Genomic DNA, 82,226 nt, shown 5'->3' on the forward strand with positions numbered 1-82,226 from the left:
TAGAGGAATACGGTTACACTATAAATAATGATGATTTAAATAAACATAAAGAGTTAGATTCTTTGCGTTCCGTCTTTGTACCAAAAACGAAAACTCTTTTAATCGCTAGCCATATAGATGAACCACAACGTACATTTATCTATGCTAAAGAACTTGGCTATAATTACTTAAAAATAACAGAACGCCTCTATACTTTTAGTTGGATAAATTTTGACCATTTTGATCAAGTACTGAACAACTTTTACGCTTCTTATTTTGCGGGCGCATTACTAATCCCTAGAAATTTGCTGAAGCAACAGATTGACCAAATGCTAGCTAAAACAGCGTTTGACAAATCTTTTTTATCTGAAATACGTAGTAATTATAATGCGTCTCCAGAATCTTTATACCAACGATTAACCAATTTGCTACCCCACGATTACCAACTAGAGAACTTATTTTTTCTACGATTTTCTCATACCAAGGGTAGCACGCGTTATGATATTACTAAGGAATTGCATCTTACCCATCAGCATTCTCCTCACGGGAACCAGACGAATGAAAAATACTGCCGCAGATGGGCTTCTATACGGGTTTTAAAAGACATTGCCACCCAGAACGAGGAACATATTATGGATTTACAAGTGTCTCATTACCCAGATGACCAATTGTCCTATCTTATTTTGGCTTCTGCCACCAAAGACCCCTTTAAAGAAAGTCAATACCGCAGTGTAAGTATTGGATTGCAAGTTACCGATACATTAAGCAAGAAAGCTAAATTTTTAAAAGACCCTGCAATTAAACAAATGAATGTTGGGGTCACCTGCGAGCGCTGTTCTATTGCTGACTGTGCTGAGCGAGCTGCGGCCCCTATTTACTTACAAAACCGTGCAAAACACCAAGAAACTGCACAGGTAGTGCGGCAATTGCAACAAAAATTTAGTTAACTACTAGGTGTTAACTTAACCGAAAAATTCACTGGAGCATGCAAGTGCTCAAACCCCTCATGCAATTGTGATTGTGGCACAGCGTATGGGTAAAAACTTATGGGTTCTATACACACCATGTTACGCACCTCTGTCCAACACATAAAATTTCCAAAACCCGTAGTAGTAATTGTAAGCTCCTTAGCGTCTTTGAGCGTAATACTACTGCAGTTTGGCACTTCCAGAGCTCTACTGCCTACTGCTAAAACCTCATCTAAAGTAATTGTGGTATCCCCTGCTATTATTCTTGGGTCTGTAGTATGTATATTAAATGCAGGATGATACCCTAGCATGTAAGGCATATCTTTATCACCTTCTACTAAAAAGCTAATCAAGACTCCTTCTTCCGTAAGTTCTATGGTTTTAGTAAACTTGAAATCATAAGGCCAAACCAAAAATTTGCGATTGCTTTTTTCTGGATATTTACTATTTTCTATCGGCGTCATTGCCTTATATTCTTTGACAAAAACAGCTTTTGTAGCGTTTGCCTCTTGTAGCTGATACGGAAACTGACGCAATAAACCATGTTGGTCCTGTATGGCTTGCCCTTTATTTACCTGAACCATAAATCTAGCTTCATTCACAGGACCTATAATAGGGAACATTTCTGTATCTGTGGAGCCCCAACCTGGACTTCCTTTTTGATGCATAAATTCGTGCTCAGAAACTTTATAGCTTACTAATTCTCCTTTATCTATCTGTACAGACTGTGTTCCTAATGTTAATGTTGTCATTTTTAGTATTGATTGATGAGTCTATAAATTAAAACTGCCGTTCTTTTAGTCAATGCTTCAAAGGTATTAAGATTTACGGTTTCTTCTGGGGTATGTGCCCCTGTACCCATAGTTCCTAAACCGTCTAAACAATCTACATAACTTGCCACAAAAGAGACATCTGCGGCTCCACGCTTACCTGGGTCATAAGCAACTACTTCTCCTTGGTCCAAATCCAAACTAACTTGATTAAGAGTTGCTAATAATTGTTGATTACCTACCGTAGGCTGCATGGCTGGGTAACTGTCTTTAAACGTAATCTCTGCCGTTGTTTGTGGCAAATTTTCTTTGACAATGGCGCGCATTTTATCTCTTGCTCTTTCTTTCTGCTCTTCAGAAATAAAACGTAATCCACCACGTACTACTGCAGATTGCGCAACCACATTTGTTTTACCAAATGCATCTCCTTTCCCTGTTTTTGTGTCATAATTTAAAAAGGTACCCCCTAAGAGCACACCAGGATTAAAGGTTAATAAATCTTCTCCTTTTACTTCTGTATAAAACTGATGCAATATTCTAGACATTTCAAAAATGGCCCCAGCACCAACACTTTCATTAAATATTCCCGAAGAATGGGCACGTTTACCCGTAACTTCTACTGCCCAGCCAGATGAACCCCTCCTTGCCACAGTAGCATAATTAAACCCTGTAGAAGTTTCGAACCCCAAAGCAACATCGCTACGCTTTGCTGCATCAACTAAATCTTTGCGGCTAACCGATAAAGGACTACCTGTACTTTCTTCGTCCCCAGTAAAAGCAACAATTACCTGTGCATCTCCTAATAAACCATTTTCATGTAATGCTTTTAAGGCATATAACACTATTACGTTACCGCCCTTCATATCGTTACCACCTGGAGCATGGGCTATAGAATCATTTACCATGGTAAAAGTTTGGAAAGGACTGTCTTCTTCAAAAACCGTATCTAAATGCCCTATAAGCAATACTTTTTTGCCCTTTTTTCCGCTAGTTTCTGCAAACAAATGCCCTGCTCTATTCATTTCTTCTGGCATAGCTATCCATTCCGTTTTAAAATTGATAGCATCAAAAGCTTCCTTAAAAACTTTACCTACCTTTTGCACGCCTTTTAAGTTTAACGTACCGCTATTAATATTTACTACCTCTTCTAAAAATTGTAATGCCTCTGAATTATTTTTTGCAACCGTCTTTACTAGCTTTTTCTCTGTTTTGGTTAATTGTTGCGCTTTTAGCATGTAGCACCCTAAAAGTACTAACATGGTTATAAGTGTATTGGTTTTCATGTTGTATTGTGTTAGTTCCTTAAAGTTAAGCTATATCCTGTTAGCACATAAAAGTTACTTTTACTACTCTAAACTATTCTCTTTTTTAAATCGACTTAAAAACTCGTGCGTAATACCAAGGTAGCTAGCAATTTGCTTGTCTGTAAGTTTAGCCGCTATTTCTGGATACGTAGTTATAAAGTATCCATAGCGTTCCCGGGCGGTTTCACAATGATTTCGTATCAACCTGCGTTGCCATGCTACAATAGCTTTTTGAAACATCACCCTAAATAATTTTTCTACTACAGGGTATGCCTCATACAACGCTAATTTATCCGTTTTTGAAATGAAAAGGACTTCACTATCTTCTAGCGCTTGCACATTAAGATTAGATGGTGTATTGTTCATAAAACTATCAATATCCATTAACCACCAATTTTGTACAGCAAAATAGAGTGTACTCTCATTCCCTTTTTTATCTAAGGTAAAAACTCTGAAACAACCAGAAACTACAAAGAACTCCTGATTAACAATACTGCCCTGGGTAAAAACAAATTCTTTTTTCTGATATTTTTTTAGTGTGAAAGCATCGCAGATAGCTGTTGATTCTTCTTCTGTAAGTTGAACCGAATTTTTAAAATGTTGTTCTAAAAGGTAGTGTCCCATTTAAAAAGCAAGATACTAAGTTTAGTGCAACTCCAAACCTACTCAAACTTAATGGCTTTAACAGGCGCTATTTTGGAGATAGCGTAAGACGGAATAAGTAACATAAGTAAACAAAGTACCATAACTCCTACATTTAAAATAATAATGGTAGGCACATCTATAGATACTGGAATATATGTAACGTAGTATTCTTCTGGATTCGGGAATTTTAAAAACTGAAATCTATTTTGAAGGTAAATTAGACCTAAGCCCAGTAAATTTCCCCAGAACAATCCTAAAAAAATAAGATAGGCAGCATTGATTAAAAACATTTTTCTGATGCTCCAGTTGCTAGAACCCAAAGCCTTTAAAACCCCAATCATGGGCGTGCGCTCCAAAATAAGGACCAACAAAGCCGTTATCATATTAATGCCCCCCACTATAATCATGATACCTATAATAAGAGCAATATTAAAATCGAACAGTGGTAACCATTCAAAAATTTTGAAATACTTGTTTTTAATATTTTGTGTATCTAAAGTGGACAGGGTTTTATCGTAAATCTCTCCTGTTTTTTGCTCCAGCTTATCAAAATCATCTAAAAAAAATTCAAAATGTCCAATCTGGTTTTCATTCCAACGATTCATACGTTGTATATGCCTTAAATCAACCAAAATGTAAGAGGCGTCTAATTCCTCAAAACCACTTTCATATATACCTTTAACGGTAAATCTGCGGTTATTTGGTGGTCTAGATGGGTCTCCTTCTTTAAGAAAAATAGCAAGAAATGTATCTCCTACCTTTAATTCTAATTTTTGAGCAAGTACTTTAGAAAGTAATGCTTCTTGGTTTAGTTCTCCAGAGAAATTTGGTAATTTGCCTTCCACTAAGAATTCATTAAAAGAATCCCATTTAAAATCTGCGCCAACACCTTTAGCTAAAATACCTTCAAAGGTTTTTTCTGTACGGATTATGCCTGCCTTAACCGCAACAGCTTGTACGTGATTTACACCTTCTACCGAGGTAAATTCAGGATAAAAATCTTGTTGTAAGGATAGGGCTTCTACAGAAACATCAGAACGATTGTTATCATAGTTATATATCTGAATATGCCCATTAAAAGCCGCTATCTTTTCCCTAATCTTTTCTTTTAATCCCGCGCCACTAGCAAGGGCAATCAACATCATCACCACCCCAATTGCAATTGCCGCAATTGCAATTTTAATGATTGGAGCAGAAATACTACTTTTATCTCCCTTGCCTGTAATTAGACGTTTGGCAATAAATAACTCTAAATTCAACGAATGCCATTTTTATTTCAATTCAAATGTACAGTTTTATGGTTTAGTTGTGTGCTGATGGCATGCGGACAAGCAAAAAAAACGGAGGATATAACAATAACACCTATAAAAACAGTAAAAGATACCAGTTTGGTTTTAGCTGCCAACCAAACAGAAGCTTATTTACCTCTTTTGAAAGACAAAAAAGTAGCCTTGGTGGCAAACCCAACTTCTGTAATTTTTAAGAAAGATGGTAGCTACACCCATTTGGTCGATTCTCTTTTAGCGCATAAAATTCAACTACAAAAAGTATTTGCCCCTGAACATGGTTTTAGGGGAAATATAGATGCAGGCGAGGTAGTTAAGGACGGTAAGGATACCAAAACAGGTCTCTCCTTAATTTCGTTATACGGAAAAAACAAAAAACCTAGCCCAACCCAATTGCAAGATATAGATGTTGTTTTGTTTGATATACAAGATGTTGGAGTACGCTTTTACACCTACATTGCCACTTTGCAATTAGTTTTAGAAGCTTGTGCAGAAGCTGATATTCCTGTTGTGGTATTAGATAGACCTAACCCTAATGCCCATTACATAGATGGCCCTACCATGGAAGCAGAACACACTAGCTTTTTAGGGATGACAGAAATACCCTTGGTATATGGAATGACTATTGGAGAATATGCCAACATGATTAATGAGAAAGGATGGTTAGCCAAAGGAATTAAGGCGAAACTTACCGTTATCCCTTTAAAAAACTACACACATACCACAGCATATTCCTTACCTATACGTCCTTCTCCAAACTTACCTAACGACCAAGCCATACAGTTATATCCTTCTTTAGGATTGTTTGAGGGCACAAACATAAACGCAGGTAGAGGCACGGAACATCAGTTTCAACGGTTTGGAGCCTCTTTTTTAGATAGTACGCAGTTACATTTTTCATATACACCACAACCCAATTTTGGGTCAAAATTTCCTAAGGAAAAGGGTAAAAAATGTTATGGCATGGATTTATCTAATACTCCAAGATTGAATAAGGTTAGTATGGAATATCTAGTAGCAGCTTACAACCATTGCCTTGCTAAAGAAAAGTTTTTTTTAACCAACTCATTTACCAAGCATGCAGGCACTAAAAAATTACAAAAACAATTAATGGATGGACTTTCCGCTACTGCAATACAGGCAAGTTGGCAACCACAAATAGCGGATTTTAAAAAAATAAGGGCGAATTATTTGTTGTATCCTTAGTCTATCAACATAGGTTCTAAGACTTCTAATTTACCATCCACAGGCATTAGCATCTTTAATCCTAATAATTCTGCGACTAGGGGATAAATATGGATATTCTCTACAGGAGCTAGAGTTGTATTCTTTCTGATTCGTGGACCTTCTACATACAAAATACCACCCATTTCTTTTATTACGAAGGGGTCGAACCCGTGCGTACCTTCAATCCTATCAAATTCTCTTTTATTACTTTCTGTATGCGTAAAGGTATAAGGGGGTTCCGCAATTAGGACTAAATCCCCAATTCTACTGTTTTTATTAAAATTGAGGTAAACTGGAACCGCTTCTCTCTCATAGGTAAGAAAACCTTTTTGTGCATTTAACTTAGTTAGATACCGCTGTTTTTCTTCTTCTGATTTAGTATAAATCATTCCCACGGGACCACCAAAAAATTGGTCTTTAGGCACGTCTATATAATCTTTTACATTGATAAGATTCTTAATTTCTGCCATACCGTGGTCAGACGTAACAATTAAATAAACTGGCAAACCAGATGCAGCTATCCCTCCTCTTAAAGCTCCTATTTGCTCATCTACATATTGTACTGCCTCCTTTGTTTCTTTGCCATTAGGACCGAATCTATGCCCTTGGGTATCTACCAAAGAAAAATAGAGTGTTATCATATGCGGGCGTTGACTTTCTGGTAATTTTAACCAATCTAACACACGTTTTACCCGTAAATCGTACGGCAATTTTTTATCGTACTGGTAATAGTATTTAGGATGCAAACCATTTACATTAGCCTCACTACCAACCCAAAAGAAAGAAGCCGCAACCATGCCTTGCAACTGTGCTAAATTCCAAAGCGGCAATCCACCGTACCAACTACCATCTTCCACAGCATTTCTATTACCAATACTATATTTTTTTTTGGTTTTTGTATCAATAAAAGAATTGGCTACAATACCATGATGCTGCGGATATAATCCTGTGGCTAACGTATAATGGTTTGGAAATGTTTTGGACGGAAAGGATGGCAATAAACGCTGTACACTTGATCCTTGCTGTGCCATTTTTAGAATATTACTGGCATTATGCTTTTCTGCATAATCATACCTAAAGCCATCTAAAGAAACCATAATCACGTAAGGTTTCTCTTGAGCACTGCTGGTATTTTCTATACTATTGGCAATTATTTCTTTGGCCAAAACCTCATCATACGTTTGGTTTTGTGCTATTCCTAAAAAATGTATCGCTAGTGCACCATAAACGAATAAAATCCACTTCATTACCAACTTAATTTAAGCCAGTGAAACTACAAAAAACAATGTAATCTTTGGGTTAAGAATAGGGTTTAACCAGTTGTTGGTTTGCGGTATTTATGAAATGGTTGTTTTAAGAGCCCTTTAATGCTGCTATTCTCTTTTTCATCTGGAAAAGTATCCACACCATATACAATCTTTTCTCTGTCTAGTTCCATGTAAGTACCGAAAACACGGTCCCAAATAGAAAATATATTCCCATAATTAGAATCGGTGTAAGGCAACACATAATGATGATGCACCTTGTGCATGTCTGGGGATACCAGAATATAACTTAGTAATTTATCCACTCGTTTGGGCAAGGATATATTAGCATGATTAAATTGAGAAGACACCACAGACAAACTTTGATATAGCATTATAATGCCTACAGGAGCACCTACAAGAAACACACCTATTAGCGTAAAAATATAACGTATAAAACTCTCTAACGGATGATGCCTATTGGCGGTGGTAGTATCTACATGATGGTCTGAGTGATGCACTAAATGCACCATCCACAAGGGCTTAACCTTGTGTTCCACTAGATGAGCCGTATACGCACCTATTAAATCTAAGAGCAATACCCCCAAAACTACATATAGCCAGAGCGGCATTTCTGGTAACCAATTTATAATTCCAAATTTATTTTCAATGGTCCATCTAGAGGCTTTCAAAAGCAAAAAAGCTAAGGGAAAATTGACGACTATAGTAGTTAAAGTAAAAAATAAGTTGGGCAATGCATGCCTCCATTTTTTGTAACCAACGGTAAACAGTGGCAAAATCCCTTCTAGAATCCAAAAAAACGTAATACCACCTACCAAAATTAAGGTACGGTGTAAGGAGGGTATGTTTTCAAAATAGGTAATAACACTTTCCATGGCAGTTTAGATTGGTGTTCTTTAACAAGATACCAAAAAAATAAATTTACCGAGATTACTCTTAATTAACATGGCTACAATTTAGCCTTCATGGCTTCTACAATGTTATAAGCCGCTGGGCAAATAGCTACGTTTTTAAGGGTAAGATTACTAATTTGATGAAATTTTTTCCGGTCTGTATGCGGAAACTCCCTACAGGCTTTAGGACGGACATCATAGATAGAACAAAAATTATCTGCCCCTAAAAAAGGGCAAGGTAGCTGTTGTAATACATAATCATTATCTTCATCTATACGCAGATAATTTTCAATAAACACAGAAGGCTTTTGTCTAAAAGATTTGGCTATCCGTTCTACATCTGCATTTGTAAATAAAGGACCAGTAGTTTTACAGCAATTGGCGCACGTTAAACAATCTGTACGTTCAAACTCCTCTTGATGTAAATCTGCCATAACATAATCTAAATCCTTAGGCGGCTTTTTTTTAAGCTTGGCAAAGAATTTTTTATTCTCGTTATGTTTTTCGCGTGCTTTCTGTGGTAATTCTTGTAAAATATGTTCCATTATTCTCCTTGCAAGAGCAGCACCGCAGTTTGGTACAAATCCTTACTCCAATATTCAGACACCGCGGCAATTTCCTTAGTTAGCGCTGCTTTTTTTTCGTTTAGTTTTTGACCAACAGGTGAATAAAAGAAGTCTTGTATCGTGTTGCGTTGGTCTTCTGTCAATTCTTCTTTATTTGCTACAAGCTGTTTACCTGTATCAGAAGTGTAAAAACTAAACATCTGATTCAGCTCTTCTTCCGTAAAATGCTGAATGTAAATGGGCGCTAACAAATCTTTAATTTCCATCAACGCTTTTGGTTCGTTTCGTTCTAAAAAAGTCCAGCCATTTTTGTTAGCTTCCGTTTTAGGGTATTGCTTTTCCATCAAAATCAAAAGTTGTTGGTAAGCATCTGCGTATTGCCGCATAGTGCCATTGGCTTCTAGGTAGGTGCCAACTTGCGTTACAACTTTATTTTCTTGGGCCCTAATTAATGCTGGCATACACGCCATAACAAAAAGGATTACGGTAACTTTGAACTTTTTCATAGCTATTGTCAATGGTTCTTGAACGCAAAATACAAATAAAATTATGTCAGATGTATTTGGTAATGCCCTTTTAGATTATCAGCAAGGTAATTACTCAGAAGACATTACCACACACTCTTCTTTAGGCGATACAGACTGTATGCCTTTACCTTATATTTTTAGGGATTTTAAAGCAATGCCTACCATTGAACAGAAAGCTTTGCATCTTGCTGAAGGCAAAATTTTAGACGTAGGGTGTGGCGCTGGCAGTCATAGCTTATGGCTACAAGAACAGGGTAAAGAAGTGGTGGCTCTAGACGTATCTAAAGGCGCTATAGCAACAAGCAAAGCAAGAGGGGTAAACAGCACATTTTGCACAGACATTCTTAATTATAACGATGATAAATTTGACACCATAATGCTATTGATGAATGGTATTGGGCTTGCTGGCACTCTTACTAATTTACCAAAATTCCTATCGCACTTAAAATCACTTTTAAAACCAAACGGACAGCTACTTTTAGATAGTAGTGATATCATTTACATGTTTGATGCTGATGAAGACGGTGGTTATTGGGTTCCTGGAGATGGAGATTATTATGGCGAAATGGAGTTTGTAATGGAGTACGAAGGAAAAAAAAGCAAGCCTTTTCCTTGGCTCTATGTAGATTTTAACACCTTACAGCGAACCGCTCTTTACTGTGGCTTGACTGCGGAGTTGATAGTTGAAGGGGAGCATTACGACTATTTAGCTAAACTTACGGCAGTACAATAATAGATTGCCGTAATCCACGTTTTAATAGCTAAAAGAATTGGTATGAAGAAGGTGTTTCTTGGGTTAATCTGTTGTTTTATTTTGTTTTTATCAGCATGCTCTAAGTCTAGTGATGATGGGGAAACCAATACAAGCGCTACTTATGATGATGGGGTTGCTACGGTAGACAGAAGCTTAAACAGACAAATATTTGGTAGTGCTGCTAATGCTATTTTAGCCAACGATACCTATGATAGAATACAAATACAAATAGTACATGCGCAAGGTTTTAAACCGCAAGAAGCCTCCATTACTAACTTTACTGCGTTCTTAAGACAATACACATTTAAAGAGGATATTGAAGTTTTTTACACGGAATTAGAACCTACAGGGCAAGAAAAGATAACCTTGCAAGAAATAGATGCTATTGAACAAGAGCATCGTACGGCTTTTAACCAAGGGAATACTCTAGCCATATACATATATTTTACGGATGCCGCCTCTGACACTGATAATGAGGAAGAAAACTTAGTAACCCTAGGTGCTGTTTATTGGAACACATCTATGGTTATTTATGAAAATACCATCCGCACTATAGCCAACCGAAGTTCTAATTCTACTGAAGAAATTGAGACTGCTACATTAAACCATGAGTTTGGCCATTTATTTGGTTTGGTAAATTTAGGTGGTAATGTAAATGGCGAACAGGTAGTTTTTACACCTATGGTTAATCCGCACGAAGATGAAGAGGCGCCAAATCATTGCAATGTAGAAGGCTGCCTAATGCGTGCAGAATTGCAGTTTAACAATGGTATTTTAGCTAAAAACACAACAAACCACACTGGTGATATTAAAGTAGGCTGCCAGATTTCTGCCGCTAGTGTTCTTAAAATACTAAATGCAAAAGCAGCACAAAATTCTCGTGTTCCAGGACTAGACCAGGAATGCATGCTAGACCTACAAAATAATGGAGGGCGTTAAGTTTAAGGGATATTTAGGTATTTGTGTGTTTGTAAAGACACTTTCCATTTAGGATTAGCCATAACATAATCTACAATCATAGGCACGACCTTGTCACGTACACTCCATTCTGGCTGTAGGTATAAAATACACGTATCGTTTACTTTGGCCGCTTGCTCTTCTGCAAAAATTAAATCGTGCTTATTATAAACTATCACCTTTAGTTCGTGTGCCAAAGGGTAGATTTCGTCCACTGGTAACTTCATTTTTTTAGGAGATAGGCAAATCCAATCCCAGTCACCCGTAAGTGCGTAGGCTCCAGAAGTCTCTACATGCGTTTTTAATCCTTCATTTTTTAATCCTGCAGTTAATGGATCCATATCCCAAGTCAATGGCTCCCCACCAGTAATCACAATGGTGTCAGAATAACTTTTAGCGTTGGCAATAATTTGTTCAATGGCCGTTGGCGGGTGGGTACCGGCATTCCAACTTTCTTTTACATCGCACCAATGACACCCTACATCACAACCACCAACCCTAATAAAATAAGCCGCTGTACCTTTATGATAGCCCTCTCCTTGAATGGTATAGAACTCTTCCATTAAGGGTAACATCTGCCCTTTCTCCACCAAATCCATTGCTTCTTGTAAAACCATGGCACAAAGATAACATTACTTTACCGCAATCACATCAATCTCTACTTTGGCATTCAATGCTAAATTTTGAGCCGCAAATGTGGTGCGTGCAGGTTTTTTGGTAAAATATTTACTGTAGACCGCATTAAAGGCTGCAAAATCTTCCATAGTACTTAATACCACAGTGCACTTTACAACATTATCCAATGTCATACCGTGCTGTTCCAATACTGCTTTTATATTTTTTACTACTTGTTCTGTTTCTGTAGTTATTCCAGGCTGCACCATAGTTCGGGTACTATGGTCCATTCCTATTTGCCCTGATAAAAAGAATAAGTTCCCTGCTTGTACGGCATCAGAATAAGGAGCGTTTGCTTTTTTAGGTTCGTGAGTAGGGTGAAAAACAATTTCTGTTTGCGCAAAAACTTCATTTGTCACTCCACAAAAAAGAAAAAGTAGTACTAGTGGTAAGGATATTTTCATAATGTTCTTTTTAAAACGATACGATTAACGATTCACTGTTTTTTAACTTCTCCTAAATTACCCTATTTTTATCGCAAACTAAACCCCTATGGATACTAAAGAAGTGTTTTTTAATACTATTGAAAAAGGATACACCACTAAAGGTGATGCTTTAATCATGGGTGCTGGTATGTTAGACGGGCAAGCCGTAACCAACGCTTTAGTTAAAGTGCCTTTAAAGACTATGAATAGGCACGGTCTTATTGCTGGCGCTACAGGAACTGGCAAAACAAAAACACTGCAGGTATTAGCAGAAAATCTATCGGATAAAGGAGTACCTGTTTTATTGATGGATTTAAAAGGGGATTTAAGTGGTATTGCACAACCAAGTCCGGGACATTCAAAAATAGATGAGCGCCACGCTGCCATAGGCATCCCTTTTGAGGCCAAGGGCTTTCCTGTAGAGATGCTCACGCTTTCTGAGCAAGATGGTGTACGTTTACGTGCTACAGTTTCTGAGTTTGGACCCGTTTTATTGTCTAGAATATTAGATTTAACAACTACCCAAGAGGGTATTATTGCAGTAGTTTTTAAGTACTGTGATGATTATAAAATGCCTTTGTTAGATTTAGAAGACCTAAAAAAGGTATTGCAATACGCTACCGGTGCTGGTAAAAAAGAATTTCAAGAAGAGTATGGGAGAATTTCTACCAGTTCTACCGGAACCATTTTAAGAAAGATAATTGAACTAGAACAACAAGGAGCTGATTTATTCTTTGGTGAAAAATCTTTTGAGGTCGATGATTTAACGCGAATTGATGAAAATGGTAAAGGGTATATTAATATAATCCGTTTAACCGATATACAAGACAAACCAAAGCTGTTTTCTACATTTATGCTAAGCTTACTAGCAGAAATATATGCTACCTTTCCAGAACAAGGAGACAGTGACCGTCCAGAATTAGTTCTTTTTATTGATGAAGCACACCTGATATTTGAAAATGCTTCTAAAGCGCTATTAGATCAAATAGAAAGTATTGTTAAACTTATCCGTTCTAAAGGAATAGGGCTTTACTTTGTAACGCAAAATCCTGCGGATATTCCAGATGATGTTTTAGCCCAACTTGGTTTAAAAGTGCAGCATGCGCTTAGAGCTTTTACTGCTAAAGATAGAAAAGCAATAAAACTAGCCGCACAGAATTATCCAGAATCAGAATTTTACGATACCGAAGAACTTTTAACCTCTTTAGGTATTGGAGAGGCGTTGATTTCTGCTCTAGACGAAAAAGGAAGGCCTACCCCGTTGGCGGCTACCTTATTACGTGCACCTATGAGTAGAATGGATGTGTTGACCAACAAAGAATTAAAAGAAGCCATTAGCGCGTCTAAATTGACTAAAAAATACAATGAGGTCATTGATAGAGAAAGTGCTTATGAAATTTTAAACGAGAAGATTGCAAAAGCAGAAGAAGAGGCAGAAAAAGAAAAAGAGCGCAAAACAACAAGCAGAAGAACCACATCTAGAAGAAGTTCTACGCGTATGAATCCGGTAGTAAAAGTACTCACTAGCGCCACTTTTATTAGAGGAGTTCTTGGAGTCTTAAAAAAAGTAATTAGATAATATTAGAATGAAAAAAGTACTTGGGCTTTTGACCTTAGGCATATTAGCCAACATATCTTGCGGAGATAAAGACAACACCTTTGTAATTACCAATGACAGTATTGGCAAATTAGACCGAATTAGTTTGGTGCGAGATTTAGAACTTATATACGCAGATGACTCTATTGTAAAAGACACTTTTGCTACTAGAATACAGGCGAGCAATAAAAAGATTAAGGTTTTTGAAAAAGGAGGTAAACATCTGTTAACTTTAACACCTACGGATGATAGTATTCCAAAGATTGAAAACATACAAATAATGGACCCCCGTTACACCACGGAAGAAGGTATTGGTTTGAGCAGTACTTTTAAAGATATACAAGCTAAGTATACCATAAAAAAGATTGTAAACGCTACCAATAATATTATCATCTTCATTAACGAATCTAACCTCTATTTTACCATTTCTAAAGAAGAATTACCAGAAAGTCTTCGGTATAATAGAGGCTCCATAGAAGCAGTACAAATTCCGGATGAAGCTAAAATTAAGTACCTAATGTTGGCTTGGGGAGCGTAATCCATAACGCGCCCTATTTGCCATAACTTTAGGACTATTATCGTGCATCCACTCGGTTAACTCTAAAAGTTTTTCTACATAGTCTTTACCAAACTGTGTTAGGTTATACTCTACTCGTACAGGCACTTCTGCGTAAGCCTTGCGTACAACGTAACCGTCCACCTCTAATGCTTTTAACCGCTGGCTTAGAATTTTATTAGAGATACCATACACGTACTTTTTTAATTTATTAAAGCGCAGCACAGGAAAATACGCCAGCCATAATAGTATTAGGGTGCTCCATTGGTCAGAAGCGACAGACATGACATCCCGCACAGGACAAAGCTCTGGAGGATGCTTGTAGTCTATATGCCCGAACATTTTTTTCATTTTTTCTGACACGATAAGCTGCTGATTATCAATATTAGTTTCCATAAATCAACTTAGTTTTACAATGAATACCGCTTGTTACAACCAAATGCAATGCGTATTTTAGTTACCTATACAGCCTAAGTTACAAAAAGAAACCAAATGAAAAAAGTGATACAAAAAGCGATGCCTTTAGTTTACGGCAAATACTTAAACGTTCTTGCTACAGTTAACCCTAGAAAGGCTGCTAAAGTGGGATTTGATATTTTTTGTACCATTAGAAAAGGCAGAGTAACCGAACTGCAAAAGGAATACTTAGATAGTGCCAAATTAGCAAAGGAAAAAGTAGGTGAGCAGCATATACAAAGTTACCGATGGCCAGGCTCTAAAGAAACCGTACTATTAATGCATGGTTGGGAGAGCAATACCTATAGATGGCGTAACCTTATTAAATTTTTACAAGAAAAAGATTTTAATATCATTGCATTTGATGCTCCAGCACACGGATATTCTACTGGCAAAATGCTACATGTTCCGTTATATGCAGAGACAACTCGCCATTTTATTACCAAATACCAACCAGATTACGTAGTGGCACATTCTATTGGCGGTATGACAATCTTATTTGATCATTACCAACATCCAGAATCTAAGGTTAAAAAAATTGTGACCGTAGGATCCCCTTGCGAGTTTCAACAATTTATAAATCACTACCAAGCTTTGCTCAAATTTAACGCTAAAGTGAAAGCTGCAATGGACCAACGACTAAAGCAAGAATTTGGTTTTCATATTCATGAGTTTTCTAGTGCTAAGTTTGTTTCTAATAACACTAAGAAAGGATTACTGTTCCATGATAAGCTAGATTTACAAGTACCCCACACCGAGTCAATACGCGTTCACGAACACTGGCATGGAAGTAAATTGGTCTTAACAGAAGGTTTAGGACACAGTATGCATCAAGATGGTGTAAATGAGCAAATAGTAAATTTTTTAGAGGAAGGTTAAAAGAACACACTATCGTACTTTCAACCTAAAAAATTATGGCAAGTACAAATAGACCTCAAGTTAAAAATGATGATCAATACGAAGCCTTGCGAGACAAAGGCTATAGCAAAGAAAAAGCAGCTAGAATAGCCAACACAAATAATGCAGGTAAAAAAGGAGGTAGTGCTAACACCTACGAAGAACGTACAAAAGAAGAATTATACCAAAAAGCAAAAGAATTGGATATAGAAGGCCGTTCTAAAATGAATAAGGGAGAACTTATTAATGCCTTAAGAAACAATTAAGAAGTGGTATCTTTAGTGGCAAATAGTGTTTATGGATATCCTTAATCCCTTTCATTTAGCAATTCCCGTTCATAATTTAGATACCTGTAGAATTTTTTACAGAGATACCTTGGGTTTTACAGAAGGTAGAAGTAGTGACCACTGGGTAGATTTTAATTTTTTTGGGCATCAACTGGTTATCCACTACAAACCAAAATCTGAAGAAGTTCTACATACCAATGCCGTGGATGGCAAAAATGTACCTGTACCTCATTTTGGGGTGGTATTAGAATGGGAGGCATTCCATACCTTTTCTAGTCATCTACAAAACAAAAACATAAATTTTGTAATTGAACCTTACATACGCTTTCAGGGCGAAATAGGCGAGCAAGCAACTATGTTTTTTTTAGACCCTGCTGGCAATGCTCTAGAATTTAAAGCTTTTAAAGATAGGAGTCAGCTATTTGCCAAATAGCTACTCCAGCTCAACCATTTCAAACGCAGCTAACAATTTACTAATGTAAGCATGTAACTTTTCTCCAGTTTCTAACGCAGCGTCAAATTGTCCATCATACACCGCATTTTCTGTTTGCTTACATAAGTCGTACCCTTCTTCTACTCCTAAAGAGCCAAACGTACCAGTAAAGTAATGCGCTTTCTTTTTAATATTTTCATAATCTTTCTCATCCAGTGCTAAACGAAATTCTTCCAAAGGCTTTGGTATGGTACGTAAAAACACCTCCACCACTTCATTCGCAAAACCATCCATAAAATTTTCATTGAACGATTGTAGCATTGCTGTCATCTCATCTGTGGCTATCGTTTTTTCTGTTTCCTCCGCATTTTCAGGAGTCATTAAAACTTGTAGTTTTTCCTGGTCTGTAAAAAATTGCAATAAAGAATTTAAAAGTTCTTGCTCTGTATAAGGTTTACTTACGTAATCATTCATCCCGATAGCTAAGCATTTTTCTTTTTCATTTACCATAGAATGTGCGCTACAACCAATAATAGGAGTTGTTACATAAAGCTCATTACGAATTACTTCGGTCGCCTTGAAGCCATCCATCACAGGCATTTGCAAGTCCATAAAAATAGCATCAAAAGCTTGTTCTTTAACCAAATCAACACCATCCTGACCGTTATCTGCCATCGTAGGATTAATACCCCATAATTTTAAGTAATTTTTAATCAGCAATTGGTTGTGCGGATTATCTTCTAAAACCAATACATTCTTCCCTTGTAAAATGGGAGATAGCTGACTGGTATTTACATTATCTACAACTCTAACATCCTCTTCCGAAGCATGCTCAAAAGATAAATCTACCGTAAAGCATGTCCCCTTACCCAAGGTGCTTTCTACTTTTATCTCTCCCTGCATAAGACCTGTTAGCCCCTTAACGATACTAAGTCCCAACCCAGTACCACCATATAAGCGAGTTGTACTAGATTCTGATTGGGTAAAGCGTTCAAATATTTTATCTAAATTTTCTTGAGCTACACCTATACCGGTATCCGTTACCTGAAAACGAATTTTACTGCGCTCCTCCCCACCTTCTAGAACAAAAGCTTTTAACTCTACTTGACCTTCATGGGTAAATTTAATTGCATTACTAATCAGGTTATTAAAAATTTGTGCTAATCTGGTCTGGTCGCCTTTAATATAGTCTGGTAAATCCGCATCAACACTTTTTAATAAGCGAATACCTTTCTCATTTGCTAACGGCAACTGCAGCTTCATGATATGGTCCAATAAAGCATTTAAAGAAATAGGCCTTGTTTCTAAATCTATTTTTTCACTCTCTAGTTTAGAGTAGTCTAAAATGTCATCTATAATTACTTTTAGGTTTAAAGAAGATGTTCTTATAGTATCTAGATATTCTTTTTGCGTATTATTTAATTCCGTTTTTCTCAATAAGTCATTAAACCCAATAATGGCATTTAAGGGTGTTCTAATTTCATGACTCATGTTAGACATAAACTCTTCTTTAGCCTTAGCCAACTTCATGGAGTCTAACCTGCTTTTACGCAAAGCAATTAAACTCATAGCTGTTTTTGCTAAGGTTTGCATAAGTTTAGTTTCTTTCTCTGATAATTCTTTTGGTTTTTGATCAATTGCACAGAAAGTACCTATAGTATGGTTGTCGCCGTCCGTAATAGGAACACCAGCATAAAAACGAACCTTATAATCACCTGTTACAAATACGTTATTTTTAAACCGTTCACTTTCTAGTGTATTGTTCACTATCAGCGGCTTATCATCTAAAATGGTGTACTTACAAAAAGAAATATCTATAGGTGTTTCATTAATATCTAAACCCACCTTAGATTTAAACCACTGGCGCTCACCATCTATTAAACTAATGTATGCAATTGGCACATCTAAAATTTGGGACGCCAATAAAGTCAACTCATCAAACATGGCTTCTTCTTGAGAATCCATTATCTCATAATGGTCCAATTTCTTTAGCCTTGCCTCATCCTTTATCAATTCTTCTGGTTGTGCCATTATATAAAATTGTAGGTTTTTTCTTATAACTTAAAATAACATATAAAATTGCATTCCTATTTAAAAAGTGTGTTAAACATTTCTTTTGAAAATACAAGCTTAATTACTGTATTTCAACCAAAAAGCACATACAAGTTATAAGAATTTGTATAAAAATACGTTTTAACCATTACCCAAATTAAAACCTATGAGTACCATCCTACTTATTTTAACCATAATTTTTTCTTTAATGGCTGTAGGTAGTTGCCTCACTGAACAACAGGAAAGTGTTCCGCTGAAAGCTAAAAAAAAGATTATGTAGAACTGCCTTAAGAACGGCGTTTTCTAGCTAAAAGCGTATTTTGTAACAACATTGCAATGGTCATTGGCCCAACTCCTCCAGGCACTGGGGTAATATAAGACGCTTTTGGCGCAACCTCATCAAAATCTACGTCTCCGGTAATATAATAGCCTTTTTCTGAACTGTCTGGCACACGAGTAATCCCAACGTCTATAATCACAACACCCTCTTTAACCATATCTGCTTTTAAGAAATCTGGTACGCCAAGGGCAGAAACAATGATATCTGCATTTTGTGTAAACTCTTTTAAGTTTTTGGTTCTACTGTGAGTTAGAGTAACAGTGGCATCTGCTGCTTTCCCTTTTTGACTCATTAAAATACTGATAGGCCTACCTACAATATGGCTTCTACCAATAACTACCGTATGCTTACCAGAGGTATCCACGTTGTACCTGCGCAATAATTCCATAATACCAAAAGGTGTTGCAGGAATAAAAGAAACCATATCTAATGCCATGCGCCCAAAGTTTTCTGGATGAAAACCGTCTACATCTTTACTAGGATCTACCGCCAATAATACCTTTTGCTCGTTAATGTGTTTTGGAAGTGGCAATTGAACAATATAACCATCTATCTCTGGATTATTATTAAGTTCTGCTACTTGCGCTAACAATTTTTCTTCAGAAGTATCTTCTGGAAGTTGTATTAGGGTTGACTCAAATCCAATTTTCTTACAAGAACGCACCTTACTACCCACGTAAGTTAAACTAGCCCCATCATTGCCAACTAAAACAGCTGCTAAATGGGGAACCTTTTCTCCACGGTCCTTCATTTTAGCTACTTCTACTGCAATTTCTTGTTTAATATCGTTAGATATTTTTTTACCGTCTAGGATTTCCATAGGTGTATGTTGTGGGTAGATACTTAGTTTTATAATTTTTATTAGCGCATATTTTGCATCATCTGCATCATACGCTTTCCTCCGCCGCCTTGCATCATTTTCATCATTTTGCTCATTTGGTCAAATTGTTTCAGCAACTGATTTACATCTTGCACCGAACGACCACTACCTGCAGCAATACGCTTTTTACGACTTGAGTTTAATTTATTTGGATTGGCGCGTTCATCAGGCGTCATAGAATAGATAATAGCTTCTATATGTTTAAATGCATCATCATCTATATCTATTCCCTTCAAGGCTTTACCCATCCCTGGTATCATGCCCATCAGGTCTTTCATGCTACCCATTTTCTTAATCTGCTGAATCTGGGATAGAAAGTCATCAAAACCAAATTTGTTTTTGGCAATCTTCTTTTGGATTTTACGTGCCTGTTCTTCATCAAACTGTTCTTGTGCACGCTCTACAAGAGACACCACGTCTCCCATACCTAAAATCCTGTCTGCCATTCTAGAGGGATGGAAAACATCTATGGCATCCATTTTTTCCCCTGTACCAATAAACTTAATTGGCTTATCTACAACGGACTTGATAGATATCGCAGCACCACCACGAGTATCACCATCTAACTTGGTTAAAATAACCCCGTCAAAATTTAAAACATCATTAAAGGCTTTGGCAGTATTTACTGCATCTTGCCCCGTCATGGAGTCTACTACAAATAAAGTTTCTTGCGGTTGTATCGCTTTATGGATGTTAGAGATTTCATCCATCATTTCTTGATCCACGGCTAAACGTCCAGCGGTATCCACTATAACTACATTACAACCTGTTGTTTTTGCATGGGCTATACCTGCCTGTGCAATTGCAACTGGATTAGTATTACCCCTGTCTGAATATACTTCTACCCCTATTTGCTCCCCAACCACATGCAATTGGTCTATTGCCGCAGGACGATATACATCACAAGCAACTAATAAAGGCTTTTTGTTTTTTTTGCTTTTTAAAAAGTTGGCTAGTTTACCAGAAAAAGTGGTTTTACCAGAACCTTGTAGACCAGACATTAAAATTACGGATGGTGCTCCAGACAAATTAATATCTTCTGCCTCTCCCCCCATTAGTTGGGTTAGTTCATCCTTTACAATCTTAACCATTAACTGGCCAGGTTGCAAGGTAGTAAGTACGTTTTGCCCTAGCGCCTTATCCTTTACTTTGTTGGTAAACTCTTTGGCTATCTTAAAGTTAACATCTGCATCTAATAGTGCCCTTCTTACCTCTTTTAAGGTTTCTGCAACATTAATTTCCGTTATCTTTCCATGACCTTTAAGGTTATGGAGGGCTTTGTCTAGCTTATCACTTAAATTATCGAACATCTGCTTACAACAATTTATTTTTGAAGAGCGACAAATTTAAGCAATACCAATGGATTGCACAGAAAGTAAGCGTGCTTATTTTCTAGAAGTTAAACCAAAATAGAAAAGGACAGCTTTGAGGCAAACTGTCCTTTTCGGGTTAATGAGTTCTGTAAATTAATGTGATATTAGGGTTTCTTTTCAAAAACTACCACTTTTACGGTTTCCTCATTTTCATATACCATTTTAATTCTATTCTCTGACACTTCCGTTATGTACCAAGCTTCTGACAATACTCCTAAATCATAAACATCTGCTTCAAAATTCAATGCCATTCTTAAATCTCCTGGATAATCTCTGTAATTTCTCCAAAGCCCTGCAGTAATTGGGTCTTGGTTGATACTCAATTCCACTTGATGCATCGCTTTAAAATCAAAATCGAAGTCAGAATGATTGGCTGTTAAATCCATGTCTCCTTCTGTTAGCTCAGTAATATTCCATAAGCCACTCATTAAAATGGTTCTGATGGATTGTACATCTTCATCATTTTCTTGCTCGCAGACACGTTGTATGGTCAATTCTTTTCCTGTTTCTTCAATTTTAAAAGTTAGTTTTTGCTCCAGCATTTCTACAAGTGGCCACTCAAAATTTAATTCTTGTTCTGCCATCATAGAAATTACTATTGCTAATTGACCGCTGGCATTAAACCCTAATTCCCAATTTCCTTCTGATACCACTTCTGCCTCTGCTTCTAAAGTCACCGTCCCGTTAGCATTAAAAAGAAACTCATAACCTAAATAACGATTGTATCTAGCTCCTTCTTGTTTCATTCTTTGAATAACCCAAGAACACTCTTGCAAGATAGTTGCTAATCTGTCTGCAGAAGGCAACTCAAACTCACAGTCTTTTTCTAAAACTACGTAAGCGTTATCCGCGTTACCTAATTTAATGCTACCAGGTTCGCATTCTAAAACAGACCACTCTCCTAATAAGCCCTCTAAATTGGCGGAGAATAAGGCATTAAATTTAAATTTACCTTCTTGGGTTAGCTCCCAATTCCCTTCGTCTACAAAAACACCGCTATTCTGGTATGCATGTATATTGAAGTTAGAAAAGTCTATAAGACCATCAAAATCTATGTCCCAACTAGCGTCTGCAATTCTCCATTTACAACCAGAAAGATTAGCTGCCACATTGGTTATATCACAAATAGTGTTATCTGTGCATGCTCTTCTTAACACCATCTTATTGTCATTGTCCGAGTAGAATTTAATAATTCCTTCTTCTAACTCATACACCCGCCATTCTAAAGAAAAATCGGTATTCGTATCAAAAGCCATAAGAATTTTTGGGCCATCTTCTGTAAACGCTAAGGACCATTCCCCAGCAAGACTGTTACCTAACATTCCTTCTACCTCAACAACACCCTCGTCATCAAATTCAAATATAAACTCAAGATATTGCCCTGTTTGGTCACCACCATTTCTAACAATTTCTTTTAACACCCATTCACAAGACGTTAAATATTCCACAAAGCTATTATCTTCAAAATCATCATCGTTATAGTCATTATCATCATCTTCGTCACATTCATCTTTTGCATTAGATAAAGCCGCTGCTAAACTGGCATTATTCACTACTTCTATTGTAGTACCGTCCGCTTTTTTAAGCGTAATAGGAAAATCTATACTTACCAATTCCCCTGGCGTTTTCTCCTTAAAAAATAAACGCATTTCTCTATCACTGTTAACTGTAACCGTACCAGATTGTTGGTTTTGCACATCAAAAGTGAAAAGCGTAATAGGGTACACAAAGTCTATACACTCAATATCATCATCGTCCCCACCCTCTAGGCAGTCTGCTGCTAATTCTCTTAGTGCTTCTTTATTTTCTATTACCACTTCTTTAAAATCGGAAAGAGTTACCGTAATCGGGAAAAATATTTCCAATAAATCATCATCTGTGTCTACCTCATCAAATAACTCTTCTATCACCTTTAAATCCGCAATAGAATTAATAGTAATTTCTACACCAGCAACTGCTACTGTATAAGGAAACTGTACAGCAATACAACTACTACCGTCCACAATGTTATCAAAAGAGCCATCATTAGCACTTGTATTTTCTATTAAAAGGGCTGTATTGCTACCCACTTCTATAGCTTGTTGTTCTTCCTCATTCCCAATCTCTTCAAATTCTTCTTGGCAAGATGTAAACGCAAGCGCCATAAAAAACAGGCTAGCGTAGGTTAGGTTCTTTAATATTTTTTTCATAATCCGATTTGGTTTTTATGTTTATTCATCTTCTAAACAATCCCAATTAAAATTACCCTACCAAAAAAATTATTTTTTTTTAAAATATCTTTGATTGCAACTAAATATGCCGGTATGGATAATGTGTGCGAGGAGCAACAATACAATACTATTTTTAGGACCACTAGTAAAACGGTCTTTAACTATATCTATTATAAGTTTGGGAACGAAGAAAAGGCGAATGACGCTGTACAAGAAGCCTTTGTTAAACTATGGGAAAATTGCAGCAAAGTTGCCCCAGACAAGGCAAAATCTTATTTGTTTACCGTGGCGAACAATTTGTATTTAAATGTAATCAAGGCAGAAAAAGTGCGCTTAAAACATGCAGACAAGCATAGAAACGAAAGTACTAACGAGTCGCCCGAATTTCTATTAGAAGAACAACAGTTTAAAGAAAAGTTGGAGAACGCTTTGGATGCGCTACCCGAAAACCAACGAACCACCTTTTTGTTAAATAGAATTGATGGTAAAAAATATGCAGAGATAGCAGAACTAGAAGGTGTTAGCGTTAAAGCAATTGAAAAACGTATGCACCTGGCTCTAAAAAGCTTAAGAGATAAAATTGATGGTATTTAGGAAAAGGTTATAGAATTAATACTGAGTTCCATAAATAAGTTTATTATAGAATATTATCTAAAATAAGTAGGGTTTTTGCAAACCCGATTGTTATATCAATATAAAGTGAAGAAAATGCAAGAAAATTACTTAGCAAAATGGCTCAACAATGAGTTGACGGATGAGGAGTTAGAGGCGTTTAAGGCCACGGCTGAGTATGCACAATACCAAAAAATAAAAGAGACCACGGATAAACTTTCCCCACCAGAATTTGATATAGACCAAGCATGGCTGCAACTAAATAGTCAACGAACGGAGAAGGCACCTAAGGTGATTACGTTGAGCCCATTTAAAAAGTTTCTACGCGTTGCTGCGGTTGCTGCCATACTTATTGTAGGTTCTTATTTTTATTTAGGTACGCTAAACACACAAGTTACCACACAAATGGCAGAACGCACGGAGCTTACGCTACCAGATAATTCTGAAATTATTTTGAATGCGGACTCCAAGGTAGCCTACAACAAAAAGAATTGGGACAACAAGCGTAATGTTGAACTGGCAGGAGAAGCCTTTTTTAAAGTAGCGAAGGGCAAAAAATTCACCGTAGCTACAGATTTAGGTGAGGTTGCTGTGTTAGGCACACAGTTTAACGTACAACAGCGAGATGATTATTTTAAGGTTACTTGTTTTGAGGGCTTGGTACAGGTGAGTTATAAAGACCAAATACTTAAATTACCTGCGGGCCATTCTTTTGCTGTAGTCAATGGTACTATTACAAAGCAAAGCATTACCGCTACCCAACCCGCATGGATGCAAAACGAAAGTACCTTTAATAGCGTACCCTTAAAATATGTTTTGGCAGAGTTTGAGCGCCAATATGATTTTAAGGTTGAAACTAAAAACGTAGATACCGAACAACTTTTTACGGGAACATTTAGCAATTCTGATTTTAATGTAGCTTTGGAAAGTATAAGCACCCCATTGCAATTAAAATACACTGTTGGCACTCTAAATGTTGTTTTCTATGCGGAGGATACTCCATAGGCGTTTACCCTTTCTTTTAGGGGTTCTAGTTTTCTTTTTACCGGTGTGCCTTTCTGCCCAAGATAGTACCACCATAGGTCTTAAAGAATACATTGCTAAAATAGAGCAAGCTTTTGAAATAAAAATTTCCTATGCCGATGAAGACGCAGCTGGTAAAACCATTTCTTTTTCTTCTTTAGAAGACCTAAAGACAGCCCTATCTAGCATTGAACTACAAACCGGTTTAACCATAAAAAGTATAAGCGAGCGCTATTACAGCTTTTACTATCCCAACACCATTGCTATTTGCGGAAAAGTGTTGGATAATTTTGCCGCCAATACCATACCCGGGGCTACCGTAGCAGTGCTGGGAACGGACATAGCACTGGTTACCGATACCAATGGTCTTTTCAATATTTCTAACGCACCTAGAGATGCATCTTTACAAATACGCTATTTAGGTTTCCAAACCAAAGTGGTACCCGTCAGCAATTTTATAGGCAAGGAATGCCCAAAGGTGTTATTGTCAGAACAGCGAGAGCAATTAGATGAAGTTATTGTATACCAATTTTTAACACCGGGATTGGTTAAGGAAACAGATGGGAGTTTTAGCCTAAAGACAGGAGAATTGGGTATTTTACCTGGTTTAATAGAACCAGACGTATTGCAGTCTATACAGGCCTTACCAGGAATAGAAAGTGTGGATGAGACCGTATCTGACATTAATGTGCGGGGCGGCACCAACGACCAAAACCTTATCTTGTGGAACGGAATTAAAATGTACCAATCTGGGCATTTTTTTGGGTTGATATCTGCCTTTAACCCCTACCTAACAGATAAAGTAACGGTTTATAAAAACGGAACGCCCGCTCAACACGGTGATGGGGTTAGTAGCGTAATTAGCATGCAGACCCAAGACGAAATAGGGAATACGGCTACAGGCGGGGCCGGCTTTAATCTAATTAGTGGGGATGCGTATGCACATCTTCCACTAAGCGATAATTTTGCCCTACAATTTTCCGCAAGAAGGTCTACCACCGACTTTTTGAATACCCCCATCTATGGTAGTTTCACCGATAAGGTTTTTCAGGATACCGAAATTAAAAATGAAGACAACGAATCCGTAGACTACTTTATAGAAACGGATGAAAACTTTGCGTTTTTTGATGTTTCTGCCAAGTTATTATACAACATTAACCCGGACCATAAATTAAGGTTAAGCCTAATAGGTATTGACAACGATTTAGATTATGTAGAAACCAATACCGATAACAATACCAGCTCCCAAAGCTTTCTAGACCAAACCAATGTAAGCGCGGGCCTGCAATACCGAGGGCAATGGAACAATAAACTTACCACAACGGCTAATGCCTATTTTTCTCAATATACCTTAGATGCGCAAAACATACTAAATAACAACCAACAGCTATTTCAAAAAAACCGGGTAGAGGAACGCGCCGCAAAATTTAATATTAATTATGCGTTGAGCGATGCATGGCAATGGCAAAATGGCTTTCAGTACATAGAGACGGGAATCACCAATTTAAGTGATGTTACCCAGCCACCGTTTCAAAGTAACATAATTGAAGTAATACGCACATTTGCACCCTATTCTAGCTTTACCTACACCGCTTTTGAAAACAAATTGATTGCCACGGGCGGCTTACGTGCCAATTACATTATAAACCTAGATACTTTTGGGGCCGATTTTAAGACATGGCTTTTAGAACCACGCCTAAATCTTAACTTTAAATTGGCCAATTTCTTACGGGCACAGGTAATGGGCGAATTTAAAAGCCAAACCACCAATCAGGTTATCGACTTGGAACAAAATTTTTTAGGTATCGAAAAACGTAGGTGGACATTGTCTAATCAAGAAAACTTGCCACTTACCCAGAGTAAACAAGCATCGGCTGGTATAGTTTATGAAAAAAATGGGTTTCACGCTGGGGTAGAAGCTTTTTATAAAGAAGTAGATGGCATAAGTACACGCACACAAGGCTTTCAAAATCAAGACCAGTTTAATGGAGAAATTGGCCTGTATAGGGTAAAAGGCATAGAACTCTTGTTGAATAAAAAAGGGGAAAATTACAGTAGCTGGTTAAGCTATACCTATAATAAGAATGATTATACTTTTGACAGTATTGTGCCGGCCCGCTTCCCTAATAATTTAGATGTGCGCCATAACATTACATTGGCCAGTACCTATACGCTGGGCAATCTAAAACTAGGGCTTGGCTTAAACTATAGAACGGGTAAACCTTATACGGAACCAGATACTGAAAACTCAATAGACAACACCGTTTTTCCAAGTAAAATAAACTATGCCGCACCTAATAGCAGTAGATTACCAGAGTATTTACGTTTAGATGGCTCTGCAACCTACAGTTTTAAAATTTCTAATAGTATTAAGGCAGATACCGGTATTTCTTTGCTGAATATGACCAATAGAAAAAACCTCTTGAACAAATACTATCGTCTCAATGAAGATGAGGAAATTCAAAGTATAGAACGTATTTCTTTGGGCATTACCCCTAATGCCAGTTTTAGGATTCGGTTTTAGGAATATTAAATATCCTCGTCATCAAATAAAACAACCCTGGATAATGGGTTTTAAATTCCGCTGGGCTCTTCACAAAATTTTCTACTGCTACCGCAAAAAACTCTATAAAACTTGTTTTACCATAGGGTCTAAAATAAGTAGAACCTTCCAATACTTTTTTAAAGTTCGGATTCTCAAATAATCCTTTAAATTTCCGAATACCCAATCTAAACTTACGCGCTTCCCAACTACGCATCTTATCAAATTCAAACATTAACGCATGGGCTGCCTCATGCAACCCTAGGTTCTTATTATCGTTAGGAATTCTAAAACCATGCTCTAATTCATCCGCGGCAAACACAAGTGTTTTAAACCGTGGATTGTATTCCCCTAGATGATACCGCTTCGCTATCTTAGAATAATAGGCAGATGGATAAATTATAATTCTTCGTATAGAATTTTCATACTTATAATTTCTCAAACCCATAGTCAATAAAATTGCAGATGCGGTTACATATGCTTTTATCTGTTCTGGCTCCTCAATAGCACCATAAAAAACAAAGGATTTTCTAGACCTAAACCAAGCGAATCGTTTTAAAAATTGTTTTCGTTCCGCATGGGTAAATTGTTGATAGGGCAGTAAAAACGCTGTGATAAAATGACGTTCCTTTTCGGTAATGGGTTGCACCTTATTAAAAAGCTTTCGCCAAGCAAAACGCTCTTTTGCCAGTATTTGATACACGCCTTTTAGCACCACTACTAGAATAGAGAACGTTAAAAAAATTAGCGCAATGTACTTTTCTGTTGGATTAAGGACCATCCAGATTACATTCTCACAGGCACATGAATCCCTAGCAATAAAAATGCATCTTTAATAACATCTGCTACCTTTTTACTAAGGTTTACACGGAAAGCCTTTATTTGAGCATCCTCTTCACCTAAAATAGATACCTGTTGATAAAAAGAATTGAACTCCTTGACCAAATCATACACATAATTTGCCACCAATGCAGGACTATGGTTTTCTGCGGCTTCTTGTACTTTATCCGGGAATAACTCTAATTGCTTCAACAATTCTTTTTCCTTTGGATGCACAGAAGTTACAGCCACTTCTAAGTCTAAATTCAACTCATTCGCTTTTCTAAGAATACTCTGTATTCTAGCATAGGTGTACTGTATAAATGGCCCCGTATTACCTTGAAAATCTACAGACTCCTCTGGGTTAAATAGAATTCGCTTTTTAGGGTCTACCTTTAAGATGTAATATTTTAGAGCTCCCAAACCAATGGTGCGGTAAAGTGCTTGTTTTTCGGTATCTGAATAACCATCTAGCTTGCCTAGTTCTTGAGAAATTTCTGCAGCCGTATCTTCCATATTCTGGATAAGGTCGTCGGCATCTACTACGGTTCCTTCCCTACTCTTCATTTTACCAGATGGTAAATCTACCATTCCGTAACTCAAATGATACAACTTATCTGCCCAGCTATACCCTAGTTTTTTTAGTATTAAGAAAAGTACTTTAAAGTGATAGTCTTGCTCATTACCTACGGTATAAACCATGCCATTAATATCTGGAAAATCGGTAACACGCTGTATGGCCGTACCTATATCCTGTGTCATATACACCGCGGTGCCATCAGAACGAAGTACAATTTTCTCGTCTAAGCCATCTTCGGTTAGGTCTATCCAAACGCTACCGTCTTCTTTTTTAAAGAAAACACCTTTTTCCAGTCCGTCTTGTACCACATCTCTACCTAGTAAATAAGTATCACTCTCATAATACAGCTGGTTAAAATCCACACCAAGATTCTCATACGTAGTATCAAAACCTTTGTATACCCAACCATTCATCATTTTCCAAAGTTCCACCACTTGTGCATCTCCGGCCTCCCATTTACGAAGCATTTCTTGGGCTTCTAATAAAATAGGCGCTTCCTTCTCTGCTTCTTCTTTGGTTTTACCGGCACTTATCAATTCCGCAATTTCTGCTTTATAGGCTTTATCAAAAGCCACATAATATTTACCCACCAAATGGTCTCCTTTTAAACCTGAGGAATCTGGTGTTTCGTCCTTGCCAAACTTTTGCCAAGCCAACATGCTTTTACAAATATGTATACCCCGATCATTAATAATTTGGGTTTTATATACCTTATGACCGGCAGCTTTTAAAATTTCCGCAACGGAATATCCCAATAAATTATTTCTAATATGCCCTAGGTGTAGTGGCTTATTGGTATTAGGACTAGAATATTCTACCATAACAGCGTCCTTAGAGTTGGCCGGCGCATAGCCAAACTGCTCTACCACCAATATGGATTTAAAAAAGTTAATGTAATAGGCATCACTCACCACCAAGTTCAAAAAACCTTTTACCACGTTAAACTTGGCTACTTCTTCTACATTTTCTACCAAGTATTCCCCAATTTGCGTACCAATAGCTACTGGATTACCTTTAACCACACGTAACATAGGAAAAACCACCACGGTGATGTCTCCCTCAAAATCTTTACGAGTAGGTTGAAATTCTACAGCAGGCAATTCCTGACCAAAAATAGATTGTACCGCTTCTTTTACTTTTTCTTCTAATACCGTGGTAAGCTTCATAAACATGCCTTTTTGTGGCCTGCAAAACTACATTTTTTTACCGTTTTTTCCCTGTTTTATATGCAATAGTGCCATTTCCGCCGTATCTTTAAAAGAAAAGATTGCACGGAACATTTGCTTGCTACCAAGCTTGTTTTAGATTCATTTATTGGTTTTAGAACTTAATAGTTTTGAGGATAGAAAATAAATTTAACCATATGGCTTGCAAGAATCTCGCTTTTTTAATTTAATAGCGTAACGTTTATACTTGTAGCAAACACATCTTTTATCTAAGAGGGCTATTAAATTTGTTTTGGGCAATCTCTAATACTATTAGATTATGCTATTGAACGTATCTTACAATAATAAAGAGATTACCAGAAAAATAGATGCTGAAGTGGGTAAGCCTTTTCCACTAAAAGACCGTATTAAAATGGGCGGTATTGGCTCGCCAAAATTAGAAATCAAAGAAGCAAGTGTTGAAATACACAATTTGCTTATTCTAGATAACAATGCCAATGTTTGCAACATAGAAATACGCCCAAAAGGCATCATACTTGGCTTTAGGTCGTTATTAGAATCTTATGCCCTAGTAATTCCTTTTTACAAACTTACTATCTATAAGGGCGATATGGCCATTTATTCGGTTTACCGTGACCATTATTTTGTAAAGGTTTTGGCAGACACTAAGGCGGTGCAGAAATTTTTTAAGAAGTTATTAGATTATAAAGCTGATACCGCACCAACCTCAATAGAAGATTTATGAAAATTCTACTAACAGGAGCAAATGGCTACATTGGCATGCGCCTTTTACCAAACTTACTGGATTCTGGGCACCAATTGGTGTGCGCTGTGCGCGATAAAAACCGACTGTCTGTAGAGGAAGAAATTCTAGAACAGATAGAAGTTATTGAAGTAGACTTTTTAAAACTACCAGAAAACAACCCTATACCTACAGATATAGATGCCGCTTATTACTTAATACACAGCATGACATCTTCTATCACGGATTTTGATGAAAAAGAAGCTTTGGCGGCAGAGAACTTTAATAAATTAATGCATGGCACCAATGTAAAACAGGTAATTTACCTAAGTGGCATTGTTAATGAGCAGGAGTTGAGCAAACACCTTTCTTCTCGAAAAAATGTAGAAGAAATCTTGTACAAAGGGCCTTTTAATTTAACGGTGCTACGCGCCGGAATTATCGTTGGCTCTGGAAGTTCCTCCTTTGAAATTATAAGGGATTTGTGTGAGAAACTCCCGGTAATGATAACTCCTAAATGGGTGCTAACAAAAACCCAACCTATTGCCATTAGGGACGTAATAGCCTTTTTAACCCAAGTTTTGGGGCATGCAGAAACGTACAACCAATCTTTTGATATTGGCGGACCAGATGTGTTGACCTACAAAGAAATGCTACACAAATATGCTAAGGTAAGGGGCTTTAAAAATTGGATTTACACGGTACCGGTAATGACACCAAAGTTATCTTCTTACTGGCTATATTTTGTAACCTCTACTTCTTACAAGCTTGCCGTGAATTTGGTAGATAGCATGAAGATGGAAGTAGTGGCAAGAGACAATAAATTACAGCAATTATTAGGTATAGAGCCGTTAACGTATGAGCAAGCTATTGATTTTGCATTTAAAAAAATAGAACAAAATTTAGTAGTCAGTAGTTGGAAGGATAGTTTAGCAAGCGGGCAAATACGTAGAAACTTAGAAAAATACATTCAGGTACCAAAATATGGGGTACTAACGGATAAAAAAACGCTTGCCATAACAGACGTGAAACGTACCCTTGACAATATTTGGAAAATTGGTGGAGAAACGGGTTGGTATTATGGCAATTGGCTTTGGAAAATAAGAGGTTATCTAGACAAAATGAATGGTGGCCCTGGTTTGCGTCGTGGGCGTACGCATCCCGATAAAATATTTCCTGGAGATGCGTTGGATTTTTGGCGTGTGCTTTTGGCAGACCGAGATAAAAAACGCCTTTTGCTTTTTGCAGAAATGCGGTTGCCTGGCGAAGCGTGGCTAGAATTTAGAATAGACGCCAACAATACCTTACACCAAACAGCAACCTTTAGACCAAGGGGTTTAAAAGGTAGACTATACTGGTATAGTGTACTACCTTTTCACATTTTTATATTTAAAGGAATGATAAATAACTTGGTTAAGGCGCAATAATGTAACAACTTAGAGTCTTATTCGTGTTAAGAGGCAACCATTTAAGTACATAAGTTGTCTTATTAATACAAACAAACGCTAAGTATGCTCCATAAAACCTTATTCTTATCTACCTCTCTTGTATTTATCTGCTGTATTTATCAACTACAGGCACAAACCTTTGCTGCTAAATTAGTAGATGGTAAAACAAAAAAAGCTATTCCGTATGCTACCGTGGCCTATGGAGAACATGCAGGTGTTATTACCAATGACGAGGGACTTTTTTCTTTTACATTAAAAGAAAACGAAAAGAAACTAGACAGTATTTACATTTCTAGCATGGGGTACGAGAAAACAGGTTTCCCTTTTGTTGCCCCATTAGACTCTATACTTTATCTAACACCTAAAGCCATAAACCTAGATGGTGTGTTCTTGTTTGATAAGGAATTAACGGTTGATGAAATCATTGAAAAGATGATTGAAAATATTCCTAGCAACCGAAACTTGTCTCCCATAAAACAACGTTATTTTTTAAGAAACTCAGAATTTGCGAACATCCATAAACTAGATTTTGGTTTTGAAAAATCCAGTATTGAAGAGTTAGACAAAGAATTAATAGATAGTATTGGCAGAGCTGTACCAAGAAATACCTATCATTATACAGAAGCGTTGGGCGATTTATATTCCTCTAAGGAGATGAGTAAAATTGGTCTGATAAAAGTTGCAGAAATGTACAACAAAGACCAATTAAACTCTATTGAAGGCATTGGCGATTACATGGAAACCATTTTTAAAAAACATGTAAAACCTAGCTCCTATTTAAAAGTAAAATCGGGTTTGTTTAGTCAAAAAATACAGGTAGATTCTATTTTGAACGATATAAAAGAAGAAGAGGCAAAAGAATTGGCCAGCGAAATAGAAAAAGCCAAGGACACTACAAACGGCGCGGTACATGGGCAGCGTTGGATGTTACGAGATATTTATGAAGAACTATATTACAAAGAAGATAGTAAACTAAATATTGTTGATAAATACAAGCGCTATAGTTTTAGTCTAAACGGATACTCAGAAATAGACGGTAATGGTGTCTATGTTGTGGATTTTGAACCCAAAGGAAAGGCAGATTTTAAGGGAAAAATCTATATTAAAATCGATGATTTTGCCGTAATGCGAATTGATTTTGAGAACGTAAAAAACCTAAGAAATTTTAGACTTCTTGGCATTTACTATAGAGATGTAACCTATAAGGGCACCATGCGTTTTGGCAAAATAGCCAATGGTCGTTACGCATTAAAATTTGCAGATATAACTTTTGGCAAATGGTTTAGAATAGATAGACCTTTAGACGTTATAGAGAAAAACAAACACGTAAAAGGGAGACGCAAGCAAAATGAGCTGCGTATGAATCTGGATTTTCAAATTTCTAATGTTGATAAATACGAGTTGGTCATTTTTCAAAACGAACTAATTGAGGAAGCCGCAATAGCTAATTATAAAGAAGACAAAGCTTTAAAGCCAACTTATATGCCCGCTTACAATGCCGATTTTTGGACAGGTTACAACATTATGGAACCCAATGCTGCCATAAAGAGTTTCAAAACAACTTATAGTGATTAAAACTACAGGCTTGGTTCTAAATTTTGGTTGTTGATTGCTGCATTATTAGTACAAAACCATTTTACCAATGCTTTTTGATCCTCACTATACCAATCCATTCCGTTTTGGTATATGGTTAAGCTAAGATGTATTGGCTCGTAATCACTAAAATCTAAGCTTTCAAAAATTAGTTTTACCTGCTTAAGCACTCCTTCTTTAAGCTCTTGAGTAGCTGCTATTTCAGCAAAATAACCTTCTCTAAAATTGAGTAAAAAGGCAGACCAATCGTACACTAAATCTTTGTAACCACGTTTTTTTGCTTCTGCTATAACATAATAACCTACGTTGTAGATATTCATTCTCTCGTAAGAAAAATCTATATCCAGTTCCGTTCTATTGAACATGCCTGCATCAAAACCATACAATTCTGGAATATTCTCTAGGTTCCATAGTATATGCTTTTTAAATGTTGGTTCTAATTCTGAATGTTTGATGAGCTCAATTCCACTAATGATTATCTCATCTATTTCCCATAAAGCCATAGTGAATAAAAATAAAGGTTAATCATTTAACGTAAATTCTTACAAAAAATTACGAATTTATTCCACAAACAACAACCTCCTATCACTATTCAATAAGCACTTTTAGCAAAAAATTAACATTAAGCTATTTTTTGGGTAAAAATACCTCTGCCATCATGCATCTTGCAGAACCTCCCCCACAGGTTTCTATAGTAGACAGCGGGCTATGTAGTATGCCGCAATGTTGCTCAATAGTTTTTAATTGATCACTAGTTAAACTGTTATAGGCTGTAGAACTCATCACTAAATAGCGGTTGTCATCTGCTCCTAATACCTGCAGCATGTTCCCCGCAAAACTGTGCATCTGTTTTTCCGTGATTGCAATAATTTCTTTACCATCTTTTTTAAGATGGTCTATTACATTTTTACGCTCTTTTTTGTCATCTATTGCTTCTAAACAAATCACTGCAAAAGTCTCTGCAAGTGCCATCATAACATTGGTATGATAAATAGGTAATCGCTTACCATCTACGGTTTGGTTAGCCGTAAAAATTACTGGAAACATATCAAAATCCTCGCAGAATTCTATAAACAATTCCTCATCCGCCCTATCAGACAAAGCACAATAGGCCTTTTTATGTACACGGTCCAAAATTATACTCCCTGTACCTTCTAAATAAAGTTCTTCCTCTTCTGCACTAGTATAGTCTACAATCTTATCAATAGCAAACCCTTTATCTTCTAATACATCAAAAACATCTTCTCTACGTTCTCTTCTTCGGTTTTCTGCAAACATAGGATAAACACCGATGGTACCATCTTCGTGAAAACTAATCCAATTATTAGGAAAAATAGAATCTGGCGTATCTTCTTCTATTCTATCTTCTATGACAACAACTTGCACCCCATGCGCTTGTAATTTAGTTACAAATGCATCGAACTCCTCCTGGGCCTTGAGATTAATTTCTTGATTTTTAAGTGATAAATCTTCTTGAAAATAATTGTTAACCGCCGTCTCCTCGTTCATCCTAAACGCTACTGGGCGTACCATTAATATTGTGTTTGTAATCTGCATTGTTGTTGAATTATTCACGAATCAAAGGTAAGGTGCTGCAACGTAACAATCCTTCTTGTTTTGCAATTTCTCCATAGGGTATTTCTTCTACCGTAAACCCTTGCTCTCGCAACCAATTATTAAGTCTTGTGAAGTTTTTTTCTGACACAACAACTTCTGGTGAAATGGAAAATACATTGCTAAACATGCGGTACATTTCTTCTGCTGTAATTTCAAAAACATTTTCCTTACCAAAAAAGTTTAGTAGCCACTGGTATTCTTCTTCTACCAGAAATCCATTCTTATGCACTATTGCTTTTCCTTTTCCTAATGGCTGAAAACAACAATCTAAATGCAATGCATTTTCTTTAGCGTTAGTGTTAGACTTTCTAAGTTCAAAAGACTTTACTATTTTATTAGGAAATTCCTTTTGTAAAAATTCTACAGCAGCTTTATTAGTTCTTGCAGTAATAAAAGAAGAATAATCTGGCGCTGTATACGTGCCCACAAAAATATAATTATTCCAAGGCATAACATCACCTCCTTCTACGTGCACATCTTCTGGAGGCCTTATTAATTTATTTGGATCAATTACATCTAGCACATGCTGTATGGCCTCAAATTCATTCTCTCTGTCTGGTAATATATTGGCATGATATATTTTATCTTCTATCACAAAAGCAATATCTCTAGAAAAAATCTGATTACAGTCCTTTATAATTGTCGGTCTATAGACTGTTACACCATATTTTTTCAAAACTGTTTCAAAAGCTGTCATTTCTTTAACCATATCCTCCTCTATAGGATAGGTGCCCGCTTTTATATGCTCCATAGACTTTGGGTCATAAGCTTCTTCTAGAGTAGGGATTGGTCCATTACTTATTGCCGTTCCCAAAACAACTGCCTTTAACTGGCCAATTTCATCAACTACATTTAGATTCACAGTACTTGTTTAAGATTTGTTGCAGCCTCCTTTTATTTAACAAAAATTTAATCCATAATTTCTGTTGAAAAATTGTGTAAAATTTGACTACATTTTATTAATTTGTAAGAAATTTCTTTCTATGAAAAAAGTTTACGCTGAGTCTATGGTTTCAATCATTCTTTTTGGTGGTCTACTCATTTCAGTACTGTCGCCAGCAAGTTATGCGCAGTCACCAGACGGTGACAATAAACCATACTCAGATAAACGATTTAACACCCTTGTCGTCCCTAATCCTACAGTAAATTCTAATGCACTTAGCAACCTTGGTTCTGATAGAAATGCTGAGAATTATAAGAAAACTCAAGAAATTTGTTACAATTATAAACAAAAAGTAATCGCCCAACTCTATCAATTAGATAAAGATGAGCGATTAGCTCTTTTAAATTATATCTTCAGAACCAGTTCTAAGGCAATGAACAGTAAAGATTCCGTGCAATATCCTTACCATTATTATTTTGAAAAATATTGTGCGGAATTTTCTAAAGATTTGCTGAAAAAACTCGAAAGTTCTAGCGGTCGGCTATCTTTTTAAATTCTCTATGGTTTGCTCCAATATAAACCTGTCTTGGCCTACCTATTGGTTCTTTACGCAAACGCATTTCTCTCCATTGTGCAATCCAACCAGGCAAACGACCTAAAGCAAACATTACGGTAAACATATCTACAGGTATCCCTAGGGCTCTATAAATTATCCCAGAATAAAAATCTACATTAGGATACAACTTTCTTTTTACAAAGTAGTCATCTTCCAAAGCCTCTTTTTCTAAACCTTTAGCAACATCTAGAATAGGGTCGTCAATACCAAGGCTACCCAAAACTTCATCTGCTGCCTTTTTAATGATTCTTGCTCTTGGATCAAAATTCTTGTATACACGGTGCCCAAAGCCCATTAATCTAAATGGGTCTTCTTTGTCCTTGGCTTTACCCATGTATTTTTTAGTATCACCACCGTCTTCTTGGATGGCTTCTAGCATTTCTAAAACGGCTTGGTTTGCTCCACCATGTAATGGTCCCCAAAGTGCAGATATACCTGCAGATAAAGAAGCAAATAAACCCGCATGAGAAGAACCTACAATACGTACAGTAGAGGTAGAACAATTCTGCTCATGGTCAGCGTGAAGAATTAATAACTTATCTAAAGCATCAATTACAGTACTATCCTTTTTATAATCCTTGTTTGGTCTTTTGAACATCATTTTATGAATGTTCTCTACATACCCTAAATTATCATCCCCATAATCTAAAGGTAGTCCCATTTTTTTGCGCATTGTCCATGCTACAAGTACTGGGAATTTTGCCATGATTCTTACAATTGCACTGTACATGGCTTCTTCTGAATCTACATCTACAGAAGAAGGATTAAAAGCAATTAAAGCACTCGTTAAAGAAGATAACACGCCCATTGGGTGCGCAGATTTAGGAAAACCATCCAAAATCTTTTTCATTTCTTCATCCACGTGAGACTCTGCCTTTATATCTGCATCGAATTTAGCAAGCTGCTCTTTGTTAGGAAGTTCACCAAAAATTAGCAAATATGCTACTTCTAAAAAGTCCGCCTTTTCTGCTAGGTCTTCAATGGAATACCCTCTGTACCTTAAAATACCCTTTTCTCCATCCAAAAAGGTAATTGAACTTTCACAAGAACCTGTGTTTTTAAACCCTGGATCTATAGTTACCATACCCGTTGTGGAGCGTAGCGTTTTTATATCAATTGCTAATTCGTCCTCGGTTCCCTTTACTACAGGAAACTCATATTTTTTCCCCTCAAATTCTATTGTAGCAGTTTTCGACATCTATAATTTTTATTAGTAAAATCTTTGCGGCTAAATTTACGAAAAAGCCAAAGCTTTAACAATTTAAACAGGCCATTTTGAACTATTATTAACGAATATCTTTATAAGTGAACAACTTATAACCGATATAACGCTTCGTAGTATTGATCCACAGATTTTTTCCAAGTAAAACGTTTGCGTTTAGCAGCTGTTTGCATTTTTTTCCACCTTGGTTTATCATTATTAAAAATATCTAATGCCAAATCAAAGCTAGCGAGCATGCTCTGTATTTTTTCTTCATAGGAGCCACCATCAAAAGCAAAACCTGTCTGTAAATGATCTACTGTATCTCTTAAACCACCTGTATGGTGTACCAAACATGGGTTTCCATTACGCATAGCTAACATCTGACTTATACCGCAAGGCTCAAACAAACTAGGCATAAAATATAAATCGCATTCCTGATACATACTGTCAATTAAACACTCTGATTGCCCATTGGTGAAGATAAAGTTATCATACTTGTAACTTATTTTTCTAAAAAGTTCTTCGTATTCTGGCGCCCCTGTACCTAAAAGCATAAAGATTCCATCATGCGTTTTAAGTTTTTCTAAAATTGCCTCAAAAGCTTCAGGAGAACGTTTAAAAAAATAAAATTTCTGTTCTGTAAGTCGGGCAACGCTACAAGCAATAAATTTTGGTTTACCGTTAGAGACGTATTCCATAATTTTTTCACCAGTATGCGCAAGAAAATCTGCCTTATATTTTTTAGATTCCTCTTGTAACCATTGAAAAAGTGATTTTATGGTATTTCTATAAATATTGCCAGAGGCCTCTACATTAATGTTACTATAATTACAGCCGTTTAATATTCCAAATAAACGCCCTTCTTCGTCGGCTTGCTGCAAGTCTATCTCTAATCCTTCTCCTCCAATAAACTCTGGAGGCGTGCTTGGTTTCATCACATCCGCTTTATAACTAGGAGAAACCGTATGTACCGCATCCGCTAAACGTATACCAACAGCCATAAGATTAACACAATCTTGGTAACGGTAGTCCATTAACTTATTATAATCTAACGGTGCTGTAGGAAACCAATTTAACAAAGAAGCATAATTATCCTTAAACGGACGTATACCTTGTATGGCTAAATTGTGAATGCTATAAACAAAACGAATAGGTTTTAGCGCTTCATATTCTGCCACATATTCTCTTAGAAAAAGCAATAAGCTAGAATGCCAGTCATGTAAATGAACTACATCTAAATCTCCAAAAACACCTTGTTTAATAGCTTCTGCCACGGCTGTACAAAATATAAAATATTTTATGGCATCGGTATAAAAAGGCTCCTCTGGATCATCATGGTAAATATGAGCAATGCCACCAGCTTGTATTTCTGGATGATGAATTACATAATGATGTATATTCTCATAAATTTTCTTTGGCGGCACTTCGTATATTTCTGCAGTATAAGTAATACCTCTTAAACTAAATTTGAGGTTGGTCCTAAATGTACCGTTTTGATGCAGTCTACCATAAGAAGGTACAACCACATGGGTACGGTCTCCCCTTTCTGATATTTGCCTAGGAACATCTCTTACTACATCGCCCATACCACCAGCTTTGCATTTAGGAATAGCATCGTTTTCTGCAGCTGCGAATAAAAAGTTTTTCATGTAGAACTTGGCGATTGATTAAAACATTAATATACAATATAAAAAAAAGCCTTTCTAGTTTAAGAAAGGCTTTTTTATAGCTAAATAATTGTTATTATTTGATTTTGAAAGCTTTTTGCTGTGGATAATAAGCAACATCTCCTAATTCTTCTTCTATTCTAAGCAATTGGTTATACTTAGCCATCCTATCACTTCTGGATGCTGAACCTGTTTTAATTTGCCCTGTATTTAGTGCTACGGCCAAATCTGCAATAGTATTGTCTTCAGTTTCTCCTGAACGGTGAGACATAACAGAAGTATACCCCGCATTTTTAGCCATGTTTACGGCTGCAATAGTTTCTGTTAGTGTACCAATCTGGTTTACTTTGATAAGTATAGAATTAGCAATACCATTCGCTATACCTTTGGATAAACGCTCTACATTAGTAACAAATAAATCATCACCAACTAATTGTACTTTATCACCCACTTTTTCAGTAAGTAACTTCCATCCATCCCAGTCGTTTTCATCCATACCATCTTCAATGGAGATGATAGGGTACTTCTCACACAATTCTGCCAAGTATGTGGCTTGCTCTTCAGAAGTTCTTACTACTCCCTTATCACCTTCAAACTTGGTATAATCATACTTACCATCTACGTAAAACTCAGCAGAAGCACAATCAAGAGCAATCATTACATCGTCTCCTAATTTATATCCTGCTTTATCTACCGCCTTAGCAATAGTATCTAATGCGTCTTCTGTACCACCAGCCAAGTTTGGTGCAAAACCACCTTCGTCACCAACTGCAGTACTTAGGTTTCTATCGTGCAATACTTTTTTAAGGTTGTGGAAGATTTCTGTTCCCATTTGCATGGCATGACTAAAATCTTTCGCCTTAACTGGCATTACCATAAACTCTTGAAATGCGATAGGAGCATCTGAATGAGAACCACCATTAATTATGTTCATCATCGGTACTGGTAAGGTATTCGCAGAAACTCCACCTACATATCTATATAAGGGCATACCTAATTCTTCCGCGGCTGCTTTTGCCACGGCTAAAGAAACCCCTAGAATTGCATTTGCACCCAATTTAGATTTATTTGGGGTACCATCCAATGCTATCATGGTAGCATCTATATAGTTTTGCTCAAAAACAGAAGTACCTACTAACTCTTCTGCAATGATTGTGTTTACATTGTTTACGGCTTGGCCTACTCCTTTACCCATGAAGGAATCTCCACCGTCTCTAAGTTCAACGGCTTCATGCTCTCCTGTAGAAGCTCCTGAAGGCACAGCTGCTCTACCTAAAACACCGGTTTCCGTGATAACATCTACTTCTACCGTAGGGTTACCACGAGAATCTAATATTTGTCTTGCATGAATGTTGACGATAATACTCATAATCTATTTTTTAAGGTTGCATTTAACTAAACGAAGATACGAAAGGCACATCTTTAAGCGGAACATTTACAGTGTAAAAACACCGTTAATAACTTAAAAATAAACTCAAACGATTTAGTTGGCACTAGCCTTTATAGCTTCGAAAAATTGGTCGAATAAATAATCCGCATCATGTGGGCCAGGGCTTGCTTCTGGATGGTATTGTACAGAGAATACATTTTTATATTTCATTTTAATACCAGCCACAGTTCCATCATTTAAATGGGTATGAGTTATCTCTAAGTCTGGATGCGCTTCTGTCTCTTCTCTGTTGACTGCGAAACCATGATTTTGACTTGTAATTTCTCCTTTCCCCGTCATTAAATTCAAAATTGGGTGATTAATTCCTCTATGCCCATGGTGCATTTTATAGGTAGACACCCCGTTTGCTAAAGCCAATACTTGGTGCCCTAAACAAATTCCAAATAACGGTTTGTTTGTTTTTAGTATATCTTTTGTTGTTTGAATGGCATCTTTTAAAGGTTCTGGATCACCAGGACCATTAGAGATAAAGTAACCATCTGGATTCCACTTTGCCAATTCCTCTTGCGAAGTATTATATGGGAAAACCTTTATTTGCGCACCTCTCTTTTCTAAATTTCTAAGGATATTTTTTTTGATACCGATATCTAAAGCCGCTATTCTGTATTGCGCGGAATCTTCCCCATATATATAAGGTTCTTTTGTAGATACTTTAGAAGCTAATTCTAAGCCTTCCATACTAGGAACTTGTTTAAGCTCTTCTTTTAGTTGGTCTACTTCATTGACACGTGTAGATATCACCGCATTCATAGCTCCATTATCTCTAATGTAACTAACCAAAGCCCTAGTATCAACATCAGAGATGGCCAATAAATTATTATCATTTAAAAATTCTAATAAGCTTTTATCGGCACTTGGTCTTGAATATTCGTAACTAAAGTTCTTACAAATGAGACCTGCAATTTTAATAGAGTCTGACTCAATTTCATCTTTATTGGTACCATAATTACCAATATGGGCATTAGTAGTTACCATTAATTGACCAAAATAAGACGGGTCTGTAAAAATTTCTTGATAGCCGGTCATCCCAGTATTAAAACATACCTCGCCAAAGGAGGTGCCCTCCTTTTCCCCTACTGCTTTACCGTAGAATATTGTACCGTCCTCTAAAAGTAATAGTGCCTTTTTTCTTTTTTGATATTTCATATTGGGTGCAAAAATTTTACAAAAAAACATAAAAAAAAGGATACGTTAAAAACGTATCCTTTTAAGTTATGAATGAATAATAAACATTTTATTCTTCAGAATCATCAGTTGCTGGTTGAGCTTCTTGAACCGGCGCTACCTCTGTAGCTTTTTTGCCTCTTCTACTTCTTCTAGTAGTTTTCTTTTTACTAGCATCTGTGTTATAAACTTCATTAAAGTCCACTAACTCTATCATAGCCATGTCAGCATTATCTCCTAGACGATTACCAAGCTTAATAATTCTTGTGTAACCCCCTGGTCTATCACCAACTTTTTCTGCTACTGTACCGAACAACTCCGTAATAGCTTCCTTGCTTCTAAGGTTACTAAAAACAATTCTTCTATTGTGCGTACCTTTTTCAGTAGTCTGATTGTTTTCAGTTTTAGCCTTCGTAATTAAGGGCTCTACAAACTGCTTAAGCGCTTTTGCCTTAGCAACAGTTGTATTGATTCTTTTATGTTCAATTAAAGAACAAGCCATGTTAGCTAACATTGCCTTTCTGTGGGCAGACTTTCTACCTAAATGATTGAATTTTTTACCGTGTCTCATGGTTTTCCTTTATCATCTTGCTACCACATCCTTACATCCTACTAAGGAGAGCAAAATATGATTATTTAATCCTTATCTAATTTATATTTGGTTAAGTCCATGCCAAACTGAAGGCCTTTGTTAATAACCAACTCTTCTAATTCTGTTAACGATTTTTTACCGAAGTTTCTGAACTTCATCAAATCATTTTTGTTAAAAGATACCAAGTCTCCTAAAGTATCTACTTCTGCTGCTTTAAGACAGTTCAAGGCACGCACAGACAAGTCCATATCTACCAACTTAGTCTTAAGCAACTGACGCATATGCAATGACTCCTCATCATAAGTTTCTGTCTGAGCAATTTCATCCGCCTCTAAAGTGATACGCTCATCAGAGAATAACATAAAGTGGTGTATCAAAACTTTGGCAGCTTCTGTCAAGGCATCTTTAGGATGAATAGAACCATCAGAACTAATTTCAAAAACTAACTTTTCGTAATCTGTCTTTTGTTCTACCCTATAGTTCTCAATGCTGTATTTTACATTTTTGATAGGAGTGAATACAGAGTCTACTGCTATTGTACCAATAGGAGCATTAGACTTCTTATTCTCTTCTGCAGGTACATACCCACGACCTTTCTCTATAATGATTTCCATGTTCACAGACACCTTAGCATCCATGTTACAAATCACTAAATCTGGGTTCAAAACTTGGTAACCAGAAATAAATTTTTGGAAATCACCAGCAGTAAGTTGTTCTTTACCACTTACAGAGATAGATACCGTCTCACTCTCAACATCATCAATTTGTCTTTTGAAACGAACTTGCTTTAAATTCAAAATCATTTCAGTAACATCCTCAACAACACCAGGAATTACAGAGAATTCATGCTCAACGCCGTCAATTCTAACAGATGTGATGGCAAAACCTTCCAAAGAGGAAAGTAGTACCCTTCTTAATGCGTTCCCAACAGTTAAGCCATAACCAGGTTCCAAAGGGCGAAATTCAAATTTCCCCTCGAAATCTGTTGAGTCTATCATTATAACTTTATCGGGCTTCTGAAAATTAAGTAATGCCATAATTGGATTAATGTTGTTATTATTTAGAGTATAACTCGACGATTAGCTGCTCCTTGATATTTTCAGGGATTTGAAGCCTTTCTGGTACTGTTACAAAAGTACCTTCTTTCTTTTCTCCATTCCAAGTTAACCACTCATAAACTGAACTATTGCTATTTGTTAATGAGTCTGTGATTGCTTGTACAGATTTAGATTTTTCCCTTACACCAACAACATCACCAGGTTTTAGGGAATATGATGGAATGTTCACTAAATCACCATTTACCGTTATATGTCTGTGAGACACTAACTGTCTTGCGGCTCTTCTAGATGGTGCAATACCCATTCGGTATACCACATTATCCAATCTAGACTCACAAAGCTGTAGTAAAACCTCACCAGTTACACCATCTTTACGCTTTGCAGCTGCGAACAAATTTCTAAATTGACGCTCCAAGATACCGTAGGTATACTTCGCCTTTTGCTTTTCCATCAACTGGATAGCATATTCTGACTTTTTACCTCTTCTGCGGTTGTTACCGTGTTGTCCTGGAGGATAATTCTTTTTCTCAAACGACTTGTCGTCGCCAAAGATAGCTTCACCGAACTTACGGGCTATCTTAGTTTTTGGTCCTGTATATCTTGCCATTTTCTAATAAATTTGAATGTACGATTATGAATTAAGGCTTATCCTTCGATAATCATTATTGCACACTCGATGAATAAAAGTCTGTCCTTGTGAGACAGACTCAATTATAATTAAACTCTTCTTCTTTTTGGAGGTCTACAACCGTTATGTGGTAGTGGAGTAACATCTACAATTTCTGTAACTTCTATACCAGCGTTGTGTATTGAACGGATTGCGGATTCTCTACCATTACCAGGTCCTTTAACGTAAACCTTTACTTTTCTTAAACCAGCTTCGTGCGCTACTTTAGAACAATCTTCAGCAGCAACTTGGGCTGCATAAGGAGTATTCTTTTTAGACCCTCTAAAGCCCATCTTACCAGCAGAAGACCAAGAAATAACATCTCCCTTCTTATTGGTCAAAGAAATAATAATGTTGTTAAAAGAAGCTACAATGTGAGCCTCTCCTGTTGATTCAACAACAACTTTACGTTTTTTTGCTGTTTTGGTATTTGACTTTGCCATAATGCCCTAGCTATTATTTAGTTGCCTTTTTCTTGTTAGCAACTGTTTTACGTTTTCCTTTTCTTGTCCTAGAATTGTTCTTTGTTCTCTGACCACGTAATGGTAGACCAGCTCTATGACGTATACCACGGTAACAACCGATATCCATTAAACGTTTGATGTTCATTTGTGTTTCTGAACGCAATTCACCTTCAATGGTATATTCAGAAACAGCTTCTCTGATTCTACCGATTTCGTCATCGTTCCAATCAGAAACTTTTGCATCTTCGCTTACATTAGCTTTTGCCAAAATTTCTTTGGCACGGCTTTTTCCAATACCGAAGATGTAGGTCATTGCTATAACACCTCTCTTTTGTTTTGGTATATCTACACCTGCAATTCTAGCCATAATTACCCTTGTCTTTGTTTAAATCTAGGATTCTTTTTGTTAATTACGTACAGTCTACCCTTTCTGCGTACTATCTTGCAGTCTGCACTTCTTTTCTTTATTGATGCCCTTACCTTCATATCAATTTTCTTAATATCTATATGTAATTCTTGCTTTAGTCAAATCGTAAGGACTCATTTCTAATTTTACCTTATCTCCTGGCAACAACTTAATGTAGTGCATACGCATCTTACCAGATATATGTGCCGTTACAATATGACCATTTTCTAATTCCACACGGAACATTGCATTGGACAATGCCTCAATGATACTTCCGTCTTGCTCTATAGCTGCCTGTTTTGCCATGTTAAGCTACTTTTCTATTTTTTCCGGTTTTCATCAATCCGTCATAGTGTCTATTCAACAAATAAGAATTTACTTGTTGTACTGTATCTATAGCCACACCGACCATAATTAACAGTGAAGTACCACCATAAAACAGCGCCCATCCAGCCTGAACATCCATCAATTTCACTACAATTGCCGGTAAAACCGCCAAAAGTGCTAAAAATATTGAACCTGGAAAAGTAATTAAAGACATTATTTTATCTAAATAATCTGCAGTCTCCTTTCCGGGACGTATACCAGGTACAAATCCACCACTTCTTTTTAAATCATCTGCCATTTTGTTCGTTGGAACTGTTATAGCCGTATAGAAATAAGTAAAAATGATTATCAAAGCAGCAAATAATATATTATATGCCCAACCAAAAATATCAGCAAACTGAACTTCCATCCATTGCCCAGCAGTAGTATTGTTAAATGTTTTACCAATAAGCGCTGGAGCAAACATAATTGCTTGTGCAAAAATGATAGGCATAACTCCAGAGGCATTCAATTTTAAAGGAATGTACTGGCGAGAACCCATCACGTTTTTCTCATAACCACCCGTAGCACTTCTTCTAGCATATTGTACCGGTATTTGCCTTACAGCCATTACCAACAATACACTAGCAAGAATAACCAAGAACCAAACAATAACTTCTACTAGAATAAACATTATTCCCCCAGGAGTATTAGTGGTTCTAGAAATAAATTCCTGTAAAAAGGATTGCGGCATAGTTGCTATGATACCTATCATAATCAACAAAGAGATACCATTACCAATACCTTTATCAGTAATTCGCTCTCCTAACCACATGGCAAAGACACATCCTGTAACTAAAATAATTACAGAAGGAACAATAAAGTTAAGACCTTTACCCAAAACAAAAGCACTATCTGGAACACCCAATGCACTTAACCCATATAAATAGGTTGGTGCTTGAACAATACAAATAGCAATGGTTAGCCAACGTGTAATTTGGTTTTTAGTTTTTCTTCCGCTCTCGCCTTCTTTATCCAATTTCTGCAGATAAGGAATTGCAATACTCATAAGTTGCACCACAATAGAGGCAGAAATATATGGCATGATACCTAACGCAAAAACAGAGGCATTAGCAAAAGCTCCCCCTGTGAATGCATTTAAAATACCTAAGATACCGTTCTCTGTTTGGGAGGTTAGTTGTGCCAATTGAGTAGTATCTATACCTGGAAGCACCACTTGCGCACCAAAACGATACACCAATAGTAAACCAAGGGTTATTAGGATACGGTTCCTAAGTTCCTCAATCTTCCAAATATTTGATATAGTCTCAATAAACTTCTTCATATCTTAAAATTATAAACTTATTGCTTCTCCTCCTGCAGCTTCTATAGCAGCCTTTGCAGAAGCACTAAATTTATGGGCAGAAACTTTAAGTTTGGTTTTTAATTCACCACCACCTAAAATCTTTACCAAATCGTTTTTACCTGCTAAGCCATTTTCTACAAGAGTGTCCAAAGATACTTCATCTTTTACACCTTTCTCGTCTACTAAAGCTTGTAATTTATCAAGATTGATTCCTTGATACTCTTTACGGTTAATATTTTTGAAACCGAACTTAGGAACTCGTCTTTGTAATGGCATCTGACCACCCTCGAAACCAATTTTCTTAGAGTAACCTGATCTAGATTTGGCCCCTTTGTGACCACGTGCAGCAGTACCACCTTTACCAGATGCTTGTCCTCTACCAAGACGTTTACCATCTCGGTTCTTTGCTCCTTCTGCTGGTTTTAAATTACTTAAATCCATTAGTCTTGGTTATTTAGGCTTCCTCTGTGGAAACCAAATGTTCTACTTTCTTTATCATTCCAAGGATATTTGGAGTAGCCTCATGTTCTACTACTTGGCCTAATTTCCTTAATCCCAATGCCTCTAGAGTTCTCTTTTGGTTCTGAGGTCTCTTGATTGCACTTTTTAATTGCTTAACTCTAATCTTAGCCATCGTATTATCCTTTAAAAACTTTATCCAGACTTACACCTCTCTGCTCAGCAATAGTACCCGCATCTCTTAGTTGTAATAATGCATCAAAAGTCGCCTTTACAACGTTGTGAGGATTAGATGAACCTTGAGACTTAGAAAGTACATCATGAATACCTACAGCCTCCAATACAGCTCTTACAGCACCTCCAGCAATAACTCCAGTACCCTGAGATGCAGGTTTGATAAACACTTTTGCACCTCCATACTTACCTTTTTGCTCATGTGGCAATGTAGCCTTATTCAAAGGAATCCTTACCAAATTCTTTTTTGCATCTTCTACAGCCTTGGCGATTGCAGTAGCAACTTCTTTAGATTTTCCAAGACCGTGGCCAACTACACCGTTCTCGTCTCCTACAACAACGATTGCAGAGAAACCGAAGGCACGACCACCCTTAGTTACTTTAGTTACCCTTTGTACACCAACAAGGCGATCTTTTAATTCTAAACCACCTGGTTTAACTAGTTCTACGTTTTTATACTTCTGGTACATATGATTTAGAATTTTAATCCACCTTCTCTGGCACCTTCTGCCAATGCTTTAACTCTACCGTGGTATAAGTTACCTCCACGATCAAAGGCAACAGTTTCTATACCAGCTTTCAATGCTTTTTCTGCTATGGCTTTACCAACAGCAGCAGCAATTTCTGTCTTAGTTCCGCTAAGCTCCAAACCTTTATCTCTAGAAGAAACAGAAGCCAATGTTTTACCTGCATTGTCATCTATTACCTGAGCATAGATTTCTTTATTACTACGGAACACGGATAAACGTGGACGAGCTTCCGTACCAAAAGACACTTTTCTTATCCTTCTTCTTATCCTTAATTTTCTATCAGTCTTTGATAATCCCATTATACCTTGTTATTAAGCTGATTTACCTGCTTTTCTTCTAATAATCTCTCCAACAAACTTGATACCTTTTCCTTTGTAAGGCTCAGGTTTTCTAAAAGATCTAATCTTAGCCGCAACCGCTCCAACCAGTTGTTTGTCATGAGATGTCAACTTCACGATTGGGTTTTTACCCTTTTCAGAAACGGTTTCTATCTTTACCTCTGGAGCTATATCCATTATGATGTTGTGAGAAAATCCTAAAGCCAAATCTAGTTTTTGACCTTGATTACTTGCTCTGTAACCTACACCTACCAACTCTAGTTCTTTGGTCCATCCTTTAGAAACACCTTCCACCATATTGTTGATTAATGCTCTATACAAACCATGCTTAGCTTTTAAGTCTTTAGAATCAGATGGCCTCTCTACAACCACATTACCTTCCTCTACTTTTACTTCTACACCAGCAAAGTCTTGGCTCAATTCTCCAAGCTTACCTTTTACAGTAACTACGTTGTCCTTAACTTCAACGGTAACACCTTCTGGAATCGCTACTGGACTATTACCTATTCTTGACATCTCTCTAGTTCTTTTTTACTTTTTAGTATACGTAACACAATACCTCTCCTCCAACATTCTCTTGCTTAGCTTGCTTGCTAGTCATCACCCCATGAGAAGTAGATACAATTGCAATACCTAACCCATTTAATACCCTAGGCAGTTCATCTGCACTAGCATATTTCCTAAGACCAGGCTTACTTACTCTCTGTAATTTTTTAATTATTGGCTCTTTGCTCAATTTATTATACTTTAAAGCTATTTTAATGTTTCCCTGTACGGAATCATCTTCAAATTTATAGCTTAAAATATACCCTTGATCAAAAAGAATTTTGGTCATCTCCTTTTTCAAGTTGGAAGCAGGAATGTTCACAACCCTATGACCCGCTCTACTAGCGTTTCTTATTCTTGTTAAATAATCTGAAATTGGATCTGTTAACATTTTTCTGTCTATTTATCTAAATTACCAACTTGCTTTCTTAACTCCAGGAATCAAACCTTTGTTTGCCATTTCCCTAAACATAACCCTAGAAATTCCAAAAGTACGCATATACCCTCTTGGCCTACCAGTTAACTTACATCTATTTCGCATTCTTACTGGAGATGCATTTTTAGGAAGTTTCTGCAACGCCTCATAGTCACCAGCTTCCTTAAGCGCCTTTCTCTTTTCTGCGTATTTAGCTACAGTTTTTGCCCTTTTTCTTTCACGGGCTTTCATTGATTCTTTGGCCATCTTAATTCTTTTTAAAAGGTAATCCTAGTTGGGTCAACAATGATTTTGCTTCTTTATCAGTTTCAGCAGAAGTAACAAAGGTAATATCCATACCATTAATTCTGTTGATTCTGTCTATATTAATCTCTGGAAAGATGATTTGCTCAGTAACCCCCAAGTTATAATTTCCACGACCATCAAAACCAGTAGCCTTAACACCTTGAAAATCTCTAACCCTAGGTAATGCCGAAGTAATCAACCTATCCAAAAATTCGTACATACGTTCTCCTCTTAAGGTTACCTTAGCACCAATTGGCATTCCCTTTCGCAATTTGAAAGTAGCAACATCTTTCTTTGACATTGTAGCAACAGCTTTCTGCCCAGTGATATTACTCAATTCTTCTACAGCGTGATCTATCAATTTCTTGTCAGCTACAGCAGCACCAACCCCTCTACTAACCACAATTTTGTTTAGCTTAGGAACTTGCATTACATTTTTGTAACCGAATTCTTCAGTAAGCGCCTTAATTACACGCTCCTTGTATTCTTGTTTTAGTCTTGGAATATAACTCATGACTAGATAATTTCTCCTGTTTTTTTGGACACCCTTACCTTTTTGCCATCTCTAACCTCAAAACCAACTCTAACGGATTTACCGTTTTCAATTAGTGCTAAATTAGAAATATGGATAGGCGCTTCTTTTTCTACGATACCACCCTGTGGGTTTTGCGCACTAGGCTTTTCATGCTTTTTGACCACATTTACACCTTCAACGATTGCCTTGTTTTTCTCAAGGTCTACGCGCAAAACTTTTCCTTCAGAACCCTTGTGGTCACCAGCGACAACTGTTACCGTATCTCCTGTTTTAATCTTTAATTTCATCGTCTTAACTTTTAAAGTACCTCAGGGGCCAATGAAACAATCTTCATATACTGCTTATCTCTAAGTTCTCTAGCCACAGGACCAAAAACCCTAGTACCTCTCATCTCCCCTGCAGGGTTCAATAAAACGCAAGCATTGTCATCAAACCTAATGTAAGAACCATCCGGTCTTCTAACCTCTTTTTTAGATCGTACTACAACAGCAGTAGACACAGAACCTTTTTTTACCGTACCATTAGGCGTAGCCTCTTTTACAGTAACAACGATCTTATCTCCTAAAGATGCATATCTTCTTTTTGTTCCTCCAAGTACACGGATGGTAAGCACTTCTTTAGCACCAGTATTGTCCGCAACTTTTAATCTTGATTCTTGTTGTACCATGATTACTTAGCTCTTTCTAGGATTTCTACTAACCTCCAGCATTTTGTTTTACTTAGAGGCCTTGTTTCCATAATTCTTACCGTGTCGCCTTCATTACAGTCATTCTTCTCATCATGGGCAACATATTTCTTGGTCTTCAAAACGAACTTACCATACATAGGATGCTTCACTCGTTTTACTTCAGAAACAACAATGGACTTCTCCATTTTGTTACTGGTAACAACCCCGATTCTTTCTTTTCTTAAATTTCTTGTATTTTCTTCCATAAGGCCGAATCTGTTATTGTAGTTCCCTTTTAGTTAACTCAGTTGCCAACCTTGCGACAATTCTTCTTGCTTTTCTAATCTGCATTGGATTTTCTAATGGGGTAACCGAGTGCGCCATTTTTAAATCCGCATATTCTTTCTTCAATTCAGCCAACTTTTGCTGAATCTCCTCTACCGATAATTCTTTAATCTCTGTTTGTTTCATCTCAGATCAGTTTATCCAGCGTAATCTCTGGCTACTACGAATTTTGTTTTTACCGGCAACTTTTGGGCAGCTAAACGCAAAGCTTCCTTTGCAATATCGTGTGGCACGCCAGCAACCTCAAACATGATTCTACCTGGTTTTACAACTGCCACCCAATATTCGGGTGCACCCTTACCCTTACCCATACGCACCTCTAAAGGTTTTTTGGTAATAGGTTTGTCCGGGAATATTTTAATCCACAACTGCCCCTGCCTTTTCATATATCTAGTAGCGGCGATACGCGCAGCTTCTATTTGGCGAGAAGTAATAAAATGAGAATCCAAAGATTTGATACCAAACATACCATTAGACAACTGATGTCCTCTCTGGGAGTTCCCTTTCATTCTTCCCTTCTGGGCTTTACGAAATTTTGTTCTTTTAGGCTGTAACATCTTACCTGCTCTTTACTCTGTTATTTTCTACGACGTTGTCTTTTACCACCGTCTTGTTTTCCTCCTCCTTTGGAATTTCCTTTAGAAAGACCTACAAGTGGCGATAATTCTCTCTTACCATATACCTCTCCCTTCATAATCCATACCTTAATACCCAATCTACCATAAGTAGTGTGAGCCTCTTCTAAAGCATAGTCTACATCTGCTCTAAAGGTAGACAACGGAATTCTTCCATCCTTGTAAGTTTCTGAACGCGCCATTTCTGCCCCATTTAACCTACCAGAAATCTGAACTTTAATTCCTTCCGCATTCATTCTAATAGCAGCCGCTATAGCCATTTTAATAGCTCTACGGTAAGAAATTCTATTTTCTATTTGCCTTGCAATACTAGCAGCAACAAGGTTAGCATCCAACTCAGGTCTTTTAATTTCGTGAATGTTGATTTGAACCTCTTTACCAGTAATTTTTTTCAACTCTTCCTTCAATCTATCAACCTCTTGCCCACCTTTACCAATAATGATACCAGGTCTTGCTGTTGTAATTGTAACTGTAATTAATTTTAGCGTACGCTCTATAATTACTCTAGAAACACTAGCCTTAGCTAAACGAGCATTGATATAACGTCTGATTTTATCATCTTCCGCCAACTTATCTCCATAATCATTTCCTCCATACCAATTGGACTCCCATCCTCTGATGATTCCTAAACGATTTCCTATCGGATTAGTCTTTTGTCCCATATTCTTATGCCGTTGTTTCTGAAGTTATTGTATTCTTAGCACCCAAAACCAAAGTTACGTGGTTAGAACGCTTTCTAATCCTATGAGCTCTACCTTGCGGAGCTGGACGCAAACGCTTCAACATAGTACCGCCATCCACACGAATTTCCTTAACAATTAAATCCGCATCTTCAATACTAGCATCTTCATTTTTAGCCTCCCAGTTAGCAATAGCAGAAAGCAAAAGTTTCTCTAATCTTCTAGAAGCTTCTTTTTGGTTGAATCTCAAAATAGCTAAAGCCATTTCTACTTTCTTACCACGAACTAAATCAGCTACTAATCTCATTTTTCTAGGCGAAGTAGGACAGTTATTAAGCTTAGCAAACGCCATGCTTTTTTTCTCTTCCTTAATTCTTTCCGCCATTTGTCTCTTACGAACTCCCATAGCTTATTACTTTTTTCCTTTATTTTTAGCTCCAGCGTGTCCACGGAATGAACGCGTTGGTGAAAATTCGCCTAACTTGTGACCCACCATATTTTCCGTAACATAAACAGGAACGAATTGTTTTCCGTTATGTACTGCTATAGTCTGACCAACAAAATCAGGAGTTATCATTGAAGCTCTAGACCAAGTTTTAATTACAGTCTTCTTACCAGACTCAACATTTGCCTGAACCTTCTTTTCTAAACTAAAATGAACGTATGGTCCTTTTTTTAATGAACGTGCCATTTGTTATCTTTTATTTCTTTCTACGTTCTACAATATATCTGTTGCTATCCTTAGTTAAAGAACGAGTTCTATAACCTTTAGCTGGGATACCATTCTTAGATCTTGGGTGACCACCAGAAGCTCTACCTTCACCACCACCCATTGGGTGATCTACAGGGTTCATAGCAACCGGTCTTGTTCTTGGTCTTCTACCTAACCATCTACTTCTACCTGCCTTACCAGACACTAGCAATTGATGGTCAGAATTAGATACTGCACCAATAGTAGCCATGCAAGTCGCTAAAATTAAACGGGTCTCACCAGAAGGCAACTTGATTGTCACAAACTTACCGTCTTTCGCCATTAATTGTGCAAAAGTACCAGCACTTCTTGCCATCACCGCACCTTGACCAGGACGCAACTCAATACAAGAAATAATTGTTCCTAAAGGGATTTGCGACAGAAATAAAGCATTACCTATCTCTGGAGCAGCAGCATCACCAGAAACTATCTTCTGACCTACCTGCATACCATTTTGAGCAATAACATACCTTTTTTCACCATCAGCATACTGCACTAATGCAATAAAAGCTGTTCTATTTGGATCATACTGTATAGAAACAATTTCCGCTTCTACACCATGTCTCTCTCTTTTGAAATCGATTACACGATATCTTCTTTTATGACCACCACCTCTGTGACGCATGGTCATTTTTCCTTGACTGTTTCTACCTCCAGACTTTTTTAACGGAGCAAGTAAACTTTTCTCCGGCTTATCAGTAGTTATCGCGTCAAATCCGTTAACTACTCTAAAACGCTGTCCAGGAGTGATGGGTTTTAATTTTCTAACTGACATTACCCTGTTTTATAGATTACTATAGAAATCAATAATATCTCCTTCCGCAACATCAACAACCGCCTTCTTTCTCAAGTTGGTCTTACCATGTTGAATTCCAGTTTTTGTATACCTAGTCTTGCGGTTAGGACCATAATTCATTGTCCTTACTTTTTCAACAGAAACACCATAAGTTGCTTCTACAGCTTCCTTAATCTGCAACTTATTTGCAGTTGGATTCACGTAAAAACCATAGCGATTAAACAACTCGCTCTCCGCAGTCATCTTTTCTGTTATGATTGGCTTTATCAACACACTCATCTTGTTCCTATTTACTTAAATTCTCTTGAATTCCTTCTAACGCACCTTCTAAAACCACAATGCTATTTGCATTTAAAATTTTATAGGTATTTAATTCTGATGTTGTAACTACATCAGAACGCTTTAAATTACGAGAGGATAGATACAAATTACTATTAGCATCACCTAACACAACCAAAGACTTTTTATCCTGAATACCTAAAGAAGAAAGAAAAGCTTTAAAGTCTTTAGTTTTTGGGGTTTCAAAATTGAAATCCTCCACAACAACCAAAGCACTTTCTTTAGATTTAATACTTAAAGCCGACTTTCTAGCTAAACGCTTTAGAGACTTATTAAGCTTTTGACCATACAATCTTGGCCTAGGACCAAAAATTCTACCACCACCTCTAAAAACGGGAGATTTTATACTACCCGCACGAGCAGTACCAGTACCTTTTTGCTTTTTAAGCTTCCTAGTACTTCCAGCAATTTCTGCTCTCTCTTTCGCCTTATGCGTACCTTGACGTTGATGCGCCAAATACTGTTTAACATCCAAATAAATGGCATGTTCGTTAGGCTCTATTCCAAAAACATCATCGGAAAGTTCAACCTTCCTACCTGTGTCTTTACCTTTACTATCTAATACAGCTACCTTCATCCCCTTATTTTTCAATGGTTACGTAAGCATTTTTATGACCAGGAATTGCACCTTTAATAACAATTAAGTTTTTTTCTGGCACAACTTTTAACACTCTAAGGTTTTGAACAGTAACTCTGTCACCACCCATACGACCTGCCATCCTAAGACCTTTCACAACCTTAGAAGGAGTAGACGCAGCACCAATAGAACCTGGAGCTCTTAAACGGTTATGCTGACCATGAGTAGCTTGACCTACACCACCGAAACCATGCCTTTTAACAACACCCTGAAATCCTTTACCTTTAGATGTACCAACAACATCCACGAATTCTCCCTCCGCGAACAAGTCTACACCTACAGTATCACCTAATTTAAATTCCCCTTCAAAATCACGGAACTCGACAACTTTTCTCTTAGGCGATGCGCCGGCCTTTTTAAAATGACCTTGTTCAGCTTTGCTGGTACGCTTTTCTGCCTTGTCATCGAAACCTAATTGAAGAGCACTATACCCATCAACCTCTTCGGTTCTGACTTGGGTAACGACACAAGGTCCAGCTTGAATAACGGTACATGGAATGTTCTTCCCATTCTCGTCAAAAATGCTGGTCATGCCGATTTTCTTTCCTATTAACCCAGACATATTTATAATTTATTAATAATTCACTTTTAAATTCACACCGATATTTATCGGCAAAAAAATTGGGTCAAAAGAAAGTATCCTGTGACCCAGTTTATTTCTTTTTACCCGTTTTTCCTTCGCACAAAGCTCAGGACATGTAACACCTTTATCTTAAAAGGCGTGCAAAGTTACACTTTTATTTCGACTTCTACACCACTTGGAAGCTCTAATTTCATTAAAGCATCAATTGTTTTTGAAGAAGAACTATAAATATCAAGCAATCTCTTGTAAGAACTAAGCTCAAATTGCTCTCTAGACTTCTTATTAACGTGAGGCGAACGAAGCACCGTAAAAATCTTTTTATTTGTTGGCAACGGTATTGGACCAGTAACTACCGCACCTGTTGTCTTTACAGTTTTCACAATCTTTTCAGCAGACTTGTCCACCAAATTGTGATCGTAAGACTTTAATTTAATTCTAATCTTTTGACTCATCTTCTGAAAAATTAAGCAGTTACACCTTTAGCGGCTTTAATTACCTCTTCTGCAATATTAGATGGAGTTTCTGCGTAGTGAGAGAATTCCATTGTCGAAGTTGCACGACCTGAGGACAACGTTCTTAAGGAAGTTACATATCCAAACATTTCTGATAATGGAACATCTGCCTTAATTACCTTGGAGCCTGAACGATCAGACATGTTGTTCACCTGCCCCCTTCTTCTGTTCAAATCCCCAACAATATCACCCATGTTTTCTTCTGGAGTTAAAACTTCCAGCTTCATAATTGGCTCCATTAATACCGCCTTCGCTTTCTTAGCAGCAACTTTGTAACCTAACTTAGCCGCCAATTCGAAAGATAAAGAGTCAGAATCCACAGGGTGAAAAGAACCATCCTTAAGAGTAACCTTCATACTATCCATCTCAAATCCAGCCAAAGGACCATTTTTCATAGCCTCTTTAAAACCTTTCTCAACAGACGGAATATATTCTCTTGGTATATTACCACCCTTAATTTCGTTTACAAACTCAAGACCAGCTTTACCGTCTTCAGAAGGCTCCATAACGAATACGATATCCGCAAATTTACCACGACCACCAGTTTGCTTCTTATAAGTCTCTCTGTGATCAGCAACAGCCGTAAGCGCTTCTTTATACTCAACCTGAGGTTGACCCTGATTCACCTCTACCTTAAATTCTCTTCTTAAACGATCCACAATAATATCCAAGTGAAGCTCACCCATACCGGAAATAATTGTCTGCCCAGATGCTTCATCTGTTTTCACCTGAAAAGTAGGGTCCTCTTCAGCCAATTTAGCTAAAGCCATACCCAATTTATCTACATCAGCCTTAGTTTTAGGCTCTACAGCGATACCAATTACCGGATCAGGAAACTCCATGCTTTCCAATACAATAGGATGTTTTTCATCAGATAAAGTATCCCCAGTCTTGATATCTTTAAACCCTACAGCGGCACCAATATCCCCAGCTGAAATACGCTCTATAGCATTTTGCTTATTAGAGTGCATCTGATAAATCCTAGATATACGCTCCTTATTACCAGAACGGTTATTTAATACATAAGAACCAGCTTCAAGAGTACCAGAATAAGCTCTAAAGAATGCTAAACGCCCCACGAATGGATCCGTAGCAATTTTAAAGGCAAGAGCAGCAAATGGCTCTTTCGGATCCGGCTTTCTTGCAACCTCTGCACCTGTATCTGGATTCTCACCAACAATAGCTTCCTTATCTAATGGAGAAGGAAGATATCTACAAACAGCATCCAATAAGAACTGAACACCTTTATTCTTAAATGCAGAACCACATATCATTGGTATGATACTCATATCCATTACCGCAGCACGTAACGCAGCATGAATCTCATCTTCAGTTATTGAATTTTCATCTTCAAAGAACTTCTCCATTAAGTTCTCATCATATTCCGCAACAGCCTCAATTAGCATAGCTCTATACTCACTAACTTCAGCTTTCATATCTTCAGGAATATCGATTACATCAAAAGTAGACCCAAAGTTATCATCATGCCACACAATAGCACGATTCTTAACCAAATCTACAATCCCCCTAAAATCAGCTTCTTCACCAATTGGCAATACAATAGGAACGGCATTAGACTTCAACATATCCTTAACCTGCTTACACACGTTTAGGAAATTAGAACCCTGTCTATCCATCTTATTTACAAAGCCCATACGCGGAACTTTATAATTATCCGCCAATCTCCAGTTAGTCTCTGATTGTGGCTCAACACCATCAACAGCACTAAAAAGGAAAACTAATCCATCTAAAACACGTAATGAACGATTTACCTCTACCGTAAAATCAACGTGCCCAGGAGTATCAATTATATTAAAGTGATAACCTTTAGCATCAGCCGTAGGCTTACCTTGCTCTGTAGGAAATTGCCATGTACAAGTGGTAGCTGCAGAAGTAATCGTGATACCACGCTCTTGCTCTTGCTCCATCCAGTCCATTGTTGCAGCACCATCATGAACTTCCCCTATTTTGTGGCTCACACCAGTGTAAAATAAGATACGCTCAGTAGTTGTGGTCTTACCCGCATCAATATGCGCTGCAATTCCAATATTTCTTGTAAGTTTTAAATCTCTAGCCATTAGTCAAATTAAAATCTGAAGTGTGAAAATGCTTTATTGGCTTCTGCCATTTTATGTGTATCAACTCTTTTCTTCACCGCAGCACCTTCTTCCTTTGCAGCCGCTAGAATTTCAGAAGCCAATTTCAAAGCCATTGACTTTTCATTACGCTTTCTTGCATAACTTATCAACCACTTCATAGCCGTAGAAATTTTACGGTCTGGCCTAATTTGCATTGGAATTTGAAAAGTTGCACCACCAACACGCCTACTTCTAACCTCAACGTGCGGCATCACATTAGATAATGCATCTTTCCACAACTCTAAGGCTGTTTTTTCCTCATCAGTTTTCTTTTGATTAACTATATCAATAGCATCGTAAAAAACCTTGAATGCAACGGATTTCTTTCCGTCCCACATCATCATATTAACAAAACGTGTCACCAATTGATCATTAAATCTAGGATCTGGTAACAACGGTCTCTTTTTTGCCTGTCTTTTTCTCATCGCTTCTTAATAAAGTTGATTACTTCTTAGGGCGTTTAGCACCGTACTTAGACCTTCTTTGTGTTCTACCAGCTACACCAGCAGTATCCAAAGCACCACGTACAATGTGATACCTTACTCCAGGTAAATCTTTTACCCTTCCACCTCTTACCAATACTATCGAGTGCTCTTGGAGGTTATGCCCTTCTCCCGGGATGTATGCGTTCACCTCTTTACCGTTAGTCAACCTAACCCTTGCAACTTTACGCATTGCAGAGTTTGGTTTTTTAGGCGTAGTAGTATATACACGCGTACAAACACCCCTTCTTTGTGGGCAAGAATCCAAAGCAGCCGATTTGCTCTTCTTGGCAATTGTGCTCCTTCCTTTTCTTACTAATTGTGAAATTGTTGGCATTAAATTACTATATTTAAATACTTATAACCCTCTTTTTGAGGGCTGCAAATGTAGTAATATTTCTAAACTATTCAAATACAGTAGCCAATATTTTATTTTTACCCAAATTTTTAGAACACAAAATAGACAAGCAAAACACGAAAACACCAATCCCTACCCCTCCCATATTGAATAACGGTAGTTTTCAATAATTTCATTTCAAGAAGAATTCAACTATTTAGTTTTTATTAACACCACACAATACATCATAAAAGACAGCCTCTTTTATGAAATCTCTATTTTAATGGTTAAATATTAATTATTTACCAATTACTCCAATCCCAAATTTTAAAAATTTAATATTTCTAAATATTCTTAAAATTTAATGAATATAGCTTGGATTATTAACATGAATTTAGGACTTTAGTCCCCAGCTAATTCAAATAATTTTAAAATGAAAACAAAATTAAGTGGAATTTTAACGCTACTCATGGCGTTAATTGTGCACATTTCGTTTGCACAAGAAAAGACGATTTCAGGTACGGTTACTGATGCCGATGGTCTTCCATTACCCGGAGTTAATGTCCTAGTAGAGGGTACTTCTAATGGAACCCAGTCTGACTTTGATGGAAAATACACCATCAATGCCAGTACTGGCCAAACATTATTGTTTACTTACATTGGACAGAAAAATGTACGAAAAGCTGTTGGAGCAGGAAATACCATTGATGTCCAGATGGTAGAAGATGCTCAGGCTTTAGAAGAAGTAGTTGTTACTGCCTTGGGTTTTGAAAAAAAGAAGGATGACGACATATCTTCATCTACTATTATCAAAACTGACAAAATTTCTAGATCTGGTGAACCAAACTTAGTACAAGGTCTTGCAGGAAAAACTTCAGGTGTTAACATAACACAGAACTCTGGAGACCCTGGTGCAGGGGCATACATTCAAATTAGGGGGCAAAACACAATTTTAGGAAATAGCTCCCCATTGATTATTGTAGATGGAGTACCAGTCTCCAATAGTGCTTTCGGAGCTGGCACCGCTGGTGTTGTACAACAATCAAGACTTAACGACATACCAGCTAGCGATATTGAAAGTGTTACGGTCTTAAAGGGTGCTGCAGCTGCAGCAGTTTGGGGTACAGGTGCAGCAAATGGTGTAGTAGTCATTAAAACAAAAAAAGGCAGCGGAATTGGCAAAATGTCTATAGATGTTACTAGTAGCTTAAGTGTTGATGAAGTTAATAGAGAACACGAAAAGCAAGGCATCTATGGACAGGGAGCAGGCGGCTCATGGAGCTCAAATGCCAATGGTCTATCTTGGGGTGATAAAATAGCTGATAGAACTGGTGGAAGTGATGTCTTTGATACATCTGGAGCTTACTTTGTTGGAAACCAAACAGGAAATACTTATTATCCAGTTACTACGAAAAATAGCCAAGAAGTTTTCAACGCTGTCAACAGAGACCAAATATTTAGAACTGGTGTAACCCAAAATTATTCGGCAGGTATTAGCTTTGCTGAATCTAATTCCAACACCTATTTAGGTTTAGCAAGAGTTGACCAAAAAGGTATTATTAATGGTCAGTCTGATTATGAGAGAAATACTGTTCGTCTTAACCATTTTAGAATGATGAGCGATAAATTTTCGATTAGATTCAATACTTCTTATGCCCACTCAAATTCTAACAGAATACAAACAGGTTCAAATTTAAATGGTTTATACTTAGGATATTTAAGAACATCTCCGGATTTTGACAACACCGATTACGAGGGCACTTATTTTGCATCAGCTAACGATCCTGTTGGCGCATCCAATAGTCATAGATCTTATAGAGCAAGACATCTAGGAGAGGCTTCCGCCATATATAATAATCCAGGATGGACTATTAATAATATATCCAATCCAAATACTGTAAATCGTTTTACCTTAGCGCCTGAATTGAATTATAATTTTAATGAAAGCTTAGGACTTACCGTTAGATATGGATTAGATTTCTATTTAGATAAGAGAAACACATATTTCCCTGTTAATTCTGCTGGGGATTTTTCTCAAGGTGCTTACTTTAGAGATGACTATTCCGAAAAAATCGAAAATTTAAATATTTTCTTTAACGGGAATTTTGAACTAAGCGAAACGTCCAATATTAATTGGATTCTTGGTTACATGTTAGAATCTACACGTTATAGTAGATTTAGTTCATCAACGAACATTTTCCTTAACCCTGATCCGGTTAGACAGCTAATGAACAATGCTACCAACGAAAACATATTAGCTTCAGAATTCAATAGTTTGAACAGAAAAAATGGTGCTTATTATTCTTTTAACCTTGGGTATGGAGGTCTATTATTTGAAACAACAGGTAGGATGGAAAGAGCCACAACAGTGGAAGATTTGAACTTCTTCCCCTCTGTATCTTTAGGTTACGACCTGACGGAAAATTTAATAGATTCTGATTTTTTATCATTTGCAAAAGTTAGAGCCTCTTACGGTCAAATTGGAATCGAACCACAGTTATATCTTGCAAGAGACGTATTCTTCTCTTCCACAGCAGGAGCAGAGGGCTGGGGAGATTACTTAGACGGAGCAAATTACGGAGGAACTGTTAGAAGAGGTGCTGTAAGAGGTAATCCAGACCTAACAATCGAAAAAATCAAAGAATTTGAGGTAGGAGCTGACTTTAGATTTCTTGAAGACAGACTTAGTCTAGGACTAACCTATTATGATAGATTAACAACTGATGCAATATTAGAATTAGAATTACCTGCATCTACCGGTTATTCTTCTACGTATGAAAATGCAGCTGAAATTTCTAACAAAGGAGTTGAAGTAGATTTTAGTTACTCTATTTTAAGAAATGAAAATTGGAAACTGGACTTATTTGGTAACTGGACTACTTATAAGAATATAGTGGAAAAACTACCAAATGTATCTAGATATATTCTAAATGGATTTACATCTACATCTTCAGCGGTTGTAGAAGGGGAACCTTTTGGAGCTATCTACGGTGGACGTTATTTAAGAGACGACAATGGCACAATCCAGTTAGATGCGGACGGATTTCCTTTGATTGATGCCGAGCAAGGTGTCATTGGAGATCCTAATCCCGACTGGAGAGGTGGTTTGGGAATGTCTTTAGACCATAAAGGATTTAAGTTCTCATTCTTATTTGAAACAAGTCAGGGTAACGATATGTGGGGAGGAACCAATGGAGTATTACATTATTTTGGAATACACCCAAATACAGCAGTTGAATCTGTTGCTGAAGTAGATTTACCAAGATATTCAGGTGGATTTGGAGGAGTAATTCCAGCTGGAACAACTTTTAGAGGATCGGTTGCTGACTTTGGAGGCGGACCTGTGGCATTAGAAGAAGGATGGTATAGAACCAATGGAGGTGGATTTGGAGACCTCGATGAACAATTTGTTCAAGACGCTTCATGGACAAAATTGAGAGAGGTAAGTCTATCCTATTCTTTCCCGGAAAAAATGCTTGACAAGACTTTCTTAAAAAATTTGGAGGTAGGAATTGCCGGAAGAAATTTATTGTTAATTACTGATTTTGAAGGTGTAGATCCTGAGGTTAATCTAACAGGTGCCTCAAAGGGTAGAGGTTTGGATTACTTTACAAACCCCGCAACAAGAAGTATTATTTTAAATGTAAAACTTGGACTTTAAGATGAAAACGAAATTTTTATACATCATTACGGTATTTCTAATGCTTTCATCATGTGAAAGCGTAGTAGAAGATTTGAATGAAGATCCTAATAACTTCAATGACACTAGTTTGTCCCTAATTTTAAACCATGCAATTTTAAATGTTGTAAGCGTTGCTGAATCTGACATGGCCAGATATGCAACCATTTTTACCGATCAGTTTATGGGGGTAGACCGTCAATATGGAACTTTGAATGGATACAGTGTAACACAGTCCAATTTTGATGAGCATTGGGAGGATTTATACCAACGTGGTATTACCCAAGCGCAAATAGCTAAACAAAAAGCAATAGAGGCAAACAATACTGCTGCCGAAGGACAGGCTTTAATTCTTGAAGGTTATTATTTTGCAGAAGCTGCACTTCTATTTGGTGACGTACCATTTTCTGAGGTTAACAACCCTGAAATTGCTGACCCGGTTTATGAAAGTCAGACAACAGTTTTAAACGGTGCTATTAACCTAATCCAAGAAGGAATATCAAAAGCCAGTAGTATATCTGCTGCTAATAATGTATTCTCAACAAATTCATCTTGGGGTCAAATTGGAAATGCGTTATTAGCGAGATATTATCTTGCACAAAAAGAGTACGGTCTTGCAAATCAAGCCGCTAAAGATGCAAACTTTTCTTCCAACAGCGATGATTGGTCCATCAATCATTCTCCAGCAAATTTTGGAGAAAATCTATTTTGGCAATTTGAAGTTGAACAACGAGGTGACTATTTAAAAGTAGCTGCCCCTGGTGAAGATGATAATCCACCAAATTTTTCTTATATGCTTGAATTATTAGATGTTAACCATCCAAATTACAAAGGAAATTCGAAAACAACTGAAGCTGCTAGATATAGCTATTACGCAGATGGTGAAAGTATTAATACTACTGATGGATTTGCGGCACAAACTGCATCCTTTCCCGTTGTTTCTTTCGAAGAAATGCAATTGATAATAGCGGAAACTGAGATATTGGCCAATTCTGATAATGGGGCTGCTATCGATGCCTTGAACCTTGTACGTGCAAACAACGTAACAAAATACCCAGGAAGTCAATATGATCCTTACGTTGAAAGTGACTTTACAGATACAGAAGATTTGCACATTGAAATTTTAAAAGAAAAATTTTGTTCTGTAATTGGAGTTCCAACTTTCCATGACACAAATAGAACGCAAAACCTGATAGGTACAACCATTAAGAACAGTACTCAAACTACAATTCCGCAGCGATTTTTATATCCATTAACGGAATCTTCTTCAAATGCCAATGCACCTGAAGTAATAGGTTTATACGTTCCTACGGCCGTTAACAACTAGTCGGACCTTATTATTATATAAAACCGCCTTTAACAAGGCGGTTTTTTTATTTCTCATTACAAACAATCTTCCACTATCTTTGCCCCATGAGCAAAGACCACATCATCTACGGAATTAGGGCCATTATAGAAGCTATAGAAGCAGAACAAAGCATCAATAAAGTTTTACTCCAGAAAGGATTAAAAGGTGAGTTGTTTTCTGAATTGGAGTCTTTAATACGTAAAAAGGGTGTAAGCGCTTCTTACGTACCTTGGGAAAAACTTAATAGAATTACCCAAAATAACCATCAAGGCGCCATTGCGCAGATTTCTCCTGTAGATTTTCAAGACTTTAATACGCTTATTGAAGCTATTTTAGAAAAGAAAGAAAAGCCCCTATTACTGCTTTTAGACCAACTTACTGATGTTCGAAACTTTGGCGCTATTATACGTACTGCAGAATGTGTTGGCGTTGATGCAATCATCGTTCCTAAAAGTGGCTCTGCTCCTATAACTAGCGACACCATTAAAACAAGCGCCGGCGCTGCTTTTAATGTCCCTATTAGTAAAGTTGACCATCTAAAAGATGCCATATACTACTTACAAGGCTCAGGATTTAAACTAGTAGCTGCTACAGAAAAAACAGAGGATTCAATTTATGATGTAGATTTTATAGAGGCTACCGCTATAATTATGGGTGCAGAAGACAAAGGTATATCTGATTCTATCTTAAAACTTGCCGACCAGAAGGCAAAACTCCCTTTGATGGGGCAAATAGAATCGTTGAACGTTTCTGTTGCTTGCGGGGTATTCTTATATGAAGCTCTTAGACAACGTTTAGCTTAGTCTGCTTCTTTTTTATTGGGTTTGTATTCGTAATTTATGGATATTTCACTAAGTGGTTCCTCTGGTAATTTTTCTATAAAATTACCATCAGCATCAAAATGTTGTAGAAATTCATCCTCTTCTTCATTGTAGTCTTCTTTTTCCCAGTCGTACTTCTTTTTTTCAGGTAAACGCATCGTAACCAATTTTGCCAAGACCAAACCAGAAAGAAAACCAGAGAGGTGGCCTTCCCAAGATATCCCCTCTTCTACAGGAAATATATACCACAGCATACTACCATAAATAAAGACAACCGTTAAAGAAAGTGCAACTAGACGATAATACTTTTGAAATACACCTTTAAAAAAGATAAAACTTGCCAACATATATATAAGTCCACTTGCCCCAATATGATAACTAGGTCTACCCAAAAGCCATGTCAAAATACCCGTAACAAGCCATCCAATGAATAAAACATGCCACGCTTTTTCTTTGTAGAAGTAGAATAAAGCTAAAGAAAGAATAAACAAGGGTAAGCTATTGTTAAACAAATGCTCCACAGAACCATGAATAAATGGACTACAAAAAATACCCCCTAAGCCTTCTAGCGTTCTTGGGTATACACCTAAAAAATTTAAATTAACTCCCCATTTGATTTCTACCCAGAATACAACCCAAGCAGAAAACACCATTAAAAACGGTGGTAACAATTGTTCTATGGAAAATTTAAAATAGTTTTCTTCCTGCATACACTTCAACCCTTAAAAGTATACCAAAATCTATAATGAAGATAAATTGTCATCCTTTTAAAAGTTCTAATTTTGTACAATGAGTGAACCTTTAGCAGAACGAATTAGGCCAAAAACACTTGATGCTTATATTAGCCAAAAGCATTTAGTAGGAGAAAAAACAGGCTCTCTTTATCAGCAAATTAAAAGTGGCAATATCCCTTCTTTAATCCTTTGGGGGCCTCCTGGCACAGGTAAAACAACTTTGGCCAATATAATTGCTACAGAAAGCAAACGCCCTTTTTACACCCTTAGCGCCATTAGTAGTGGGGTAAAAGAGGTTAGAGAAGTTATTGAAAAGGCAAAACAAAGTGGTGGACTGTTCACAACAAAAAATCCTATTCTATTTATAGATGAAATTCATAGATTTAGTAAATCGCAACAAGATTCTTTACTTGGAGCTGTAGAAAAAGGATGGGTTACTTTGGTTGGCGCTACGACAGAAAATCCAAGCTTTGAAGTTATTCCTGCCTTGCTGTCTAGATGTCAGGTTTATATTCTAAATCCTTTTGATAAAAAGGATTTAGAGGCATTACTCCACAGAGCACTTAAAGAAGATACCGTTTTAAATAATAAGGAAATAGAACTCAAAGAAACAGAAGCGTTATTAAAATTATCTGGAGGTGATGGCAGAAAATTGTTGAATATTTTTGAACTCATCATCAATTCGGAGGCAAGCAACAAACTTACTATCACCAATGAACTAGTATTAAGCAAGGTGCAAAAAAACACGGTCCTCTATGATAAAACAGGAGAACAACATTATGATATAATTTCTGCCTTTATAAAGTCTGTAAGGGGTAGCGACCCAAATGGCGCTGTATATTGGTTGGCGCGAATGATAGAAGGTGGCGAAGACGTAAAATTTATTGCCAGACGTATGCTTATTCTTGCCTCTGAGGATATTGGCAATGCAAACCCTACAGCATTGGTACTTGCCAACGCTACTTTCCAAGCTGTAACTGCCATAGGTTATCCTGAAGCTCGTATAGTGTTAGGACAATGCGCAACCTATTTAGCCAGCTCTCCTAAAAGCAATGCAAGTTATATGGCCATTGGCAAAGCACAGCAAACGGTAAAACAAACTGGAGATTTATCCATACCCTTACACCTAAGAAATGCGCCAACAAAATTAATGAAAGATTTAGGCTATGGTAAAGATTATGCTTATAGCCATGATTATCAAGACAATTTTGTGAATCAAGAATTTTTACCAGACGAATTATCTGGAACTACTTTTTACAAGCCTGGCAATAATGCCAGAGAGAATGCTTTCCGTGACTTTTTAAAAAAACGCTGGAAAGATAAGTACGATTTTTAGAATTTAATATTTAATGGTTGAGGCCCTGCTTGGCCACCATCAAATTCTATAAACCATGTATTATCTTTTTTGTAAACCACTCCATTTTTACCCTCTTTTTCAACAATAAAAACATCTGGAGCTGCGGTCGACTTTAAAAAGTAAATAACCTGTGGTGTACTATCTACCAATTGGTAGCCGCCTTGCTTTGGCTGTGCGTACAACACATCTCCCACCTCTTTTAAAATAGGTGCAGAAGTTGAACCTACCGCAGTAGTTGCAGTTTGCTCAATTCTTTCTATCGCTGCTTCTGTCGCAACGGGAGTTTTAATAGTTTTAGCAGAATTATCAGCTAGGGTAATAACAGGTTCTTCTTGCACTTGCGTGGTAGTCGTTGTTGCACTTACACTAGGTGTAGAAGCAATTGTTCCCTTATCACCATTATAATTGTAAGGTATGCCTCTTAGCCCCTCTAAAGCTCTAGAAATTGCTTCTTTATAAGCTTCTTTAAATTCTTTTATCTTGCTTTTTCCTTCTAGACTAGTATATACTTCTACTCCATTACAATCTTTAAAAACCAGATTTAATTTTGTAGTGAACATAGATGAGCTGTCATCAATATCTGTGGTTACCCCAAGGCATCGATTCATTTTTAATTCTGGAGGCAATGCATCATCATACACAACGGTATACCCAAATTCCGAAAGATTATGTTTTATAAGTGTACTGGTTAAATACTGATTTTCTTGTTTAAAAGCTTCGAACTTTTTAGGTACGATAATATATTTATAATCATTGAATTGTGCGTAAAACATGCTGCTTGTTAACATTGCCACAAGCATTAAGATAGATTTTTTCATACTACATAGAATCAATTACTGTTCCAAGATAAAATATTAAATCCAAATTGAAAAGAAGCATAATGACTATCTGCGATATTACTATACGCTAAAAGGTTATCCCCTAAGACATAGAAGTTAACAGGACCTGCTTGGAAGTTTAACCCTAGACCTATATTAGACAAAGAATATTTATCTACCGTGTAGGTAGTTTTTAGGGCTAAGAAGTTCCCTAGTCTACGTTGATAAAAAGCTGTTAATGCTGCTTGTGAACCTTTAGGTCTGTTAATTACAAATAATTGCCCTCCTACGGCATTTTTATAGTCACCAACTTGTTGGTCGTTAGCGGAACCTCCTCCTACGTTGTATGCACAACCACAATTATCTCTTCTGGTACGCCCGCCTCCGGTACTTTGCTCACCAAAATTATATCTAAAAGAAGAATATAATTTAATTGGTCTTAAAGATAACCAGCTAGCTTGATTGGTACTGTAATCTACCTGTTCTTCTAAATCGTCTATTAATTCTTGCCAAAGTTGGTCATTAAAATTAGCTAAGTCATCTGGTAAGCGTATCTCTAAACCTTCGTTAGACGCGCTACCTACCACCTGATAATTTTTAACGGCATTGCTATGATACACAAAACCTAAGTCTAATAAGCTAGCTGTAAAATAACTGTTAGCTCCTAGGCTCTTGGTAAAACCTAAATCTACTCCTATCCCTAGATTACCGCCAAAAAGGGACCTAGAAACAAACCTATTCATTAAATCTACTTGGGTAGTCCCTGTATCTTCATCAATGATATCTAAAAACTCTTGCAATCCAGAGGTTTTTAGCTCTACATTGGCAACCACAGAATTTCTTAGAATATTGTCTTGTCCTTGGGTTGTTTCAAAATAACCTGTATTCCCTTTAGATTTAAATTCTAATACACTTGAGTATAATTTTGCTCTTGCACCAACGGTCCAATCTTGGTCTAATTGCTTATTAACGCCAAAATGTAATACATTAACTACTTCACCTTGGGTAGTTAAATCGCTAAAATTGAACTGTCTATTGAGGTTATTCGCATTACCCTCAAAAGCCAAAATGGCTAAATCTTTAGGCCAAAATTGCGATAAATAGCCTTCGCCATACATTCCGAAGGAATAATAGATATCCGGATTATTTCTACTGCGAAAACCCGCATTAAATAGTTCTAACTGGCCACTTAAACTAAACTCATCTCTTTCTGTCATAGAGTTTATAACGCGTTCTCTAACTTTGGCTGTAAAATCTATCCCATCATTAGCAAACAAATCGTTCACGGTAACCCCACTAGAACCGGCTTGTAAATTAAATGCCGATAAAACAGGCACGCCCACATGCCATTTAAAGGAGGGCTTAGTTCCTGGATTCAACAGTAAAGACTGCGGAATCTCGTTAAAATCATAAAGCAACTGCTTGTTCTGAGCGCTTATGGATATAAGTCCAAATGCTACAAAAAGTAATACTAGTAACTTTCTCATTCCACACTAAGGCTAAGAGCTGCACTAGATTTAAAAATTACCTTAGGGTCTGTTCCAGAGACCCCCGTAGTAGAATCTCCTTGGTTTTCCCCATTAATCCGTATGCTTTTTGTGTTTCTTAAAATATCTAAGCTTTTGCCACTAGGACCATAATTAACAATAGTCTCTAAAGTTGTTGTTGGGTGCGGTTCTAAAGAAAATGGTTGACTATCTAAAGGGTTACCAGCTTCGTCTAAAAACTCCACTATTATACGTAATGCTTTATTTGTAGTATTTTCTAGTTGATAGGTAAGTTCTGCTTCTACCACATTGTCTTGTATAAAAGACTCATTAAAAGCTTCAAAAGTAAATTCTTGAGAATAAAATGGTCCTACACCCGCTAAATCAATGGTATCTTCATTAGACTCAAAATAAAAAATACTGGAAGCTATGGTGGGTTCTAAAACCAAATCATCTATTTGGTCAAAATCTTGCTCCTCTGAACAAGAGCATAGCAAGAATAAAACTAAAAGTGAAGCAAATATCCTTTTCATGTATACAACTATAGTTTTTTAAGCAACAATTATCGTGCCTACTTACCCTACTATAACTCTATAAATAAGTTTTTATTTCTTCTAGTTTGTAAATGATATCACAAATCTGATGCTCCTCTTCGCCATTGCTGTTAAAATGTAGGGTATGGAATCCTAAATCTTTGGCGCCCAGAATGTCCGCCTCTAGATTATCCCCAATCATTAAAGCGTTTGCTGGAGCAACCTTAGCCATATCTAAAGCCATTTTAAAAATTTTTGGATTAGGCTTTTTAACACCTGCCATTTCTGAATTAACTACCACATCAAAAAAATCTTGAATATTAGCATTTCGTAATTTCTTAGCTTGAACCTGTCCAAACCCGTTAGTGATAATATGCAACTTGTAATTAGGTTTTAAATAGTCTAAAACTTCTTGCACTCCTGGAAAGGTGTGGTTAAAAGAGGATAAATGTTCTATGTAGCCTTCGGAAAGTAAATCTATTTCTTTGTCTGTAGCATTATATCCTACAGCATCAAAAGTTTTCTTTAAGCGTTGGTAACGTAATTCTTCTTTAGCTACTTTTTCTTCTCTAAATAGCTTCCACATTTCAAAATTTATAGGCACATAGGCCTGTAGAAATACGGTTAAGTCTACTGGTATATTATGCTCCTTAAATATATGTTGAAATGTAAGTTCGGAGTTCTTTTCAAAATCCCACAGGGTATGGTCTAAATCAAAAAAAACATCGGTAACAATGCCTTTAAACATAATAGCGTTTTAATATATTCTGATACAAGCGCAACCAAGGTACACGTTGTCTTTCTCCAAACAATTCATTAGAAAATACCACAGTAAAATTACCCCTTACTTGTTTTACTTGTTGGTACATTTGGTCTAAGCGTTGTATTACTTCATCTTGTTTTTTGTATTTACGTAAAGCATAGTCCGATACCGCAAAAGGATGCACTTTAATGGGTTGTTGTACTTCTAAATTAATATCATAAAAATGGAATGGTGTGCATGTTCCGGCTCTAAAACCAAGGTGATGGGTATACCCCATAGAGAAATCATCTGTAAACTCTGCTTCTATTAATTCTCTGTAGGTATGTGGCACCAGCACCCTATTATAGCGCATTCTGGCATATTTTATAGGGCGATGTATAAGTTGACTTAATCTTGCTTTCTCTTCTTTTAACACCTTCAACTCTGCGCCAGCTGCCATAGAAGCACTTAAAGAAACCACACTGTAATCCGCAACCGATTTAATTAAGTATCTAAACTTACTACGATGAATGGAAATATTCTTATCGTGCTCAGAATATTCCGCAAACTGAAAAAAGAACATGGTTTTTATGCCCTTGACCTCTTTATGAATCTCCATAAGACGGTCAAAATTATCATAGGGGTCTTTTTTAGGGTTGATCCAAACCGCCATACGTTTTCCTAATCTACGCAATTGAAATTTAGATAAATCTTTGACCATACCACCAATGCTTCTTCCCAATCCACGCATAGCATAAATATGAGAAGTGGTTACATTAATAATACTCGTAAAAGCGTAGATTCTTTGTTTATTCTCTAGTTCTGGAAACTTTTCTTTGAGAACAGCTAAAAACCGAAATGCCCAAATATCTACAACTGGTTTATCTAAAAATTGATGTTGAAATGCGATACTGGTTTCTGGTGGAAAACGCCCCAACGAATCCTTAACATGGGGTAAATACTCTTCGTATCTACTCAACAAATAAAAACTAGCAGAGAAAATATCAAAAGGTAAACCGCTCTTTTCTCCCGATTCAAAAAAACAGGGAACCCCTTCCCAATCCTGCACCTTTATTTCAATATCGTTAATCCCTTGCTCAAACAATAAGTCATTGCTGCGTATAAAAAGTTCATTCTGTAAGGGCTGCTTAGTGTAAGTGATTTTAGGCTCTTTATGCTTTATAAAGTCTTCTACCTTAGTGGTAAAACCAACTTCCAAACCCAAGATTCTACCCAAAACCTGATTCATGGTATAGGTAAACCGTTTGGTTATTTTATGGGTATAAATCAATAGCATAGAGTGCTAAGGTACATTAAAGATTATTGAGAAAGAAGATTAGCCTTTCTAGAAAATAATACGCGCCTACTCGGCTGTTAGTTCCGCTACCGTTTTTACCACTACGCTACCCTTGGTAGGTATCATGTCTTGCCACACCCAATTATAATGTGCTACTACTTGCTCCGCAGTAAGGTTTGGCCTATTGCCCGTAGTGTGCCCATCTGCCACGGCCACTACGTTAAAATCTTTAATTAAAGTAGATTGTAACGTAGAAGCTACACAAAAATCTGTTGCACAGCCGGTTATACACACTTCTTTTACACCCTTTTCTTTAAGAAGAGATTCTAAAGCGGTATTGTAAAATGCATCGTTAGCTGTTTTGTCTAAAAAAATATCGGTTGGTTTGGTTTGTAAGGCATCTAAATTCTCCCACGAATTAGAATTTTTTTCATAAGCACCACCTAACCCACCATCATGCTGAATTATGATTACTAGATTTTCTTCTTCTCTAAACTTAGCAGCTAAGGTGTTTATTCTTTTTACCACGCCAGCTTCATCTAAACGGGGTGTTTCTACCGTAAAAGATGCCTTTTGCATGTCTATCACTAAAAGTGCTTTTTTAGGCATTGGTCAGTTATTTCTAGATTAATTACAAAGGTAGCAAAGTCATGGTAGGTATTACAACACCCCTTCGTCTGCAAAACTAAAATAAGCGGTTTGAGTTATGATTAAATGATCCAATACTTTTATGTCTAACACCTCGGCAGCCGATTTTAATTTTTGGGTAATTTGCTTATCTGCAGTGCTGGCTTTTAATGTGCCCGAGGGATGATTGTGCGCTAGAATAAGACCCACTGCACCTTGCTCCAAGGCATTTTTCATGACCAACCGTACATCTACCAAGGTTCCAGTAATGCCGCCTTTACTTAACTGCTCTTTAAACAATACTTTATTACTGTTGTTTAGGTAAATAATCCAAAACTCTTCATGAGGTAAATCGCCCAGCAATGGTTGCAACAATTCAAACACATCTTTACTACAGGTAATTTTGGTAATTTTTGCTGCTGCTTCTCCCCTACGTCTACGCCCTATTTCCAAAGCTGCAGCAATACTAATGGCCTTAGCTTCGCCAATCCCTTTAAATTGCATCAGTTGTTTTATGCTGAGTTTTCCCAGTTCGTTTAGATTGTTATCCGCAACCGCTAAAATACGTTTAGACAATTCTACGGCAGACTCTTCCCTACTCCCAGAACCAATAAGTATGGCTATCAGTTCTGCGTCTGAGAGTGCTGTTCTTCCTTTAGCTATTAATTTTTCTCTAGGCTTATCATCGTCTGACCAGTGTTTTATGGAAAACGATTGTGCTTTTTCTTGCATGGGCTAAATATAACCGAAATTTAATTTTTGCCCAGATAATTTATCGCTATTTTGTAATTTGAAGCTCTAAATACCAACACCTTATGAAATCTATTTTTGATACCGAAGCTTACGAAGAACTAATGGCTAGAGCCGATAAACTCACCCCAGATTCCCCTCGTGGTTGGGGTAAAATGAGTGCCGCACAAATGGCTTGGCATTGCCAATACCCGCTACAACTAGCGGTAACGAATAAAAAGACTAAGGTGAACGGTAATTTTTTAGTTCGATGGTTTTTTAAAAAATCCTTGTATAATGATAAACCCTGGCGTAAAAATCTACCAACGGCGCCAGAACTCAAAGCTAAAGAGGAGAAAGATTTTACTACGGAAATTGAAAAGCTAAAAGCGCTAATAACCGATTGCCACGAAGTAAAAACAAGAGAAACATGGAATCCGCACCCACTTTTTGGCGCTTTTACCAAAGACCAATGGGGACAATTGGAGTATAAACATTTAGACCATCATTTTAAACAATTTGGTGTGTAAATGGATACTCACTGTTTCTTGCATCAAATTTTTAAACCCGAGAATTTTTCCGTAGCAGATTTACAACTAATCACCGAACAATTTACGGAAGTCGACTTTGCTAAAAATGACACCTTGATTGAGAGTGGTAAACCCGCCAATTACTATTATTTCTTGGAAAGCGGTTATTTACGGTCTTCTATATACGATACCCACGGTAATGATATTACCACTAAATTTTTCTGTCCACTGGATATTGTAATCGACTGGAATGCCTACTTTTTAAAACAGCCCTGTAAAGAGCGCATAGTAGCGCTTACAGAAGGCAAAGCGTGGCGTATCACCTTTACTAATTTCATGAAGTTATTTCATATTGAAGCCTTTAGAGAAGTGGGCCGTACCCGATTAGTTAACAGCTATTTTGAGCTAAAAAACCATTCCCTAGCAGTAATTGCAGAACCCGCAAAGGATAGGTATTTGCGTTTAATGCAGCAGCAACCAGCGTTGCTGCAACATGCCCCCTTAAAACATTTGGCTACCTATTTAGGTATTACGGATACGTCTTTAAGTAGAATAAGAAAAGAAATTGTAAAAACACCTTAACCATGATTACAGACCAAGTTCCGTTGGGGCTAAGCATTTTATTTTTAATTGCGTTTTTGGTTCCGTTATTCTTAATAGTAAAGCTCATACGCAACTTTAGCAGTACAACTAATGGCATATTGGTACTGTTGTTTTATCTCTTTTTTCTTTTAGGCGTGCTCCTACTACAATACAACGGGTATTTTAGTGTGGTAAGCTTACCTCCCAAAATCATTGTATTAACTACCCTACCACTTTTAGCTTTTTACCTTGTAGTAATCCATCAAACCACATTTTATAAAAAACTAGTACAAAACACGCCCTTAGCTGCTTGGGTACAATTGCACATTTTTAGATTAATTGGAGGTTTTTTTCTTGTGCTTTGGGCCTTGGACACGCTACCCAAAACGTTTGCGCTTATTGCTGGCACGGGAGATATTATAACCGCATTGTGTTCCCTTTATGTAGCTAAAGCTATAAAACAACAGAAAAGGTATGCCAAGCGCTTAACTTATATTTGGAACACCTTTGGCCTGTTAGATATCCTTGCTACCTCTTTTACGGCGGTGTTATTGACCAAATGGAATATAGAAACAGGTACCATGGGGGTGGATATTCTTACCACCTTCCCCTACTGCTTTATCCCCGCCTTTGCCCCAGCCACCATTATTTTTCTGCATGTTACTATCTACAAAAAGCTATTGAAGTGGGAAACTACTATGATGTATCAAAACCGTAACTAAAAAAAGGAGCGTTTGCCAACATAAAATTTAGTAGTTTTATACGAAAGAGGTATTCGTTAAATGACGGATATTTGGTTGTTGGTTGCAATTTCACATAACCCAAGATAAAAGAATTAAAATTGTTTACGACTGAACAACAAAAGGAAAGAGAAGAAAATATTTCAACTTTAAAGAAAGTACGGAATGAATTGAACAATGAAACTGATAGAGGATGTTGCTTAGTGGCTACTTCTTATTTAGATTTTGAACTTGAAAGAATGCTAAAAAAGAAGTTAGTTGGCTCAAATAAACATTTAAAATCATTATTCGAATTTTCTGGTCCCCTTGGCACATTTTCTTCGAAGATAAACCTATCCTATTCTTTAGGTTTTATTAGTAAAACCTCTCTGACTGATTTGCACACAATAAGAAAAATAAGAAATGACTTCGGACACTCTTATGAATCTCTTAGTTTTGAAACAGAGTCAGTGAGGCAAAGGATTAATCTTCTCAAAAGTAATTTTTACACACCTGGAGAAATTCGACCTCGGGGAGTTTTTACTAATACTGTTTATGGAATTATGGCGGAGATTCACGTAGCTGGATTATTAGATAACAAGTTTCAAGAAAAGGAAGATGGATTTATTACTGACCCAGAATCAAAAAAGAAAATAAAGGAAACTGCTAAAAAACTTACAGAAGAACTTTCCAATTTAATAATGCAGATTAAGGAGGAGGATGAGAAGGAGAAAGAATCTAAAAGTAAAAAAACTGCAACCAACAATGAATAACACAAATTGCGGAATACCTTTCAAAAATGCCATTTTTGACTACCTTTTAAAATAGAGTTTAACGGAAAAATTCAAATATCCAAGCCGCAACTTGCGTTATTCGAGACGTTACCTGCAATTCCGATAAAAATGAAGTCAGCTGATTTTAAGAAAATAGTAACTAAGGAACTAGCTCCGTTTCTTCGAGATAACGAATGGAAAGGGACTGGATTTGACTATACAAGACACATAGTAAATATTGTTCAGGCATTTACTGTCCAACCATCAAGTGCTGGAGGAAAGTTTTGCGTAGAAATTGGAGTTCATTTTGACTTCATCCCATTAAAGGTGGAAAAGGAGTTTTCAAAAATGAAGACTTGGGATATGGATATCAGAACTCGACTGAACCCTAATGATGAAAGTGATTACTGGTGGGATTTTCCTAAAACTGAAAACGAATCTAATCTCCTGTTTGATGAGTTAAAGCACCTAATATCTTCAAGTGGACAAGAATACTTCAACCAGTTTTACAATTGGGAAGATATTTGCGAAAAATTCACACCGGAAGATATTGAGAATGGTAATACAAAGATTCTTTTTAAAATATCACCTCTAAGAACTGCCTTACTTTTAGCGAGAATAAATGACAAATTAGGAGATAAGAAAAAGGTTATTGAATTTTCTGAATTTGGACTATCTAAAATAGTTGGAAATAAAGGCTCAGGGCTAATCCCAGATTTTGAAAATTTAATAGAAAAAAGCAGGTGACACGGTGTATAAAAAATAGCTAATAAATACTTAATCGAAAGGTTTGTGTATATTTAGAAAGTCCGCCAACATGTCAAAAGATGAAATTGAGCGAAGAAAATTTAAAAGAAATTAGTGAACTTCTAGATACCGGTATGGATTGTTTTTATCATCTTCTAACCGGACAAATTGAATACCATCCAGATGTGAACCATCCTTATTTTGAGCCCGAACATTGGACCGATGTCATCCAAAGAATTGATAGTGAAAACGAAAATTATATTCGATTTAAAAAAATGGATGCAAACCAAAGTTTCAAGGTAATGGAAGATTTTGCCAAATCCTTGGAAGATTCCCTTTTTAAAAGCAAGTTGTTATTAGCATTGACCAAGCCTAAACCCTTTAGGAATTATAAAAATTTAATCGATGCGTCTGACTTTAGAAACCAATGGTTTGATTATAAGAATAAGATTTATATAGAATTTGTGAGGCAACAGGCCGAATTACTAAAATAAAAGCTAGTGCTACACACTTATACCCTAATTCACTTGCGTTAAATTTGCTCCAATGCAAATCCTATTTTTTAAGTAACCTTTAGTTTTAAGACGGAATTTTCACTACGTAAAATTCCACAACACTTACCACATTACAAACTGCAGCATGAAACAACTTAAAATTATACTTTTTCTTTTTTTAAGTGCCTACGCTTTAGGACAAAAAGTGACTTACAACTACGTGGTAGATGCAGCAGATGCAGAAGCTAATGAGGTTCTTAAGCTCTTTGAAAACTACTTAGCTTCTAATCCCCAGAACAAAGAAAAAAACCCATATTGGAATTTTGAAGAACAAGAGAAACATACAAATTTTGACTTCTTGGAGCGTGAATTTCAACCTTCACTTTACATGGGGTTTCCCGTTCATATTTTAAGTTTAACATCCATAAACGGAACCTATCAAATTAAAGCACAGTTTTCGTATTGCAAAGAAAATGGTAGCCCTTATGTTTTAGCAATAGTCAACTATTTTGCAAAAAAAGAAAATGGAACGTTTAAACTATTTAATGCCTTGACCATTAATAAACAGACTTGGCAATGTACAACCGTTGGCATTGTGGATTTTTACTACCCAACATCTCATCAATTTAATTACGATAAGGCTAAAAAACTCAACGATTTTGTAAATAAAACTTGTACGCACTTTGGTATACAACCAAAACCATTTGAATACTACCTTGCTGATGAATACGATGAAATCCAAAAACTAAAAGGCTTAGATTATTATCTAGGAATGGGCGGCCCCTCAAAACCAAGGGGTAAAGCTACTGACGATAAAGTGTATTGCGGAGGTTTAGGAGAATACTATCCGCACGAAGCTTTTCATGTTCAGATAGATGGGCACTTTCCAAAAATGCATTTTTGGGCTTCCGAAGGCATAGCCACACTATTGGGTGGGAGTCGTGGAAAAAGCTTGGATTGGCATATAAAAAAAACAAACCGCTATTTACAGCAACATACAGAGATAGACCTAAACCAAATGCTTCTACTAAAAAATTTGGATAACGAAACCGCTTATCATTATGTAATAGGGGGGTTGATAGTAAAAAAAATAGTAGATAAGGGAGGTTGGGGTTTACTCACAAAATTTATGTCTAGTGGTAAAACTGATGAGGACTACTATAAAGCTATTGAAAAGTACCTAGGAATACCTAGGGTTCAATTAAACGACTATATTAGAAAACAATTACAAATTGAGGCTAGACAGTAACAGTTGTTTACCAAAACCTAAAGTTGTAAAAATGCATTTTTTACCGCTTTAAAATTTAGTAGTTTTATACAAAAGAGGTATTCGTAAAATGACGGATACTTGGTTGTTATACGCCATATCGTTAAAATTATGAGAAAACTATTTTATTTCATTATCCTTCTTAGTCGTTTAGGGTTAGCACAAACTGGATTCATTGAAATAGAAGTGAAAGATTCTATTCATTTGAAGCCAATCCAATTTGAATATCAAGTAAAAATAAACTATGACAGTTTCGCCGATTATAGTGAAAGTTCAACTGGAATAACAGAATCAAAAAAAAAAGAAATTAGGTCAAAACTGGAGGAATTAGAAAGTTTCCTTAAATCTAAGAACTATGACTTTCGACCATTGAACGAAGAGAAATACCAAATAAATGGTTATTCTGGAATTTGGAACTTAGGCTTTTCCATTAGTCTATTAAAATCTAGCGAAATAGATAATCTTACCGCCGATTTGAAAAAATTTGATTTCATAACAGGTAATGTTGGACAAATAACATTCAATGAAAACGATTCGTGGGAAGAAAGACTTTTCGAAAAATTAGTAAAAAAAGCTAAGCTAAAAGCGAAAAAGTTTTCTGAATTAACTGGACAAAAATTAGGCAGAATTATCGAATTAAAAGAAGGAAAATTCAATGAAGATTTTGGACTTAATATTAAAGATATTTATCTAGTAGCAGCAATGGGTGCGGATTGGACAATGGAAAAAGACAAAATCTTCGGAAATAGATGGAAAACAGTTTCTTTCAAGTTCGAAACGAGATAAATACGACGTACAACAACGCCAATAAGTAATGCGGACTGATGTTTTAGACGAAAGTGATTTTCTAACAACAACACTCACAATTTTGTAAATTGATTTCCAACAATAAACAAATTCAAAAATGGTTCGTTTGGGTTCCTGCCAAATTGAAGACTAGCGCTTTTCAACCCCGAACTTTTCATAGCCAAACCGTTGCCTTTCATTAACAAACAAACAGAAATAAATAAAAAATATAATGGAAAAAATCACAAATTATCTATTCTTAATAGCTGGAATAATTAATGTTGGGTATTTAATTGGAACTTTTTTCGGAGGTCAAAGTCCGCTATTCAATAATATTAATATTTGGGTTCAAAGATTGCTTTTAGTAATTTTAGCTGCTGGGTTATATAAGTTTATATAAGGAATAGAAAACCAAATAATGATTGTAATGACTAAGGCTGCTAAATTTATTCCGCTTATATTACTAACAATATACCTTATTTTCATAAAGAGGTTAGATATTGAATGGAATTTAAGATTAACAATTCTAATAGGAATGATTGTTATAAGTCTCATTACTCTCTTTAAGACAAGAGAAAATAGTATCCCAAAAAAAAACATTTGGTACTTGTTATTAGGGGTGTTGAGCACTATTCTGATATCAATATATTTTATCAACGTGGCATAACATGGTATAAACGCAATAGCGGCTGGGGCACATACCCTGACCGTTTTGTTTTTAAGCCAATATCTGCACAAATGGAAGGTTCTGTTTACTAAACCCGCTACTACGATTATACTCACCGCTACCTGTAATTTATGAAAAACATTCTGCTCATATTTTTTATTCTTGTCTCTGTTAAATGTAAATCTCAAGATACAAAGGGAACTGAAAAAATAAATGTTCTCTTCATTGGAAATAGTTTGACCTATTACTACGATATGCCAGAAACATTACAAAAAATGCTAAATGAGACTACCTCAAATTTCAGCATTGAACATAGTACATTACCTGGTATGTCATTGGATGGACATTTGAACAACATAATTGAATCACGAACTGAAAATGGAATCAGCACTCGGAAAAAAGAAATTGGTGAAAGAACAGAAACAGAAATTAAGCTATCCGAAAAGGAATGGGATTTTATAATACTTCAAGAAGGAACTGTAAGACTTTTAATACCAGAGGCTAAAGAATTTAAAGTTGAAACTGCCATTGCAGAAATAAAGAATCGTATTTCAAATCAAGATTGCAAGTTTATTTTGTTTAAAACTTGGCCTTCAAAAAAAGAATACCCGAAACAATATTGCTATTCTAAATGGGCAATTAATCATTCTTTAGAGAATGACAAGTATTGCTCACCTGAAATAGAGAGTTTAGAACAGGAAATTGCATTTATTAATAAAGCGTATGATTCAGTTGCTGAAAAATACGAACTCACAACATCCGATAATGTCAATAAAATTTATGAGATTCTAACTGAACACCAAGATATCGATGTATATGAGGACAACATTCATCCAAACAAATACGGAGCATTTTTAAACGCCTGTGTTTTTTATCAGATGCTGACTCACAAAAAAGCATCTGAACTGATATTCAATGGAGAAATTGAACCAAATATAGCAGAAATATTAAAAAAAATAGTGGAATAAAAACTACAGGTAACATGGCTATAATTCATAGAGGTTGGATATCCTAAACGGAAATCCTTAACTTAAAGCCATGGTTAGATTTCAGCGGAATGATTTTGCGGATAATACCTCAACGAAATCATAACCGGAACGTTATACATAATTGGAGAAAAATGAAATCCTTTAGAATAATTTTCTTAACCCTTTTAACATTAATTTCTTGTAACAGAATTGACAAAAAAGACAATTCTGAAAAGGAAAACATTAACCTTGAATTAAAAAGCACACTTGAATCCATTTTAATAAAAGACCAAGGAATAAGAGAAATTGTAAACGGAAACTTATCTGATAAAAGAAAAACTGAACTACTCACTCAAATGAACTTATCTGAAAATGATATAGACGGAAATAGAAAGTTCAACTTAATGCGTAAAATTGACAGCATCAATATAGTTGAAGTTGAAAACATTATAGACAAATTCGGATATCCAAGTAAATCACTTGTTGGAGAACCTGCTAATAAAGCTATATTTTATGTAATTCAACACTCGAATAAAATAAACAAATATCTTCCACTGATTAGAGAAGCCACAAAAAATGGAGACATCTCTCAAACTTCTTTAGCAATGATGGAAGATAGAAATTTAATGGAACAAGGGCTTGAACAGATTTACGGAACTCAGATAAAAGGACAAGCCAATAGGAAAGGTGAATGGATATATTTCCTTTGGCCTATTAAAAATGTGGATTCAATAAATGTCTGGAGAAAACAAGCTGGATTTGTGCAAACTGTTGAAGAATATTTAAAAGAAATGGATGTTGAATTTAAGTTATATGAAATTAACGAATTAAGTGAATTGTAAAAACTGGTTACAACATTGGTAACCGTTGCGCAAGCCCTTGAACAGCAAAAAAGAGACCTCTTTTAAGCCCTTTTTAGGGGCTTTTTGTTTTTAGGACGACTGGGCAA

The 82,226-nt window shown here is 36.6% G+C and carries 94 protein-coding genes (1 of these 94 only partly in view); 30 read left to right on the forward strand and 64 right to left on the reverse strand.

The window, feature by feature from the left end; genetic code table 11:
• Positions 1 to 926: the 3' portion of a helix-turn-helix domain-containing protein gene (locus tag FBT53_RS10620; protein ID WP_136951167.1), read on the forward strand. It extends 550 nt beyond the left edge of the window; the window shows 926 of its 1,476 coding nt (coding positions 551–1,476); its start codon lies beyond the left edge, outside the window; its stop codon occupies positions 924 to 926.
• Here FBT53_RS10620 and FBT53_RS10625 read toward each other — a convergent pair.
• The 4 genes from FBT53_RS10625 to FBT53_RS10640 form a co-directional block, all read right to left on the reverse strand.
• Positions 923 to 1,699, reverse strand: a complete 777-nt coding sequence (locus FBT53_RS10625; RefSeq protein ID WP_136951168.1) for an aldose 1-epimerase — start codon at positions 1,697 to 1,699, stop codon at positions 923 to 925. The two genes, FBT53_RS10620 and FBT53_RS10625, sit on opposite strands and share 4 nt — an antisense overlap.
• A 2-nt stretch (positions 1,700 to 1,701) precedes the next feature.
• Positions 1,702 to 3,000, reverse strand: coding sequence for a M20/M25/M40 family metallo-hydrolase (locus FBT53_RS10630; protein ID WP_136951169.1), 1,299 nt, complete (start codon positions 2,998 to 3,000; stop codon positions 1,702 to 1,704).
• Positions 3,001 to 3,063: 63 nt separating this feature from the next.
• Positions 3,064 to 3,645 carry a Crp/Fnr family transcriptional regulator gene (locus FBT53_RS10635; protein WP_136951170.1) on the reverse strand — a complete coding sequence of 194 codons (582 nt, stop codon included), beginning with the start codon at positions 3,643 to 3,645 and terminating at the stop codon, positions 3,064 to 3,066.
• Positions 3,646 to 3,683: 38 nt separating this feature from the next.
• Positions 3,684 to 4,925 carry an FtsX-like permease family protein gene (locus tag FBT53_RS10640; protein ID WP_136951171.1) on the reverse strand — a complete coding sequence of 414 codons (1,242 nt, stop codon included), beginning with the start codon at positions 4,923 to 4,925 and terminating at the stop codon, positions 3,684 to 3,686.
• A gap of 3 nt (positions 4,926 to 4,928) precedes the next feature.
• Between FBT53_RS10640 and FBT53_RS10645 the strand changes: the two genes are divergently transcribed.
• Complete coding sequence (locus tag FBT53_RS10645) at positions 4,929 to 6,158, forward strand: exo-beta-N-acetylmuramidase NamZ domain-containing protein (RefSeq protein ID WP_136951172.1); 1,230 nt, start codon at positions 4,929 to 4,931, stop codon at positions 6,156 to 6,158.
• On the opposite strand, the gene FBT53_RS10650 is transcribed toward FBT53_RS10645, so the two are convergent.
• The 4 genes from FBT53_RS10650 to FBT53_RS10665 all read right to left on the reverse strand — a co-directional run bounded on the left by FBT53_RS10650 (position 6,155) and on the right by FBT53_RS10665 (position 9,409).
• Entirely contained in the window at positions 6,155 to 7,426 is a 1,272-nt protein-coding gene (locus FBT53_RS10650; protein WP_136951173.1) for an ectonucleotide pyrophosphatase/phosphodiesterase, read from the reverse strand. The genes FBT53_RS10645 and FBT53_RS10650 overlap by 4 nt on opposite strands.
• 65 nt (positions 7,427 to 7,491) lie before the next feature.
• Positions 7,492 to 8,319, reverse strand: a complete 828-nt coding sequence (locus FBT53_RS10655; protein ID WP_136951174.1) for a sterol desaturase family protein — start codon at positions 8,317 to 8,319, stop codon at positions 7,492 to 7,494.
• Positions 8,320 to 8,393: 74 nt separating this feature from the next.
• Positions 8,394 to 8,882 carry a YkgJ family cysteine cluster protein gene (locus FBT53_RS10660; RefSeq protein WP_136951175.1) on the reverse strand — a complete coding sequence of 163 codons (489 nt, stop codon included), beginning with the start codon at positions 8,880 to 8,882 and terminating at the stop codon, positions 8,394 to 8,396.
• Complete coding sequence (locus FBT53_RS10665; protein WP_136951176.1) at positions 8,882 to 9,409, reverse strand: DUF2059 domain-containing protein; 528 nt, start codon at positions 9,407 to 9,409, stop codon at positions 8,882 to 8,884. Before FBT53_RS10665 ends, FBT53_RS10660 begins: the two co-directional genes overlap by 1 nt.
• Before the next feature lie 43 nt (positions 9,410 to 9,452).
• Here FBT53_RS10665 and FBT53_RS10670 point away from each other — a divergent pair, with 43 nt between their 5' ends.
• Both FBT53_RS10670 and FBT53_RS10675 read left to right on the forward strand, forming a co-directional pair.
• Positions 9,453 to 10,163 carry a bifunctional 2-polyprenyl-6-hydroxyphenol methylase/3-demethylubiquinol 3-O-methyltransferase UbiG gene (locus FBT53_RS10670; RefSeq protein WP_136951177.1) on the forward strand — a complete coding sequence of 237 codons (711 nt, stop codon included), beginning with the start codon at positions 9,453 to 9,455 and terminating at the stop codon, positions 10,161 to 10,163.
• Between the two features lie 42 nt (positions 10,164 to 10,205).
• The gene (locus FBT53_RS10675; protein WP_136951178.1) at positions 10,206 to 11,123 is read left to right on the forward strand and encodes a hypothetical protein; all 918 of its coding nucleotides are present in this window, start codon (positions 10,206 to 10,208) and stop codon (positions 11,121 to 11,123) included.
• 2 nt (positions 11,124 to 11,125) lie between these two features.
• Here FBT53_RS10675 and FBT53_RS10680 read toward each other — a convergent pair whose 3' ends face one another.
• Positions 11,126 to 11,758 carry a 7-carboxy-7-deazaguanine synthase QueE gene (locus tag FBT53_RS10680; RefSeq protein WP_136951179.1) on the reverse strand — a complete coding sequence of 211 codons (633 nt, stop codon included), beginning with the start codon at positions 11,756 to 11,758 and terminating at the stop codon, positions 11,126 to 11,128.
• 15 nt (positions 11,759 to 11,773) lie between these two features.
• Entirely contained in the window at positions 11,774 to 12,220 is a 447-nt protein-coding gene (locus FBT53_RS10685; RefSeq protein ID WP_136951180.1) for a Rid family detoxifying hydrolase, read from the reverse strand.
• An 88-nt stretch (positions 12,221 to 12,308) separates the two neighbouring features.
• On the opposite strand from FBT53_RS10685, the gene FBT53_RS10690 reads away from it, so the two are divergent.
• Both FBT53_RS10690 and FBT53_RS10695 read left to right on the forward strand, forming a co-directional pair.
• On the forward strand, positions 12,309 to 13,820 hold the full coding sequence (locus FBT53_RS10690) for a helicase HerA-like domain-containing protein (protein WP_136951181.1): 1,512 nt from the start codon (positions 12,309 to 12,311) through the stop codon (positions 13,818 to 13,820).
• 7 nt (positions 13,821 to 13,827) lie between these two features.
• Positions 13,828 to 14,376, forward strand: a complete 549-nt coding sequence (locus tag FBT53_RS10695; RefSeq protein ID WP_136951182.1) for a hypothetical protein — start codon at positions 13,828 to 13,830, stop codon at positions 14,374 to 14,376.
• Here FBT53_RS10695 and FBT53_RS10700 read toward each other — a convergent pair.
• Positions 14,353 to 14,790 carry a helix-turn-helix domain-containing protein gene (locus FBT53_RS10700; RefSeq protein ID WP_136951183.1) on the reverse strand — a complete coding sequence of 146 codons (438 nt, stop codon included), beginning with the start codon at positions 14,788 to 14,790 and terminating at the stop codon, positions 14,353 to 14,355. The two genes, FBT53_RS10695 and FBT53_RS10700, sit on opposite strands and share 24 nt — an antisense overlap.
• A gap of 96 nt (positions 14,791 to 14,886) precedes the next feature.
• On the opposite strand from FBT53_RS10700, the gene FBT53_RS10705 reads away from it, so the two are divergent.
• Genes FBT53_RS10705 through FBT53_RS10715 form a run of 3 tightly spaced genes read left to right on the forward strand, consistent with a single transcriptional unit; the run spans position 14,887 to position 16,467 of the window.
• The gene (locus tag FBT53_RS10705; RefSeq protein WP_136951184.1) at positions 14,887 to 15,729 is read left to right on the forward strand and encodes an alpha/beta fold hydrolase; all 843 of its coding nucleotides are present in this window, start codon (positions 14,887 to 14,889) and stop codon (positions 15,727 to 15,729) included.
• Positions 15,730 to 15,764: 35 nt separating this feature from the next.
• Positions 15,765 to 16,013, forward strand: coding sequence for a Rho termination factor N-terminal domain-containing protein (locus FBT53_RS10710; protein ID WP_136951185.1), 249 nt, complete (start codon positions 15,765 to 15,767; stop codon positions 16,011 to 16,013).
• Between the two features lie 31 nt (positions 16,014 to 16,044).
• Positions 16,045 to 16,467, forward strand: a complete 423-nt coding sequence (locus FBT53_RS10715; RefSeq protein ID WP_136951186.1) for a VOC family protein — start codon at positions 16,045 to 16,047, stop codon at positions 16,465 to 16,467.
• Here the strand turns inward: FBT53_RS10715 and FBT53_RS10720 are convergent, their stop codons facing one another.
• The 4 genes from FBT53_RS10720 to FBT53_RS10735 all read right to left on the reverse strand — a co-directional run bounded on the left by FBT53_RS10720 (position 16,468) and on the right by FBT53_RS10735 (position 23,301).
• Entirely contained in the window at positions 16,468 to 18,498 is a 2,031-nt protein-coding gene (locus tag FBT53_RS10720) for an ATP-binding protein (RefSeq protein WP_136951187.1), read from the reverse strand.
• 308 nt (positions 18,499 to 18,806) lie between these two features.
• Entirely contained in the window at positions 18,807 to 19,679 is an 873-nt protein-coding gene (locus FBT53_RS10725; protein WP_136951188.1) for a bifunctional 5,10-methylenetetrahydrofolate dehydrogenase/5,10-methenyltetrahydrofolate cyclohydrolase, read from the reverse strand.
• 41 nt (positions 19,680 to 19,720) lie between these two features.
• Complete coding sequence (ffh, locus tag FBT53_RS10730) at positions 19,721 to 21,049, reverse strand: signal recognition particle protein (protein ID WP_136951189.1); 1,329 nt, start codon at positions 21,047 to 21,049, stop codon at positions 19,721 to 19,723.
• A 167-nt stretch (positions 21,050 to 21,216) separates the two neighbouring features.
• Positions 21,217 to 23,301, reverse strand: a complete 2,085-nt coding sequence (locus FBT53_RS10735) for a hypothetical protein (protein ID WP_136951190.1) — start codon at positions 23,299 to 23,301, stop codon at positions 21,217 to 21,219.
• Positions 23,302 to 23,415: 114 nt separating this feature from the next.
• Here FBT53_RS10735 and FBT53_RS10740 point away from each other — a divergent pair, with 114 nt between their 5' ends.
• The 3 genes from FBT53_RS10740 (at position 23,416) to FBT53_RS10750 (ending at position 27,481) form a co-directional block, all read left to right on the forward strand.
• Positions 23,416 to 23,916 carry an RNA polymerase sigma factor gene (locus tag FBT53_RS10740; RefSeq protein ID WP_136951258.1) on the forward strand — a complete coding sequence of 167 codons (501 nt, stop codon included), beginning with the start codon at positions 23,416 to 23,418 and terminating at the stop codon, positions 23,914 to 23,916.
• Between the two features lie 114 nt (positions 23,917 to 24,030).
• The gene (locus tag FBT53_RS10745; protein ID WP_136951191.1) at positions 24,031 to 24,939 is read left to right on the forward strand and encodes a FecR family protein; all 909 of its coding nucleotides are present in this window, start codon (positions 24,031 to 24,033) and stop codon (positions 24,937 to 24,939) included.
• A complete protein-coding gene (locus FBT53_RS10750) occupies positions 24,920 to 27,481 on the forward strand; it encodes a TonB-dependent receptor (RefSeq protein ID WP_240729818.1) in 2,562 nt (853 codons plus the stop codon). Before FBT53_RS10745 ends, FBT53_RS10750 begins: the two co-directional genes overlap by 20 nt.
• Here FBT53_RS10750 and FBT53_RS10755 read toward each other — a convergent pair.
• Complete coding sequence (locus tag FBT53_RS10755; protein ID WP_136951193.1) at positions 27,465 to 28,280, reverse strand: zinc-dependent peptidase; 816 nt, start codon at positions 28,278 to 28,280, stop codon at positions 27,465 to 27,467. The two genes, FBT53_RS10750 and FBT53_RS10755, sit on opposite strands and share 17 nt — an antisense overlap.
• A 5-nt stretch (positions 28,281 to 28,285) precedes the next feature.
• Positions 28,286 to 30,064: an arginine--tRNA ligase gene (gene argS / locus FBT53_RS10760; RefSeq protein WP_136951194.1), complete on the reverse strand. Its 1,779-nt coding sequence runs from the start codon at positions 30,062 to 30,064 to the stop codon at positions 28,286 to 28,288.
• A gap of 319 nt (positions 30,065 to 30,383) precedes the next feature.
• Here argS and FBT53_RS10765 point away from each other — a divergent pair, with 319 nt between their 5' ends.
• The 3 genes from FBT53_RS10765 (at position 30,384) to FBT53_RS10775 (ending at position 33,829) form a co-directional block, all read left to right on the forward strand.
• Complete coding sequence (locus FBT53_RS10765; protein WP_136951195.1) at positions 30,384 to 30,809, forward strand: hypothetical protein; 426 nt, start codon at positions 30,384 to 30,386, stop codon at positions 30,807 to 30,809.
• Positions 30,806 to 32,233 (forward strand): SDR family oxidoreductase, encoded by a 1,428-nt coding sequence (locus FBT53_RS10770; protein ID WP_136951196.1) that lies wholly within the window; start codon positions 30,806 to 30,808, stop codon positions 32,231 to 32,233. Before FBT53_RS10765 ends, FBT53_RS10770 begins: the two co-directional genes overlap by 4 nt.
• A gap of 84 nt (positions 32,234 to 32,317) precedes the next feature.
• Positions 32,318 to 33,829, forward strand: coding sequence for a carboxypeptidase-like regulatory domain-containing protein (locus FBT53_RS10775; protein WP_136951197.1), 1,512 nt, complete (start codon positions 32,318 to 32,320; stop codon positions 33,827 to 33,829).
• A gap of 2 nt (positions 33,830 to 33,831) precedes the next feature.
• Here FBT53_RS10775 and FBT53_RS10780 read toward each other — a convergent pair whose 3' ends face one another.
• The 3 genes from FBT53_RS10780 to FBT53_RS10790 form a co-directional block, all read right to left on the reverse strand.
• On the reverse strand, positions 33,832 to 34,350 hold the full coding sequence (locus FBT53_RS10780) for a hypothetical protein (RefSeq protein ID WP_136951198.1): 519 nt from the start codon (positions 34,348 to 34,350) through the stop codon (positions 33,832 to 33,834).
• A gap of 124 nt (positions 34,351 to 34,474) precedes the next feature.
• Positions 34,475 to 35,404: a citrulline utilization hydrolase CtlX gene (ctlX, locus tag FBT53_RS10785; protein WP_136951199.1), complete on the reverse strand. Its 930-nt coding sequence runs from the start codon at positions 35,402 to 35,404 to the stop codon at positions 34,475 to 34,477.
• A 10-nt stretch (positions 35,405 to 35,414) separates the two neighbouring features.
• Positions 35,415 to 36,326 carry a dimethylarginine dimethylaminohydrolase family protein gene (locus FBT53_RS10790; protein WP_136951200.1) on the reverse strand — a complete coding sequence of 304 codons (912 nt, stop codon included), beginning with the start codon at positions 36,324 to 36,326 and terminating at the stop codon, positions 35,415 to 35,417.
• 121 nt (positions 36,327 to 36,447) lie between these two features.
• On the opposite strand from FBT53_RS10790, the gene FBT53_RS10795 reads away from it, so the two are divergent.
• Positions 36,448 to 36,900: a hypothetical protein gene (locus tag FBT53_RS10795; protein ID WP_136951201.1), complete on the forward strand. Its 453-nt coding sequence runs from the start codon at positions 36,448 to 36,450 to the stop codon at positions 36,898 to 36,900.
• On the opposite strand, the gene FBT53_RS10800 is transcribed toward FBT53_RS10795, so the two are convergent.
• The 36 genes from FBT53_RS10800 to rpsL all read right to left on the reverse strand — a co-directional run bounded on the left by FBT53_RS10800 (position 36,878) and on the right by rpsL (position 59,572).
• Positions 36,878 to 38,161, reverse strand: coding sequence for a citrate synthase (locus FBT53_RS10800; protein ID WP_136951202.1), 1,284 nt, complete (start codon positions 38,159 to 38,161; stop codon positions 36,878 to 36,880). The two genes, FBT53_RS10795 and FBT53_RS10800, sit on opposite strands and share 23 nt — an antisense overlap.
• Before the next feature lie 116 nt (positions 38,162 to 38,277).
• On the reverse strand, positions 38,278 to 39,816 hold the full coding sequence (locus FBT53_RS10805) for a glycogen synthase (RefSeq protein ID WP_136951203.1): 1,539 nt from the start codon (positions 39,814 to 39,816) through the stop codon (positions 38,278 to 38,280).
• A gap of 94 nt (positions 39,817 to 39,910) precedes the next feature.
• Complete coding sequence (gene eno, locus FBT53_RS10810) at positions 39,911 to 41,203, reverse strand: phosphopyruvate hydratase (RefSeq protein ID WP_136951204.1); 1,293 nt, start codon at positions 41,201 to 41,203, stop codon at positions 39,911 to 39,913.
• Between the two features lie 114 nt (positions 41,204 to 41,317).
• A complete protein-coding gene (carA, locus tag FBT53_RS10815; protein WP_136951205.1) occupies positions 41,318 to 42,430 on the reverse strand; it encodes a glutamine-hydrolyzing carbamoyl-phosphate synthase small subunit in 1,113 nt (370 codons plus the stop codon).
• An 88-nt stretch (positions 42,431 to 42,518) separates the two neighbouring features.
• Positions 42,519 to 43,019 (reverse strand): 50S ribosomal protein L17, encoded by a 501-nt coding sequence (rplQ, locus tag FBT53_RS10820; protein WP_136951206.1) that lies wholly within the window; start codon positions 43,017 to 43,019, stop codon positions 42,519 to 42,521.
• A gap of 65 nt (positions 43,020 to 43,084) precedes the next feature.
• Positions 43,085 to 44,077: a DNA-directed RNA polymerase subunit alpha gene (locus tag FBT53_RS10825; RefSeq protein ID WP_136951207.1), complete on the reverse strand. Its 993-nt coding sequence runs from the start codon at positions 44,075 to 44,077 to the stop codon at positions 43,085 to 43,087.
• A gap of 19 nt (positions 44,078 to 44,096) precedes the next feature.
• The gene (gene rpsD / locus FBT53_RS10830) at positions 44,097 to 44,705 is read right to left on the reverse strand and encodes a 30S ribosomal protein S4 (RefSeq protein ID WP_136951208.1); all 609 of its coding nucleotides are present in this window, start codon (positions 44,703 to 44,705) and stop codon (positions 44,097 to 44,099) included.
• Positions 44,706 to 44,815: 110 nt separating this feature from the next.
• Entirely contained in the window at positions 44,816 to 45,208 is a 393-nt protein-coding gene (gene rpsK, locus FBT53_RS10835) for a 30S ribosomal protein S11 (protein ID WP_136951209.1), read from the reverse strand.
• Positions 45,209 to 45,221: 13 nt separating this feature from the next.
• A complete protein-coding gene (rpsM, locus tag FBT53_RS10840; protein WP_136951210.1) occupies positions 45,222 to 45,596 on the reverse strand; it encodes a 30S ribosomal protein S13 in 375 nt (124 codons plus the stop codon).
• 2 nt (positions 45,597 to 45,598) lie between these two features.
• Entirely contained in the window at positions 45,599 to 45,715 is a 117-nt protein-coding gene (ykgO, locus tag FBT53_RS10845; protein ID WP_010519235.1) for a type B 50S ribosomal protein L36, read from the reverse strand.
• A gap of 10 nt (positions 45,716 to 45,725) precedes the next feature.
• On the reverse strand, positions 45,726 to 45,941 hold the full coding sequence (gene infA / locus FBT53_RS10850; RefSeq protein ID WP_026753784.1) for a translation initiation factor IF-1: 216 nt from the start codon (positions 45,939 to 45,941) through the stop codon (positions 45,726 to 45,728).
• 1 nt (position 45,942) lies between these two features.
• The gene (secY, locus tag FBT53_RS10855; protein ID WP_136951211.1) at positions 45,943 to 47,286 is read right to left on the reverse strand and encodes a preprotein translocase subunit SecY; all 1,344 of its coding nucleotides are present in this window, start codon (positions 47,284 to 47,286) and stop codon (positions 45,943 to 45,945) included.
• Positions 47,287 to 47,295: 9 nt separating this feature from the next.
• Positions 47,296 to 47,748 (reverse strand): 50S ribosomal protein L15, encoded by a 453-nt coding sequence (rplO, locus tag FBT53_RS10860; protein ID WP_136951212.1) that lies wholly within the window; start codon positions 47,746 to 47,748, stop codon positions 47,296 to 47,298.
• A gap of 13 nt (positions 47,749 to 47,761) precedes the next feature.
• A complete protein-coding gene (gene rpmD / locus FBT53_RS10865; RefSeq protein WP_136951213.1) occupies positions 47,762 to 47,941 on the reverse strand; it encodes a 50S ribosomal protein L30 in 180 nt (59 codons plus the stop codon).
• A 4-nt stretch (positions 47,942 to 47,945) separates the two neighbouring features.
• Positions 47,946 to 48,470, reverse strand: coding sequence for a 30S ribosomal protein S5 (rpsE, locus tag FBT53_RS10870; protein ID WP_136951214.1), 525 nt, complete (start codon positions 48,468 to 48,470; stop codon positions 47,946 to 47,948).
• Between the two features lie 5 nt (positions 48,471 to 48,475).
• Positions 48,476 to 48,829: a 50S ribosomal protein L18 gene (rplR, locus tag FBT53_RS10875; protein WP_136951215.1), complete on the reverse strand. Its 354-nt coding sequence runs from the start codon at positions 48,827 to 48,829 to the stop codon at positions 48,476 to 48,478.
• A 12-nt stretch (positions 48,830 to 48,841) separates the two neighbouring features.
• Positions 48,842 to 49,384 (reverse strand): 50S ribosomal protein L6, encoded by a 543-nt coding sequence (rplF, locus tag FBT53_RS10880; RefSeq protein ID WP_136951216.1) that lies wholly within the window; start codon positions 49,382 to 49,384, stop codon positions 48,842 to 48,844.
• 22 nt (positions 49,385 to 49,406) lie between these two features.
• Positions 49,407 to 49,805 (reverse strand): 30S ribosomal protein S8, encoded by a 399-nt coding sequence (gene rpsH, locus FBT53_RS10885; protein WP_136951217.1) that lies wholly within the window; start codon positions 49,803 to 49,805, stop codon positions 49,407 to 49,409.
• Positions 49,806 to 49,826: 21 nt separating this feature from the next.
• Positions 49,827 to 50,096 (reverse strand): 30S ribosomal protein S14, encoded by a 270-nt coding sequence (rpsN, locus tag FBT53_RS10890; RefSeq protein WP_136951218.1) that lies wholly within the window; start codon positions 50,094 to 50,096, stop codon positions 49,827 to 49,829.
• A gap of 1 nt (position 50,097) precedes the next feature.
• On the reverse strand, positions 50,098 to 50,649 hold the full coding sequence (rplE, locus tag FBT53_RS10895; RefSeq protein ID WP_136951219.1) for a 50S ribosomal protein L5: 552 nt from the start codon (positions 50,647 to 50,649) through the stop codon (positions 50,098 to 50,100).
• A gap of 2 nt (positions 50,650 to 50,651) precedes the next feature.
• Positions 50,652 to 50,957, reverse strand: coding sequence for a 50S ribosomal protein L24 (gene rplX / locus FBT53_RS10900; protein WP_136951220.1), 306 nt, complete (start codon positions 50,955 to 50,957; stop codon positions 50,652 to 50,654).
• 11 nt (positions 50,958 to 50,968) lie between these two features.
• Positions 50,969 to 51,337, reverse strand: a complete 369-nt coding sequence (rplN, locus tag FBT53_RS10905; protein WP_136951221.1) for a 50S ribosomal protein L14 — start codon at positions 51,335 to 51,337, stop codon at positions 50,969 to 50,971.
• Between the two features lie 2 nt (positions 51,338 to 51,339).
• Positions 51,340 to 51,603: a 30S ribosomal protein S17 gene (gene rpsQ / locus FBT53_RS10910; protein WP_136951222.1), complete on the reverse strand. Its 264-nt coding sequence runs from the start codon at positions 51,601 to 51,603 to the stop codon at positions 51,340 to 51,342.
• Positions 51,604 to 51,616: 13 nt separating this feature from the next.
• Positions 51,617 to 51,808, reverse strand: coding sequence for a 50S ribosomal protein L29 (gene rpmC / locus FBT53_RS10915; protein ID WP_136951223.1), 192 nt, complete (start codon positions 51,806 to 51,808; stop codon positions 51,617 to 51,619).
• An 11-nt stretch (positions 51,809 to 51,819) separates the two neighbouring features.
• Positions 51,820 to 52,239 (reverse strand): 50S ribosomal protein L16, encoded by a 420-nt coding sequence (rplP, locus tag FBT53_RS10920; RefSeq protein WP_136951224.1) that lies wholly within the window; start codon positions 52,237 to 52,239, stop codon positions 51,820 to 51,822.
• A gap of 20 nt (positions 52,240 to 52,259) precedes the next feature.
• Complete coding sequence (gene rpsC / locus FBT53_RS10925; protein WP_136951225.1) at positions 52,260 to 52,979, reverse strand: 30S ribosomal protein S3; 720 nt, start codon at positions 52,977 to 52,979, stop codon at positions 52,260 to 52,262.
• A 4-nt stretch (positions 52,980 to 52,983) separates the two neighbouring features.
• Positions 52,984 to 53,403, reverse strand: coding sequence for a 50S ribosomal protein L22 (gene rplV / locus FBT53_RS10930; RefSeq protein WP_136951226.1), 420 nt, complete (start codon positions 53,401 to 53,403; stop codon positions 52,984 to 52,986).
• Between the two features lie 6 nt (positions 53,404 to 53,409).
• Complete coding sequence (gene rpsS, locus FBT53_RS10935; protein WP_136951227.1) at positions 53,410 to 53,688, reverse strand: 30S ribosomal protein S19; 279 nt, start codon at positions 53,686 to 53,688, stop codon at positions 53,410 to 53,412.
• 10 nt (positions 53,689 to 53,698) lie between these two features.
• Positions 53,699 to 54,523, reverse strand: a complete 825-nt coding sequence (gene rplB / locus FBT53_RS10940) for a 50S ribosomal protein L2 (protein WP_136951228.1) — start codon at positions 54,521 to 54,523, stop codon at positions 53,699 to 53,701.
• A gap of 9 nt (positions 54,524 to 54,532) precedes the next feature.
• A complete protein-coding gene (rplW, locus tag FBT53_RS10945; RefSeq protein ID WP_136951229.1) occupies positions 54,533 to 54,823 on the reverse strand; it encodes a 50S ribosomal protein L23 in 291 nt (96 codons plus the stop codon).
• Between the two features lie 7 nt (positions 54,824 to 54,830).
• Positions 54,831 to 55,460 carry a 50S ribosomal protein L4 gene (gene rplD / locus FBT53_RS10950; RefSeq protein WP_136951230.1) on the reverse strand — a complete coding sequence of 210 codons (630 nt, stop codon included), beginning with the start codon at positions 55,458 to 55,460 and terminating at the stop codon, positions 54,831 to 54,833.
• 4 nt (positions 55,461 to 55,464) lie between these two features.
• The gene (rplC, locus tag FBT53_RS10955; RefSeq protein ID WP_136951231.1) at positions 55,465 to 56,082 is read right to left on the reverse strand and encodes a 50S ribosomal protein L3; all 618 of its coding nucleotides are present in this window, start codon (positions 56,080 to 56,082) and stop codon (positions 55,465 to 55,467) included.
• Positions 56,083 to 56,249: 167 nt separating this feature from the next.
• On the reverse strand, positions 56,250 to 56,555 hold the full coding sequence (gene rpsJ, locus FBT53_RS10960; RefSeq protein ID WP_010519396.1) for a 30S ribosomal protein S10: 306 nt from the start codon (positions 56,553 to 56,555) through the stop codon (positions 56,250 to 56,252).
• An 11-nt stretch (positions 56,556 to 56,566) separates the two neighbouring features.
• Positions 56,567 to 58,693 carry an elongation factor G gene (gene fusA, locus FBT53_RS10965; protein ID WP_136951232.1) on the reverse strand — a complete coding sequence of 709 codons (2,127 nt, stop codon included), beginning with the start codon at positions 58,691 to 58,693 and terminating at the stop codon, positions 56,567 to 56,569.
• An 8-nt stretch (positions 58,694 to 58,701) separates the two neighbouring features.
• Complete coding sequence (rpsG, locus tag FBT53_RS10970) at positions 58,702 to 59,178, reverse strand: 30S ribosomal protein S7 (protein WP_136951233.1); 477 nt, start codon at positions 59,176 to 59,178, stop codon at positions 58,702 to 58,704.
• A 19-nt stretch (positions 59,179 to 59,197) separates the two neighbouring features.
• Positions 59,198 to 59,572 carry a 30S ribosomal protein S12 gene (gene rpsL / locus FBT53_RS10975; protein WP_136951234.1) on the reverse strand — a complete coding sequence of 125 codons (375 nt, stop codon included), beginning with the start codon at positions 59,570 to 59,572 and terminating at the stop codon, positions 59,198 to 59,200.
• A 469-nt stretch (positions 59,573 to 60,041) separates the two neighbouring features.
• Between rpsL and FBT53_RS10980 the strand changes: the two genes are divergently transcribed.
• From FBT53_RS10980 to rlmB, 3 genes are all read left to right on the forward strand, one after another.
• On the forward strand, positions 60,042 to 63,233 hold the full coding sequence (locus tag FBT53_RS10980) for a SusC/RagA family TonB-linked outer membrane protein (protein ID WP_240729819.1): 3,192 nt from the start codon (positions 60,042 to 60,044) through the stop codon (positions 63,231 to 63,233).
• A gap of 1 nt (position 63,234) precedes the next feature.
• Entirely contained in the window at positions 63,235 to 64,578 is a 1,344-nt protein-coding gene (locus FBT53_RS10985; RefSeq protein WP_136951236.1) for a SusD/RagB family nutrient-binding outer membrane lipoprotein, read from the forward strand.
• 86 nt (positions 64,579 to 64,664) lie between these two features.
• Positions 64,665 to 65,402, forward strand: a complete 738-nt coding sequence (gene rlmB / locus FBT53_RS10990) for a 23S rRNA (guanosine(2251)-2'-O)-methyltransferase RlmB (protein WP_136951237.1) — start codon at positions 64,665 to 64,667, stop codon at positions 65,400 to 65,402.
• Here the strand turns inward: rlmB and FBT53_RS10995 are convergent.
• Positions 65,399 to 66,130 carry a rhomboid family intramembrane serine protease gene (locus tag FBT53_RS10995; RefSeq protein ID WP_136951238.1) on the reverse strand — a complete coding sequence of 244 codons (732 nt, stop codon included), beginning with the start codon at positions 66,128 to 66,130 and terminating at the stop codon, positions 65,399 to 65,401. The two genes, rlmB and FBT53_RS10995, sit on opposite strands and share 4 nt — an antisense overlap.
• A gap of 79 nt (positions 66,131 to 66,209) precedes the next feature.
• Here FBT53_RS10995 and FBT53_RS11000 point away from each other — a divergent pair, with 79 nt between their 5' ends.
• Entirely contained in the window at positions 66,210 to 67,490 is a 1,281-nt protein-coding gene (locus tag FBT53_RS11000) for a replication-associated recombination protein A (protein ID WP_136951239.1), read from the forward strand.
• Here the strand turns inward: FBT53_RS11000 and FBT53_RS11005 are convergent.
• The 7 genes from FBT53_RS11005 to radC all read right to left on the reverse strand — a co-directional run bounded on the left by FBT53_RS11005 (position 67,487) and on the right by radC (position 73,747).
• Positions 67,487 to 68,329, reverse strand: coding sequence for a hypothetical protein (locus FBT53_RS11005; RefSeq protein WP_136951240.1), 843 nt, complete (start codon positions 68,327 to 68,329; stop codon positions 67,487 to 67,489). The two genes, FBT53_RS11000 and FBT53_RS11005, sit on opposite strands and share 4 nt — an antisense overlap.
• 11 nt (positions 68,330 to 68,340) lie before the next feature.
• On the reverse strand, positions 68,341 to 69,816 hold the full coding sequence (locus FBT53_RS11010; RefSeq protein ID WP_136951241.1) for a DUF5723 family protein: 1,476 nt from the start codon (positions 69,814 to 69,816) through the stop codon (positions 68,341 to 68,343).
• Positions 69,813 to 70,349 carry a hypothetical protein gene (locus FBT53_RS11015; RefSeq protein WP_136951242.1) on the reverse strand — a complete coding sequence of 179 codons (537 nt, stop codon included), beginning with the start codon at positions 70,347 to 70,349 and terminating at the stop codon, positions 69,813 to 69,815. The genes FBT53_RS11010 and FBT53_RS11015 overlap by 4 nt, the downstream gene beginning before the upstream one ends.
• Positions 70,350 to 70,407: 58 nt before the next feature.
• Entirely contained in the window at positions 70,408 to 71,097 is a 690-nt protein-coding gene (locus FBT53_RS11020) for a YjjG family noncanonical pyrimidine nucleotidase (RefSeq protein ID WP_136951243.1), read from the reverse strand.
• Positions 71,090 to 72,340: a polysaccharide deacetylase family protein gene (locus FBT53_RS11025; RefSeq protein ID WP_370323917.1), complete on the reverse strand. Its 1,251-nt coding sequence runs from the start codon at positions 72,338 to 72,340 to the stop codon at positions 71,090 to 71,092. The genes FBT53_RS11020 and FBT53_RS11025 overlap by 8 nt, the downstream gene beginning before the upstream one ends.
• Before the next feature lie 114 nt (positions 72,341 to 72,454).
• On the reverse strand, positions 72,455 to 72,997 hold the full coding sequence (locus FBT53_RS11030) for an isochorismatase family protein (RefSeq protein WP_136951245.1): 543 nt from the start codon (positions 72,995 to 72,997) through the stop codon (positions 72,455 to 72,457).
• A 51-nt stretch (positions 72,998 to 73,048) separates the two neighbouring features.
• A complete protein-coding gene (gene radC, locus FBT53_RS11035; RefSeq protein ID WP_136951246.1) occupies positions 73,049 to 73,747 on the reverse strand; it encodes a DNA repair protein RadC in 699 nt (232 codons plus the stop codon).
• A gap of 83 nt (positions 73,748 to 73,830) precedes the next feature.
• Between radC and FBT53_RS11040 the strand changes: the two genes are divergently transcribed.
• The 10 genes from FBT53_RS11040 (at position 73,831) to FBT53_RS11085 (ending at position 82,119) form a co-directional block, all read left to right on the forward strand.
• Complete coding sequence (locus tag FBT53_RS11040) at positions 73,831 to 74,274, forward strand: DUF1569 domain-containing protein (protein ID WP_136951247.1); 444 nt, start codon at positions 73,831 to 73,833, stop codon at positions 74,272 to 74,274.
• The gene (locus FBT53_RS11045; RefSeq protein WP_136951248.1) at positions 74,275 to 74,856 is read left to right on the forward strand and encodes a Crp/Fnr family transcriptional regulator; all 582 of its coding nucleotides are present in this window, start codon (positions 74,275 to 74,277) and stop codon (positions 74,854 to 74,856) included. It begins immediately after the preceding gene.
• A gap of 2 nt (positions 74,857 to 74,858) precedes the next feature.
• Positions 74,859 to 75,578, forward strand: a complete 720-nt coding sequence (locus FBT53_RS11050) for a hypothetical protein (protein ID WP_136951249.1) — start codon at positions 74,859 to 74,861, stop codon at positions 75,576 to 75,578.
• A 119-nt stretch (positions 75,579 to 75,697) separates the two neighbouring features.
• Positions 75,698 to 76,348: an MltR family transcriptional regulator gene (locus FBT53_RS11055; RefSeq protein WP_136951250.1), complete on the forward strand. Its 651-nt coding sequence runs from the start codon at positions 75,698 to 75,700 to the stop codon at positions 76,346 to 76,348.
• Positions 76,349 to 76,477: 129 nt separating this feature from the next.
• Positions 76,478 to 77,095, forward strand: coding sequence for a DUF4304 domain-containing protein (locus tag FBT53_RS11060; RefSeq protein ID WP_136951251.1), 618 nt, complete (start codon positions 76,478 to 76,480; stop codon positions 77,093 to 77,095).
• A gap of 80 nt (positions 77,096 to 77,175) precedes the next feature.
• Positions 77,176 to 77,589, forward strand: a complete 414-nt coding sequence (locus FBT53_RS11065) for a UPF0158 family protein (RefSeq protein WP_136951252.1) — start codon at positions 77,176 to 77,178, stop codon at positions 77,587 to 77,589.
• 145 nt (positions 77,590 to 77,734) lie between these two features.
• Positions 77,735 to 78,838, forward strand: a complete 1,104-nt coding sequence (locus tag FBT53_RS11070) for a hypothetical protein (RefSeq protein ID WP_136951253.1) — start codon at positions 77,735 to 77,737, stop codon at positions 78,836 to 78,838.
• A 129-nt stretch (positions 78,839 to 78,967) separates the two neighbouring features.
• The gene (locus tag FBT53_RS11075; RefSeq protein WP_136951254.1) at positions 78,968 to 79,642 is read left to right on the forward strand and encodes a hypothetical protein; all 675 of its coding nucleotides are present in this window, start codon (positions 78,968 to 78,970) and stop codon (positions 79,640 to 79,642) included.
• 798 nt (positions 79,643 to 80,440) lie between these two features.
• Complete coding sequence (locus FBT53_RS11080) at positions 80,441 to 81,277, forward strand: DUF4886 domain-containing protein (protein ID WP_136951255.1); 837 nt, start codon at positions 80,441 to 80,443, stop codon at positions 81,275 to 81,277.
• Between the two features lie 152 nt (positions 81,278 to 81,429).
• Positions 81,430 to 82,119: a DUF6624 domain-containing protein gene (locus tag FBT53_RS11085; protein ID WP_136951256.1), complete on the forward strand. Its 690-nt coding sequence runs from the start codon at positions 81,430 to 81,432 to the stop codon at positions 82,117 to 82,119.
• The last annotated feature ends 107 nt before the right edge of the window (positions 82,120 to 82,226 follow it).

The organism is Flavobacterium sp. ASW18X (assembly GCF_005144745.1).
Classification (GTDB): Bacteria; Bacteroidota; Bacteroidia; order Flavobacteriales; family Flavobacteriaceae; genus Croceivirga.

Bases quoted from the DNA above. Each gene is read 5' to 3' on its own strand.
- FBT53_RS10625 (WP_136951168.1), bottom strand. From the start codon at position 1,699: ATGACAACATTAACATTAGGAACACAGTCTGTACAGATAGATAAAGGA.
- FBT53_RS10630 (WP_136951169.1), bottom strand. From the start codon at position 3,000: ATGAAAACCAATACACTTATAACCATGTTAGTACTTTTAGGGTGCTAC.
- FBT53_RS10635 (WP_136951170.1), bottom strand. From the start codon at position 3,645: ATGGGACACTACCTTTTAGAACAACATTTTAAAAATTCGGTTCAACTT.
- FBT53_RS10645 (WP_136951172.1), top strand. From the start codon at position 4,929: ATGCCATTTTTATTTCAATTCAAATGTACAGTTTTATGGTTTAGTTGT.
- FBT53_RS10650 (WP_136951173.1), bottom strand. From the start codon at position 7,426: ATGAAGTGGATTTTATTCGTTTATGGTGCACTAGCGATACATTTTTTA.
- FBT53_RS10655 (WP_136951174.1), bottom strand. From the start codon at position 8,319: ATGGAAAGTGTTATTACCTATTTTGAAAACATACCCTCCTTACACCGT.
- FBT53_RS10660 (WP_136951175.1), bottom strand. From the start codon at position 8,882: ATGGAACATATTTTACAAGAATTACCACAGAAAGCACGCGAAAAACAT.
- FBT53_RS10665 (WP_136951176.1), bottom strand. From the start codon at position 9,409: ATGAAAAAGTTCAAAGTTACCGTAATCCTTTTTGTTATGGCGTGTATG.
- FBT53_RS10670 (WP_136951177.1), top strand. From the start codon at position 9,453: ATGTCAGATGTATTTGGTAATGCCCTTTTAGATTATCAGCAAGGTAAT.
- FBT53_RS10675 (WP_136951178.1), top strand. From the start codon at position 10,206: ATGAAGAAGGTGTTTCTTGGGTTAATCTGTTGTTTTATTTTGTTTTTA.
- FBT53_RS10680 (WP_136951179.1), bottom strand. From the start codon at position 11,758: ATGGTTTTACAAGAAGCAATGGATTTGGTGGAGAAAGGGCAGATGTTA.
- FBT53_RS10685 (WP_136951180.1), bottom strand. From the start codon at position 12,220: ATGAAAATATCCTTACCACTAGTACTACTTTTTCTTTTTTGTGGAGTG.
- FBT53_RS10690 (WP_136951181.1), top strand. From the start codon at position 12,309: ATGGATACTAAAGAAGTGTTTTTTAATACTATTGAAAAAGGATACACC.
- FBT53_RS10695 (WP_136951182.1), top strand. From the start codon at position 13,828: ATGAAAAAAGTACTTGGGCTTTTGACCTTAGGCATATTAGCCAACATA.
- FBT53_RS10700 (WP_136951183.1), bottom strand. From the start codon at position 14,790: ATGGAAACTAATATTGATAATCAGCAGCTTATCGTGTCAGAAAAAATG.
- FBT53_RS10705 (WP_136951184.1), top strand. From the start codon at position 14,887: ATGAAAAAAGTGATACAAAAAGCGATGCCTTTAGTTTACGGCAAATAC.
- FBT53_RS10710 (WP_136951185.1), top strand. From the start codon at position 15,765: ATGGCAAGTACAAATAGACCTCAAGTTAAAAATGATGATCAATACGAA.
- FBT53_RS10715 (WP_136951186.1), top strand. From the start codon at position 16,045: ATGGATATCCTTAATCCCTTTCATTTAGCAATTCCCGTTCATAATTTA.
- FBT53_RS10720 (WP_136951187.1), bottom strand. From the start codon at position 18,498: ATGGCACAACCAGAAGAATTGATAAAGGATGAGGCAAGGCTAAAGAAA.
- FBT53_RS10725 (WP_136951188.1), bottom strand. From the start codon at position 19,679: ATGGAAATCCTAGACGGTAAAAAAATATCTAACGATATTAAACAAGAA.
- ffh (WP_136951189.1), bottom strand. From the start codon at position 21,049: ATGTTCGATAATTTAAGTGATAAGCTAGACAAAGCCCTCCATAACCTT.
- FBT53_RS10735 (WP_136951190.1), bottom strand. From the start codon at position 23,301: ATGAAAAAAATATTAAAGAACCTAACCTACGCTAGCCTGTTTTTTATG.
- FBT53_RS10740 (WP_136951258.1), top strand. From the start codon at position 23,416: ATGGATAATGTGTGCGAGGAGCAACAATACAATACTATTTTTAGGACC.
- FBT53_RS10745 (WP_136951191.1), top strand. From the start codon at position 24,031: ATGCAAGAAAATTACTTAGCAAAATGGCTCAACAATGAGTTGACGGAT.
- FBT53_RS10750 (WP_240729818.1), top strand. From the start codon at position 24,920: ATGCGGAGGATACTCCATAGGCGTTTACCCTTTCTTTTAGGGGTTCTA.
- FBT53_RS10755 (WP_136951193.1), bottom strand. From the start codon at position 28,280: ATGGTCCTTAATCCAACAGAAAAGTACATTGCGCTAATTTTTTTAACG.
- argS (WP_136951194.1), bottom strand. From the start codon at position 30,064: ATGAAGCTTACCACGGTATTAGAAGAAAAAGTAAAAGAAGCGGTACAA.
- FBT53_RS10765 (WP_136951195.1), top strand. From the start codon at position 30,384: ATGCTATTGAACGTATCTTACAATAATAAAGAGATTACCAGAAAAATA.
- FBT53_RS10770 (WP_136951196.1), top strand. From the start codon at position 30,806: ATGAAAATTCTACTAACAGGAGCAAATGGCTACATTGGCATGCGCCTT.
- FBT53_RS10775 (WP_136951197.1), top strand. From the start codon at position 32,318: ATGCTCCATAAAACCTTATTCTTATCTACCTCTCTTGTATTTATCTGC.
- FBT53_RS10780 (WP_136951198.1), bottom strand. From the start codon at position 34,350: ATGGCTTTATGGGAAATAGATGAGATAATCATTAGTGGAATTGAGCTC.
- ctlX (WP_136951199.1), bottom strand. From the start codon at position 35,404: ATGCAGATTACAAACACAATATTAATGGTACGCCCAGTAGCGTTTAGG.
- FBT53_RS10795 (WP_136951201.1), top strand. From the start codon at position 36,448: ATGAAAAAAGTTTACGCTGAGTCTATGGTTTCAATCATTCTTTTTGGT.
- FBT53_RS10800 (WP_136951202.1), bottom strand. From the start codon at position 38,161: ATGTCGAAAACTGCTACAATAGAATTTGAGGGGAAAAAATATGAGTTT.
- FBT53_RS10805 (WP_136951203.1), bottom strand. From the start codon at position 39,816: ATGAAAAACTTTTTATTCGCAGCTGCAGAAAACGATGCTATTCCTAAA.
- eno (WP_136951204.1), bottom strand. From the start codon at position 41,203: ATGAGTATTATCGTCAACATTCATGCAAGACAAATATTAGATTCTCGT.
- carA (WP_136951205.1), bottom strand. From the start codon at position 42,430: ATGAAATATCAAAAAAGAAAAAAGGCACTATTACTTTTAGAGGACGGT.
- rplQ (WP_136951206.1), bottom strand. From the start codon at position 43,019: ATGAGACACGGTAAAAAATTCAATCATTTAGGTAGAAAGTCTGCCCAC.
- FBT53_RS10825 (WP_136951207.1), bottom strand. From the start codon at position 44,077: ATGGCATTACTTAATTTTCAGAAGCCCGATAAAGTTATAATGATAGAC.
- rpsD (WP_136951208.1), bottom strand. From the start codon at position 44,705: ATGGCAAGATATACAGGACCAAAAACTAAGATAGCCCGTAAGTTCGGT.
- rpsK (WP_136951209.1), bottom strand. From the start codon at position 45,208: ATGGCAAAGTCAAATACCAAAACAGCAAAAAAACGTAAAGTTGTTGTT.
- rpsM (WP_136951210.1), bottom strand. From the start codon at position 45,596: ATGGCTAGAATTGCAGGTGTAGATATACCAAAACAAAAGAGAGGTGTT.
- ykgO (WP_010519235.1), bottom strand. From the start codon at position 45,715: ATGAAGGTAAGGGCATCAATAAAGAAAAGAAGTGCAGACTGCAAGATA.
- infA (WP_026753784.1), bottom strand. From the start codon at position 45,941: ATGGCAAAACAGGCAGCTATAGAGCAAGACGGAAGTATCATTGAGGCA.
- secY (WP_136951211.1), bottom strand. From the start codon at position 47,286: ATGAAGAAGTTTATTGAGACTATATCAAATATTTGGAAGATTGAGGAA.
- rplO (WP_136951212.1), bottom strand. From the start codon at position 47,748: ATGGATTTAAGTAATTTAAAACCAGCAGAAGGAGCAAAGAACCGAGAT.
- rpmD (WP_136951213.1), bottom strand. From the start codon at position 47,941: ATGGCTAAGATTAGAGTTAAGCAATTAAAAAGTGCAATCAAGAGACCT.
- rpsE (WP_136951214.1), bottom strand. From the start codon at position 48,470: ATGTACCAGAAGTATAAAAACGTAGAACTAGTTAAACCAGGTGGTTTA.
- rplR (WP_136951215.1), bottom strand. From the start codon at position 48,829: ATGGGATTATCAAAGACTGATAGAAAATTAAGGATAAGAAGAAGGATA.
- rplF (WP_136951216.1), bottom strand. From the start codon at position 49,384: ATGTCAAGAATAGGTAATAGTCCAGTAGCGATTCCAGAAGGTGTTACC.
- rpsH (WP_136951217.1), bottom strand. From the start codon at position 49,805: ATGTTAACAGATCCAATTTCAGATTATTTAACAAGAATAAGAAACGCT.
- rpsN (WP_136951218.1), bottom strand. From the start codon at position 50,096: ATGGCCAAAGAATCAATGAAAGCCCGTGAAAGAAAAAGGGCAAAAACT.
- rplE (WP_136951219.1), bottom strand. From the start codon at position 50,649: ATGAGTTATATTCCAAGACTAAAACAAGAATACAAGGAGCGTGTAATT.
- rplX (WP_136951220.1), bottom strand. From the start codon at position 50,957: ATGAAATTAAAGATTAAAACAGGAGATACGGTAACAGTTGTCGCTGGT.
- rplN (WP_136951221.1), bottom strand. From the start codon at position 51,337: ATGGTACAACAAGAATCAAGATTAAAAGTTGCGGACAATACTGGTGCT.
- rpsQ (WP_136951222.1), bottom strand. From the start codon at position 51,603: ATGGAAGAAAATACAAGAAATTTAAGAAAAGAAAGAATCGGGGTTGTT.
- rpmC (WP_136951223.1), bottom strand. From the start codon at position 51,808: ATGAAACAAACAGAGATTAAAGAATTATCGGTAGAGGAGATTCAGCAA.
- rplP (WP_136951224.1), bottom strand. From the start codon at position 52,239: ATGTTACAGCCTAAAAGAACAAAATTTCGTAAAGCCCAGAAGGGAAGA.
- rpsC (WP_136951225.1), bottom strand. From the start codon at position 52,979: ATGGGACAAAAGACTAATCCGATAGGAAATCGTTTAGGAATCATCAGA.
- rplV (WP_136951226.1), bottom strand. From the start codon at position 53,403: ATGGGAGTTCGTAAGAGACAAATGGCGGAAAGAATTAAGGAAGAGAAA.
- rpsS (WP_136951227.1), bottom strand. From the start codon at position 53,688: ATGGCACGTTCATTAAAAAAAGGACCATACGTTCATTTTAGTTTAGAA.
- rplB (WP_136951228.1), bottom strand. From the start codon at position 54,523: ATGTCAGTTAGAAAATTAAAACCCATCACTCCTGGACAGCGTTTTAGA.
- rplW (WP_136951229.1), bottom strand. From the start codon at position 54,823: ATGAGTGTGTTGATAAAGCCAATCATAACAGAAAAGATGACTGCGGAG.
- rplD (WP_136951230.1), bottom strand. From the start codon at position 55,460: ATGAAGGTAGCTGTATTAGATAGTAAAGGTAAAGACACAGGTAGGAAG.
- rplC (WP_136951231.1), bottom strand. From the start codon at position 56,082: ATGTCTGGGTTAATAGGAAAGAAAATCGGCATGACCAGCATTTTTGAC.
- rpsJ (WP_010519396.1), bottom strand. From the start codon at position 56,555: ATGAGTCAAAAGATTAGAATTAAATTAAAGTCTTACGATCACAATTTG.
- fusA (WP_136951232.1), bottom strand. From the start codon at position 58,693: ATGGCTAGAGATTTAAAACTTACAAGAAATATTGGAATTGCAGCGCAT.
- rpsG (WP_136951233.1), bottom strand. From the start codon at position 59,178: ATGAGAAAAAGACAGGCAAAAAAGAGACCGTTGTTACCAGATCCTAGA.
- rpsL (WP_136951234.1), bottom strand. From the start codon at position 59,572: ATGCCAACAATTTCACAATTAGTAAGAAAAGGAAGGAGCACAATTGCC.
- FBT53_RS10980 (WP_240729819.1), top strand. From the start codon at position 60,042: ATGGCGTTAATTGTGCACATTTCGTTTGCACAAGAAAAGACGATTTCA.
- FBT53_RS10985 (WP_136951236.1), top strand. From the start codon at position 63,235: ATGAAAACGAAATTTTTATACATCATTACGGTATTTCTAATGCTTTCA.
- rlmB (WP_136951237.1), top strand. From the start codon at position 64,665: ATGAGCAAAGACCACATCATCTACGGAATTAGGGCCATTATAGAAGCT.
- FBT53_RS10995 (WP_136951238.1), bottom strand. From the start codon at position 66,130: ATGCAGGAAGAAAACTATTTTAAATTTTCCATAGAACAATTGTTACCA.
- FBT53_RS11000 (WP_136951239.1), top strand. From the start codon at position 66,210: ATGAGTGAACCTTTAGCAGAACGAATTAGGCCAAAAACACTTGATGCT.
- FBT53_RS11005 (WP_136951240.1), bottom strand. From the start codon at position 68,329: ATGAAAAAATCTATCTTAATGCTTGTGGCAATGTTAACAAGCAGCATG.
- FBT53_RS11010 (WP_136951241.1), bottom strand. From the start codon at position 69,816: ATGAGAAAGTTACTAGTATTACTTTTTGTAGCATTTGGACTTATATCC.
- FBT53_RS11015 (WP_136951242.1), bottom strand. From the start codon at position 70,349: ATGAAAAGGATATTTGCTTCACTTTTAGTTTTATTCTTGCTATGCTCT.
- FBT53_RS11020 (WP_136951243.1), bottom strand. From the start codon at position 71,097: ATGTTTAAAGGCATTGTTACCGATGTTTTTTTTGATTTAGACCATACC.
- FBT53_RS11025 (WP_370323917.1), bottom strand. From the start codon at position 72,340: ATGAATCAGGTTTTGGGTAGAATCTTGGGTTTGGAAGTTGGTTTTACC.
- FBT53_RS11030 (WP_136951245.1), bottom strand. From the start codon at position 72,997: ATGCCTAAAAAAGCACTTTTAGTGATAGACATGCAAAAGGCATCTTTT.
- radC (WP_136951246.1), bottom strand. From the start codon at position 73,747: ATGCAAGAAAAAGCACAATCGTTTTCCATAAAACACTGGTCAGACGAT.
- FBT53_RS11040 (WP_136951247.1), top strand. From the start codon at position 73,831: ATGAAATCTATTTTTGATACCGAAGCTTACGAAGAACTAATGGCTAGA.
- FBT53_RS11045 (WP_136951248.1), top strand. From the start codon at position 74,275: ATGGATACTCACTGTTTCTTGCATCAAATTTTTAAACCCGAGAATTTT.
- FBT53_RS11050 (WP_136951249.1), top strand. From the start codon at position 74,859: ATGATTACAGACCAAGTTCCGTTGGGGCTAAGCATTTTATTTTTAATT.
- FBT53_RS11060 (WP_136951251.1), top strand. From the start codon at position 76,478: ATGAAGTCAGCTGATTTTAAGAAAATAGTAACTAAGGAACTAGCTCCG.
- FBT53_RS11065 (WP_136951252.1), top strand. From the start codon at position 77,176: ATGAAATTGAGCGAAGAAAATTTAAAAGAAATTAGTGAACTTCTAGAT.
- FBT53_RS11070 (WP_136951253.1), top strand. From the start codon at position 77,735: ATGAAACAACTTAAAATTATACTTTTTCTTTTTTTAAGTGCCTACGCT.
- FBT53_RS11075 (WP_136951254.1), top strand. From the start codon at position 78,968: ATGAGAAAACTATTTTATTTCATTATCCTTCTTAGTCGTTTAGGGTTA.
- FBT53_RS11080 (WP_136951255.1), top strand. From the start codon at position 80,441: ATGAAAAACATTCTGCTCATATTTTTTATTCTTGTCTCTGTTAAATGT.
- FBT53_RS11085 (WP_136951256.1), top strand. From the start codon at position 81,430: ATGAAATCCTTTAGAATAATTTTCTTAACCCTTTTAACATTAATTTCT.